Below are 82587 nucleotides of genomic sequence, written 5' to 3' on the forward strand. Positions count from 1 at the left end.
CTGAAGATGAATTTTATGATCAAGCCGTTGACCTGGTTAGACGTCAGCAAACTGCCAGTGTTTCTCTTTTACAAAGAAGATTCCGTATTGGCTATAACCGTGCTGCCAGAATAGTCGATGCTATGGAAGAAAAGGGCGTAGTAGGTCCATCTGAAGGCTCTAAACCACGTCAAGTATTGTTACCACCTAAAAAAGAAGGCGAACAGGACTAATTTTTAAGAAAGTTTATTGACTCGTTTTAATAGTTCAAATTTACAAAAAAATAATGGTAAAATAAAATCGAATATGAATGCATAACTGATTTTGTTCTATAATGACAGACATTTACTGCTGTGCGGTCATCTTCAAAATCTGAATTCATAAAAATAAGTTTAAAAGGAATGTTGTAATTGCAACGAGCGATAGTATTTGGTGCAACTGGTGGGATTGGTCAGGCAATATGCACAGACTTGGCCAGTGCTGGTTGGTCACTTTATGTCCATTGCAGTCAAAATTGGCAAAAAGCCTGCACAATAGCTCAAAAATTAAGTCATAAATATCCCCAGCAGGATTTTATTCCTGTCAAACTTAATTTTCTGGCTAAAAATGACGAATTAAAAGAATTTGTTAACGGGCTTTTACCAGTTAATGCCGCTGTTTTTGCTCAGGGTATTACAGATTATAGCTTTGTCAGCAGTCAATCTTTGACGAGAGTTGATGAAATTTTACAAGTCAATTTGACTGTGCCGGTTAAATTAATTGGGCTGCTTGAGCCAGCTTTGATTAAAAATGATTATAGTCGAATTGTATTTCTGGGCTCTGTTTATGGTGGCTCAGGGAGTGCTATGGAGGCAGTTTATAGCACTTCTAAGGCTGGGCTTGCTCGTTTTGCACAAGCTTATGCCCGTGAAGTCGCTTCAGCTAATTTAACTGTTAATGTCGTTGCCCCGGGAGCTGTGAATACTGCAATGAATTCAATGCTCGCTCCTGAAGCAATGGAAGAAGTTAAAGGCGAAATACCAGCTGGCAGGTTAGCTGAAGGCAAAGATATTTCTTATTGGGTTAAAACGCTACTTGATGCCCAATCCAGCTATTTAACTGGGCAGACAATTTACGTCAGCGGCGGCTGGCTTATTTAAATATAAAAATAATATTGAGTATATGTTATACTCAAAGAGTAAATTATAGATTTAAAGAGGTAACTATGGCAGATATCGGAGATAAATTACGCAGTGCCAGAGAGGCAAAGGGACTTTCAATTGAAGATATTGAAAAAGCAACCAAGATTCAAGGCAGATATCTGACGGCAATTGAGCAAAATGATTTTGATAAACTTCCTGGTGATTTTTACGTAAGAGCTTTTATCAGGCAATATGCTCAAATAGTTGGATTAGACGGCAAAAAGCTTTTAAGTGAATATCATGATGATATTCCTAAATCTGAGCCAGATGAGTTTGTTGAAGATTCAATTGATAATAAAAGCGAAGAAGTTAGCAAGACAACCAATAGTAAGAAAAAGATCTGGCAAGATTACCTTCCGCGGATTATCGTTGGGTTAGGAATTGTTGTCGTTATTCTAGTCTGCTATGTTGTCTATGCCCATTTTTCATCCAGTCGCAATGACAATAATAATGCTGCTAACGATGTAACAGTTTCTTCTGATAATGGCAAACGTCATCATAAGACTAAAAAAGTTAAAAAGAAGACTGTTAAAATTAAAGAATTAGCTACAAATCAATATCAGATTACTGGTTTAAAAAATAACCGTAACTTAGTTGTGCGTGCTGGTAATCAGGCAACTACTGTTTCAATAGCAATGAACGGAGTTAACCAAAGTAGTCAAACTTTGACTGCGGGTCAAAAGCACACGTTGAGAATTCCTGAAACAGCACAAACAGTGGTTGTGACTTTTAGTAACGCGCTAAGTACATCTATTACAATTGGTGGCAGAAAAGTACCATATAACGCTCAAAGTTCAAATCTTGCTTTAACTTTCTATATTGGTAAGAGAACTAATAGTCAAACTAACCAAACTCAGCAGAATCAAAATAATTCTGGTACCACAAATCATAATTCTGAACATAATAGTTCAACTAACCAAAGTCAAGAACATAATCAGTCTACTACCAACCATAATAACGGCAGCAGCACTAATAATTCTGGTTCAACAAGTGGTCAACAAAACAATCAAACTAACCAAAATAACCAGAATAATAATCAATCAAATCACGAAAATAATCAGACGAATAACAACCAAAATACCAATACTCATAGCGGTCATTCTGGAAATAATTCATCTGATGGAAATGATCGTAATGAATAGTTATTATAGTGGGAGGAAAAGTTAAGAATGAATTTGCCTAATAAGTTGACGGTTTTTAGAATTTTGCTAATACCAGTCTTTATGTTAATTGTTATTTTCGGTGGTAATGCCAGTTTTCAATTTGCTGGGAAAACTATCTACTGGAAATTAATTATTGCTGCTATTGTTTTTGCAGTTGCTTCAGCAACTGATTGGTTTGATGGTCACATTGCCAGATCACGCAATTTGGTTACTAATTTCGGTAAATTTGCTGATCCGCTGGCAGACAAAATGCTTACCATGACAGCTTTTATCATGTTAATTTCCTTGAAATTAGCTCCAGCATGGGTAATAGCTATTATTGTTTGTCGCGAATTGGCTGTTACTGGCTTACGACTGATATTGGCAGAAAACAAAGGGCAAGTTATGGCAGCTGCTATGCCCGGTAAAATAAAAACTACTTGCCAAATGTTATCCATCATCTTTCTATTAATTGGTGATATCTATAATATTGGTACAATCTTGCTTTACATAGCTTTGATCTTTACTATTTACTCTGGTTGGGATTATTTCCACAGCTCATGGGATGTTTTTGAAGGCTCCATGTAAATTAAGTAAAAATTAAATATTAAAAAAACACTAACCATGTTAGTGTTTTTTTGCATGAATTCAGGATCATACTCTGCTGTTAAGATGAAAGGTGATTGCTTAAGCGTAAATTAATTGTTAGGATTAAATTAAAAGAATATTGAAGAAGGGGGAAATTTTATGGTAGAAAAAATACCAGTGGTTGAATTTAAGGATGTGTCCAAAATATATCCTAAGATGAAGAATCCAGCTGTTAATCATATTAGTTTTGAAATTGATCAGGGTGATTTTTGCTGCCTGATTGGCACCTCTGGTTCAGGAAAGACTACTTTGATGCGAATGATTAATCGCATGAACAGTGTAACTAAAGGTGAAGTACTTGTTAACGGAAAAAATGTCAAAAGTTTTAATCCCGTCAATTTAAGACGTCACATTGGTTATGTGATTCAAAATAATGGCCTAATGCCACACATGACGATCAAAGAAAACATCGTTCTAGTTCCTAAATTGTTGAAGTGGCCTAAAGAAAATTTGAATGCCGAGGCTAAAAAATTAATTAAAATGGCTGAATTACCAGAATCATATTTGGATCGTTATCCAACTGAACTTTCTGGCGGGCAGCAACAAAGAATTGGTGTAGTTCGTGCACTAGCAGCTAATCAAAATTTAATCTTAATGGATGAGCCTTTTGGAGCTTTGGATCCTATAACGCGGGAAAGTTTGCAAAATTTGGTGCAAAGCCTGCAAATGCAATTAGGCAAAACAATTGTTTTTGTAACTCATGATATGGATGAGGCTTTAAAGTTAGCTACTAAGGTAGTTGTATTACATGATGGAGAGCTGGTACAAGTAGGAACACCGGATCAAATATTGCATCATCCGGCAAATGAATATGTCAAAAGCTTAATTGGTAAAGAACGTTTATCAGAAGCAAAATACGAAACTGTTAAAGTCAAAAACGTGATGTTAACTAATCCGACAAAAATTGATTTGGGTGCTTCACTATCTGATGCTTTGACGATGATGAAAGAAAATCGTGTGGACACTCTTTTGGTAGTAGATCATGATGATCATTTAAAGGGCTATATTTCAATTGATGATCTTCAACGTAACTATTCCCCAACAAATAGTGTTAGTGATATTTTAATAACCAAACTAGGTACAGTAGGACCTGAAGAATATTTGCGTGATAATTTCAGTCGCATCATGAGCCGGAATAAGAGTTATATACCTGTCATTAATTCAGATAAAAAATTAGTTGGTATTCTGACCCGCTCAAGTTTAGTTAACGTAGTTTATGAAAAGATATGGGGAGATAAAAGCCCATTAAAACAGCAATCAGAAAAAGAGGCGAAATAATATGTCTGCCTTTTTTGTACAACATGGTTCGGAACTATTAGTCAAAACGTGGCAGCAAATATACATTTCTGCCATTTCTTTAGCTTTGGGAATAATTGTTGCTATTCCCTTAAGTATTATTTTAATGAAATTTCCGCGAGTAGCTAAAATAGTAATTGCTATTGCTAGTATGTTACAAACCATTCCTGCTCTAGCACTTCTGGCAATGATGATTCCTTTCTTTGGTGTAGGGCGCTTGCCAGCAATAATAGCACTTTTTTTGTATAGTCTAATGCCTATTTTACGTAATACTTATGTTGGTCTCACCGGGGTAAATCAAGATACGATAGATTCTGCCCGGGGTTTAGGTATGACTAATATGCAATTAATTTTAAAAGTTGATATTCCTTTAGCAATGCCTGTCATTATGGCGGGAATCAGACTCTCTGCTATTTATGTTATTGCATGGGCTACTCTTGCTTCATATATTGGAGCAGGTGGTTTGGGCGACTTTATTTTTAACGGACTTAGTCTATATCAAACTGACCTGATTTTTGGGGGTACTATTCCTGTAATTATTTTAGCCCTGTTAACAGATTATCTATTAGGTAAACTTGAACGTAAACTAACGCCAAAGGGAATATAGGGAGGTGCTAATCATGAAAAGATATTTGCAAAAAATATTAGTGATGATTACTGCCTTTTTAATATTGATAACCACGAGTGCATGTGGATTACCCGGTCTTTCTGATAGTGAAGGCAGTCAAGAAAATATCAGAATAACGGCACTTACTACTACTGAATCTCAAGTTATGGCCAATATCATTGCGCAACTTATTGAACACGAAACATCATATAAAACCTCAATAGTTAATAATTTGGGCTCTGCACCAATGCAGCATCAAGCTTTATATCGTCATGATGCTGATATACAAGCTGCCGCTTACGATGGTGGCGAACTAACTGCCAATCTATTGTTACCGGCAATTAAAGATTCTCAAAAAGCAAATAACACTGTCAGACGGGAAGTAAAGAAAAGATGGGATCAAACTTATTTACACACCTATGGCTTTGCAAATAATTATGCTTTTATGGTGAGAGCCAAAGACCAAAAGAAATATCACCTTTACAAAATTTCTGATTTAAAAAAGGTCAAAGATAAGTTTTCTGTTGGTATAGCTTCTGAGTGGATCAATGCTCCCGGTGTGGGTTATCCTGCATTTCAAACGGCCTATGGCATTACTTTTACTAAAGCTCATCCTATGAATATTGGCTTGGTATATTCTGCTTTAAAGAGCGGCAAAATGGATGTCATCTTGGGTTATTCTACGGATGGCCGCATCGACAGTTATCACCTGCACTTGTTAAAAGATGATAAACATTTCTTTCCCCCATATAATTGTGGCATGTTAATTAATAATTATATATTAAGGCAGCACCCTGAATTAAAACCAATACTGAAACGCTTGGTTGGAAATGTAAGTGTGCATGATATTCGTAAAATGAATTACCAAGTAGATGATAAACTGCTTGAACCAGCTACTGTAGCTCACCAGTTCTTGGTAAAACATAATTACTTTAGGGGGGAGAAATAATGTCTCATTTATCTTTATGGCAACAATTTATTTATTATTACGCCCATAATGGCAGTTACGTATTAACACAATTTAATCGCACTTTTTTAATTTCAATTTACGGTGTTCTATTTGCTGCGGTGATCGGTATTCCTGTGGGAATTTTTATCTCTCGTAATGGTCATTTAGGTGATTTTGTGGTTGGAATTGCCAACTTTATCCAAACCATTCCTTCCCTTGCTCTCTTATCTATTGTCATGATTGGTTTAGGGTTAGGCGTTATGACCGTGATTGTCACAGTGACGCTTTATTCACTTTTGCCCATAATTAAAAACACTTATACTGGCATGAGTAACGTCAACAAAAACGTCATTGATTCAGGAAAAGGAATGGGCATGACTAAGTTTCAGTTACTTTATATGGTGCGCTTGCCTTTATCGATGTCAGTGATAATAGCCGGTTTAAAAAATGCGCTGGTAATTGCTATTGGTATTACATCAATTGGTTCATTTGTCGGTGCTGGCGGATTAGGTGATATTATTATTCGTGGTACTAATGCCACTAATGGTAGTGCAATTATATTAGCTGGTGCTCTCCCTACAGCCTTGATGGCGATTTTAGCTGACATTATTTTGAATTTTCTCCAAAAACTGTTACAACCAAAAGGGTTAAAGAAAATAAATTAAAAAAAGGCCGAAAATTTTGCGTAATTATTATTGTGAATAAAAATATTAAACATTTGTTCGCTTTTTCCTTGCAAATATACACTAAAGCAAAGTATAATTATTAGGTACTAAAATAATGAAACTAATTAGAGGAGGACAAAGTCTTGGCCAAAGATGAAAAACAGGCCGCATTGGAAAATGCGCTTAAGAAAATTGAGAAAAATTTTGGTAAAGGCGCCGTTATGCGAATGGGCGATAAGGCCGATACTAAGATTTCGACTATTCCCTCAGGCTCGCTTGCTCTTGATGCAGCCTTGGGTGTTGGCGGCTATCCCCGGGGTAGAATTGTAGAAATATATGGACCAGAGTCTTCTGGTAAAACTACTGTTGCGCTACATGCGGTAGCTGAAGTGCAAAAAAGAGGCGGAACTGCTGCTTATATTGATGCTGAAAATGCCATGGATCCGGCATATGCCGAAGCTTTAGGCGTTGATGTTGACTCACTAATCTTATCTCAACCCAATACTGGTGAAGAAGGATTGCAAATTGCTGATACTTTAATTACAAGTGGCGCAATTGATATTTTAGTTGTTGATTCGGTTGCAGCACTTGTACCTCAAGCCGAAATTGACGGAGAAATGGGCGATAGCCATGTTGGTCTGCAAGCTCGATTGATGAGCCAAGCCCTCCGTAAACTTTCTGGTAATATCAATAAGACTAAAACTATTGCGATTTTTATTAACCAAATTCGTGAAAAAGTCGGTATTATGTTTGGTAATCCTGAAACTACCCCTGGTGGTCGTGCGCTTAAGTTCTACGCAACTATTCGATTGGAGATTAGGAGAGCTGAAAAGATTAAGCAAACTGGTGGTGAAATCACCGGTAACCGTGTGAAAATTAAAGTTGTCAAAAATAAGGTTGCCCCACCGTTTAAAGTTGCTGAAGTTGATATGATGTACGGCAAAGGTATCTCTCAAAGTGGTGAACTTCTTGATATGGCAGCCGACAAAGACATTATCGCAAAGGCTGGTTCATGGTATTCATATAACGATGAACGAATTGGACAAGGGCGCGAAAACGCTAAAAAGTATCTGGAAGATAATCCGGAAATTTATGATGAAGTGCAGAAGCAGGTTCGTCAGGCCTACGGTATTGATGAGGAATCAGTTGCTGAGCGCGAAGACCCAGAAAAAATAAAAGAGAAAAAAGCTAAAAACGCTGCAAATACAGAAAAGGAAGCTTCTGCTAAAAAAGAAGCCGACAGCAAAAGCAATTAGTTTTGAAGAAATAGACCTTGACTTGTGAAAACAAGTTAAGGTTTTTTCTTGTCGTTTGACATAATCCCCGTGGTTCTTTATCATTAATATTGTGTGAATAATCTAAAAAAATAAAAAAAGGCGATAGAAATCATGACAAGTAAATTTTTGATTCCCGTCGCGATTGCTATTATTTCAATTATATTAGGCATAGTTATTGGTTATGTTATCCGTAAAAGTGCTTGGGAGAAAAAAGCCCGGAACGCCCAAAACGATGCCGATCATATTTTAAGCGAAGCTAAAGCACGAGTTGATGCTGCAAAAGCTGAAGTCAATGCACAGAAGCAAGCAGCTGATGCTATAAAACAAAGTGCACAAAACACAAAGAAAGAAAAGATTCTTGAAGCGCAAGAGCAAATTCAGGATTACCGACAAAAAGTTGAAGATGAATTAAACGATAAGCGTGATACGATTGCGCGTGATCAAAATCGTTTAACACAAAGAGAGGATACTCTCGATCATAAGAACTCTTTGCTAAAAGAAAAAGAGGACGATTTAGCTAAAAAAGACGAACAGTTAGAAAAAAAGCAAACTGAATTAACCACTAAATTACAAAAAGCTGATGAATTAGTTGAACAGACTTCACAAAAGCTTTATGAAGTAGCTCATTTAGACAAGGAACAGGCCAAAAAGCTGGTTCTAAATCAATTAGCAGATGAGCTAGTTAAAGAGCGGGCTGAAATGATTAGCAACAGCAATGAAGAAGTAAAAGCGAAGGCTGATCATTATGCTCGTAAAATAATTATTGATGCTATTCAAAGCAGCTCAGCTGATACAGTGGCTGAAACCACAGTATCAGTGGTAGATTTACCTAATGAAGAAATGAAGGGTCGAATTATTGGTCGTGAAGGACGCAATATTAGATCATTTGAAGCACTCACAGGAGTAGATTTAATAATTGATGATACTCCTAAAGTTGTAACACTAAGCGGTTTTGATGCGATTAGGCGTGAAATTGCTAAAAGGGCAATGGAACGCCTGATTAAAGACGGACGAATTCATCCGGCTAGAATTGAAGAGACAGTTGATAAGGCTCGTAAAGAAGTTAATGATGACATTTACGAAGCGGGCGAAAGCGCTCTAATGGAGTTAGGTATTCATAAAATGAATCCTGAGTTGGTTAAAATATTGGGTAGGCTCAAATACCGGACATCTTATGGTCAAAATGTATTGGGACACTCAATTGAAGTTGCAAAGTTAGCTGGAACAATGGCTGCGGAGCTTGGATTAAATGAAAAATTAGCGGTTCGCGCGGGATTATTACACGATATTGGAAAAGCAGTCGACCATGATATTGAAGGTTCACACGTAGAAATAGGCGTGGAATTGACAAGAAAATATCATGAGCCGGATGTGGTTGTTAATGCAATTGCGGCGCATCACGGGGATGTGCCTAAGTTATCATTTATTGCTGAATTGGTAGTGGCAGCAGATACGATTTCTTCTGCAAGACCCGGTGCCAGAAGTGAAAGTTTGGAGAATTACATTAGAAGACTGACTGACCTTGAGCAAATAGCAAATAGGTATGATGGAGTTAAACAGGCATACGCTATTCAAGCTGGGCGAGAAGTGCGGGTGATGGTTGAACCCGATAAGATTTCAGACGATCGCATTACAGTTTTAGCACGTGATATTCGTAATCAGATTGAAAAAGAACTTGATTACCCAGGTAATATTAAAATAACAGTTATTCGTGAAAAACGTGCTGTATCAATTGCAAAATAAAGAAAGAGGATTGAACCTAAAGAATTCAATCCTTTTTAGTTGTAATTTGTGCATTTTTATTCCACCCTGTATAATTAAGACAACTATAAATGAAAGTAGCCGACCATGTTTAAAATTATTGTTGAATTATTCTTTTTGGTGATTATCCAAGCAGCGATTACGCCTTTTATTAGAAGATTAGCTTTTGTATTAGGTGCAGTTGACATTCCCAACAAAAGAAGGGTAAACAAAAAACCAATGCCGACTTTAGGCGGATTGGGTATTTTTGTGACTTTTAATATTGGTGCTTTTATTCTTTTACGTGATCAATTTCCTACACACGAGGCGTTCAGTATCCTTCTAGGTTCTAGCGTAATCGTTCTAACTGGTATAATCGACGATATTATGGAATTGAAGCCAAGACAAAAAATGCTGGGCATCTTTATTGGCGCCTTAGTCATTTATTTTCTTGCCGGCATCAAAATGAATGTTCTCAATCTGCCATTTTTAAATAAACAAATAAATTTAGGTTGGTGGAGTTTACCAATTACTATTTTTTGGATATTGGCCTTAACTAATGCAGTTGACCTCATTGACGGTCTTGATGGCTTGGCAGACGGCGTTTCAATGATTTCACTGATAACAATGGGAATTGTCGGCTACTTCTTTTTGCATACGGGGCAGCTCTATATTCCAATCGGTTGTTTCATGCTGGCAGCCTGTTTACTTGGGTTTTTACCATATAACTTTCATCCGGCAAAAATATTTTTAGGTGACACTGGTGCACTATATATTGGGTTTATGATTGCGGTTTTTTCGCTTAAAGGTTTAAAAAATGTCACCTTTATCTCGTTATTAGTACCTGTCACTATTTTAGGCGTGCCGATCACAGATACTATTTACGCCATGATACGCCGCAAATTAAATAATCGGCCCGTCTCTCAAGCAGATAAGCACCATTTACACCACCAATTAATGAAAATGGGTTTGACACACAGGCAAACTGTTTTAACCATTTACGCGTTGTCACTTATTTTTTCATTTATTTCCCTCTTATTCTTGCTGTCACCAATGTGGGGGATGTGGGTCCTAATTGCTGGTCTGGCTGTTGCTCTAGAATTTTTCGTGGAGTCAATTGGACTGCTGGGGGAAAAATATAAACCGCTGATGAATTTGACGCAAAAATTAATCAATTCCCGGAGTAAGAAAGACCCCACTGTGGAAGTTTGGCACCTTGGGCAAGATAAGCCTGAACAGTTAAAAAAGAAAAAGAAAGATTAAGTTGGAACGGATTCACAAATACTTGTGGGTCGTTTTTTATTGGTCGTGATAATTGAAATTAGCAATGTCAATTTCGTTATACCTTTTGGGCACCAGTTCAAAATTTACTTTGCCAGCTAGCAGATTGTTTAAGTCATTTTTAAGCTGCTCTAATTTATTTTCATCAATAAAGAGCGTAATGGCTACCTTGACGCCGTATTCTATTTGATCAATAAAAATTTGATTTTGCTTTAGATAGTATTGGATCTCATCGAAATTTTTATAATCCACCTGAAATTTAAGGCCTTGTTGCTGAACACGTTTAACCACGCCTATTGCTTCCGCAGCTTTTGTCACACTGTTGGAATAAGCGCGAATTAACCCTCCGGCTCCCAATTTAATTCCGCCAAAATACCGGGTAACAACAACAGTAACATTTTTAAGTTTCATTAATTGCAATGCTTTTAATTCCGGTACGCCCGCTGTTCCTGAAGGTTCACCGTTGTCACTGGCTTTGACCTGGTCATCATTTAGCCCGATTGTATAAGCAAAGGTATTATGAGTGGCGTCATGGTATTTTTGCGAAATAGTAGCAATTGCCTGATCTGCTTCTTCAACCGTTTGCGTTCGAACTAGAGTGGCAATAAAGCGACTTTTCTTGATGATTATTTCATGTGTGCCGTTTTGTTTGATAGTTAAGTAATTTTGCTGATCTTTCAAAAGATTTTTCTCCTTTTTTGCGTATTTAATAATTGGAGGACAGAAATGGAAAATATCTCTCAACTTGCTGGTCGCCAGTGGCTTAGCAGTCAAATGGATTGTAGCATAAAGGAAGGCTTAACTAAAACTAGGGCAATCAAGCACGGTCACTGCTTACGTTGCGGGGCAAGGGTTTATGCCAAATTACCCAATGGCAAAAAGTATTGCAGGGCTTGTATTGGTTTAGGAAGAATAGTCGCAGATGATTTCTTAATACGCAATGAACAGGCAATTAAATTTCCTGCAAAAGAAAATGGGGGGTTGACTTGGAAAGGTAAGCTGACTAATTCACAGGCAAGGATAGCACGCAATTTAATTCGTAATTATATTGCTAAAAAAGATTCACTTGTTCATGCTGTAACTGGTGCCGGTAAGACAGAAATGTTATTTCCACTGGTAGCTTATAGTTTAAAAAACGGTGAAAGGTGCTGTATTGCCACTCCCCGCATTGACGTTGTTAATGAACTCTATCCTCGTTTTAAAGCTGCTTTTGATGAGATAAAAATTAGTAAATATCACGGGCGCGAATATCAAGAACCTGAAGCAGACCAATTAACGCTTTGTACAACACACCAATTATTAAAATACTTTCATGCCTTTGATTTATTAATAATTGATGAGTCAGATTCTTTTCCTTATGTTAACAACTCTATGCTTCATTTTGCCGCCCAAAATGCCATTAAGCTTACTGGTAAAAGGGTATTTCTCACTGCTACGCCTACCGGTGATTTATTATCCTCTGTCAAAGCAGGAAAGATCCACCTTTTAAAATTAAAAAGACGCTTTCATGGTCATCCCTTACCCGTACCAAGGGAAAAATTGTTTCTACGTCCTTTTTTGCGCAACCAAAAAATTCACTCCCGCCTGACAGCTGAGATTATTAAAGTCATTCAAGCAGGACACCCATTACTCCTTTTTGTTCCGAGAATTAATCAGATTGGGCCTTATATCGCCGCACTCAAAAAAATACCGGAGCTTGCTGAAATTAAAATTGCCGGTGTACATGCAAATGACGCTGAAAGAATTGCCAAAGTCGACCAATTTAGAAGTGGGCAAATACAATTATTAGTTACTACTACAATTTTAGAACGCGGGGTAACTTTCAATCATGTGTGGGTCATTGTTGTGCAGGCAGATGATAAAATTTATACTTCTTCAAGTTTAGTACAAATTGCCGGTAGAGTAGGACGCGCTAAAAATGATCCCGAGGGTCTAGTGCTGTTTTGTTATCAAAAATACACTTCTTGTATTCGCTCTGCCGTGAAGCAAATTCGTGGGATGAATCAATGACCAAGTGTTTATTATGCGGGCGATATTATACTGCAAAATTATCATTTACCAGCCTGTTTTCTATTAGCAAATGTCAGGAGGGCGGCATTTGTCCGAACTGTCTGTCAAAGTTCGATCCAGTGCCTGCTCAGCATTGCCCTATTTGTTATGGCAAAGCAGAAAATAATGAATTGTGTCTAGATTGCAGAAACTGGCGCCAGCTTTATGGGAATGATTTGTTAAGCAATCAGTCTGTATATTTATATAACGCGGCTTTTCATGACCTAATGGTGAATTATAAACGTTATGGTGACTATTATTTGTCTTATGTTTTGCAAACTCTCTGCTCAAATCAACTGAATAAAATAAAAGCTGACCTTTACATCCCTGTCCCCACTTCTTCTGAACATATTGCTAAAAGACAATTTGATACCATCAGTGCTATTTACGATAATCTGGTTCCGCTGACGCACATGTTGAGTAAGATCTCCGGATTTGGAGCTCAAGGAGAAAAAAATCGTCTTGAAAGATTAGCAAGTAAACAAACCTTTTTTGTTAAGGAAAACTTTAAAGTTGATAGGAAAAGCTACCGGGTTCTTTTATTAGATGATATCTATACTACAGGCAGAACACTTTACCACGCGCGTGACGCTTTGAAAAAAGTTCTGCCCAATGCAAAAATTAGTAGTTTTACCTTATGCAGATAGAATAAAATTGTTCAGCGCTTTCATGTTTTGTTATAATTTTGCTATAATAAAGGTAACATAAGACTGCATAAGCAGTTGAAAGGAGAATCTCAAATGTTAAAGTATAATGTTCGTGGTGAAAATATTGAGGTAACTGATGCTTTAAGAAGTTATGTCGAAAAGCGCCTTAAGAAATTGGAAAAATATTTCGATTTAAATCAGGATATGATTGCCCATGTAAATTTGAAGGTTTATCGTGATCATAAGGCTAAAGTTGAGGTCACCATACCACTACCATACTTAGTATTGAGAGCTGAAGAAACAACTGACGATATGTACCGGAGCATTGACTTTGTTTCTGAAAAATTAGAAAGACAAATCAGAAAGTACAAGACCCGTGTAAATCGTAAGAGTCGTGAAAAAGGTTTTAATGATTTCTTCGTTGAGAGCGCTGAAGAAAGTTCAAAAGATAAAGAGAATAACGAATTTACAATTGTACGTAATAAGCAAATAGGTTTAAAACCTATGAGCCCAGAAGAAGCTATTTTACAAATGAACATGCTTGAGCATGATTTCTTTGTTTTCCAAGATGGTGAAACTAACGGCACCAGTGTGGTTTATCGCAGAAATGATGGTCGTTACGGTTTGATTGAAACAAAATAAAAATAATATAATTCAAGCAAGGGCCCCGCATTTAGTGTGAGGTCTTTGTTTTGTTTATTTTTAATTTAGCGCTAATCATGGTAAAATTATCTTGTGTTTTTATACTTTAACTACATATAAGGATCGATTAAATGGTAAACATTTTAAAGAAACTATACAATAACGATAAAAGAGAACTGAAAAAATTTGAAAAAATTGCTAGTAAAGTGGAAAGTCATGCTGAAGAGTATGGCAAACTTTCAGATGAGGAATTACAGGCAAAAACACCTGAATTTCGTGACCGTTTGCAAAACGGTGAGAGCTTAGATTCACTTTTGCCAGAGGCTTTTGCAGTTGCTCGAGAAGGTGCTAAACGAGTATTAGGGTTATATCCGTTTCACGTTCAAGTGCTAGGTGGTATTGCCTTACACTATGGTAACATTGCCGAAATGATGACCGGTGAAGGTAAGACATTAACTGCGACTATGCCTGTGTATTTAAATGCCTTAACTGGCAAGGGCGTTCACGTTGTTACCGTCAACGAATACTTGTCAAGTCGTGATGCTGAGGAAATGGGTCAACTATATAAGTGGCTCGGTTTAACTGTTGGTCTTAACTTGAATGCCATGTCACCTGATGAAAAAAGAGAAGCCTACAGCTGCGATGTAACTTATTCCACCAACTCTGAACTCGGCTTTGATTATTTGCGTGACAATATGGTTGTTTACAAAGAACAAATGGTTCAACGTGAACTTAACTATGCTATCATCGATGAGGTTGACTCAATTTTGATTGATGAAGCCAGAACGCCATTAATTATTTCAGGTGAAGCTGAACAGGCAAACGGTGATTACATCCGTGCTGATCGTTTTGTTAAAACTCTTCAAGAAGATAAGAGTGACGATGATGCAGATGATGATAAAGATTATGGTGACTATAAAATTGACTGGCCGACTAAAACCATTTCTTTAACTAGGACAGGTATTCAAAAAGCCTGTGACCATTTCGGCCTTAAAAATCTTTACGATGTTGAAAATCAAAAATTGGTTCACCATATCGATCAAGCTTTGCGCGCAAATTATATTATGCTCAAAGATATTGATTATGTGGTCCAAGATGGCGAAGTCTTAATCGTTGATTCTTTCACTGGGCGTGTTATGCAGGGTCGGCGTTATTCTGACGGATTGCACCAGGCTATTGAAGCTAAAGAAGGCGTAAAAATTCAGGAAGAATCTAAGACGCAAGCCACAATTACTTACCAGAACTTCTTTAGAATGTACAAAAAGCTGGCGGGAATGACCGGTACTGCTAAAACTGAAGAAGAAGAATTCCGTGAAATTTACAATATGCAGGTAATTACTATCCCAACTAACCGTCCACTAATTAGAAAGGATAATCCTGATATTCTTTACCCGACTTTGTCATCGAAATTTGCGGCAGTCGTTAATGAAATTAAGGAACGTCATAGTAATGGTCAACCAGTTCTAGTTGGTACCGTTGCGGTTGAAAGCTCTGAAAGACTAAGTAAATTGCTGGACAAAGAAGGAATTCCACACGCTGTTTTAAATGCTAAAAATCACGCTAAAGAAGCTCAGATTATTATGAATGCGGGACAACGTGGTGCGGTTACTATTGCTACCAACATGGCTGGTCGTGGTACTGACATCAAATTGGGGCCTGGTGTCAAAGAATTAGGCGGACTTTCAGTTATTGGTACTGAGCGTCATGAATCACGTAGAATTGATAATCAATTGCGTGGTCGGTCTGGTCGTCAGGGTGATCCCGGCGTTACACGTTTTTACCTTTCACTTGAAGATGATCTGATGAAACGTTTCGGTGGCGACAGAGTTAAAGACTTCCTTGACCGTTTGTCTGATAATGATGATGATAAGGTAATCGAGAGCCGCTTAATTACAAGGCAAGTTGAATCAGCGCAAAAACGGGTTGAAGGAAATAACTATGATACTCGTAAACAAACACTGCAATACGATGATGTTATGCGTATTCAACGTGAAATTATTTACGGTGAACGGATGCAGGTTATTGGAGAAGATAAGTCTCTTAAAGATGTTTTAATTCCGATGATCCGCCGCACTATCAATAGCCAAGTGGATATGTTTACACAGGGCGATCGCAGTAAATGGCGACTTGATTCCTTACGGGACTTCATCTCATCCAGTTTGACCAATGAAGAAGAAACTGATGCAATTGACTTCAAGACAATAACGGTTCCTGATTTGAAGCAGAAACTGTATGATATCGTTGAAGCAAATTATGAAGAAAAAGAAGAAATTTTAGCTGATCCTTCAGACATGCTTGAGTTTGAAAAAGTAGTTATTTTACGAGTCGTAGACGACCGCTGGACTGATCATATAGATGCTATGGATCAATTGCGCCAATCAATTAGTTTACGGGGATATGGTCAGTTGAATCCACTGGTTGAATATCAGGATTCAGGCTACAACATGTTTGAAGAAATGATTTCAAATATTGAGTTTGACGTAACTCGCTTATTTATGAAAGCTGAAATTAGACAAAATCTTAGTCGTTAATAATTAAGATGGAAGAGAAAGCAGCTGCTTTCTCTTTTTTACTGAAAATTTATGGGATAAAGGAGTTCATGCAACTAATGGAATTAAGCGAAATTCAAAATGATTTAGATAATTTAAAAAAGCGATTAGATCGCTTTAGGGGGTCTCTTTGACTTAGATTCTATTAATGAAAATATCATTGTAAATGAAAATAAAATGCAGGAACCATCGTTTTGGGATGATCAAGAAAAAGCGCAAAGTTTAATTAGCGCAACCAATTTATTAAAGGAAAAACGCGATTCTTTTATTAAATTGCAGACTGACTATCAAAATGAAATAACAGCAATTGAATTACTGCGAGAAGAACCAGATAAAGATTTGCAAGATGAAGTAGAAACTGATTTGCAAAAATTACAATCTGAATTTCACAATTACGAATTAGATTTGCTCTTGTCGGGCAAGTATGATAGTCACAATGCTTTGATCGAAATACACCCAGGTGCTGGTGGCACTGAAGCGATGGACTGGGGACAAATGCTGTTAAGAATGTATCAGCGCTATGCGGATATTTGCGGTTTTAAGTTTGAAATAAATAATTATGAACCTGGCGAAGAAGCAGGCCTTAAAAGCGTCAGCGCTAAAGTTAGTGGTAAGAATGCGTATGGCTTAATGAAGTCTGAAAACGGTGTTCACCGCTTAGTAAGAATTTCACCATTTGATTCCGCTAAAAGAAGGCATACATCCTTTGCATCGGTAGAAGTTATTCCAGAAATTGATGATAGTATTAAAGTTGATATCAATCCCAAGGATTTACGGATTGATGTTTACCGCTCTAGTGGTGCTGGTGGCCAGCACATTAACAAGACTTCAAGTGCTGTCAGAATTACCCACTTGCCCACAGGCTTTGTGACCACATCACAAGCTCAGCGCTCACAACTGCAGAACCGTGAAACCGCCATGAATGAGCTGAGAGCAAAGCTGTTTCACTTGGAAGAAGAAAAAAAGCGTCAGCATAAGCAGGCGCTTAAAGGTGATCAAAAAGAAATTGGTTGGGGCTCCCAAATTCGTTCTTATGTTTTTCATCCTTACAATTTGGTTAAAGATTTACGTACAGGCTATGAAACCTCAGATACAAGTGGTGTAATGGATGGCAAGCTGCAACCATTTGTTTATTCATATTTGCAATGGCTTCTGAGCCAGGAGAATCCAGAGTAGGTGATTAAATGAGTTTTTGGGGAATTGTTGGTTTAGTTTTTCTAGCTGTGGTGATTTTAAGTTTCATTTTCGCACTATTTCACATGTTCTTTATGATATTGCCGGCAGCTTTAGTAATTATCGGTATCATTTGGTTGATCAATCATTTTACTAAAAAAGATGATGACAATATGAGTGCTAATTCTAATTTTGATCAATGGCATAATTGGGGTGAAAATAAAGAACCCCGACCAAAACGTAAAAAAGTACGGGATGCTAAAACTAAAGATGTCGACAAGTAAAAAAAGGGGCATTTTAAGATGACAAACGCAGTTAAACTAAAAAATCTAATTCGTGATAATAAAATTGTCCACGTTGTGCAAGGAAAACAATATATTCAAGATAAAGAAATTGTAGTATCTGATATTTATAGACCCGGATTAGAGTTGACAGGCTACTTTGATTTTTATCCGCGCCAGCGTATTCAGTTACTTGGAAGAACTGAAATTTCTTATGCCGCCAGATTAGATCATGATAGTTTGGTCCAAGTGTTTAATAAACTTTGCACACCTGAGACACCGTGTTTCTTTGTTTCCCGTTCATTGCGAGTACCACCAGAATTGGCGCAAGCTGCTGAGGAAGCTAAAATTCCTATCTTGTCTTCACCTGAGTCAACTACTTATGTTTCCAGTATTTTGACTGAATATTTAAGAGAAAGACTGGCTGTGCGAGATACAATTCACGGGGTTTTAATTGAAGTTAAAGGTATGGGCGTCCTGTTAACAGGTGATTCCGGTGTGGGTAAGTCTGAAACGGCATTGGGCTTGATACATCGTGGCCACCGTTTAATTGCCGATGACCGCGTTGATGTCTACCAAAAAGACGTTGAAACAGTCATGGGTGAAGCGCCGGCAATATTAAAGCATTTAATGGAAATTCGCGGTATTGGGATCATTGATGTTATGGATTTGTTCGGAGTTGGTGCGGTTAAAAACCGTGAAAGTATCCAGCTGGTGATCAAACTAGTTAATTGGGACAATCAAGCAAATTATGACCGTTTAGGTTTTGAGGAAAGTAAACGTGATATTTGCAACGTTGAAGTACCTCAAATTACAATCCCTGTAAAAGTCGGCCGTAACATGGAAGATATTATTGAAATTGCCACAATGAATTTTCGGGCAAAAAGAAGTGGTTACAACGCGACTAGGACATTTGACAACAATTTAACCAAATTAATTAAGCAAAATTCTAAAAACGATTCAAAAAAGGAAAGTAATAAATGACATTGACAATCAATCCCGTAGCCTTTAACTTAGGAAATTTAAGTGTCAAATGGTATGGCGTCATTATGGCGCTGGCTATTATTTTAGCCGTGTCAATGGCAATTATTGAAGGACGAAAAAGGCAGATCGAAAGTGACGATTTTGTCGATTTGCTCTTGTGGGCTGTCCCCTTGGGCTATGTTGGTGCAAGAATTTATTATGTTATTTTTGAATGGCAATATTATGCGCAGCATCCAGACCAAATAATTGCTATTTGGAATGGGGGAATTGCGATCTATGGCGGTTTACTTGCCGGCTTAGTGGTTCTATTAATTTTTTGCTACAAAAAGATGCTGCCGCCATTTTTGATGCTTGATATCATTACTCCAGGAGTAATGGCCGCCCAAATTTTGGGTCGTTGGGGTAATTTTATCAATCAGGAAGCACACGGTGGTCCCACAACTTTGGGTTTTCTCCAAAGTTTACATTTACCGAATTTTATTATTAGTCAAATGAAAATTAATGGGGTCTATTACCAGCCAACCTTTTTATATGAATCATTTTTTAACTTAATTGGTTTAATATTAATTTTGGTTCTGAGGCATAAAAAGCATTTGTTTAAACAAGGTGAAATTTTTATGCTTTATCTAGCTTGGTATTCCGTTGTTCGTTTCTTTGTAGAAGGTATGAGAACGGATAGTTTGTATCTTTGGGGATCAATCAGAGTTTCACAGCTCCTTAGCTTGATACTGCTGGTGATTGTCATCGGATTGTTTATTTATCGCAGAAAAGTTGTTAAACCCAAATGGTATCTTGATGGCAGTGGCCTAAAATATCCCTATAATCGAGATTAAATATTAGTATTAGTTGAAAGAGAGTTAACGAATGACAAAAATTGCAGTTTTAGGAGCAGGTTCTTGGGGCACAGTGTTGGGCTCTATGCTGGCTGATAAAGGCTATGACATTGTACTGTATGGTAACAATGAAAAAGTTAATCAGGAAATTAATGAAAGTCATACGAATGAACATTACATGAAAAATTGGCATGTAAATGAGACCGCCACAGCAACGGGTGATTTGAATGAAGCTTTAAGTGGAGCAGAAATTATTTTATTTGTTCTTCCTACTCAAGCAATTCGTAGCGTTGCCCAAAATGTAAGTAAAATCCTAGCACAAAGGAAAGATAAACCACTTATAGTAACTGCTACCAAAGGAATTGAACCGGGTTCTAAAAAGTTAATTTCTGAAATTTTGACTGAGGAAATTTATCCCAATGATGAAGACAAGATTGTAGCGATTTCCGGACCAAGCCATGCCGAGAGTGTGGCACAAAAAGATTTAACCGCAATCTCTTGTGCTTCAACGAGTATGGAAAACGCTCAAAAAGTTCAGCAATTATTTTCAAATGACTATTTCCGTTTATATACTAATAATGATCTGATAGGCGTTGAAGTTGCGGGAGCTGTTAAGAACGTAATTGCGATTGCAGCCGGTATTCTGGTAGGTAAGCACTATGGAGATGATGCTAAAGCTGCGCTCATGACGAGAGGTTTAGCTGAAATTACCCGTTTGGGTGTGAATTATTTCGGAGCTGATCCTATGACGTTTAGTGGACTTTCAGGTATAGGTGATTTGATTGTTACTTGTACTTCGGTTAATTCACGTAATTGGCGCTGTGGTAAGCAACTGGGTGAGGGCAAGAGTTTAGACTATGTTTTACAAAATATGGGTCAAGTAGTTGAAGGCGCAACTACTGTCAAAGCAGTGCACGAGCTATGCCAAGAAAAACAGATTGATATGCCAATTAGTGAAGCAATATACCGCGTTTTATACCAAAATGCTGATGTTGATTCTGAAATAGCTCAGATGATGGGTAGAAGTCCTAAACAGGAAATTAGACTTTGAGAGCGATATCGTTGTAATATTACTTACGAAAAATAAGAAAGTGCTGAAGGTGAAATTATGACTAAAAAATACGATGTAATCATTATTGGAGCAGGCCCCGGTGGACTTACAGCCGCTTTATATGCTTCTCGGGCTAATTTATCCGTTTTGATATTGGATCGAGGTTTGTATGGCGGGCAAATGAATAATACGGATGCAATAGATAATTATCCGGGCTTCAGTGAGATCAAGGGTCCTGAACTGGGCGAAAAAATGTATAATTCAATCATGAAATTTGGCGCAAAGTTTGAATATGGTGATGTTCAAACAGTTACGCTAGATGGGGACCAAAAAATAGTCAAAACTGATACTGCCGAATACAGCACACCCGCTCTTATTATCGCTACTGGAGCAGATCATCGTCACTTAAATGTGCCAGGTGAAGATGAATATTCAGGTAAAGGCGTTTCTTACTGTGCTGTTTGTGATGCTGCATTCTTCAGAGACGAAGATATTGCGGTTATTGGCGGTGGCGATTCAGCTATTGAAGAAGGTATTTATTTGGCTCAGAGTGCTAAATCTGTCACGGTTATTCATCGGCGGGACCAATTACGTGCGCAGCCCACATTACAAAAACGGGCTTTTGCCAACTCTAAGATGAATTTTATTTGGAACGGGTTAACGCAATCCATTGACGGCGATGGCGACAAAGTTACCGGCGTAACTTATAAAGACAAGGAAACCGGTGCTGAGAAGCATATTAAAGTTCGAGGCGTCTTTATTTATGTTGGTGTCATTCCGCAGACAGCGCCATTTAAGGACTTAGGTATAACAGATGAAAATGGCTGGATTCCTACTGATGAGCACATGAGAACTAAAGTTGACGGTATCTTTGCTTTAGGTGATGTTCGTGCGAAGGATTTACGGCAAATTGCCAATGCTGTGGGTGACGGCAGTATTGCTGGTCAACAAGCATATAATTATTTACAGGATCTGAATGATCGTAAAATTTAAAGATTAAAAAAAGAATTTAGTTAAAACTGAATTCTTTTTTTATTTTTACAGATAGCAATAATGATAAATGCTAGAATAGAGTTTATGTAAACGAATTTATTGCTAGAAAAAGGGGTACATTGCTGAAATGAAGGCAGAGGAAACTTTTCAAGAATGGCAGCAGGCGCACAATCTGCCAGATTATTTACAAGATCAATTGCAAGAACTTGGTAAAAATCCCAAATGGATTAATGATGCATTTGGTCAAGACATTAATTTTGGTACAGCTGGAATGCGCGGCAGGCTCGAGCCGGGAATTAATCGTATTAATATCTATACCATTGGGCGAGTAACAGAAGGCTTGGCACGTTTAATTAATGAAAAAGGCGCAAAAGCGCAAAAAGATGGTGTAGTCATTGCTTATGACTCTCGCTATCATTCACGCGATTTTGCGGAACATGCCGCACGAATATTAGGTGCGCATAATATTCATGTTTACCTATTTGATGATTTACGACCGACGCCTGAATTATCTTTTGCTGTGAGATACCTTCATGCTTCTGCCGGAATTAATATTACTGCTTCTCACAATGCCAAAGAATACAATGGCTACAAAGTCTATGGCCCTGATGGTGCCCAGATGGGACCTGAAGATGCCAGTCGCGTTTTTGTTTATGCTCAAAAAGTAACCGATATTTTTACCGTTAAAACTGCTCCGATTGCACGATTGCGCTCGCAAGGAGTTTTGCAATTGATTGGTGAAGATATTGATGAGGTTTATTTAGCTCAACTAAAAACTGTAAATGTTAATAGTGAACTAATACAAAAAAATGCTCATAAGTTAACGATTATTTACTCACCCCTACATGGGACAGGTAAAATGTTATATGATCGGGCTTTTAGACAAAATGGTTTTACAAATGTGATTCCAGTTCCCAGCCAAGCAATTATTGATCCGGAATTTCCCACGACCATCAAACCCAATCCAGAATACCGTGATGTGTTTGATCCTGGCATCAAACTGGCAAATGAAAAAAATGCTGATCTAATCATTGCTACTGATCCTGATGCAGATCGTATGGGTGCCTGTGTGCGCACAAAAAATGGCGACTTTCAAGTTTTAACAGGGAACCAGATTGCTACGCTCATGATCTATTATCTGCTGGTTAATTTAAAAGATAAGGGGCAATTATCTGCCGATTATGAGCTGATTACTTCGATTGTTTCCAGTAGTATGCCACTTAAAATTGCAAAAGATTTTGGTATCAGAACAAAGTCGGTGTTAACTGGTTTTAAATTTATTGGTGAAGAAATTGACCGTATGAGTAAGATGCACGACGGTAAGTTTTTAATGGGCTTTGAAGAAAGCTATGGTTATCTTTTCAAACCTTTTGCACGTGATAAAGATGCAATGCAAGGCGCTTTAATGTTTGCGGAAGTGGCATCTTATTATGCTGCTAGAAACATGACTGTATTAGACGGCCTTAATGAAATCTGGCAAAAATACGGCACTTCTTATGAAATTACCAAGGCGATTGAAATGCCGGGAATTGGCGGGCAAAAGAAAATGACACAATTGATGACTAAATTGCGCTCAGAGAATTTGCAAGAGCTAAATGGGGTCAAAGTCAATAAAATTCAAGACTTTTTAAAACAGCAGGAAATTGTTGGTGATACGGTTAAGCCACTCACAGGTTTACCAAAATCTAATGTATTGAAATACTTTTTGGCTGATGAAACTTGGTTAGCCTTAAGACCATCGGGCACAGAACCAGTAATTAAAGCTTATGTTGGTGTCAATAAACCTAATATTGAGCTTGCACATCAAGCAGCTGAGAATTATCAAAATGCTTTGGCAGAACTGTTAAAATAAAACAAAAAGAGTGCGAAAATATGTTCGAGAGTGTAAAATAGAATACGTCAAATAAGAGTTGGACTTTGTTTGTCCAACTTTTTCTACGAGGAGTCTTTCGATGATTAAACGACAAGAAGAACGTAAATTTGAACTAGTTTCTAAATTCAGTCCAGCGGGTGATCAGCAACAGGCTATTGATAAATTGGCTGCTGGCTTTAAAAAAGGCTATAAGGAGCAAATTCTGGAAGGTGCAACCGGTACGGGCAAAACTTTCACAATGGCGAACATTATTGCTAAATTGAATAAACCTACTTTAGTTATTTCTCACAATAAAACTTTGGTTGGTCAGCTTTATGGTGAGTTTAAAGAATTCTTTCCGCATAATGCTGTCGATTATTTTGTTTCCTACTATGATTATTATCAGCCGGAAGCGTATGTGCCCCAATCGGATACATATATTGAAAAGGACTCATCTATCAACGATGAAATTGATCAATTACGTCACCAAGCTACCAGCGATTTGATGGAACGTAACGATGTGATTGTTGTGGCATCTGTTTCGTGTATCTATGGTTTAGGTGATCCTAAGGAATATGCTGCCAGTGTAATCACGGTTCACGAGGGTGAGGAATATAACAGAAATACGTTGCTGCGCGATTTAGTCAATATTCAATATGATCGCAATGATATTGACTTTCAACGTGGTCGTTTTCGTGTTCGCGGAGATGTCGTAGAAGTTTTTCCTGCTGGTAATTCTAATCATGCTTATCGTATTGAATTTTTCGGGGATGAAATTGATAGAATTGTTGAAGTGGACTCTCTAACAGGAGAAGTAATTGGTGAAAGAGAAAGTATATCATTATTTCCTGCTACCCACTTTATGACCAATGAAGAACAGATGAGGCGAGCTCTTAAAGCTATTTCACAGGAAATGAAAATTCAAGTGAAAAATTTTGAAGGTCAAGGTAAATTGCTTGAGGCAGAACGTATTAAACAACGTACTACTTTTGACATGGAAATGATGGGTGAAGTTGGTTACACCAATGGCATCGAGAACTATTCGCGTCATATGGAAGGAAGAAAAGAAGGAGAGCCGCCTTATACCTTATTAGACTTCTTTCCTGATGACTTTTTGATTTTAATTGATGAGTCTCATGCCACCATGCCTGAAATTAGGGCAATGTATAACGGCGACCGCAATCGGAAAAAAACTTTAATTGACTATGGTTTCCGTTTACCTTCTGCGCTTGATAACAGACCATTGAAACTGGCTGAATTTGAAAAGCACGTTAACCAGATTCTATATGTTTCAGCAACCCCTGGAGATTATGAATTAGCACGGACAAATCATAAAGTTGAGCAAATCATCAGACCGACGGGTCTACTTGACCCTAAAATTGAGGTCAAACCTGTTGAGGGGCAAATTGATGATTTAGTGGCTGAAATCAACAAGCGCATTGAAAGAAATGAACGTGTCTTTGTCACCACTTTAACCAAAAAAATGGCTGAAGACCTAACAGATTATTTGAAAGATCTGGGCATTAAAGTGCAATATTTGCACTCTGACGTGAAGACGCTGGAACGGATGCAAATATTGCGTGATTTGCGTACGGGCAAGTACGATGTGCTAATTGGTATTAACCTATTACGTGAAGGTATTGATGTGCCAGAAGTTTCTTTGGTCGCAATTCTTGATGCTGATAAGGAAGGTTTTTTGCGTGCTTACAGACCATTAGTGCAAACTATGGGTCGCGCTTCCAGAAACGCTGATGGTGCTGTGATCATGTATGCTGACACGATTACTGATTCGATGCGGCAAGCGATTGAAGCAACACAGAGAAGACGTCAATTACAGATCAAGTTTAATAAAGAACATGGTATGAAACCTAAGACCATCGTTAAGCCAATCAGAGATGTCATTTCTGCTACTAAAGTGGCAGATGAAGATGTTCAAAGCGATAGCTTCGCTGATTTGAACTTTGATGAATTAACTGTCAAACAAAAGAGAACCATGATTAAAGACTTACGTAAGCAAATGCAAGAAGCTGCCAAGAAACTGGACTTTGAGGGCGCTGCAACTTTGCGGGATGCAATCATGGAATTGGAGAGTTCAACTAGAAGCCCAATTAAGAAAAAAGGAAAAGCATTAAATGGTAAATGATAAGATTGTTATTCGGGGTGCACGTGAACATAATTTAAAAGATATTAATCTTTCTATCCCTAAGGATAAATTGGTCGTGATTACGGGTTTATCTGGTTCTGGTAAAAGTTCGTTAGCCTTTGACACATTATATGCTGAAGGGCGCAGAAGATACGTTCAGTCCTTATCAAGTTATGCCCGCCAATTTTTAGGACAAATGGATAAACCAGATGTTGATTCGATTGATGGCCTTAATCCTGCAATTTCAATTGATCAAAAAACCACTTCCCATAACCCGCGTTCAACTGTTGGTACTGTTACTGAAATAAACGATTATCTCAGACTTTTGTGGGCGAGAGTAGGTCATCCTGTGTGTCCTAATGATGGTACTCTAATTGAACGTCAATCTGTAGAGCAAATGGTTAACCGCATTTTGGCATTGCCTGAAAGAAGCCGTATTCAAATTTTAGCACCGGTAATCAGGTCTAAACGTGGTGCGCACAAAGAAGTATTTAAACGCGTACAACGTGCTGGCTACGTGCGCGTCATCGTTGATGGTGAAATGCACGAGATTGGTGAAAAATTTGATTTAGAAAAAAATAAGCGCCATTCAATCGACATTGTGGTTGATCGTTTGATCGTCAAAGATGGTATCCGCTCGCGACTTTTTGATTCAGTAGAAGCTGCTCTGCGTCTATCAGATGGCTACATGAATGTTGATGTTATTGGCGGCGATTTAATCAGCTTTTCAGAGTATTATGCTTGTCCTAAATGTGGTTTTACCGTGGGAGAGATGGAGCCCAGGCTATTTTCCTTTAATGCACCATTTGGTGCTTGCCCTGACTGTGATGGTTTAGGTGTTAAATTAGCTGTTGATGAAGATTTAGTAGTGCCCGATAAAAGCAAAACTTTAGCTGAAGGAGCAATTGCACCCTGGAAGAATTCCAAGTATTACGGGGAAATGCTAGAGCAGGCATGTAGTGCTTTAAAAATACCACTTGATAAGCCATTTAGTAAACTGACTAAAAAGCAAAGAGAAACAATTTTGCATGGTTCTGCTAAGAAAATCAAGTTTCACGTTACTGGTGATTTCGGAGTTAATGATACTACTGCGCCATTTGAAGGTGCCATGGAGAATGTTGAGAGACGTTATTATCATCCCATGTCAAAATTTATGCGGGATGTAATGGGCAAGTACATGACCGAACTCACTTGTTCAACATGTCATGGCAAAAGGTTAAATCGTAAAGCGTTAGCAGTTAAAGTAAACGGTAAGGATATCGCTGAAGCGTCAGAATTGGCAATTAGTCATGCTCTGGAATTTTTCACCGATATTAAGTTGGATGAGCAAGAGACTATAATTGCTAAGCCGATATTAAAAGAAGTACGTGATAGATTAACTTTCTTGAATAGTGTGGGGTTAGACTACCTGACATTATCACGTTCAGCTAATACCTTATCTGGTGGTGAAGCACAAAGAATCAGGCTTGCGACCCAAATTGGTTCTAATCTTTCAGGAGTAATGTACGTTTTAGATGAACCTTCAATTGGTTTGCATCAACGCGATAATGACAGGTTGATTGCTGCTTTAAAACGAATGCGTGATTTAGGCAACTCATTAATTGTCGTTGAACACGATGATGAAACAATGAGGCAAGCTGATTATTTAATTGACATGGGACCAGGCGCTGGAACTTATGGCGGCGAGATTATGGCTGCCGGTACACCAGCAGAAGTTGAACATAATGAAAAGTCACTGACTGGACAATACATGGCCGGTAAAAAGTTTGTCCCCGTACCTTTAACAAGACGCAAGGGTAATGGTAAAAAGATCATTGTTACAGGTGCAGCCGAAAATAATCTTAAAAATCTTAAGGTTGAATTTCCTTTAGGGAAGTTAATTGTGGTTACAGGAGTTTCCGGTTCTGGTAAATCAACTTTGGTTAACATGATTTTAAAACGGGCTCTAGCCCAAAAAATAAACCGCAACCAAACTAAACCGGGTAAATATAAGACGATCAGCGGTTATCAAAACATCGAAAAGATTATTGATATTGACCAAAGCCCGATTGGGCGTACGCCACGTAGTAACCCTGCTACTTATACCAGCGTTTTCGATGACATCAGAGCTTTATTTGCTCAAACTAACGAAGCTAAACTCCGTGGCTACACTAAGGCGCGTTTTTCATTTAACGTTAAGGGTGGACGTTGTGAGGCTTGTCATGGAGATGGCATTATCAAAATTGAAATGAACTTCTTACCGGACGTATATGTTCCTTGTGAAGTTTGTCATGGCAGCCGCTACAACTCTGAAACTTTAGAAGTTTCCTATCGTAAGAAAAATATTGCGCAAGTGCTGGATATGACTATCAGTGAGGCCTGCTCATTTTTTAAGAATATTCCTAAAATTGCGCGCAAGTTGCAAACAATTGTTGATGTGGGGCTTGGCTATGTCAAGCTCGGACAGTCAGCTACTACCTTGTCTGGTGGTGAAGCGCAAAGAATGAAACTGGCCGCTGAACTGCAAAAATTGTCAACTGGCAAGAATTTCTATATTCTGGATGAACCAACGACCGGACTACATACTGATGACATCAAGCGACTGCTAGAAGTTTTACAAAGATTAGTTGATCAAGGTAATACGGTTTTAATAATTGAACACAATCTTGACGTGATTAAAAATGCTGATTGGTTAATTGATTTGGGTCCTGAAGGCGGCGAAGGCGGCGGTCAAATTGTTGCTACAGGCACACCTGAACAGGTAGCACAAGTTAAGGAAAGCTATACTGGGCAATACTTGAAGCCAGTGCTTAAGCGGGACACAGCTTTAACAAAAAAGGCCAGCCAAAAAACAGGCAAATAGTATTAATTAATTCTGATAAAGTGTAAAATAAAGCCCAAGGAGGAATAAAAATGGATAATTTTTCTAGTTACAGAGGAAATCGCGGATTTAACTGGGCTGCATTTATCTCTGGTGTTTTAATGATAATTGCAGGGCTCTTTTTATTGCGGCATCCCGGTAAGGCATTACATGCTTTTGTATTGCTTTTTGCCATAGTGTCAATAGTTCAGGGCTTTGTCTGGTTAGTTTTCTACAGTCGTTTTCGGTATTTTATCCCTTCAAGCTGGTTGTCGATTGTGTCAGGAGTTTTAGACATTATTGTGGGTATTTTGTTCCTATATTCCTATGATGCTGGTGGCTTAACCATTGCTTACTTATTTGCATTTTGGTTCTTATTCGACTCAATCTCTGGCATCGTTTTTTCTTGGCACATGCGGGCTGTTTCAACCTTTTTCTTCTGGGTTAATATAATCCTGAATATCCTAGGCTTGTTTATCGCCATTAGTTTGATGTTTAACCCAGCTTTATCAGCATTAACTTTAATTTGGTTAGTTTCTTTCTGGTTACTAATTTTTGGTATTAATGAAATTATTGCTGCATTTGTTAACAGGTAAAAAATAAAAAGTTCTGTTGAACTTTTTTTTTGCCCAAAAAGTAATGGCACACCTGGTATGTTATAATTTTAGTAATAGGAGGTCAGCAAAAATGGCTAAGCATAAAAAGCAATTACTGATTGTGACAGGCATGAGCGGTGCGGGAAAAACGGTCGCTTCTCATGCTTTAGAAGACATGGGCTATTTTGTAGTTGACAATTTGCCTCCATCTCTTTTATCCAGTTTTTGGGATTTAATCGTTAACTCAGATGATTTCACTAAAGTTGCAGTAGTAATTGATCTGCGGGTGAGACGGTTTTATAAAGATTTAGATAACGAAATTAATTCTTTAGAAGATAATGGTACGGTGCAGACCCGGATCGTCTTTTTAGACGCTGCGGATGACACTTTAGTTGCTCGTTATAAAGAGACTAGGCGTGTTCCGCCTTTAGCCCAAAATGAGCGTTTACTAGACGGAATTTTAGCAGAAAGACGTATTTTAACCGGAATAAAAAACCGTGCCAATGATATTATTGATACTTCTAATTTAAGTCCAAAAGAATTAAAACAAGAACTGGCTAATAAGTTTAGTGCTAAACACCGGCAGCCGTTTTCAATTGAGGTTCTATCTTTTGGGTTTAAATACGGAATGCCCATTGATGCGGATATTGTAATGGATGTGCGCTTTTTGCCCAATCCCTTTTATATTCCTGAATTGCGACCTTTTACCGGTTTGGATAAAAGGGTATTTAACTATGTAATGGATAAGAAAGAAACGAGTATTTTTTATCAGAAATTTTTAGATTTGATAAAAAGTGCATTGCCCGGTTACATCAAAGAGGGCAAGACTAAATTAACTATTGCAATTGGGTGTACCGGTGGGCAACATAGAAGCGTCGCCATTGCACAGCAGCTGGCTAAAGATTTAGCTGAAGACTATACAGTTGATATAACCCATCGTGAAATTAGTCGCTACACTAGAAATAGGTGATAATTAGATGACATATAATGATAAAGTGATTCATGTTACCAGAAGCAGACGACCACAGGTTGTCGTTATTGGTGGAGGTACTGGATTGCCTGTAGTTTTAAACGCGTTAAAAGAGCAAAATGCTGAAATATCAGCTATTGTGACTGTTTCTGATGATGGCGGCTCTTCCGGCTCAATTCGCAATTTTATCAACGTAGTTCCCCCTGGTGATATTCGCAATGTTTTGGTTTCTTTAAGTGAAATTTCTCAGGAAGAAAAGGATGTTTTCCAATACCGCTTTGATTCTTCCGACTCATTTTTTTCAGGTCATGCTATCGGCAATTTGATAATTGCTGCTTTAAACGAAATGCACGGTAATATTTTTGACGCTGTTCAAGCACTTTCAAAAATGATGCGGGTTGACGGTCATGTTTACCCTGCCTCTAATGAACCATTGACACTGAATGCGGAATTTGTGGATGGCTCTATTCAAGCTGGTGAAAAGGAAATTACTGACAAGGATAAAAGAATTAAACGAGTTTGGGTCACCAACACTAAGTCAAAGAGTGAACCTGAAGCGGTGCCACCAGTTTTAGCCGCTATAAATAATGCTGATGCGGTAGTTTTAGGACCTGGTAGTCTATTTACGTCCATCTTGCCTAATCTCATGATCCCCAATTTAGGCGAAGCAGTAAGAAAAACAAGCGCAGAAGTCATTTATATTTGTAACATTATGACGCAAAAAGGTGAAACCGATCATTTTTCAGACTGTGAACATGTTAAGGTAATTAATGAGCATTTGGGCGGACATTATATTAATACCACTTTAGTCAATGGCGCTAAAATTGATATGTCTAAGTTTAACCCTAACGATTATGATGCTTATCTTGAACCTGTTAAGAACGATTATCAGGGCTTGCGGGAACAGGGAAGCAGAGTCATTACCGCTGATTTTATTGATCAGCGAAGTGGGCTAGTCTTTCACGATGGTAAAAAAGTAGCCAAAGAAATTATTAATCTGGCATTTGCTGCGATGGCTCGCAGGAAGGACTAAATAATGGCAAGCTACGCAAGTAACGTGAAGAAAGAATTAACTTCTTTAAAAATTCATCCCGAACATGCGAAAGCTGAATTGGCAGCTTTTTTGCGTATGAACGGCGTTTTGAATTTTCACGAGCACCAGTTTAGCCTTGACATTACTACTGAAAATCCTGCAATCGCTAGACGAATTTTTTCTTTAATAAAAATCGCTTACAAGGTAGAACCACAATTAATAGTTTCGCGTAAAATGAAGTTGAAGAAAAATAATCAATATTTGGTGCGATTGCAAAATCATGTCAAAGAAATATTGCAAAATTTGGAAATTCTTACTCCTTCCCTTCACTTAATTACTAGAATACCAAAAAGGATCATAGAGTCACGTGAGGGTGCAATGTCCTATTTACGTGGCGCTTTCTTAGCAAGTGGCAGTGTTAATAATCCTACTACCAGCCGTTATCATTTAGAGATATATTCAGTTTATCAGGATCATAATAATGACTTGTTAACTATTATGAATGAACGATTTCATCTTAATGCCAAGAGCACTCAAAGACGGCGGGGCTATATTGTCTATTTGAAAGAAGCTGAAAAAATCGGTGACTTTTTGCATATTGTTGGCGCTCTAAATGCGATGTTGGCATTTGAGGACTTGCGCATTATGAGAGATATGCGTAATTCGGTCAATCGGTTAGTAAATTGCGACACGGCTAATTTGAAAAAAACAGCCAATGCGGCAGCCAAACAAGTTGAAGATATTGAACTAATAGCGCAAAAAATCGGTTTAGAGAATATCCCAGAGAAATTGCAGGGTATTGCCAGATTGCGCTTAGATGAACCTGAACTCTCGCTGAAAGAAATAGCTCAGCAAACTCCAGATGGCCCTATTTCGAAGTCTGGAGCCAATCATCGTTTTAAGAAAATACACGAAATGGCACAAAATTTGAGAAAATAATAAAGCAACCCATCACTTGGTGGGTTGCTTTTTAAAACACAAATTTTTAAATAATTATTTCTTTTGGTTAACCATTATTTCATCGATTAAACCATAGTCTTTAGCTTGTTCAGCTGTCATGTAGTTGTCCCTTTCAGTATCCTTTTGGATTTTTTCCAAGGGCTGACCAGTAGTTTCATGTAAGATACGGTTAATCTTTTCACGACTCTTTAAGATTTCATTAGCTGCGATTTGAATATCAGTTTGTTGGCCTTGAGCACCACCCAAAGGTTGGTGAATTAAAACCGTGGAGTTAGGTAAAGCAAAACGTTTACCTTTTGCACCACTGGTTAACAAAATGGAAGCCATTGAGGCTGCCATACCAATGGCAATGGTTGAAACATCTGATTTAATAAAGTTCATGGTGTCCATGATTGCCAAACCAGAAGTAATTACTCCACCAGGTGAGTTTATATAAAGTGAAATATCCTTGGTATTATCTTGAGCATCAAGAAATAATAATTGTGCAATAATCGAGTTAGCCATATCATCGTTAATTTCACCACTAAGCATGATGATACGGTCTTTTAACAAACGTGAATAAATGTCGTATGCGCGTTCGCCACGTGCAGTTTGTTCAATAACTGTAGGTACAAGCATCTTTCTACCTCCTAAATATAATTAGCACTCTATCAAGTACAGTGCTAATTAAATCACTTACATTACTTGCTGTCAATGAAAGTGTATTAATTTTGTATTCTTTTTAGTGAAGGTTTTATTATATAATTTAAGTATAAATTTAATTTTTGGAGGATTTATTTTGAAGCTTTATAAGAAGATAGCAACAATTTCACTGACATTAGTTGCCGGTTTATTAGTTTACACCGGTCTATCAACTACATCAGTTGCGGCAGATTCAGATAGCCCTCAGCCGCCAGTTCAAGATGATAATAAGTCATCAAATAACTCAACTGATGCAAATACAGACACGAATACCGATAATGGTAGTACTGATAATCCCAACAACTCTGACCAGACGGGTGACGATAATCAGAATACTAAAAAGCCTAAACCAAAGCAAGTGGTTACTGGTTATTCAATGATGACCAAGGTCGCTGGTAACAAAAACTATAAGGTTTGGAAGGAAGTTACTAATGGTAAAGTTAAAACCAAGGTAGCTGACGGCATTAACTTTCGTTACAGCCATATTCAATCAGACCAACTGATTGAAACGAAAAAGTACCGTTATTGGCGCATTTATGTTAACGGGCGTGAAGTAGGTTATGTTAACGAAAATTACTTTGCTAGAAATCAAATAGCAGTGCCTAAGACTATTTCTTTGGTGCGTAATGATTTTTACAGCTTTTCGACTAGAGACGCTATTTCTTATGTAACCAATTATATGGGAACGGTAATTGATAATAGCATGGTCACTGTTTCACGCGAGAGCATTGATTGCTGGACTCCTAAGACATATAAAGTGAAATACACTTATGGCGATGCAACTGCAACTGTTAAGATTACAGTCAGAAAGAGCACTAAGGAAGGTATGGTTGACGCTGATGCAGTAAATGCAGTAACTGCTCAACCCGGCACAAATGATTATCAAGCGTGGAAGACACACTATGGTTCATCAATAAATTACATTAGCCCTACAGAATATACACCGGAAACCAGCAAACACACTTTGACTAGCGGGGATATGACTTTAAAAACTAAATTCTATCAACCAGTTTTACTGAGTGTTGCTGACCCAACAGACGATAATATAAACCGGGTTGGTCATATACCAGAAGGCGTGACAGTTTCTAATGGCTGGGCTTATACTAGTCTTTTAAGTCATACAAACTTAATGTCTGGTCATATTGTTGGCTACGACTTGAACAAGTTGACTAATCCTTACAATGCGCAACATTTGCTAGATATGTCGCAAAAGAAATTCAACAATTATGTTAAACATATCAAAGTAAGTCCGTATATCCCAATTGGTCACGGTCAGGCAATGGGTGCAAGTGATAAATATATTTATGTTTTGAATAATGATAATACTTTGAAAAACACCACTGATTCAGAGGAGTTGTTACAAATCCGTAAAAGTGATTTACAAATTAACAAGATTTGGACAATTAAAGCTTGGGTTGGGGATGAAAAGAATCCCCGCTACTTCCATAATGGTGTGATTGTTTCAGATTATGACATGTACACTGTCTATCACGATACTGAAAACAATTGTTTTGAATATTGGGAATTTACCCGTAAGGGAGATAATTGGTATCCACAATTAGTAGGCAAGACAGATGGCAATTTTGTGAACAATAACGCTCCGATTCAAGGTTTCACATACGATACTAAGAATAAAAACTTTTACCTGGCATTTAACGACTTGATCTTTAAGATTGGTCGTAATGGTAAGTTGAAAGATACTTATTCATTTGATACAGGTCGCGAAATAGAAGGAATGTCAGTTAGCGCTAATAAACTATACGTCAATTTGGCTCAAAGAGCTGAGTTGTTAGTAAGCGCGAAAGTCAACTAGATTGATAATTTAACAAGAGCCGTATGGCTCTTATTTTTTTACTTTAAAATTTCTAAAAAGCTGTCGTGTAAACAAAAGTAAAAAAGTATATCCATATCCAATTTCATATCATATTATAATAATCGCAAAAGAGTATTATTTTATAGATAAATTAAAAAAGTAAAGTGAATTAAATAGCCTTGCTAGCAATAAAAGCACTTAATTTTGTTGATACCAAATTTGTATATTAATAAAATAATTATAGACTACTAATTAAATTTGTCTTTTTAATTCTATTTATATAATATTCAAAAACTGTTAATTCAGTCTTATGATTACTTGTAGCGCTTTTACATCTAATTATATTTAACAAATAAGTCATGACTTATATTTTGTTAAGTTAATAGGGATATAAACTGAATTAGCTACAAATATATTCAATCAATAGGTCATGAAGACAGTTAATAATCATTTGACTAAAATCGTTTTGGTAGTAAAACATTATGACAAATATTGAATTATTAAATAGACAAGAATTAATTATTTTTTTAGAGCAATCGTTAAAAGTTGTTTTTTTCAATAGCATAAAAGTAAAGACTATGTAAGATTATTAGGAAAATTTCATGTTGAACATACCAAATTTTTACGAGTAACAGTGACGAATTGGAACAGATTTATCCGAAAATTGCCGCGAATATTAATCAGGATCATCAGATTTTTGAATATCAAGCGCAATTAAAAGATTTGATTTTAACAAAGCCATCGGAAACTAATATTATACTGGCTTTAGCTATTTCTACCTTGATACTATTTGCTATCGGAATAATGCTGAAGATGTTAGACCGGCTAAATATTCCTTTAATTAAAGGCGTCTGTGCAACTCTAAGTATTTTAATCTTGATTTCTGCTACTGTTGCCTTAATCTTCTTAGTATATAAAATTGTCGTGTTGCTATGGAATTACTTTGAGCGGGCACAAGAAAAACCTAATAATTTAAGAAACAGTATTGAAAAGCCTAGGCAAGCTGCCCTAAAAAGAAAAAATTGCTTAATAAACTAGATCAAAGAATCAAAAAAGATATCTTTCAATTTGATAACCAAACTCCTGAAGCTAAATCATATCTTTTAGAATGGAGTAAGGAAATGAATGAATTGAGTTTTTTGAGTTTAGCTTGCTATAGTAACTTGTGCAGTATGAATCAGACCTATCACAAAGCACAAGTAATTGACAGGACGCTTGATAATTGCTTACATAATAAAAATTTCAGTCTGAATTCTACAAGTCAAATTAGCAGCAAAAATGATTCAAAAGATAATAACTTGTCTAAAATTACCTCTCCTGCTTGTCATGATATCTGTCATATGAACCAGAAACTGGCTGAATTAGGCAAAAACGCTAGTAGAAAAATTGATTTGGCAGCTGAATTAGAGCAGAAAAAAAGCAAAAGATAGTTTTCCAACCACATAAAAAAGAGCTTGTCAGCTCTTTTTTTCTTTATCTTGGCATTCTGGACACAGCCCATATATCTCAACATGACTGGAAGATGTGGTGTAACCTGTTTGCTTTTCTGCTTCAATTCTCATATGATTTTCAATCGTGTCAAAGTCAGGGTAGTAAACGTCAGCAATTTTGCCGCAATTTTTACAAATAATGTGAAAGTGCGGTTTGACAAAATAGTCATAATGCAGAGAATCATCGCCATTTTTAATTTCGATTACAATTCCAGTCTCAACCAGCTTATTGAGTGTGTTATAAACCGTTGCCCTGTATGTTGGTTCAGCACCACTAATAGCATTATAAATGGTTGCAGCAGTTGGATGATTGTGATGCGCCATTAGGTATTCCAAAATCTTTAATCGCGGCTTAGTAGCTTTTAAATGGTGACTTCTAAGCAGTTTTTCAGCATCATCTACAAAATTAGGCAAAATTCTCATCTCCTTCTTGATAAATACAGTTTAACATTTTTGCTAAATAAAAAACCGCCAATTGCTAGGCGGTTTTACGAATATTTAACTGTTACAGCTTATTTAGCTTTGGCTTCTTCACGACGTCTAATTGTTGGCATGATCAAGCCGAGCAGTAATAAAACTACTGGAGTGGCAATATTCAAGCAAAGTGTAAACGGATCGTTAGAATACATCCCCATTAAACAACAAGCAATAGTCACTGCCAAACCCCACACACCAGCTGTGTAGGCCAGCCATTGGTGCTTAGTCATCTGATAGTTTTCAAGTCCGGTGTGGAATTTTTCGTGTTGCTTACGTAAAGCTAAGTAAGCAATGAAAACCCAAAGGTAACGCATTGGCATAACAATTGAATTAAGCTTAACTAATTGAGCCATTACAGCTTGAGCGTCAGGCATAATTGCTTGCAGCGCGATAATACCACCAGAAAGAATAACGATCATCCAGATACCATTAATGTAGGCACCATGCTTGTTGACCTTTAATAATTTCTTAGGGATAAAGTCTTTAGCTTCTTTACCACCTAATAACATTCTTAAAGGTGCATCAATACTGATTACCAGAGCAGAAAATTGCCCTATTACGTTACACCAAGCATAGATGTAAAGGAACAATCCGCCTACACCGTAATATTCTCCCAATTTTTGGAAGGCAATGTACGGACCGTTTGAAATGTATTCGTTTAAATTACCATTCACAGTTTTAGGATCGAACATTAATGCTAAAGCAATTGTTCCTAGAATTGCGGAAATCATAACCATTCCGGCTAAGCCCAACATAGCTTTAGGAAAGTTCTTAGAAGGCTTTTTTAACTTATTAACATACGGCGAAATTTTTTCAGCGCCACCGACAGCAAATACCAGAATTGAAAGAGAAGTGAAATACTTCGCATTGAAATCTGGCATAAAGTTTTGCCAATTCCAGTTAATAGTATAAAAATTAGCGTGTGGGTTGATCATTGGAGCCGCAAACATCATGATAATAAACAAAATTGACATGATGAACATAGAAGTTCCAGCAATAGTTGATAAAGTTTTAATAACTGGAATTCCGCGACTAGCTACCCAGCAAAAGAAAAGAAATACCACTAGCGTAGCTAATTGTGTCCAGGCAGTTGGTAAACTATCGTACCAATTAGTATTGCCAAAAATCCCCCAGGCCATTCCTCTTAAACCGCCTGTGCCTTTACTAGAAATGTAAACCACATGAACTGCCCAGAATGTCCAGCCGGCGTAATAAGCCCATTTGGGCCCAATAGTGGCATTAACCCATGAGGCCACGCCACCTTCAGAATCCTTAAAAACAGATCCTAACTCACCGACCATCAGAGCATAAGGAATAAAGAAAAGCAGGAAAATAATAATCCAACTGAAAATTACCTTGGTGCCGTCAAAATATATGAATCCGTTAACAACATTACCAAAGCTCCATACAATGGAAAAAGCCATGGTAGCAAGAGTTGTCCACATCATCTTTTTAGAATTATTTGGTGTTTCACCCATGAAACTACTCCCTTATTTAAAGATAACAAGTCTATATTTTATCTTAAATGATTTTAAAAATCTAATGATAAGGTATCTTTTATTTTATAACACAAGTAACTATTGATTTATGCCATAAAAAGTGCAAAACTATTATTATATTATATTTATAGGAAGGTTGAGAAAGTTTAATGGAAAAAAGTTTTAAAAATAAGTTGCTGGTTGCTGGCACGATAGCTGCAGTCGGCTTATTTGTTGGGAGTAATAATTCTTATATTTCTGCTAAAACCTACCACAAGGCTGTCACTAAAATAGCTGGTAATGGTACTTATGCAGTCTATCATAATGCTTCGAAAAAGGGCCCGTCAGGCAAGTTTACTTCAACTAAGTATTTCAAACATGCTCAAATTCAGTCCAAGCAATCAATTGCCACTAAAAAAGGCAAGTTTTGGAAGATAATTGTTGACGGCAAGACTGTCGGCTGGGTTAGTCAAAACTTCTTTGCCAGAAACCAGATTTCTGTCGCAAAGAACGTCAGTCTGGTTCAAAATGATAAATATTCGTTCAACACTAAAGATGCCATTAATTATGTGACTGATAGTGCAGGTACAGCAGTTGATGCAAGCAAGGTCACAGTTTCCAAGTCAAAGATTAGTTCAAATACTCCTGGTAAGACTACAGTTGATTATAGTTACGGCAAGGCTAAAGCCAGTGTTGATGTTACCGTCCGTTCGGATAAAAAAGAGGGTATAGCAAGAGCTGACAAGACACCTAAAAATGGTCCCAAGGAAGTTTCTACTTGGAAGGGCAGTTCAAAATCTTCTTCAAGAAACTGGAACGCAGCACATCACTATACTCCGGAAACCAGATCCAATACTTTTAAAGCAAACGGCTTAACTCTAAAGACTAAACTGTTCCAACCGCGTTTTGTAAGTCTTGATTATCACAAGGCGGGAGACAAGATGGGTCAAGTAGGTGTAATACCTGAAGGAATTACAGTCTATGGTTCTAACTTTACTGTGGCACTCTTTAACTCCAGTAAAGCGCAAAATGGTCACCTAGTTTCTTATGACTTAAAGCATATCAACAAATATAAAGCCCAAAACCTGTCCACTTTAAACTGGTCAACCTTCAAGAAATATGCTTCACATATTAAAGTTAGTCCTTATATTAAATTAGGTCACGGTCAGGCTATCGGCTCATCAGCTAATTACATTTATGTAATTGCCAATAACAACACTTCGAGCAACTCTGATGCTTCAGAAGAAATTTTGCAAATCCGTAAATCAGACATGAAGATCAATCAAATTTGGACTTTCAGAATTTCCAACTATGGTAATCCAAGATATATTCATAATGCTACCTTTGCTGGTGACAACACGATGTATTGCCTCTTCCATAACGGTGGTAACGGCTACTATGAATACTGGAAAGTAACCAGAAATGGTGATACTTGGACTCCTGTAGAAGTAGGAGCTACAAAGGGCAACTTTGTAAGCAACCATTCCCCAGTTCAAGGCTTTACGTACGACCAAAAGCACGACCAATTCTACATCGGCTTTAATGATTATATCTTTAAAGTTGATAAAGATGGTACTTACAAGAAGACTCATCGTTTGCATGTTAAACGTGAAATTGAGGGTCTGTCAGCATACGGTAATAAACTTTATGTTGAATTTGCTCAACGCGGAGAGTTGACCGCTGGTAAAACTAACTAATAAAAATTTAAGCAGTTTGAATAGTCAAACTGCTTTTTTGCTGCCTTTTAATATGCCTAAAAATATTGCTGATATTTTTTGCTTATTATATAATCATCATAATTATTTTTTAGCAGTTGAACTGCACTAATAAAACAGAAGCCGTAATAGCTTTTAAATATGATGTTTGAGTATACTTTAAGAAAATACAGCAGTATAAAAGGAGAAAACATGACAGATTTACTAGTAACAAATAAACTTACAAAGAAGTTTAAAGACCAAATTGTACTTGATCAATTAAACATGCGTGTCCCAGAAAATCAGGTTTACTGCTTGCTTGGGCCTAATGGGGCTGGCAAAACTACGTTGATGAAAATTTTAACGGGAATTATTTCTGCTACTAGCGGTACTGTCACGTTTGCAGGTCACGAATGGTCCAGAAATGATTTAACTGCTATTGGTTCCTTAATTGAAACTGCACCACTTTATGGCAATTTGACTGCTTATGAAAACTTGCAGGTGGTTTGTCGCTTAAGAGGAGTAGCAGAAACTGAAATCCAATCAATTTTAACTACTGTTGGCATAGAAAAAACAGGAAAAAAGTTAACTAAAAACTTTTCTCTGGGTATGAAAGAAAGGTTGGGTATTGGCTTAGCCCTTGTGGGTAAACCCAAACTGTTAATTTTAGATGAACCTACAAATGGACTTGACCCACTGGGAATTCAGCAATTGCGCAATTTAATTGCCAGTTTAAAAGAAAGTGGTATTACTATCATTATTTCTAGCCACATGCTTTCGGAAGTAGAACGATTAGCTGATAATATCGGCATCATTGGCAATGGTCACTTATTACTGGAAAAGCCGTTAGATCACTCAGAAAATCTGGAACAACTATTTAATGATACTTTGACAAAGGCTGGTGCTATTAATGCTTAATACTTTGGTAATTGAAAAAATCAAAACTAAAAGGACATTTATCAGGCAGCTATTGTGGCTTTATCCGTTTTTCATAACAGTGATAGTTTTAGTGATTTTTGCTCCTACTGGTTACGTTATTCAAAGCGTCATTAATCAATGGAGCATTATTTGGTTGCCATTATTTCTTGCTTTAATTGCTGGGTTGCTTGACCGGCGTGAGAAAAATAGCACAGATTATAAGTTGATTTTAAGTTCACCTTGCAATTTGTTTGATTATGAATTAGGCAGAATACTGCATGTCGCTGTTTTAACTTTCATTTCCTCTTTGTTTCTGATTATTTTCATCGCTTTAATGTTTTTGCTATCTGATAGTCAGATCAGCCCAATTTCATGTGTACTTGCTATTTTAGGCATTTGGCTAGTTAATCTGTGGGAAATACCACTTTATATTTGGTTTAGCCGCATTACTAACATGTACGTCACAATTATATTAGCTTTTGCCGGAATCTTTAGCGGTTTAGCCGTCAATAACTATGTCCTTGGTAAAATTTGGCCATTTACCTGGACTGAACTTTTTCCGGTATCGTTAATCAAAATAAACATTAATGGGCTGCCTCTTAAGGCAGGCACCACTGCCCCTAATAATTATTGGATGTTAATAGTGGCTATTTTGTTGTTTGTGTTAGTTAGTTATTTAGCCGCTAATTCATTTAGAAGGCAGGTAGTAAAAAATGCTTAAAAATGTTTTCCGGTCAGAAAGCATTAAGCTCAAGCGCAGCTTTTTGCTCTATTTTCATTTAGTGGCTTTAATTATTTTTCCGGTATTACTGGGGCTTTATTACGGCAATAGAAAAAGCGCGGTCACCACGACCACTATGGTAACCATTTTTTATGAATTGTTGGCAATTAGTTCTCCGATAGTTATCAGTATAGTCATTAGCTTAGTTTTCGACCGTGAGGAAAAAGCTGGTCATTGTAAAAATTGGTTAACAATTCCTAGCGCAAGGGGCCTAATTATTCAATTGCAGTTATTTTACTATTGGGTGCTCTATTTTATTGAAATTATTGGTATGAGCCTGCTTTATTTTTTGATTTTGCGTTTTGCTTTTCGGGTAAATGACCTATCATTTATCAAAATTTTCCTCACTAGTTTTATTTTTGCAGTTTTTGGTTTTCTTCAATATGAGATAACACAATGGCTGGTTTTAAAATTTAACGTTGGCGGAGCCATGATTTTAGGGTTCTTTGGTTTAGTTTTTGCGTGTCTCAGCATTACTAATCTTTTTGACTTTATTTGGCCTGTAGTTCTTTGGGCTTGGCAAATGAGACTAATGAGCTTTTGGCTGGCTGGAATTACTAGCCAAGTACAAAGCTGGACGGCCATGGCAATGGCTGTGCCCGTTATTTTAACTTTAGGGTTACCTTTTTTAATTACAAAAAGTTTCAATAATTGGCAAAATTAGATTGGTTTTATAAGAATAAGTAAAATAAGCTACTGCAAATGTTTCTGCAGTGGCTTTTTAGGTGCCAAAAAGTTAATATATACTTAAATAGTAAAGCTTTTCTTTAGTTAGCAGTTATTAATTTCATATTACTAGTGATTTCTGTATTATGATATGCGGCAAAAGAAAGAATTTTTATAAAGGAGAACTTTGTGGTAAAAAAAGATTTTATTGATACTTGTACCTTTTCAAAAAATGAAATGCAATACCTGGCTGATTTAGGTCTAAAAATTAAGGAGGCTATCAACCATGGCTATTACCCTCAGCTTTTAAAAGGCAAAAGCTTAGGTATGATCTTTGATCAAACTTCGACTAGGACTCGTTGTTCTGCTGAAACAGCAATGACGGAACTTGGGGGTCATGCGCTCTATCTGGCTCCCGGACAAATTCAGTTAGGAAAAAATGGTCATGAGGGTTTGGCTGATACTAGTCACGCTTTAGGTGACTTAGTTGATATCATTGGAGTTCGAACGGCTAGTCAAGAAGATATTGTAGAGATTGCCCAAAATTCGCATGCACCTGTAGTTAACTTTATGAGTGATGATGACCATCCTACTCAGGCTTTAGGTGATTTGATTACAATTAAAGAATTTTTACCGGAAGGTAAGAGATTATCTGACATTAAACTGGTTTTTGTGGGGGATGCAACGCAGATTACTATTTCAGCATTATTTTTGTGTGCCAAAATGGGCATGCACTTTGTTCAATATGGTCCAAAATCCAAGTGGATCCCACGAGATATTTATAATAAAGCTAATAAGATTGCTGAAAAAAACGGTGGCTCAATTACACTAAGTGAAGATGAAAGTTCACTTCAAAACGCTGATTTTATTTATACCGATGTTTGGTATGGTTTATATGATCATGAACTTGAAAAAGATGAATACATGAAGATCTTTTATCCTAAATATCAAGTCAATGATGAATTATTGGCAAAAACGGGCAATCCTAATGTTAAATTTATGCATTGCTTGCCGGCGAATAGGGGAGAAGAAGTTTCCGCTGCGGTTCTTGATGGCGAACAATCAATAGCTTGGCAGCAAGCAGCCAATAAAAAGACTGCTATGCGAGCAGTTTTTGTTTATTTGCTTAATTCAAAATTCACTGATATGAGTGATTCAAGACAAAAGGCCATCAAGTATAAATATAATGAAGAATTAGCTTATTTGCTTGCACAAAGACCATAAAGAAAAGACTAAAAGCTTTTGGCTTTTAGTCTTTTTGTATGCAAAATATTAATTTTTTTCCATTAATCTGATTAACCTAACATAATTTATAACTTGGGTCTTCTCTTTTTTGGTTAACGGTTTTTTATCAATATAAAGATTTTGAATTTCTTCAAAGTTAACCTTTTTTATATTACCGCCGGCAAGCCACATTGGGTCGACTTCTAAAGCTGCTGCGAGAAGCTCAATGCGATTTTGCTTAGGTTTATATTTGCCTTCTAAGTAGTCGTGAATGTTGGACCGCGGTATCCTTGTTCTTCTTGAAAGTTCAGCCTGTGTAATTCCAGATTTTGCAAAAGAGGATTTGAAATTTTCTAAAAATGTTGCCATAAGCGTAAATCACTCAATTCTATACAAAAAATTTTTCTTTCTCTAACTTATTACAAATCAGCCTTCATTTTGTAAAAACGCTTACTTCTAAGTGCGGTAATGAAATCAGAACGATATGCAAAATAAGTCTTTTGTATGCATTATTGCTGTAATGATTTAATAATTATTTTACCAAAATAAGCATTTTTGTTCAAAATTATTTGTAATGAAAACATAACGAGAACCAAAACAGTAAAAAAGGAATTTTGTCAATGTTATTAAAACATTATAATTAAAAATAAATTGTATAAAAATTAAAAATGCTTATTACTAAATAAACTTTTATTGACAAGTAAAAAAATGGTTCTTATTTCACCTTTACTTTCAGCGCCTTATTGACAGCGTTTGCATAAATATGGAATTATTGGTTTGCAAGTAATTAATTATTTGTTAGATTCTTAAATCCTGTTTTTGAAAATATCTTGGAGGTAGCAATTTGAGAGAAAAAAATAAAATTATTTTACTAACTCACGGTGGTTGGGGAACCGCACTTATTAAAAGTATGGGTTTACTGGTTGGAAAAACAGAAAATATTATGGATATTGGTTTAACAGCAAATATGACGTTAGATCAATACATGTTAAAAATTGAAAATAGTGTAATGCCAGTCAATAAAAATACTATTGTTTTAACTGATATACCTGGGGGTACGACTAGCAATGTGGCTTTGAGATTAACACAAAAATATCCGTGGACAATTTTGTCTGGCGTTAATGCGCTCATGCTGGTGGAAACAATAATGCACCAAAATGAAGATATTACCGCAGAAATAGTTAAAAAAATTCTTGAAGCCGGGCAACAAAGTCAGAAAAATTTGAATTTATTATTTAGAAGTGAAGGATAAAAATATGAATGTTGTTTTGTGTAGAGTAGATAGTCGGCTTATTCATGGACAAGTGGTAACGAAATGGGTCGGTCAGTATAACGTTAATAGAATTATCGTAGTCAGTGATCAACTTGAAAAAGATCAATTTATGAGGAGCATATATTTAATGGCTGCTCCGCCAGACGTCAAAGTAGAATGTTTGGGAATTGCTTCATTAAAAAAGGCTCAAGAGGAGGACAAATTAGCAACTGGCAGAATTTTGCTTATTCTTCCCGACATTGCAACCCTTAAAACAATTGTAGATGAAAAAATATATCAAGGAAAAGTACAAATCGGGGGTTTAGGTGGTGGTCCCGATCGTAAAGTTGTTTTTCAAAATATTACTTTAAATGATAGTGACGCCCAAATATTGGAGGAACTGAAAAACCAAGATTGTGAGATTTATTTTCAAACTATCCCGGAGGATGCGCCACAGAGTTTAGAAAAAATCATAGAAAAATATAGGAAGGCGTGATTAAAATGAACAATACGGCTTTGGCTGTTGTAATGGGACTTTATTTTTGGTTTGCCAATTTGAGATTTGGGTACACTTTTTCCGGCATGCTCAAGCAACCTGTTTGTGTTGCTTTAGTTGTTGGACTGATAACAGGACAAATGGCGCAGGCAATGACAATTGGAGCTGGAATACAATTGATGTTTTTAGGGGTTACATCAACGCCTGGTGGTAATGTGCCAAACGATCCTGCTCTAGCAGCTACTATTGCTATTCCAATTGCAGTTACACTTAATATGAATGCACCAGCAGCAGTGGCACTGGCAGTACCTTTTGGTATTTTAGGTGTCTTTCTAGATCAATTGAGAAGAACTATCAATGCTATTTGGATACATATGGCAGATAAAGATGCAGAAAAATTAAATTATAAAGGTATTTATGCAGCAGCCTTCATCTACCCAGCACTTGTTGGTTTTCTCATTAGGTTTCCTGTAGTTTTTGCCGCTAATTACTTTGGTCGCGGAGCTGTTCAGGCTTTAATAACTGCTATTCCCCAATGGCTAATGCATGGTTTTGAAGTGATGGGCTCACTGTTACCAGCATTAGGATTTGCTTTAACTATCAGTGTAATTGGTAAGAAAAAACTTTTGCCATATTTCTTTATAGGGTTTGTAGCTGTTGTATATTTCAAAGCTGAAATAATGGCGGTCGCTATCATCGGTATTTGTATTGCTTATCTTGTAAGAAAGAATGCCAATAAGGAGGAAGCATCATAATGACTCAAACAAAAAAATTATCAAAAAGAGAAGTTAATAAAGCTTTTTGGATTTACCAGCTGGGATGTGAAGAATCAAATTCCTATGAAAGACTCCAAAGCTTAATCTTTTGCGCTTCGATGATACCAGCAATTAAAAAACTATATGCTGACGATAAAGAAGAACAAAAAAAGGCATTAAAACGTCATCTTACCTTTTTTAATACTGAAGGGTCGATAGGTTCTTCGATTCAAGGAATTACTCTGGCGATGGAAGAAGAAAAAGCTAATGGTGCTGATATCTCAGGTTCAGCTATTACTTCTATCAAAACTGGTCTAATGGGACCATTAGCTGGCATTGGAGATTCGGTAATTTGGTCTGCTTTAATGCCAATTATTATTTCGATTTTTATTCCAATGGCAAAATCCGGCAATCCGCTTGGCGGACTGTTACCGCTAATTATTTATACAGCGATCACAATGTATATTAGTTATTTTCTTATTCATAGGTGTTACACTGTTGGTCGTTCTTCGATCATTGATCTGCTTCAAAATGGTTTGATTAAAGAAGTGATCTATGGTGCAAATGTTTTGGGAATGATGATGATGGGTGCTCTTTCTGCTTCTTATGTGACTGTGACCACACCTTTGAAAATTCACGTTCCCGGCGGATCTACTATTGTTCTTCAAACTATTTTGGATAGTATGCTTAAAGGCTTGCTACCGTTAGCAGCTGTTTTATTAATTTATTGGTATATGCAAAAGAAGGGACCACGCTATGGCGTAATTATCGGTACTATCATTGTTATTAGTTTGCTTGGTTCATTTTGCGGAATTCTGTAATCTAAATGGAGGTAGAAATGGATTTTTATCAGAAATTAAATCTTAAAAAAGTAATTAATGCTAGCGGTAAAATGACAATTTTGGGTGTTTCCAAGGTCGCAAATGAAAGTATTGCAGCGCAACAATTTGGCGATCAGCATTTTTTTGAAATGACTGATTTAATTGAAAAAAGCGGGAAATATATTGCCGAAATGATTGGAGCAGAAGATGCTCTCATTGTTAATTCAGCTTCGGCGGGAATTGCCCAAGCGGTAGCAGGCATAATTGGCCAAGGGAGTGAATATCACCTTTATCATCCGTATACCAAACGGATTATAAAAAGAAATATTATTTTACCAAAGGGACAAAATATTGATTATGGGGCACCTGAAGAAGAAATGATTGCACTTGGTGGCGGCCATCCTGTCGAAGCAGGCTATGCTAATACCTGTTCTGATCATAATTTGGAGATCATGATTGATGAGAATACAGCTGCCATATTATATGTTAAGAGCCATCATTGTGTGCAAAAGAGTATGTTAACTATCAAAGAAGCACTTAAGGTTGCCCATGAACATAATCTCCCATTAATTTTGGATGCAGCTGCCGAAGAAGACATTAAAACATACGTTGATTTAGGCGTTGATGTAATTATTTTTAGTGGTGCAAAGGCAATTGCTGGACCGGCATCTGGTTTAATTTTGGGTAAAAAGAAGTATATTAACTGGACGCGCATGCAAGCTAAAGGTATAGGCCGCGCAATGAAAATAGGAAAAGAGAACATTTTAGGTTTAACCGCTGCTTTTGAAAACTATGTCAAATGCGGCCCGGAAAACGGCGAAAATATGAAAAAAAGACTAAGCCCTTTTATTTCTGCTTTGTCTAAATTGCCCCATGTTTCTGTTACGCAACAAAAAGATCAGGCCGGAAGGGATATTTATCGAGCTGATATGAAAATAGATCCAAGTTTTTCTAAAAATGCGATAACGGTTATTAAGGAATTAAAAGAGCAAGCACCAGTTATCTATACAAGAGAATACCGAGCAAATGAAAATATCATTGAATTTGATATTCGAGCTATAGATAATGCAGAAATGAAAACTATTGTTAAACGCTTGCAGGAGATTTTGAAATGATGAAATTAGAACCAAATTATTATGAAGGAAGAGTGGCATTAAACTGTTTAGCAGGTTCAATACAAAATGCCAAGGAGATATATGAAGCGGCTCAAGGACACCTAGTTTGTGGTCTTTTAACCAAAAATTACGCCAATACCGAAAGTTGTATTACTACCATGAAAAAATATCAAAATGCGGTTAATAATGCAATTTCAATTGGATTAGGAGAAGGAGATCCTAATCAAAGCAAAATGGTATGCGAGGTATCTGAGACTGTTCAACCACAGCATGTAAACCAAGTTTTTACTGGTGTTGGTTTTACTAGAGCCTTAATTGGTCAAGATGAAACGGTAATTAATGGGCTTGTCTCACCAACTGGTAAAGTAGGTTATGTCAACGTAGCTACGGGACCATTAAGTTCAAAGGAGAAAGTAGCGACTATTCCAGTAGTAACAGCTATTGCTATGTTAAAAGATATGGGTGGCAGTTCTCTAAAATTTTTCCCTATGCAGGGGTTAAAGCATTTAGAAGAATATGAGTATGTTGTCCGAGCTTGTGCCGATAATAATTTTAGTATTGAACCTACAGGTGGGATCAATTTAGATAACTTTGAGAATATCTTGCAAATAGCGCTTAAAGCGGGTGTAAAAAAGGTTTTGCCTCATGTTTATTCATCGATCATAGATAAGGATTCTGGCTTAACAAGACCAGAAGATGTTAAAAAACTATTTGAAATTGTGAAAAGTAACTTAGACTAAGGAAACTAGCAAATAAAAAAAGAGAAATTTTTGAAATTTCTCTTTTTTATATTGCATTCTCTATATCTGCTTTTGTTTTTAAGCCTTCTTGACCCCATAATTCTTTCTTAGAATTATTAATTCTGAAATGGGGGGCGCTAATACTAAAAGCGCCTAATATTTTGTCGTTTTTTAATATTGCAAATCCTAAGCAATATATTCCGTCCTGATTTTCTCCATCATCAATCGCATAGCCTCTTGTTCGCGTTCTTTTTATTTCTGCTAACAGCTCTTTGCGATTGGTAATCGTATTGACAGTTAAACTTTTTAACGCGGTTTCGTCAAGATATTTTTCAATCTCACTATTTGACATACAAGCCAAAATTGCTTTCCCCATACCTGATGAGTACATGTTCATATGGCCGCCTAATTGCAAATTTAAACGAATGGTGTTTGTACTTTGAGCCCGATCCAATAACGTAATCACATTTTTGTCTTTAATACCTAAGTTAACGGCTTCAGTTGTTCTATCTCTGAGTTCATTAATATAAGGCATTGCTATTTTGTCTAAGCTGAAACTATTCCTGGCCTTTTGTGCGTACTTTAAAAACGTTAACCCTAAATAGTATCTTTTTGGATTACCAAAACAACGCACAAATTCACAATATTCCAATGTATTTAATATTTTGAGAATAGTCGGTTTAGTGATAGTTATATTATCACTTATTTCTTTTAAAGTTGGTGCCGTTTCGCATTTAGAAATATAATCTAATATTTTCTTTGCTTTAAGCAGAACCGTACCATATAGATGATTTTCGGTCATTAGCTCTCCTTGTTTTTCAAAAAAATGTTTGAAAGCCCTTGCATTATTTTTAAAACATCCTACAATATTATTGTAAATAAGAAATGCAGTTTCTAAATAAGAAATTTGCTGATTTAATATAGGAGGAGTTATAAAATGGTTGAAATTCATGAATCAGAAGAGGAAATTCGTCAACATGAAGAGGAGTTGAAGAATAACTTCGATATGAATAAGTTTAGCCTTAAAAATAAAGTTGCAATTATTACTGGAGGCAACACAGGATTAGGACAAGGCTATGCAATAGCTATGGCTAAAGCTGGGGCTAATATTTTTATCCCGACCTTTAATGAGTTGGAATGGGATAATACACGTTCAATTATTGAAAGTGTGGGACAAAAAGTTGAATTCATGAAGTGTGACCTTACAGTTAAGGGTGAACCTCATAAAGTTATTGAAGAAGCTTTAAACAAAATGGGTCACATTGATATTTTAGTAAATAATGCTGGAATGATCAAACGTAATCCTTTACTAGAATCGAAGGATGAAGACTGGGACAAAGTTATTGCAATCAATTTAAGTGCAGTTTATCACATGTCTTTGGAAGCATGCAAAGTGTTTGCTAAACAGAAGTCGGGTAGGATTATCAATATTGGTTCAATGCTCTCATATCAGGGTGGTAAATTTATTCCTTCCTATACTGCTTCAAAGCATGGTGTAGCAGGTTTAACAAAGTCTTTTGCTTCTGAAATGGGTGCATACAACGTTACAGTTAACGCAATAGCGCCTGGTTATATTAAGACTGAAAATACTGCACCAATACGTGCACAAAAAGACAGAAATGATGAAATTTTAGGAAGAATACCAATGGGTCATTGGGCAGAACCATACGAATTAATGGGTCCCGCTGTCTTTCTAGCAAGTGATGCTGCGGCATATGTCAATGGAGCAATTCTACCTGTTGATGGTGGTTATTTGGTTCGTTAATTAGTACTTGCTAAAAATAGGAGACAATTATGACGTTTATAAATTACATAATGTCTCTGGGAGCAAGTGTGATGATGCCAATCATTTTTCTAATACTTGGCTTGTGTATTGGGATGGGTTTTGGCAAATCACTTGTTTCTGGACTTAAAGTCGGAGTTGGTTTTGTCGGTTTAAGTGTGGTTACACAACTTCTTTCTGATAATATTGGTCCTGCTGTAAATGCAATGGTAAAAACTTATCATTTACATCTTTATACGTTGGATATCGGCTGGCCTGCAGCTTCGCAAGTTGCTTTTGCAACTTCTGTCGGCGCGATTATTATTCCTTTAGGCTTGTTAGTGAATATAATTTGTTTACTAATAGGTGCTACTAAAACTTTAAACATTGACCTGTGGAACTACTGGCACTTTGCCTTTATTGGTTCAATAGTCTATTTTGCAACCAACAACTTTTGGTGGGGAATGTTTGCAGCTTGTGTAACTATTATTGTCACGTTAATAGGTGCTGACAGATCGCAAAAAAAGGCAGAAGATTTTTATGGGAAAGATTTAATTGGTATATCCATACCGCAAGCTTTCTGCGTAAGTTTTATTCCTTATGCAGTCATTGTAAATTGGATAATTGATCGTATTCCCGGTCTCAATAAAATAGACATTGATGCTAATAAAATGAAAGAAAAATTTGGCGTTTTGGGAGATCCAATCGTTTTAGGCATCATTGTGGGTATTTTAATTGGCATTTTAGCAAGATATTCTCTTGCTAAAATTTTACAACTAGGAGTTATCTTGGCTGCTGTAATGGTTTTGATACCAAGAATAACAAGTCTTTTTATCGAAGGTTTGTCACCAATTGCAAAACGGACCCAAAGCCTAGTTAAAAGTCACTTCAAAGGGAAGGACTTTAATATTGGAATGACACCTGCTTTAGTCATTGGTCATCCAGTAACACTGGTAACGAGTTTACTTTTAATTCCAATAATTCTATTTTTGTCAGTGATTATTCCTGGTAATCAATTTTTACCGCTTGCCAGTTTATCAGGCTTAATTTACATTTTCCCTTTAGTTCTACCGTATACAAAAGGAAATGTCTTTAAGACTTTGTTAGTTGGTATAGTCAGCTTAGTATTAGGAGTTCTTTCAGCTACAACCTTAGCGGGCATTTTTACTAAAGCAGTTAAAATTGTCCAAGCAAGCTTAATACCAGCAGGAACATCTTCAGTTGCAAGCATTGATTTTGCTTCGAGTCCTCTTGCTTGGTTAGTATACGAAGGGACAGTCAATCTTCCAGTCATTGGCGCAATAGCTATTGCAGCTATTGTCATTGGTTTAATGATATGGAACAGAAATCAAATTAAAAAGGGTTTATAATCACTTAAAAGAAACTAATTGTAGATTTTTAATAGTAAAAGCTACTGATTTTTAGGGCAAATTTGAGCAGTTTGTTAATAATCAACAAAAGGAGATTAGTCTAAGATTAGACTATCTCCTTTTTGGTTTTATTATTTAAATATGGGTCCCCTGAGAGTCGAACTCAGATTTTAAGAACCGGAATCTTACGTGCGATCCATTACACTAAGGACCCAAATTGACACAACAACAAGTATAACAGAAAAGAAGTAAAAATTGAATTCTTTTTTCTTACATTAGGAAAACAGGTTAGTTTTTGCATCATCAAGCAAAATTGTTAAGACTTTTTAATGGACACAATTTTTCTTGAATTATTTTATAGGGGTTGCTATACTATAGGTGTCGATTGAGAAATGGGTAACTTATTTAGCATGAGTTCATGTTTCTCTTATATTTTTAGACAATCTGGGACAGTTAATGACAACAATTGGGTCAAAAAAGTCCCAGAAGAAGGAGAGATATTAATGTACTCGGAATTTCCCGTGCTTGAAGCTCTCGTTCCAGACATCTTAAAAGTTTTTCGGCAAAGATATCTTGTCCTTGAGCAAATTTCTTTTAATGCACCAGTAGGTCGTAGAAGTGTTGCTCAGTGTTTAGGACTTTCTGAAAGAAATGTGCGTACGGAAACAGAATATTTGCGAGATCACGGTTTGATCGAAATCAAAAGTTTCGGCATGTTTATGACAGAGAAGGGCAAAAAAATTTTGCAGGAAGCTGCTCCTCTAATTGATCGCTTGTTTAATGCAGGAAAGACTGAGATTGAGTTGGCCCGCAAGCTTGGTATTGAGCGCACGATTATAGTACCAGGAGATAGTGATTTACAAGAATTAGTTTATGAGAGAATGGGCGAAGAGCTTAATGCGGCTCTTGATTTGCTTTTACCATTAGGACATTCAATCATTACAGTTTTAGGCGGCGAAGCCCTTGCAAAGTCAACTAGGAACTTGTCTAAAAGTTTAAGCAAAAATCGACAATTGCAATTTGTGCCTGGTCGTGGTGCTTTAGGTGAAAATGTTGCTATTCAAAGTAACACCATTGTGCAAGAAATGGCAGCTGAAACTGGTGGTAGTTATAAAACGTTGTATTTACCAGAGCAGATTTCTTCGGCAGCTTATAAATCTTTAATTCGTGAATCGGCATTTACAGATGTACTTGAAGATATTTCACAGACAGATGTGGTAATTCATGGAATAGGGTTAGCTCACGATATGGCAAGACGCAGAGGATACGATTCGATTCGCTTATCCGAATTGCGTGAAAAAAAAGTAGTCACCGAATGTTTTGGGTGTTTTTTCGATGGTGAAGGGAAGATTGTTGACCGCGTGCCTCAGGTTGGCTTGCAGTTTGAGAATCTTAATAAAATACCCCACATATTTGCCTTTGCTTGTGGCGGCCGCAAGGCTAAAGCAATCAAAGCTTATATGCCTAATGCTCCGCATCAAACCTGGTTAATTACTGATGAGGGAGCCTCAGAGAAGATTTTAAAGGAGAAGTAATTCTCATTTAAAATAAATTGATGTAAACATATCTTACATAGTTCTTAAGGAGGACTTTAGAATATGACAGTTAAAATTGGTATTAACGGCTTTGGCCGTATTGGTCGTTTGGCATTCCGTCGGATCATGGACTTAGGCGAAAAGTCAAAGGATATTGAAGTTGTTGCTATTAACGACTTGACTACTCCAGCACTTTTGGCACACTTGCTAAAATATGACTCAACTCATGGTACTTTTGACCACGAAGTTTCAGCTACAGAAGATTCAATTGTTGTTGATGGTAAGAAATACCGTGTATACGCAGAACCTCAAGCTCAAAACATTCCTTGGGTTAAGAATGACGGTGTTGACTTTGTTCTTGAATGTACTGGTTTCTACACCAGCAAGGCTAAGTCACAAGCTCACCTTGACGCAGGTGCCAAGAGAGTCTTGATTTCAGCTCCTGCCGGCAATGACTTAAAGACTATTGTTTACTCAGTAAACGATGATACTTTAGATGCAGACGACAAGATCGTTTCAGCTGGTTCATGTACTACTAACTCATTAGCACCAATGGTTGATGCTTTGCAAAAAGAATTTGGTATTAAAGTAGCTACTATGACTACTATCCACGCTTACACTTCAACCCAAATGCTTTTGGACGGTCCTGTTCGTGGTGGTAACAAGCGTGCCGCTCGTGCTGCTGCTGTTAACATTATTCCTCACTCAACTGGTGCTGCTAAGGCTATTGGTCTTGTTGTTCCAGAATTGAACGGTAAAGTTAATGGTCACGCACAACGTGTTCCAGTTACTGATGGTTCATTAACTGAATTAGTTTCAATCCTTGACAAGAAAGTTACTGCTGACGAAGTTAACTCAGCATTGAAGAAGTACGAAAGCCCATCATTTGCTTACAACGATGACGAAATCGTTTCAAGTGATGTAGTTGGTATGACTGCTGGTTCAATCTTTGACCCAACTCAAACCATGGTAACTACTGCCGGTGACAATCAATTAGTTAAGACTGTTGCTTGGTACGACAATGAATACTCATTCACTTGCCAAATGGTTCGTACTTTGTTGAAATTTGCTACTCTTTAATCTGTAATATTTGATTACTGTTACGTGGCAAAAGAGAAGGCGGAGGGAAATTCTTCCTTCCGCCTTTTTTTCAAAATTAAAATAATTAAGTTATCGGAGGATATAGATGGCTAAATTAATTGTTTCTGACCTTGATGTAAAAGACAAAAAGGTTTTAGTCCGTGTTGATTTTAACGTGCCAATTAAAGATGGTGTGATTGGCGACGACAACAGAATTGTTGCTGCTCTTCCTACTATTAAATACATCATTGAAAATGGCGGTAAAGCAATTTTGCTTAGTCACTTGGGACGTGTTAAGTCAGATGACGATAAGAAAGAATTGTCTTTAAAACCAGTTGCTGAACGCTTAAGCGAACTCTTAAAGAAACCAGTAACTTTTGTTCCTGCTAATGAAGGCAAAGAAGTTGAAGACGCTGTTGCCAACATGCAAGACGGAGATGTTGCTGTTTTAGAAAATACTCGTTTCCAAGATATTGACAATGATTTTGGCAAACGTGAAAGCAAGAATGATCCTAAGTTAGGCGAATACTGGGCTTCATTAGGTGACATGTATGTTAACGATGCCTTTGGTACTGCTCACAGAAGTCACGCTTCTAACGTTGGTATTGCTGAAGCCATGAAGAAAGATGGTAAGCCTGTTGCTGCTGGTTTCTTAATGGAAAAGGAAATCAAGTTCTTAGGTGATGCTGTTGCTAACCCTGTACACCCATTTGTTACCATCTTAGGTGGTGCTAAGGTTTCAGACAAGATCGATGTTATTACTAACCTCATTCCAAAATCTGACCACATTTTAATTGGTGGTGGTATGGCTTATACTTTCTTAGCTGCTCAAGGCCATGAAATTGGTAAATCTTTATTTGAACCAGATAAAGTTGATCTTGCTAAAAAATTGTTAAAAGACGCTGATGGCAAGATTGTATTACCTGTTGACAACGTTGCAGCAACTGAATTTTCAAACGATGCTGCCCGTAAAGTTGTCGGTGATGATATTCCAGAAAACATGATGGGTCTTGATATCGGTCCTAAGACTGTTGCCAAGTTCAAAGATGTTTTAAAAGATGCCAAGACTGTTGTTTGGAATGGACCAATGGGTGCCTTTGAAATGTCAAACTTTGCTGAAGGTACTCTAGAAGTTGGTAAGGCTCTTGCTGATTTAACTGATGCTACTACTATTATCGGTGGTGGTGACTCAACTGCAGCCGCTAAACAACTTGGTATCGCTCCAAAGATCACCCACATTTCTACTGGTGGTGGTGCTTCTTTGCAATATCTTGAAGGTAAAGAATTACCAGGAATTGCCTGCATTTCAGACAAGTAAACTTTAAGAAAGGACATTATTTACATGCGTACACCAATTATTGCTGGTAACTGGAAATTACATATGAATCCAGAGCAAACAAAGGAATTTGTTGCTGCTGTAAAGGACAAGTTGCCAGAAGCAAGTAAAGTTGAAGCTCTGATTTGTGCCCCAGCCGTTGACCTTGAAAGTTTAGCTCAAGCTGCCGCTGGTTCAAACTTGCGTGTTGGTGCAGAAAATGCTTATTTCGAAGATGAAGGTGCCTTTACTGGCGAAACTTCACCTAAAGTTTTAAAAGAAATGGGCATGAATTACTGCATTATTGGTCACTCTGAACGTCGTGGTTACTTCCACGAAACAGACGAAGACATTAATAAGAAAGCTAAAGCTTTATTTGCTAATGACGTTACTCCAATTATTTGCTGTGGTGAATCACTTGAAACTCGTGAAGCCAACAAACAAGAAGATTGGGTTGTTAGTCAAATCAAGGCTGCACTTGCTGGCTTATCAGCCGATCAAGTTGCTAGTTTAGTTATTGCCTATGAACCAATCTGGGCTATTGGAACCGGTAAGACTGCCAGTTCTGATCAAGCTGAAGAAATGTGCAAGACTATTCGTGATACTGTCAAGGATTTGTATAATGAAGAAACTGCAGAGAATGTTAGAATTCAATACGGTGGTTCTGTAAATCCAGGCAATGTTAAAGAATTAATGGCTAAACCTGATATTGATGGTGGTTTAGTCGGCGGTGCTTCACTTAAACCTGATTCATTCTTAGAATTAGTAAATTACCAAGATTAATTTTTAACTGTATATAACCAAAAAGTCTCTGATTTTTCAGAGGCTTTTTTGTTTATATATGTTTAATACCGATAACATTACTAAAAATAAACAAGTTACAAGTTGTTAATTATATAGTCATGTATTAAAATTTAATATATTAATTAAACTATTTCATTTAATTAATGATAATCTCGAAAAGAATAATGAAAAAATAAGTCAAATTTAAGTTTATTTTGGCTACTAACCTAAAAGGGAAAAAGCGCATGAGAGTATTGACATATGCACTACCGGTCTCAGATTACATAGGTAAAAAGTACTATACTGTAAAATATGAGAAGATTTGCTAAAAAATCAGCTTTTATTAACTCAGAAGGGGGAAAAGAAAATTGAATAAACAGGTAAAAAATAGCAAAATAAAGATGCTTATTGCTATAACTATGTCTTTAGCACTTGGATTGTTGGCAGGAAAAGCCAGTGATAGTAGCTTGTTAAATACAAATATGGTTGTTCAGGCAGCTCATGTAAAAGGCAATTTAGGGATACTGACCACACCGAAAAAGATGCGTGGCACCTGGTATGGCAAAGCTTTTGATTTAAACTATAAATCTAAAGTACTTAATAAATTAAGGGTAAAAGCTCATAAAATTGATTCTAATGAATTACATAGACAAGACACTAATGCCAAGGGGATCAAAAATACTAAGCAAACTAGAAATTGGGTAAAGGCTTTTTACCCTGTAACTTTTAAAAAAGACAAAAATATAAAGTATATCTTAATGTTTCCTTGGTTTAGTCCTGCTGCATCAGGTTGGAGCTTGGGTATATATCATTACAAAGGACACCGCGTTTTAATTGAAAGAACCACTTCTTCTTATAGAATAACTAATGTTTATTGGCGCTCAGTTAAGCTAGCTAGAATGTATGGTGGTAAAAAACCAAAGGAGTTAAAAACATACGCTCAATGATAAAAACATTTTAACGAATTTTGTTATAGTCGATGCAAATGTCTCTGATTTTTCAGAGGCTTTTTTGTTTAATATTTTTACTATCACTTGCTTTTATCATAGTGCGTGTCCATAATAGAATGAAATAATTCCAATAGGGGAGGCAAATACTATGAAATTACATAAAACACTTACTTGGTCAGTTGTTGTAGCTGCTTTAGCTGCAGCAAGCGGAATTAGTGTGAATCAAACAAATTTGGTTCAAGCGGCTACTTCAAAAAAAGCCCAAAATACTGTCAACAAAACCAAATATGGCTTTAAGAGAGACTTTATTTTTCCTAAATCTTGGCAAGTCAAATGGTATAGTAATACTCATGATAAGTTAAGTAAAATGACCATTAAAAAGAATGGTTTCATAACACCTTGGACCGGCGAGTATGTTGAATTGGTTTCAGCAGGTAAAGTAAAGGGCACAAATAAGTACTTGTGGCAAATGCCTCAAAGTTGGTTTACCAAGCATGATAAAATCTTCAAACATTTGGGTCGAGTAACAACTAATAAGATTAACAACAAAAAATGGACTGTCTATAGTCCAATAGATGAAAACAATATTGAAATTGGTTTCGCTTTTAGATTAAAGAACGAAAAAAATGCTGGTAAAACCCAAAAAGTATTATTTGAGGCTAATCCCAAAACTGGTGAAGTTATTGACCAGTTCTTCCCTTCACCAAAATTAGCTAAGAAATATCAACATTATAATTTTAAGGGTGAAACATACGCACCTTCATTTAATCAATATCAAGAAAAGTAAATACATCTGATTTAGAACTAATTCTCAGCTTGAGAATTAGTTTTTTCATACTAAATTGAATTACTTTGAAGGACCAACAAGTTTATAATTATTGCTATAATGAATAAAATATTTTTTTACAGGAGAGAAAAAATGGTCAAAAAATTTATTACCATGTTTGCACTAGCAAGTTTGGCAATGTCTATGACAGTGCCAGTTGGAAGTGTTCAACCAAAAACTGTGCAAGCTGCGCAAATAACCAAAAGCAAATATGGGTTTGATAAACAATTTAAATTTCCTAAAACTTGGCGTGGAAAATGGTATAGCAACAACAATTTCACTCCCAATCCCATGAATATTCATACATCTGCAATCAATCTACCGTTAACCAATGAATATATTAAAGTAATTAAAGTCGGCATGGTCAAGGGTACAAAGAAATATCCTTGGGAAATGTCTTCGGCCTGGCAAGAGAAAAATCAGAACGTTTTAGCAAAATATTTACGAGCATCGAGTAAAAAATTGCGTGGGAGTAAATGGATTGTATTAAGTCCAGTACAGGAAAAAACAACTAAAAATGGGAATGCTTTCACAGTTAAGACTGAAAAAATAGCCGGTAAAAAGTATAAAGTGTTATTTCAAAGTAATCCAGAAGACGGGTTAGTAACCAACCAATTTTTTAAAACAAAATCTTTAACTGATAAATATAGTGCTTATGAATTTAAAAATGTGAAATATAGTAAAGTTAATCCGCGATAGTAGCAAGCTGCAATCTTAAATATTATGATTGCAGCTTTTAATTTTTAAAAAGGAGGAAAAGTGAAACTATTAGTAACAGGAGATAGCATTATTGCGCGTAACGAAGGTTTATCAAAGCCACGCATCAATGTTGAACTGCAGCAAAAAGTACTGGAATTAAAATTAATTAATACTGCTGTGTCTGGTATCAATTCTGGAGCCTTTTATTCATTACTACCCCAGTTAGTACTTAAGATTGACTGTTGTGACAAGTTGCTTTTACTTCTAGGTACTAACGATATTGCACAGCATAAACAAGTTCCCCGAAGCCAATTTAAAATTAATATGGGTTTGATCATTTCTAGTGTGATTTATTCATATTATCCGCAAAATATAATTTTGGTTTCACCACCGGCTATAGGTAAAAATAAGCAAAAAAAAGAGAACTAACCAAAAAATCACATCTTATACTTCTGATTTTAAAAAATTGGCAACTACATATAAATTGCAATTTATCAATCTTTTTCAGGCCATGATTGCTTAAGGCAATTTAACAACGCTTTGTAAACGTCAATTAGATGACGGCTCACATTTTGGTGCAGAGGGATACCAACTGTTAGCCAACCTGATTGTAGCAAAGTTGGCGATTGACAGACGGTAAAACTAGAGCAGCTGTTGACATATTTTCTCTTTTTGCTATGATAAAAATTAAAATTTAATTAAATGTATATTGTTGTTAAGGAGGGCCAAAATGTCTCAATATCTGAAAAAACATGCACTTGCAGTTATAGCAGCTTGTCTACTATTATTAGTAAATTCAGTATTGCAAGTTTTGGCTGCTACCAAGATGGCTGTCTTGGCAAATTACTTAATTGCCGGAAAAATTAGTCCCTTTGTTGACATGCTTATATTTATTTTCTTACTTTGGTTTCTGACCTTTATCATTTCTTTTCTCGAAAAATATATTCAAGAAACTGTGACACAAGACATTCTCAGTGATATTCGCAATGATATAGTCACTAGTCTAATTGAACTTCCGCAAAATAAATTTAAACAAAATCCGGTTGACTATTATGAATCATACCTGCAAAATGATGTCAATTTAATCCATAAAGAAGGGCTGGATACTTTTTTTCTCATTGTCCGTTTTAGCGGTAATGCTATTTTTGCTTTAGTAGCACTATATCTTTATAGTTATATTTTATTTATTGTAGCAATCATGCTCGTGACTTTAATCGTCTTAGTGCCACGTTTATGTAAAAAATTTTTGACTACTGGTGTAACCGCGATTTCGCAGGCTAATGAGCAGTTCTTAAAATACACGAGTAGTGGTTTACACGGCTACGATACCCTTTATGCTTTTAATGTTTTACCTGAAATTAAAAAGCTGGTGGCAGCGGGGTCACAAGCATTAAAGAAAGCAAATGTTCATAACACTGTCAGAAGATCTACTGTTGATATCGTCACCGGAGTAATTAATATTGGCAGTCAACTACTGATTTTAGGCGTTACTGGTTGGCTGCATTTTAAAGGCGTACTCACAGCAGGCGCAATTTTAGCAACCGCCGAATTAGGGACTAAAGTTTTTGATTCCGCTGGCATAATTAACCGCTACTTTGCCCAATTACTCTCTACTTCAAGCATTTTTACCAAGTTTAATAATTTAAAGCAAGCGCTAAAAACTGCTAGTCCTAAATTTCTTGCAGCCACTTTTCCGTTAGAGTTTAAAACGCTTGAATTTAAAAATGTTTCTTTTTCTTATCCGAATGCCAAAGAACAAGTACTGCATGACTTTTCTTTTGTTTTTGAAAAGGGCGCTTTTTACAAATTAAACGGGATTTCTGGACGGGGAAAATCCACATTACTGAAATTGGCTACAGGGCAACTCATTCCTACCAAGGGGGAAATTCTTTTAAATGGTGTTAATATTGCCACTATCCCTCGTAACGTAATAAATTCAATAATTATCTATATGCCGCAAACAGTTACAATGTTTCCGCGCTCCATTGATTATAATATTTTGCTGGGGCGTAATTATGATAAGGCAAGTCTGAATAAGGTAAAACAAGATTTTGAAATTGATGAAAATTGGCAATATGATTCTTTATCAGGTGGGCAAACTCAACGTGTTGCTTTAGCTAGGCTGATAGATACAAAAGGCAAATTAATTTTACTTGATGAAAGTTTTTCCAGTATTGATCTGAAAACGGCACAAGGTTTATTGCAAAAACTACTTAAGCGAATAGAAACTGTAATAGTAGTTTCTCATCGTGATGAAGAAGTAGCCAATTTTCCTTTTAAAGATTTGTCATTGAATTAAAAAACGTTAGGAGCTAGATGAAATTTCATCTGGCTGCTAACGTTTTTAGTTGAAATTAACATTATACTTTCTGCCGATTGGAGGAAAAGTAGGTAATCTTAAAGGTGTCGTATGCCATTGAGTGAAAAGTGTGGCACACAATAGAATAAAGGGCACATCTTCTGGACGCTCAATATCACAAATTAGCACAACGCCTTGATTGCGCACGACGGTTTCAACGGTAGCAACTTTTTTGATGCCAAACAAAAACTTATAGCTTCCTTTTTTGATACTACCCGAAACAATGTAGTTTAATCTGGTGATATAGAAAAGGTTGGCTATTTTATTATTAAGTCTTTTGACTTTAACTAATGAATGGTTTACAACATCAATTGTATATGACGAAATAATGCCACCGCCATCTGTATATAGACGACCTATTTCTTCATTGTTAATTTTTTTCAAATAAAGGGTATGATTAGGATTATCTAAATTGCCTTGAATGATATATTGAATTTTTCCATTGTCATTTGCGACAGGAATTTGACCATATTCCTGCTTTTGAGTTAATTCCAATAAGTAGCGCATTTAAGCACCTCTATTCTTCAGCGTTATTTTTGATAAATTTCTTTAAAATATAAGCAACTCCATTATCATCATTAGATTTTGTTTTGACTTGGGCTAATTTTTTGATAGCGGGTACCGCATTTGCCATTGCAACACCAACTCCGGCATCTCTAATCATACTAGCATCATTGAGGTTATCGCCAATTGCGGCTACTTCTTCTTTTTTAAAACCTTTTTTCCTGGCATAATCTAAAAGTGCAGGTCCTTTTTGCGCTTTAATATCATTGATCTCAATGTTGGCCGCCGCGCTCGAAGTTACCGCAACTCCCCCTAAAGACATAATTTCCTTTTTGGCACTGGAAAAAGCGGCAGGCCCGTGAGCATCAAACGAGATAATTTTCATAATCTCCGTTTTGGGATCGGCTAATAACTGGTCAAAATCTTCCACCAAAGTCATACTTAACATGGCGTTGCTACCAGCTGCTGTTGCTACCGCCTTTTTGAAAGTCACTCCCGGATTAAGCGACATCAAAGAACGCGCTAAATTAACTACACGTTTACTAATATCATTTGAATATATTTTATCAGCTGTAACCAATTCAAAATACAGCTGATTTTTAAGTAAAATGTGTGCAATTAATTTCGCTTTTTCATTTGGCAATTGATGCTTAACTTGTAATTGCTCATTTGCATCATAGACCAAAGCACCATTAATATTAATGAAACCAGTTTTGAGACCATATTCGCGCATATTTTTGCGTGACTGCTGCGGTGAGCGGCCTGTTGCCACTAAGAATTCGATCCCATTTTTTTGGGCTAATTTAATTGCAGCAGCATTTTCTTCTGAAATAGTCATGTTGCTGTTAAAAAGGGTACCGTCTAAATCGCAAGCTACTAACTTAATCACAGCTTACTTACTCCTCCTATATAGGTCATTTGATTATCTACCATATTATCATATATGAAGAAGTTATTACTTTTATATTTTGAGATAATAAAAAGAATTAAAAAGTAGCAAATTCTCCCACATTGATAATTAATTTCATGATACCATAAAAGTTAGTGAAAGAGAGGATGTTGTGGTAATGAAAAAGTTTATTGGTAATGACTGGGATGAAATTCTGGCTCCTGTTTTTGCGAGTGATCGATACCAGCAGCTGCATGAGTTTTTAAAAAAAGAATATGCGACTAAAAGAATTTTTCCTGACATGTACCATATTTTTACTGCTTTTAAGTTAACTTCATTTGCAGATACAAAAGTTGTTATATTAGGACAGGATCCTTACCATAACCCTGGACAAGCTACAGGTATGAGTTTTTCAGTTATGCCGGGTGTCAAGTTGCCGCCATCTCTGCAAAATATTTATAAAGAATTGTATGATGATGTCGGCTGCAGACCAGTTAATCACGGTTATTTGAAAAAATGGGCTGATCAAGGTGTCTTACTTTTAAATGCGGTTCTCACAGTTCCTTACGGACATGCTAATGGTCACCAAGGGAAAGGTTGGGAAGAAGTAACGGATGCCGCAATTAAGGCTTTAAGTGATCGCGGTAAAGTGGTTTTCATACTTTGGGGACGTTACGCCCAAAATAAAATCGTTTTAATTGACCAAGACAAAAATTTTGTGATTAAATCAGCTCATCCAAGTCCTTATTCAGCTGATAGAGGATTTTTTGGTTCAAGACCTTTTTCCCGTTGTAATGCGGCTTTGAAAGAATTTGGTGAAGTTCCGATTGATTGGCAGTTACCAGCCAAAGTTACGCAGACAGATTTAGCATAGAAAAGAACTAGATTATATGAGTGTTTTTGATTTATTAAAAAATAAAGTCCAAAATTCTAATAAAACTTATCAAATTGTTTTTCCTGAAGGAAATGATTTGCGTGTTTTAAAGGCAGCCAGTAAATTGTCGCTGGCTGATATCGTTAAACCAATTTTATTAGGTGAACCTGAAGAAATTAAGGCTTTAATCACAAAAGAAAATCTTGAATTTTCGCAGTTAGAAATTATTGATCCACTTCACTACGAAAAGCAAAAAAATATGGTGCAGAAATTCATTGACGCACGCAGAAAAGACATTGCAAAAAGTGAGGCAGAAAAGGCACTGGAAGACCCTAATTATTTTGGGACGATGCTGGTCAAAATAGGTCAAGCTGACGGCATGGTTTCTGGTGCTACTCATTCAACTGCTGCCACTGTCCGCCCAGCCTTGCAGTTGATTCATACTGCAGCTGGTATGAACAGGGTATCTGGCAGTTTTATCATGGAACGTGCACAAGAAAAATATATTTTTGCCGATTGTGCAATTAATATTGATCCTGATAGTGAAACATTAGCGGAAATTGCATACCAGTCTGTTCAAACAGCACGAATGATTAATATTGACCCTAAAGTAGCATTTTTAAGTTTTTCAACTAACGGTTCTGCTAAAGGCGAAATGGTCACCAAAGTCAAAGAAGCTGCAACAATCTTCCATCAGCAACATCCAGAAATTGTTTCTGATGGTGAACTGCAATTCGATGCCGCGTTTGTCCCCGATGTAGCAGCCAGCAAAGCACCTGCTTCTGCTTTAAAGGGTCAAGCTAATATTTTTATATTTCCTGAATTGCAATCTGGCAATATTTCTTATAAGATTACCCAACGCTTGGGAAACTTTACTGCCATTGGCCCCATCTTGCAGGGGCTGCAAAAACCAGTGAATGATCTTTCTCGCGGAGCAAATACTCAAGATATATATCATATTGCAATTTTGACTGCTGCACAGGCATTACTTAGGGATGAACAAAATGAAGGTTAATGTTAATTCCGCACGTGAAATGCAGAATATTGGTGCTGCAATTGCTGATACAGCACAGGCGCATGACTTGTTGCTGCTAAACGGTGATCTGGGAGCGGGGAAAACCACTCTAACTCAAGGTATTGGTTCCGCTTTAGGAATTAAGCGGCCTGTTAAAAGTCCCACTTTTACGATAGTCAGAGAATATCCTGAGGCCAGATTGCCTTTATTTCATATGGATTTTTATAGACTTGAAAATGATGATTTATCTTCAATTGATTTAAATGGCTATTTAACAGAGCCGGGTTTAGTGGTAATCGAATGGCCAGAAGTAGTTCAGGCACAATTACCCCAGGAGTTTTTACAAATTACTATTAAACGTGTTGACGATAGCTGGGATTCCACTAAACGGATAATTGAATTTGAGCCGCAAGGACAGAGAAATAAAGCTTGGGCTGAACAAATTTTAAGTTTAATTGCAAAGAAAAAGTAGAGCTTTATGCTCTACTTTTTTTAGATTAAATTTGGTAAACCAGGTTTTTAAGTGTTTCATCGCCAAATTGTTTATTTTGTGCTATTAAAATACCCGCACAGGCCTCACTATCACTTAAAGCATTGTGGTGGTGCCATAATTCAACGTTTAATGCTTTTGCAACGGTATCGAGTTTATGATTAGGTAGATTTGGTTCAAGTAACTTACTCGATTGTAAAGTATCAAGTACAAAGTAATGTGGTTCTGCAATATCATAACGGGCTAAACTTTGATGCATGACGTTGGTGTCAAAGCGGGCGTTATGAGCTGTCACTAACATTCCGGGTTGAAACAAAGCTTTAATTCTGGGCCAAACTTCTGACATTGTCGGTGCATCTTGCACGTCTTCGGCTGTAATATCATGAATCTGAATATTCCTTGAGTCAAAAGGCATCTGCGGATTGATTACAGTGTAGAAACGGTCAACAATGACATTATTTCGTACCATTACTAACGCCAAAGAACAAGCGCTTTCCGGATGACGATTGGCAGTTTCAAAATCCATCGCTATAAAATTCATTTTTTCTCCTTTAAAACTTAATTTTAGTATAACATATGATGAAGCTGGTTTCGTAATGCGGTAAAATAGTAAAAGATTATATAAAGGGGATTTTTGTTTTGAAATTAACAGATTTAGCAAAAGAAGGTATTGAAATAAGAAGGCAAGTTCCACTAAGTAAGTACACCTTCACCAAAACAGGTGGACCAGCGGAATTTTTGGCTTTTCCCCAAAATGAAACTGAACTTAAAAAGTTGGTTGTGACCACCTATAATAATAAAATTCCCTTAACGATAATAGGTAATGCTTCTAACTTAATAATCCGGGATGGTGGCATTTCTGGCTTGGTAATAATTTTAACAAACATGAATCAAATTAAGGTTCAAAAAACCAAAGTTATTGCTCAAGCGGGTGCCACAATTGTTGATACTGCATTTACTGCAGCTGGAAGCTGTCTTAGTGGTTTGGAATTTGCGGCAGGTATACCAGGAAGCATTGGCGGAGCTGTATTTATGAATGCCGGCGCTTATGGGGGTGAAACATGTAATGTAGTTGAAAATGTCAAAGTATTAACGCGTTCAGGAAAAATTAAAAACTATGCTAGAGAAGACATGAAATTCTCTTATCGTCATTCGTTAGTGCAGGAAACTGGCGATATTGTTCTTGAAGCTACTTTTGCCTTAAAAAGCGATGTTAAAAGTCGCATTTTAGCAGACATGAATTACTTCAATGCCTTGCGTAAGTACAAACAGCCTTTGGAATATCCTTCATGCGGTAGCGTTTTTAAACGACCAGCAGGTCACTATGTGGGGCCAATGATTATTCAAGCTGGCTTGCAAGGCAAACAAATTGGGGGTGCCCAGGATTCAACTAAACACGCCGGCTTTATTGTTAATAAAGGCAATGCAACTGCGACTGATTATCTTGACTTAATTCATTTAATTCAAAAAAGAATCAAGTCACAATTTGGTCTTGATTTGCACACAGAGGTTAGAATTATTGGTAACCCAAAAAATTGAACTGATACTAAAATTGTGCTTATTTAAATGGGAAAGGAGTATTTATGCAAACTAGCGGTATACATATTTTTACTTGGGCAAACTTATCAACAATTCTTGATGTGCTGATAATCTGGTTTGTAGTCTATCACTTGGTTATCTTAATTAGAGGAACCAAAGCAGTTCAACTAGCCAAGGGCATTGTTCTAATTTTTATTGTCAGAATTATTGCTGGAGTACTGCAATTGCATACAACCACTTGGCTGATTGACCAAATTGTTTCTTGGTCTGTGGTTGGCATTATAGTGATTTTTCAGCCAGAAATTAGACGTGGGCTTGAACATTTAGGCCGTCTGCCTATTTTTGGTGGTCGTGAAGAGAGTGCTCGTGATGAATCAATCAAATTTATTAATGAACTGGACAAAGCTATTCAGTACATGTCAAAGAGACGGATTGGTGCGCTAATCACTGTGCAACAGGAAACGGGTTTGGAAGATTACATTGAAACTGGAATTAAGCTCAATGCTGATGTCACAGGAGAATTGCTTATCAACATTTTTATTCCTAATACTCCATTGCATGACGGTGCTGTAATTATTAACAAGGATCACAAAATTGCGGTAGCTGCAGCTTACTTGCCTTTGTCTGATAACAGCATGATTCCTAAACGGTTAGGAACACGTCATAGAGCTGCAGTTGGTATTTCAGAAGTAACTGATGCGATTACGATTGTAGTTTCAGAAGAAACGGGTGGTGTGACAATAACTCGTAATGGGCGCTTTTTAGTGGACATGACACGTGATGAATATCTGAAATATCTCAAAGCAGAATTGGTACCTAAGAAAAATAGCAATGATAAATGGTATCAAAAAATCCTGCGGAAACTGTGGAAATGGGGTGCTGACCGATGAAAGAATTTTGGAAAAAATCTTGGTTTATCAGACTCGTTTCACTCTTAATAGCCGTTTTACTGGTTATTTATGTTAATTCCACTCAAGAAGGCTTTTTATCTCAAGGGCAAACTGAAAAAACTAAGCAAACTGCTAATAAAACTCAAACCATTAAAGTACCTTTGCAGGTTTCTGTTGATACGGATAAATATTATGTAGTTGGTTATCCGGAAAAGGTAAGTGTGACTTTAGAAGGATCCGCTGCTCTGGTAACTTCGACTATAAATACGCAAAATTTTCGTGCTTATATTGATTTAACCAAAAAAAGTATTGGTATGCACAATGTCAAAATTCACGTTAATGGCATTAATAAACAAATTTCTTATTCTATTAACCCGCGGAGTGTAGAAGTTGATATTCAGCGCAGAAAGTCTACGACAATGCCTGTACAGGTAGAGTATAATAAAGGTGCTGTTGCTCAAGGTTATCAACTAGGTCATGCGAGTGTTTACCCACAACAGGTTGAGGTAACAGGAGCGCGGTCTGAAGTCGATCAAATTGATCAAATAATAGCCAAAGTAGTTTTGCCAAATAATATTGATCATACCTTTGAAAGACAAGTTAACCTGGTTGCTGAAGACCATAAAGGTAGGCAGTTAAATGTCATTATTGATCCAGCAACAGCTAAAGTTTCAATACCGATTACAATATCTAAAAAGTCAGTTAAAATGAAACTTGAACCTGAACATGAAAAATTGGATAGAATCTATTCTCTTTCATTAAAACATAATTACGTTACGTTATATGGTAACAAGAATGCTCTGGCTAAGATCAAACACCTCAGGGTTCCAATTGATTTAGCTTCTATTACAAGTTCGACTACCAAAACTGTAACTCTTAATCTGCCAGATGGAGTAGTTAAAGCTAATCCTAACCAGGTTGAAGTTGAAATAAAAGTGGAGAAAGCAAACAATTCTAGAAATAAAAATAATTAATTAGAAAGGTTGTTTAGTAATGTTGAAATATTTTGGCACAGATGGTGTACGCGGGGTGGCTAATCAAGAACTATCACCTGAAATGGCTTTTAAGTTAGGTCGTGATGGTGGTTATGTCCTAACCAAAAACAAGACTAAAGAAGAACAGGCAAAAGTATTGGTCTCACGTGATACCAGAATATCTGGTCAAATGTTGGAGTATGCCTTAATATCTGGACTGTTGTCAGTCGGAATTGAGGTTTTAGAGGTGGGAGTGATTACTACACCTGGTTTATCATATTTAGTTCGCGCTCAAGGTGCCGACGCAGGTGTACAAATTTCAGCTTCACATAATCCAGTTGAAGATAATGGTATCAAGTTCTTTGGTAGTGACGGTTTGAAATTATCCGATGAGATGGAAGAAGAAATTGAAAAACTAATAGATGCACCGGAGGATAAATTACCTCGACCATCTGCTAAAGGGCTTGGGTCCGTTACAGATTTTCATGAAGGCAGTGCTAAATATTTACAGTTTATCGAAAATACTATTCCAGAAGAACTTGATGGTATTAAAGTGGTAATTGATGGTGCAAACGGTGCAGCTAGCAGCCTTATTTCCCGTTTATTTGCTGATTGCGGGGTAGATTTTACCACTATTGCTACTCATCCAAACGGCTTGAATATCAATGACCATGTTGGCGCAACCCATACTAAAAAATTACAGGAAGAAGTAGTTAAACAAAAGGCTCAACTTGGTTTGGCTTTTGATGGTGATGCCGATCGCTGTATTGCGGTGGATGAGAATGGCAATGAAGTCGATGGCGATCATATCATGTATATTTTGGGCAGCTACATGGAAGATGGTGGCCGCTTGAAAAAAGATACAATTGTTACCACAGTAATGAGTAATCTTGGCTTTACTAAAGCTTTAGCAAGACGCGGCATCAAAAATGTACGTACTCAGGTAGGAGACCGTTATGTATCAGAAGAAATGCGAGCAAACGGCTTTAATCTGGGCGGTGAACAATCTGGTCACGTAATTATGAGCGATTATCATAATACTGGTGATGGGATGCTGACCGGACTGCATTTAATGTTGGTAATGAAGAGAACTGGTAAAACTTTGTCGGAATTGCTAACCGATTTTAAGGAGTATCCGCAATGCTTGGTTAACGTACCAGTTAAGGATAAAAAGAACTGGAAAGAACACCAACCAATTTTAGACGTGATAAAAGAAGTTGAAAAAGAGATGGGTGATGATGGGCGCATTTTAGTTCGTCCATCCGGTACCCAGTCCTTATTGCGAGTTATGGCTGAAGGACCGACTCAAGAAGAAACCGATGCCTATGTCAAGAGAATTACTGATGTAGTGGAAAAAGAAATGGGCGCTTAAAGGTTAAAAATTCAAATTTAAAAAGCAGGCAAATTAATTTTGCCTGCTTTTTGTGTTAATGATAGTTGTTTCACAATACAGTATAGACCAATTATGGAAAACATTACTTGACCAATTACAATATAAAGGCTAATATTCCATACGTGACGTAAATATATAAATTAGCCCAAAAATATAAGATTTAACTAGACCAAAGGAGAAACACATGTGTGGAATTGTCGGAATAATTGGAAAATCAGCTAGAGAAATAGTTTTAAATGGCTTGTCTAAATTGGAGTATCGGGGATATGATTCAGCAGGAATATACCTTAATGATTTGGCAGGAAAAGAATTTTTAACTAAAACCACTGGTCGTATTCAGGATTTAAAAAATAAAATGAAACCTGATGAACAGGGCCAAGTCGGTATCGGACATACACGCTGGGCTACTCATGGCAAACCAACTGAGGCAAACGCCCATCCCCAGTTTGATGAAACTAAGCGTTTTTATTTGGTTCACAATGGTGTTATTGAGAATTACCAAGATTTAAGTAAAAAATATCTTAATAATGCGTCATTCAAGTCTGATACGGATACGGAAGTGATCGTTCAATTAATTAGTAAAATTGCACGAGAAAAAAACGTCGATGCTTTGACTGCTCTCAAAGAAGTTTTGACTATGATCAAGGGGTCCTATGCTCTTTTGTTAGTTGATAACCAGCATCCAGATCATATTTATATTGCCAAAAACAAGTCACCACTACTATTGGGTTTGGGCGCAGACTTTAACGTTATTGCTTCTGATGCTCTTTCCGTATTAGACCAAACAAAAACTTTTGTTGACTTGCATGACGGCGAAGTGGGTGACATTACCAAAAATGGTTACCAAATTGAAACTATTAGTGGCGCGCAAGTTACAAGGGAACCTTATCAATTAAATGTTGCTGAAGACGCTGCTTCTAAGGGTACTTATGATTTTTACATGTTGAAAGAGATATGTGAACAGCCAGGTGTTTTAAGGCATTTAGATCAATTTTATCTTGATCAAAATGGCAAGCCTAAAGTTAGTGCGGCAATAATTGATGCTTTGGCAAAGGCTGATAAATTATATATTTTTGCTGCCGGCACGAGCTATCATGCCGGTTTAGTGGGAAAACTACTTTTTGAAAAATTAACCAAAATTCCCACTGAAGTTGGATTTGCATCAGAGGCTGGCTATCATTTTCCAATGATGTCACAACATCCCTTCTTTATCTTTTTGTCGCAATCTGGTGAAACCGCCGATTCGAGAGTGGTGCTTCAAGAGGCAATTAAGCGCAATATTCCGAGTTTGACTTTAACTAACGTCCCAGAATCTACTTTAGCGCGTGAAGCTAATTATTCAATGGCGCTTGAAGCCGGTCCAGAAATCGCTGTTGCTTCAACTAAAGCATATACCGCGCAAGTAGCTGTTCAAGCGGTAATTGCCAAAGCTTTAGGTGAAAAAATGGTCGATGATGATGCTGCGGCATTCAATCTCAAACAGAATTTAGCCTTGGCTGCAGAGGGAATTGAACAGGTAATTTCCAATCAGGAAAAGATAGAGCAGCTGGCACAAAAAGATTTAATACCATCCCGCAATGCATTTTATATTGGTCGTGGAATTGATTATCCGGTAGCGTTAGAAGCAGCACTTAAGCTCAAAGAAGTTTCATACATTCAAACTGAAGGCTTTGCAGCAGCTGAATTGAAGCATGGCACCATTTCATTAATTGAAAAGGGGACTCCTGTTATTGCCTTGATTAATAACCCACTAACAGCTGATCTGATGCGGGGTAATATTCAGGAAGTAGTTGCACGAGGAGCAAACGTTATTACTATTGTCAATAAATCATTAGCGCAAACAGGTGACGATATTATTTTGCCTGAAGTAGACTACTACTTATCGCCATTAGTTACGGTTGTAGTGACACAGCTTTTGGCTTATTTTGCGGCTAAAGACAAGGGTCTGGATGTTGATAAGCCACGTAATTTGGCAAAAAGTGTGACTGTTGAGTAAAACAAACCGCCAATTTCATTTATGATCTAGATAAAATCCTATTTAAACAGAATATTTCTTGAAAAAGTCGTAAGTAATTACGACTTTTTGTATAATAAAGAAGATAATGAAGAAATGTGGGAGGAAATTATTTTGTCAATTAAGTTAATTGCGGTTGACCTAGATGGTACTTTACTGACGAGTACCAAACAAATCTTACCTGAAACAGAAAAACTTCTTAAACAAGCTGATAGTCAGGGAATAAAAGTAGTTTTAGCAAGCGGCAGACCATTATCCGGAGTTATACCTTTTAACCAACAATTAGGCTTGATAGGTAAAAAGCAATACGACATCGTTTTTAATGGTGCAGTTATACAGGATCTTGCAGGTAACGTCTTGATGAATGAAGAAATGAATTACCGGGATTTCACTAATATGCGCCGACTGCAGCGATTGGCCCATGTGAATCTTCATTTTGAAACGCCTGAATGTTATTGGACTTGTGATCGTGATATAGGTGTTAATTTAGCCGATAGCGCCACCAATACTAATAATTTAATCAAAGTCCGCAAAGCTGAGGAAATTCCTCAAGATTTTGCTTTTAATAAAGTAGGCCTTAGTGTTCTAAGTGATGTTAAAGAAGTAGATAAATTGTGGGAAAATATTCCCCAATGGGCATTTGCCAAATATGATGTGGTCCGCAGCTTTTCAACGATAGTTGAAATTAATATTAAAGATGCTTCAAAAGGCAATGCTTTAATGGAACTGGCGGACAGGTTAAAGATCAGGCCGGATCAAGTAATGGTTTTTGGCGATCAGGGCAATGATATCTCAATGTTTAGTAATCCAGATTTTAAAAAGATTGCTATGGGCAATGCGATTGAAATGATTAAAGAAAATGCCGATTTTGTGACCGACGATAATGATCATGACGGAATTGCCAAAGCACTAAAAAAATTTGTTCTGTAGTAAAATAAAGTTGAGTTGATTATTATGGTAGAAAAAAATAGAGAACATAATATTTCCGAAGCTGAATGGGAAGTTATGAGAATAGTGTGGACGTTGGGCGAGATTCATACTGGTGAGATCATTAAACAGCTCCAAGCCAAAAAGAATTGGTCTGAATCGACTATTAAGACTCTAATGGGTCGCTTAGTCAAAAAAGGACTGCTAAAAACGCGTAAAGATGGCCGTCGTTTTGTTTATTCGGCCACAGTTACTCAGATTGAAATGATGATCGCAGTAACTAAAGAGATGATGAACCACATGTGTGATATGCACAAAGGTCAAGTCTTGATCGCTATTCTCAATGATATGCCTCTTTCTGAAGGTGATATTAACAAGATCGAAGGAGAACTTGCTCATAAAAAGGAGCATGCTCCCAAGATGATTAAGTGTAACTGCTTAGCTTCGGGACAACACGACTGTTAGATTGATGTTAATTTGACTGTGGAGGCTAGGTTAATGAAAAAAATTGCTAATATATTGCTACGTCTGATTTTTACTGCGGCAGTTTGTATTTCAGGCTTTTTAGTTATGGAAGCACCGATAACTCTGAATGTCAAAAATGTACGGACAATGGCGCAAACGGTGATTAAGAAAAGTGTTAATAACACGGGTGACTCCAGACTGATTGGCACATTGAAGTTGGCAAAAGACTTTGGTGTAGAAGACAAGATTTTAGAACAGCTACCTAAAAAATATCATTATGACTTGTCTTATGTCAGTTTGTATGACTTAAGCGCAAGTTACCAAGCAAATGGCGAAGTAACAGCGAAAAATCTTTCCTTCCCAGAAAATAATGACGTTCAAAAAACTGTCAGTAAATTAATGTTGAATAGAATTAATGATGGACTTGATAATAATAGCAACAAGGTAAATCGCGCAATTAATATTTTTCATTATTTCTTCTTTGCAGCAATACTATTATTCATTTTAGCAGCACTCCTGATACTTTTCGGTAAATATTGGGCTGCCATCATTTTACTGATTTCTACTGTAGGTTCTTTTGGTGCATTACAGTTTTTTGCTAATCAAGTGATTCAATGGCTTGAAAGTAATACTGCCCGTGGTTTTACCATAATTACGTCACCGATTTTATGGACTGGCTTAGCTATTGGAATAATAACTGCTATAATTTGGCCGTTAGTTTTGAGACTTACCAAAAAAGATTAGTGATTATATAAAGTACAAATAAAGCATTGATTCAAGGTCAGTTTGAATCAATGCTTTTTATGGTGGTATTTATGCTTTTAAAAACCATTTTAAATAATAAAATATATGCTAAAATTGGTAAGGATAGTTAAAATGTGAGAATAAAAGGTAAAATAATGTATTATTTTTTAGATAGTAAATTAGATGCAAATAGTTCAGGAATAGAACACGCAGAAGTTAAAAGGCTAAAGTTGTTTAAACGTAATCATGTCAAAGCGAAAATAACGACGAGTGAATTTAACCGTTTTGGTCATCGTAATTTGGCTCTTTATGGGTTGGACGATGATGATTACGTTAATATGTTTGACTTTTTTGCCGGAACCGTTAATTATGCCAGTCGCATTGTCACACTAAAAGACTTGCCCATTCCAGGTTTTAACCAGGTGAAGAAAATTACTAATGGTTATGAAGTATATGAAGACAATCGTAAAACCATGACCATTAATATGTTCCCTAATGGCAGTGTAGATACGATTATATATTATAATGGCGATGTTCACCGTATCAAAGAGGATTTTTATGATACACGTGGTTTTAAGAGCCTGACCCAGATTTTTGATACAGCTGATGACCATTTGGTCTACGAATTATTTTTCCGTCCGAACAATACCATTTATTATGAGATTTCTTACGAAAAAAGACCAACTTATTACCCAGCAACTAACATTCAGTTAACAGATGTTCATGGAGTTGTCCATTCGCTAATGAATAGCGGTCAAGCATTCACCATTATGCTTGACCAATTGAATGAGCAAGATGGGGCTGAAAAATCCACGTTTATTTCTGACCGCAGCAATATTACTAACGTACCCATGATTAACATGAAAACACCGGCTAGAAAAATTGAGCATTTTCATAATATTCATTTTAGGGATTACTGGGATCCAAGTTCTCCACTGACTTACAATTCTATTTCCAACAATGAATTATTAAGCAAGACTGATTTAGTTATTACGCCAGGAAAACATCAGGCAGATGACATGCGTAAAAGGTTGAGAACGCAGGTGCCGATAGTTTCAATACCAGTTGGAATAGTTCCTGATGAGCAGCTACAGGCAGAACATATTCCAATGAGTGAACGGACTAAAGGAAAAATAATAATCATAGCCAGATTATTTTATGAAAAGCGTATCGACGATGCGATCAAAGCCTTTAATCAGGCTTATCAAAAAAATGATTCTTTAACATTGGATATTTATGGTTATGGCGACGGTAACGATAATTTTAAAGAAGAAAAAATGCTAAAGAAATTGGTGCAGGATCTTGGATTAGAAGATGTTATTCATTTTATGGGTTATACGCAAGATATGGATTCTGTGTATGACAATGCGCAGCTTTCAGTTCTTTCTTCACGGTATGAAGGAGCACCACTTTCAATAGTTGAAGCCCAATCACATGGTGTGCCCGTAATCGCTTATGATATTAACTATGGTCCTGCAGATCTGATTGCAGATGGGCAAAGCGGCTTTATTGTTCCTAGTGGTCATATTGATGAATTAGCAGCCAAAATTACTGAATTTTTTGCTAGTCCTAAATTACGCAGAAAATTGAATGAGGGAGCTTATGAAAATGCCAAACGTTCATCCAGTGAGAATGTTTGGCGCTACTGGCAAAAATATGTGATTGATACAGATAGATAAGCATTTTAAAAATAATTCACCTTGAAAATCAAGGTGAATTTTTCTTTCTTTTAAATTGATTGCATTTCAAAAAAATGTGAGTTACTATGGTTATTTAGTTAGCTTGCTAACTAAATTTTAGGAGGAATTTGAATGCAAAGAAAATTAGATGCAAAACTAATTTGTTCAATTTTTGCAGCTGGATTAATGTCTTTTTCAGGTGTGTTAATTGAAACTGCAGGAAACGTTACATTTCCTGTTTTAATGAATGATTTTCACGTCAATATGGCAACAGTACAATGGATGACAACAGGCTACTTACTGGTTGCTTCCATCATTATGCCGCTATCTGCGTACTTGAAAAGGAATTTTAGTTCACGTAAGCTTTTTGTAACCGCGGCAGTCTTATTCATTTGTGGTTTATTAATTGATGCTGTTGCAAATCAATTTATCTTTTTGGTTCTTGGTCGCGTTATTCAGGGAGCAGGAGCCGGTATTGCAATTCCATTAATGTTCAATATTATTTTGGAAAGAACACCGTTAGATAAGATAGGTTTACTCATGGGAATAGGAACAATGATCACAGCTGTGGCGCCCGCTTTAGGACCCACATTTGGTGGCTTAGTCGTTAACACTTTAGGTTGGCGCTATATCTTTATTTTCATTATTCCCGTCATGATCATTTCTTTAATCATGGGTCTAACATCTATTACTGGTGAAACTGGACAAGTTAAACACACGAAACTCGACGTAGTTGGCTTTATTAGTATCGCTTTAACTTTTATCGGATTAATTTTTGCTTTTAGTAACTTGTCAACTATTTTACAGAAACCATTAATGTTTATTATCCCCTTAGTTATCGGTGTTATCAGCCTTGTGGTTTTTATTAAGCACTCACTTAATACAACCAACCCTTTAATTAATATTCGTGTCTTTAAGAAGACTAAATTTACGCAAGGTATTACAGCTTATTTTATTTTTCAAGTAAATACTTTAGGTCTGTCCTTTATCCTGCCAAATTATGTGCAAATTGTTAACCACTCCACTGCAATGACAGCAGGTTTATTACTGCTCACTGGGGGACTTGTAGGAGCAATTATGTCACCTATTAGTGGTAGACTCCTTGATAACTATGGTGCACAAAAGCCCATTATGACTGGGGCAGTTTTTGAAATTATTGGTGGCCTACTATACTGCATTTTTGCTTCTTCACTCACTTCTGGTAAAATAATTTTGTTTTATGCTATTACAATGTTAGGGATCGGACTAGTTATGGGTGATACGATGACAGCTTCGATTGGCCAATTGGCAGAAAGTGAAAATACAGATGGTAACGGTTTGTTCAATATGGCACAGCAATTTGCAGGGGCTGTGGGAACTGCAATTATTTCCGCAATTATGCAGTTTGTTGAACAAACGACCAGCCAAACTTCTGTTACAGGAAAATATATTGCTGCTGCTCAAGTTGGCTTGATTTTTATTCTAATGATTGTTCTTATTGGTGTATACTTACTGTATGCGGCAACGAAACCAGTAAAAACAAAGGAATAAAATAATGAACAGACTCGGATTGGCCTTGCAGCGTGTACAAAATACTTTTAATCGTAATGCCGATTATTATGCTAGAAAAATTGGCTTGACGGGTACACAGATGCTGATTATTGAATATTTAGCTTCATTTGCGCAGAATAAGTCAATTTATCAAAAAGATATTGAGCATGAATTTAACATCAGGAAATCGACTGCTACTAATGTTTTACGTTTAATGGAAAATAAAGGCTTGATCTATAAGAAAGTAGATCAACGTGATACACGACTAAAGGCAATTCTACTGACTGATAAAGCGATTAAACTCGAAGAAAAAATAACTAATTATTTTATTAGCTCTGAAAATAGTTATGCTGCAATACTTGGGGCAGACACAAAAAAAGAACTAATAGAAAACTTGCAAAAATTAAATAAAGCAATTTCAGAAAATTAGTTGAAACATAAAAAAACTAGTTATTGGATTAAACCAATAACTAGTTTTTTGTTTAATTATCTTTCATAATTGGGTGCATTCTTAGTAATTTGGACGTCATGAGGATGAGACTCACGTAATCCAGCATTAGTAATTTTAACAAATTGAGCATTTTCACGCAGATCGTTTATTGTAGCAGCGCCTACATAACCCATACCTGAACGCAGTCCACCTATAATTTGGAAGACAATATCAGAAACATCGCCTTTGTATTCTACTCGAGCTTCAACACCTTCAGGCACTAATTTATTAGCCTCATTAACACCACCTTGGAAATAGCGGTCAGAAGAACCATGCGCTTGTGCCATTGCACCAACCGAGCCCATACCACGATATGTCTTATATTTACGACCATTGCTGTCAAAAATTTCTCCGGGAGCTTCGGTAGTGCCTGAAAGCATACTACCTAGCATAACTGCATTGCCGCCAGCAGCTAATGCTTTAACAATATCACCTGAATATTTCATGCCACCGTCAGCAATAATTGGCTTATCGTATTCCCGTGCAGCTGTAGCCGCGTCATAGATGGCAGTAATCTGCGGTACGCCAACACCGGCTACTACGCGGGTTGTGCAGATAGACCCGGGGCCAATACCCACTTTCACGATATCCACACCAGCATCAAAAAGTGCTCTGGTAGCATCGCCTGTGGCAACATTACCAGCAATTAACGTAATATTGGGAAAATGATCGCGAATCTCTTTAATTTTGCGCAAGACTCCAGCGGAATGACCATGGGCAGTATCGATTACGATCGCATCTGCACCTTTTTCAAGGAGCGCTTCGGCTCTTTCGAAAGTATCGCTAGTAACACCAATGGCTGCCGCTACTAGTAGTCTATTGTCGTCATCAACTGCAGCTTTAGTAATGTTAGCGGGAACAACAACGTTTTTAACATTGGCAACTTCACCAGCTTGGGCACTAATCGACATATTTTTGTGAATAACGCCCAGACCACCTTGTAGTGCAATGGCTATTGCCATTGCACCCTCGGTGACAGTATCCATGCCGGCACTTATCAGAGGGATGTTAAGCTTAAGATTTGGTGCCAATTGTGTGTGTAAATTAACTTCATTTGGCAAAACGTGACTTTCTGCCGGAATTAATAACACATCATCAAAAGTTAAACCTTCTTTAACAAATTTGGTTGTCCAATTTGACATTTAATGCACACTCCTTTTTGAAAAATAATAGATAAATTGATTACACTTTACTAGTGATTTAGTTCCGGGTCAAGTCGAAAATCGTTTTTTTCAAAAAAAGCTTCAAAAAAATTTGTAATTTAATACGAACAATTAATTATTTATTAAAAATTATGTATGTGATTAATTAGAGATAAAAATATTTAAGCTTTAAAATATAGGGCTAATATTTGTAAGTAAAAAATAAAGTTCGGCTATTATAAGTAGGTAAGAAAATACTGGGATAATCCACTTAAAGTAAAACTTATTCTTCGAAAGAAAATAGCTAATACTTACTGCGAAATAAAAATAAGTAAAAATAGCGCATAGTAATTACTTGGAAAAACATTAAATATAATTTAAAAATAACGGAAGACATGGTAAAATTTACCTAGTGTTGCTGATTTAAAATCTTTTTTAAAAGTTTAAATTAATGACATTTCCTAATTAAGTATTATGATTTATGTTCAAACAAAAGCAATTTTATTGAAAAAATTCTTGAAATTGCTTTTTTGTGCTAACTATTTATCCATAAAGAGGTAAATCATGGGTAAGAATGCAATTGAAGTACATAATCTTTCCAAAGAATATGTTATTAATAGCAGGGGAGAAAACTGGTCAGCAGTGGCCAAGAATATTTTTAAGCCACAAAAGTCTGTAGTTAAAGCCGTACAGTCGCTCAATTTTGAAATCAAGAGTGGAGAAAAAGTGGGCTTTATTGGCAAAAATGGTGCTGGGAAAACTACGACGATTAAGATGCTAACTGGTACCTTGTTTCCTTCATCTGGTTACTGTAAAGTGAATGGCTATAATCCGGTTGAAAGGACTAACGATTTTAAAAAATCAATTTCAGTGGTAATGGGCAACAGATCACAACTTTTTCCAGATCTAACCCCGCGGGATTATTTAGAGTTGCTCCAGACCATGTACGACATTCCTGAAAGTGTTTTTGCGAAAACCGTCGCCAACTTAGCGCGTATTCTCAATGTTACTGAAAAACTAGATCTGCAGACTAGGAAATTATCTTTAGGTGAACGCATGAAAATTGAATTTTTAGCAGGGGTAGCCACTAGGCCTAAAGTGCTTTTCCTAGATGAGCCAACAATCGGTTTAGATGTCATAGCCAAAAGGGATATTCGCAAGTTTTTAGTATCATTAAACAAGGAGGAAAAGCTAACGGTTTTTCTAACCTCTCATGACATGGAAGATATTGCCAGTATTTGTGATCATTTGATTATTGTTGACCGCGGGAAAATAATCTGGGACGGTCAAAAACAGGAGCTATTAGATAAATTTAGCAATAATAAATATATTAGCTTTATAAAATCTGAGTCTTTTAATGAAACTAATATCAAAGCTAAAATAATTGATCAAGATGATGTCACAATTACAATTAAAGTTCCTGCACAAAAAGTTGATCATGTGATAGCACAATTAGCTCAAAACAACCAAGGCACAGATTATCAAATAAACGATCTCAAACTGGAAGATATTATCTTGGAATTGTTTGCTGAGGAAAATTAAAATGCTAAAAACATATTTATCTATCAGCAAAATTTCTCTGAAGTCGATCTTGGCTAATAAAAGCAGTGTGGTGATTTTGCTTTTGCAAGCACTTGTGCCTAGTCTAGTCATGTTTTATTTATGGTCTCTAATTTTAGATCAGGGACAAACAATTGGCGGCTTTAGCAAAAATCAGATTGTGATCTACTATATAGGTGTCAATTTTATTAATTCATTTGTATGGTACGCAGTAGATTGGGAACTAAATGATGATATTCATTCAGGAGAACTGTCTAATATCATTCATCGACCCATAGCAATTGAAAAGTATTACTTCGCTAAAATGCTTGGTGACCGACTGGCAAATTTGCTTTTACTTTTGCCAATTCTTGTAATTGGTTTCTTGTACATTCTGTTAAATAATTTGTTGCATGTTTCGCCAATGATTTTGGTCGAATTTGCTGTTAGCATAGTATTATCTGCAATTTTGTGGTTTTTATTTTCATATATCGTTGGCAGTGTGGCTTATTGGTTTGATAACCTCTTTTTTGTTTTACTTGTGAAAGAGGTAGTGGTGAACCTGCTTGCTGGTTTTTACTTTCCGCTGGAAATTTTACCGTCCTTTTTAGTAAAAATAACTAAGTGTTTGCCATTTCAGTATTTTAGTTCTTTTCCGATTGATACTCTGGTCAAAGGATTTTCCTTAGCAAATTGGGGTAAAAATACCTTGGTAGAGCTAATTTGGGCAGCTGTATTTTATCTGATGGTGCAAATAGTTAATAAGAAAGGGCTTCAGAGATATTCTGATGTAATGGGTTAAACGATGAGAAATAAACTTAAGTTAATCAGGTCTTTGGTAAAAATTGCTCTTTTGGAAACAGTGAGTTTCAGATTAGACACACTCTTTGGTATTATTTCATCAGTCCTGTGGTTAGGTATTCCCATTGCATTTTTTAAGGTGATTTATTTAAGCGTTGACACAATTGGCGGCTGGACGTATAAAGAATGTTTATTGCTCGTTGGTGTTTACAATATGCTTGATGGCTTTTTAATGGCTTTCTTGGTTAAATCCATGCCCAAAATGGAAAATGATATTAGGGAGGGAACACTTGATTCCGTCCTGTTAAAACCAATCAATACTAAATTATATTATTTCTTTAGTGCTATTGAGTTTACGCAGCTGGTAAACTCCTTCTTAGGCTTAGTCGTAATTATTTATGCTTGTCAAAATATCAAGATCACATTAGTGCAATTACTTTGTTTTATATTGTCATGTATCTGTGGGTGCATTCTTTACTATTCATTATGGTATTTATGGACGATTTCCGCTTTTTGGTTTCCTACTAATTTTGGCAGGAACGATTTGTTTTTAAGTATGATCCAAATGAGCAGATATCCAGCCAGTATTTACCGCGGAGTAGGCAATATTATTTTTAATTTTATTCTTCCTTTTGGCCTGGTAGCTTGTCCTGCAACAATAATTTTGTTGCAGGCTCAAGATTGGCAACTTTTGTTATTACAATTATTAATGGCGGTTATCTTTATTTTTTTGGATCACTTTGTCTGGAATTTGGGCTTGAAAAAATATAATGGTGCCGGCAGATAGACCACGTAGTTATTTTTTTATTTGCTAAAAGCTTGCGTAGCGGCAGGTAATTTCTTTAAAATGGTCTATTAGTTTTAATAAAAAGGTTTGGGGATTAAATAGAAAATGAAAGATGAAGTACTCTCAATTAATTTAGCAAGTGCAACAGTAAAACAAGCACAATATAACTTGGATCGGCATGGACTTTCGGTACCCGCTTTTTTGCAATTAATGCTGTCATTAGCTGCAGAAGACAATATAAAGCTGGAACATGTATTAAATGAAGAAAAAGATTTGGCAAAATGGTTGCAGAGTCTCAATGCTGATTAGATAGTTTTTTCGGCTCTTTGTCAAATCCTGTTGATAGAGCTTAAATGAATAGAATCAAGCAGCTAATAAACTGCTTGGTTCTTTTTCTTTTACCTTGTTTTCTGCTAATCTAATCCTGGTTAGCAGATTGTGGAAGTTGGCGTAGCCAAAAG

The 82587-nt window shown here is 36.6% G+C and carries 81 protein-coding genes (1 of these 81 cut by a window edge); 71 read left to right on the forward strand and 10 right to left on the reverse strand.

The genetic code is table 11. From position 1 onward, the window contains the following. The 11 genes from H3T47_RS05310 to H3T47_RS05360 form a co-directional block, all read left to right on the forward strand. Positions 1-212 carry the 3' end of a DNA translocase FtsK gene (locus H3T47_RS05310; protein ID WP_199282767.1) on the forward strand. It extends 2248 nt beyond the left edge of the window, so 212 of the gene's 2460 nt are visible here — the last part of the coding sequence; its start codon lies off the left edge, out of view; its stop codon occupies positions 210-212. Positions 213-389: 177 nt separating this feature from the next. Further along, a complete protein-coding gene (gene ymfI, locus H3T47_RS05315) occupies positions 390-1118 on the forward strand; it encodes an elongation factor P 5-aminopentanone reductase (protein WP_038521859.1) in 729 nt (242 codons plus the stop codon). A gap of 65 nt (positions 1119-1183) precedes the next feature. Next, complete coding sequence (locus H3T47_RS05320) at positions 1184-2302, forward strand: RodZ family helix-turn-helix domain-containing protein (RefSeq protein ID WP_038521862.1); 1119 nt, start codon at positions 1184-1186, stop codon at positions 2300-2302. Positions 2303-2329: 27 nt separating this feature from the next. Beyond that, entirely contained in the window at positions 2330-2890 is a 561-nt protein-coding gene (gene pgsA, locus H3T47_RS05325) for a CDP-diacylglycerol--glycerol-3-phosphate 3-phosphatidyltransferase (protein WP_038521864.1), read from the forward strand. A gap of 159 nt (positions 2891-3049) precedes the next feature. Continuing rightward, entirely contained in the window at positions 3050-4228 is a 1179-nt protein-coding gene (locus H3T47_RS05330; RefSeq protein WP_233335853.1) for an ABC transporter ATP-binding protein, read from the forward strand. 1 nt (position 4229) lies between these two features. Further along, positions 4230-4853, forward strand: a complete 624-nt coding sequence (locus tag H3T47_RS05335) for an ABC transporter permease (protein ID WP_038521870.1) — start codon at positions 4230-4232, stop codon at positions 4851-4853. Between the two features lie 13 nt (positions 4854-4866). Then, on the forward strand, positions 4867-5802 hold the full coding sequence (locus tag H3T47_RS05340; protein WP_199282768.1) for an osmoprotectant ABC transporter substrate-binding protein: 936 nt from the start codon (positions 4867-4869) through the stop codon (positions 5800-5802). Further along, the gene (locus H3T47_RS05345) at positions 5802-6467 is read left to right on the forward strand and encodes an ABC transporter permease (protein WP_038521875.1); all 666 of its coding nucleotides are present in this window, start codon (positions 5802-5804) and stop codon (positions 6465-6467) included. The genes H3T47_RS05340 and H3T47_RS05345 overlap by 1 nt, the downstream gene beginning before the upstream one ends. A gap of 143 nt (positions 6468-6610) precedes the next feature. After that, on the forward strand, positions 6611-7723 hold the full coding sequence (gene recA, locus H3T47_RS05350) for a recombinase RecA (RefSeq protein ID WP_187159169.1): 1113 nt from the start codon (positions 6611-6613) through the stop codon (positions 7721-7723). A 132-nt stretch (positions 7724-7855) separates the two neighbouring features. Continuing rightward, positions 7856-9487, forward strand: coding sequence for a ribonuclease Y (gene rny / locus H3T47_RS05355; RefSeq protein WP_187159168.1), 1632 nt, complete (start codon positions 7856-7858; stop codon positions 9485-9487). Between the two features lie 105 nt (positions 9488-9592). Then, positions 9593-10747 (forward strand): glycosyltransferase family 4 protein, encoded by a 1155-nt coding sequence (locus H3T47_RS05360; RefSeq protein ID WP_038521883.1) that lies wholly within the window; start codon positions 9593-9595, stop codon positions 10745-10747. 36 nt (positions 10748-10783) lie between these two features. Here H3T47_RS05360 and H3T47_RS05365 read toward each other — a convergent pair whose 3' ends face one another. Then, complete coding sequence (locus H3T47_RS05365; protein ID WP_199282769.1) at positions 10784-11446, reverse strand: YigZ family protein; 663 nt, start codon at positions 11444-11446, stop codon at positions 10784-10786. A gap of 45 nt (positions 11447-11491) precedes the next feature. On the opposite strand from H3T47_RS05365, the gene H3T47_RS05370 reads away from it, so the two are divergent. The 17 genes from H3T47_RS05370 to whiA all read left to right on the forward strand — a co-directional run bounded on the left by H3T47_RS05370 (position 11492) and on the right by whiA (position 32339). After that, positions 11492-12775: a helicase-related protein gene (locus H3T47_RS05370; protein ID WP_199282770.1), complete on the forward strand. Its 1284-nt coding sequence runs from the start codon at positions 11492-11494 to the stop codon at positions 12773-12775. Continuing rightward, positions 12772-13461, forward strand: coding sequence for a ComF family protein (locus H3T47_RS05375; protein WP_199282771.1), 690 nt, complete (start codon positions 12772-12774; stop codon positions 13459-13461). Before H3T47_RS05370 ends, H3T47_RS05375 begins: the two co-directional genes overlap by 4 nt. Before the next feature lie 93 nt (positions 13462-13554). After that, positions 13555-14103, forward strand: coding sequence for a ribosome hibernation-promoting factor, HPF/YfiA family (hpf, locus tag H3T47_RS05380; RefSeq protein WP_038521893.1), 549 nt, complete (start codon positions 13555-13557; stop codon positions 14101-14103). 131 nt (positions 14104-14234) lie between these two features. After that, positions 14235-16634: a preprotein translocase subunit SecA gene (secA, locus tag H3T47_RS05385; protein ID WP_199282772.1), complete on the forward strand. Its 2400-nt coding sequence runs from the start codon at positions 14235-14237 to the stop codon at positions 16632-16634. A gap of 77 nt (positions 16635-16711) precedes the next feature. Next, positions 16712-17828, forward strand: a protein-coding gene (gene prfB / locus H3T47_RS05390) for a peptide chain release factor 2 (RefSeq protein WP_199282773.1) whose coding sequence is annotated in 2 segments (ribosomal slippage) — positions 16712-16783 and positions 16785-17828 — 1116 coding nt in all. Because the reading frame shifts where the segments join, the coding sequence is not laid out codon by codon here. Between the two features lie 8 nt (positions 17829-17836). Beyond that, positions 17837-18109 carry a hypothetical protein gene (locus tag H3T47_RS05395; RefSeq protein ID WP_038521901.1) on the forward strand — a complete coding sequence of 91 codons (273 nt, stop codon included), beginning with the start codon at positions 17837-17839 and terminating at the stop codon, positions 18107-18109. Positions 18110-18127: 18 nt separating this feature from the next. Next, entirely contained in the window at positions 18128-19090 is a 963-nt protein-coding gene (gene hprK, locus H3T47_RS05400) for an HPr(Ser) kinase/phosphatase (protein ID WP_187159161.1), read from the forward strand. After that, positions 19087-19923 (forward strand): prolipoprotein diacylglyceryl transferase, encoded by an 837-nt coding sequence (lgt, locus tag H3T47_RS05405; protein ID WP_199282774.1) that lies wholly within the window; start codon positions 19087-19089, stop codon positions 19921-19923. The genes hprK and lgt overlap by 4 nt, the downstream gene beginning before the upstream one ends. A 31-nt stretch (positions 19924-19954) precedes the next feature. Next, a complete protein-coding gene (locus tag H3T47_RS05410) occupies positions 19955-20974 on the forward strand; it encodes an NAD(P)H-dependent glycerol-3-phosphate dehydrogenase (RefSeq protein WP_199282775.1) in 1020 nt (339 codons plus the stop codon). Between the two features lie 57 nt (positions 20975-21031). Beyond that, entirely contained in the window at positions 21032-21967 is a 936-nt protein-coding gene (gene trxB, locus H3T47_RS05415; RefSeq protein ID WP_038521912.1) for a thioredoxin-disulfide reductase, read from the forward strand. Positions 21968-22094: 127 nt separating this feature from the next. After that, complete coding sequence (locus H3T47_RS05420; RefSeq protein WP_199282776.1) at positions 22095-23819, forward strand: phospho-sugar mutase; 1725 nt, start codon at positions 22095-22097, stop codon at positions 23817-23819. Between the two features lie 100 nt (positions 23820-23919). Continuing rightward, positions 23920-25962, forward strand: a complete 2043-nt coding sequence (uvrB, locus tag H3T47_RS05425) for an excinuclease ABC subunit UvrB (protein ID WP_199282777.1) — start codon at positions 23920-23922, stop codon at positions 25960-25962. Beyond that, the gene (uvrA, locus tag H3T47_RS05430; RefSeq protein ID WP_199282778.1) at positions 25952-28804 is read left to right on the forward strand and encodes an excinuclease ABC subunit UvrA; all 2853 of its coding nucleotides are present in this window, start codon (positions 25952-25954) and stop codon (positions 28802-28804) included. The genes uvrB and uvrA overlap by 11 nt, the downstream gene beginning before the upstream one ends. Positions 28805-28854: 50 nt before the next feature. After that, positions 28855-29397 carry an HdeD family acid-resistance protein gene (locus H3T47_RS05435; RefSeq protein ID WP_038521922.1) on the forward strand — a complete coding sequence of 181 codons (543 nt, stop codon included), beginning with the start codon at positions 28855-28857 and terminating at the stop codon, positions 29395-29397. A gap of 91 nt (positions 29398-29488) precedes the next feature. Further along, positions 29489-30367, forward strand: coding sequence for an RNase adapter RapZ (rapZ, locus tag H3T47_RS05440; protein WP_199282779.1), 879 nt, complete (start codon positions 29489-29491; stop codon positions 30365-30367). 7 nt (positions 30368-30374) lie between these two features. Further along, positions 30375-31400, forward strand: a complete 1026-nt coding sequence (gene yvcK / locus H3T47_RS05445) for a gluconeogenesis factor YvcK family protein (RefSeq protein ID WP_046326924.1) — start codon at positions 30375-30377, stop codon at positions 31398-31400. 3 nt (positions 31401-31403) lie between these two features. Further along, complete coding sequence (whiA, locus tag H3T47_RS05450; protein ID WP_038521929.1) at positions 31404-32339, forward strand: DNA-binding protein WhiA; 936 nt, start codon at positions 31404-31406, stop codon at positions 32337-32339. A 54-nt stretch (positions 32340-32393) separates the two neighbouring features. On the opposite strand, the gene clpP is transcribed toward whiA, so the two are convergent. Further along, positions 32394-32978, reverse strand: coding sequence for an ATP-dependent Clp endopeptidase proteolytic subunit ClpP (clpP, locus tag H3T47_RS05455; protein WP_038521932.1), 585 nt, complete (start codon positions 32976-32978; stop codon positions 32394-32396). A gap of 160 nt (positions 32979-33138) precedes the next feature. On the opposite strand from clpP, the gene H3T47_RS05460 reads away from it, so the two are divergent. From H3T47_RS05460 to H3T47_RS05470, 3 genes are all read left to right on the forward strand, one after another. After that, positions 33139-34854: an SH3-like domain-containing protein gene (locus H3T47_RS05460; RefSeq protein ID WP_199282780.1), complete on the forward strand. Its 1716-nt coding sequence runs from the start codon at positions 33139-33141 to the stop codon at positions 34852-34854. 642 nt (positions 34855-35496) lie between these two features. Further along, positions 35497-35892 carry a hypothetical protein gene (locus H3T47_RS05465; protein ID WP_199282781.1) on the forward strand — a complete coding sequence of 132 codons (396 nt, stop codon included), beginning with the start codon at positions 35497-35499 and terminating at the stop codon, positions 35890-35892. Beyond that, entirely contained in the window at positions 35877-36284 is a 408-nt protein-coding gene (locus tag H3T47_RS05470; protein WP_199282782.1) for a hypothetical protein, read from the forward strand. The genes H3T47_RS05465 and H3T47_RS05470 overlap by 16 nt, the downstream gene beginning before the upstream one ends. 27 nt (positions 36285-36311) lie before the next feature. Here H3T47_RS05470 and H3T47_RS05475 read toward each other — a convergent pair whose 3' ends face one another. Next, positions 36312-36758 (reverse strand): Fur family transcriptional regulator, encoded by a 447-nt coding sequence (locus H3T47_RS05475; RefSeq protein ID WP_233335854.1) that lies wholly within the window; start codon positions 36756-36758, stop codon positions 36312-36314. 98 nt (positions 36759-36856) lie between these two features. Next, positions 36857-38299 (reverse strand): APC family permease, encoded by a 1443-nt coding sequence (locus H3T47_RS05480; protein WP_187159152.1) that lies wholly within the window; start codon positions 38297-38299, stop codon positions 36857-36859. Positions 38300-38469: 170 nt separating this feature from the next. Between H3T47_RS05480 and H3T47_RS05485 the strand changes: the two genes are divergently transcribed. From H3T47_RS05485 to argF, 5 genes are all read left to right on the forward strand, one after another. Next, a complete protein-coding gene (locus tag H3T47_RS05485) occupies positions 38470-39996 on the forward strand; it encodes a GW dipeptide domain-containing protein (RefSeq protein WP_046326927.1) in 1527 nt (508 codons plus the stop codon). A 210-nt stretch (positions 39997-40206) separates the two neighbouring features. Beyond that, entirely contained in the window at positions 40207-40911 is a 705-nt protein-coding gene (locus H3T47_RS05490; protein WP_199282784.1) for a lantibiotic protection ABC transporter ATP-binding subunit, read from the forward strand. Next, on the forward strand, positions 40904-41632 hold the full coding sequence (locus H3T47_RS05495; protein ID WP_199282785.1) for a lantibiotic immunity ABC transporter MutE/EpiE family permease subunit: 729 nt from the start codon (positions 40904-40906) through the stop codon (positions 41630-41632). The genes H3T47_RS05490 and H3T47_RS05495 overlap by 8 nt, the downstream gene beginning before the upstream one ends. Continuing rightward, complete coding sequence (locus H3T47_RS05500; RefSeq protein WP_199282786.1) at positions 41625-42356, forward strand: ABC transporter permease; 732 nt, start codon at positions 41625-41627, stop codon at positions 42354-42356. The genes H3T47_RS05495 and H3T47_RS05500 overlap by 8 nt, the downstream gene beginning before the upstream one ends. 191 nt (positions 42357-42547) lie before the next feature. Then, positions 42548-43582, forward strand: coding sequence for an ornithine carbamoyltransferase (gene argF, locus H3T47_RS05505; protein WP_199282787.1), 1035 nt, complete (start codon positions 42548-42550; stop codon positions 43580-43582). Between the two features lie 48 nt (positions 43583-43630). On the opposite strand, the gene H3T47_RS05510 is transcribed toward argF, so the two are convergent. Continuing rightward, on the reverse strand, positions 43631-43951 hold the full coding sequence (locus H3T47_RS05510; protein ID WP_199282788.1) for a helix-turn-helix transcriptional regulator: 321 nt from the start codon (positions 43949-43951) through the stop codon (positions 43631-43633). 475 nt (positions 43952-44426) lie between these two features. Here H3T47_RS05510 and H3T47_RS05515 point away from each other — a divergent pair, with 475 nt between their 5' ends. Genes H3T47_RS05515 through H3T47_RS05540 form a run of 6 tightly spaced genes read left to right on the forward strand, consistent with a single transcriptional unit; the run spans position 44427 to position 48761 of the window. Next, positions 44427-44834: a PTS sugar transporter subunit IIA gene (locus H3T47_RS05515; protein ID WP_199282789.1), complete on the forward strand. Its 408-nt coding sequence runs from the start codon at positions 44427-44429 to the stop codon at positions 44832-44834. A gap of 4 nt (positions 44835-44838) precedes the next feature. Next, positions 44839-45330, forward strand: coding sequence for a PTS sugar transporter subunit IIB (locus tag H3T47_RS05520; RefSeq protein ID WP_199282808.1), 492 nt, complete (start codon positions 44839-44841; stop codon positions 45328-45330). Between the two features lie 5 nt (positions 45331-45335). Beyond that, positions 45336-46085 (forward strand): PTS sugar transporter subunit IIC, encoded by a 750-nt coding sequence (locus H3T47_RS05525; RefSeq protein ID WP_199282790.1) that lies wholly within the window; start codon positions 45336-45338, stop codon positions 46083-46085. Then, complete coding sequence (locus H3T47_RS05530; protein ID WP_046326935.1) at positions 46085-46906, forward strand: PTS system mannose/fructose/sorbose family transporter subunit IID; 822 nt, start codon at positions 46085-46087, stop codon at positions 46904-46906. Before H3T47_RS05525 ends, H3T47_RS05530 begins: the two co-directional genes overlap by 1 nt. 17 nt (positions 46907-46923) lie before the next feature. Continuing rightward, complete coding sequence (locus H3T47_RS05535) at positions 46924-48021, forward strand: DgaE family pyridoxal phosphate-dependent ammonia lyase (protein WP_199282791.1); 1098 nt, start codon at positions 46924-46926, stop codon at positions 48019-48021. Beyond that, entirely contained in the window at positions 48021-48761 is a 741-nt protein-coding gene (locus tag H3T47_RS05540; RefSeq protein WP_199282792.1) for a KDGP aldolase family protein, read from the forward strand. The genes H3T47_RS05535 and H3T47_RS05540 overlap by 1 nt, the downstream gene beginning before the upstream one ends. A gap of 46 nt (positions 48762-48807) precedes the next feature. Here the strand turns inward: H3T47_RS05540 and H3T47_RS05545 are convergent, their stop codons facing one another. Further along, a complete protein-coding gene (locus tag H3T47_RS05545) occupies positions 48808-49713 on the reverse strand; it encodes an IclR family transcriptional regulator (RefSeq protein ID WP_233335855.1) in 906 nt (301 codons plus the stop codon). On the opposite strand from H3T47_RS05545, the gene kduD reads away from it, so the two are divergent. From kduD to H3T47_RS05600, 11 genes are all read left to right on the forward strand, one after another. Further along, positions 49699-50526: a 2-dehydro-3-deoxy-D-gluconate 5-dehydrogenase KduD gene (gene kduD / locus H3T47_RS05550; RefSeq protein WP_038521956.1), complete on the forward strand. Its 828-nt coding sequence runs from the start codon at positions 49699-49701 to the stop codon at positions 50524-50526. The two genes, H3T47_RS05545 and kduD, sit on opposite strands and share 15 nt — an antisense overlap. Positions 50527-50555: 29 nt before the next feature. Continuing rightward, positions 50556-51893 carry a PTS galactitol transporter subunit IIC gene (locus tag H3T47_RS05555; RefSeq protein WP_109918207.1) on the forward strand — a complete coding sequence of 446 codons (1338 nt, stop codon included), beginning with the start codon at positions 50556-50558 and terminating at the stop codon, positions 51891-51893. A 503-nt stretch (positions 51894-52396) separates the two neighbouring features. Further along, positions 52397-53428 (forward strand): sugar-binding domain-containing protein, encoded by a 1032-nt coding sequence (locus H3T47_RS05560; protein WP_199282810.1) that lies wholly within the window; start codon positions 52397-52399, stop codon positions 53426-53428. A gap of 63 nt (positions 53429-53491) precedes the next feature. Next, a complete protein-coding gene (gap, locus tag H3T47_RS05565; protein WP_038521966.1) occupies positions 53492-54508 on the forward strand; it encodes a type I glyceraldehyde-3-phosphate dehydrogenase in 1017 nt (338 codons plus the stop codon). 106 nt (positions 54509-54614) lie between these two features. Further along, positions 54615-55826, forward strand: a complete 1212-nt coding sequence (gene pgk / locus H3T47_RS05570) for a phosphoglycerate kinase (protein WP_187159146.1) — start codon at positions 54615-54617, stop codon at positions 55824-55826. 24 nt (positions 55827-55850) lie between these two features. Beyond that, positions 55851-56606 carry a triose-phosphate isomerase gene (gene tpiA, locus H3T47_RS05575; protein ID WP_038521973.1) on the forward strand — a complete coding sequence of 252 codons (756 nt, stop codon included), beginning with the start codon at positions 55851-55853 and terminating at the stop codon, positions 56604-56606. Between the two features lie 368 nt (positions 56607-56974). Next, the gene (locus tag H3T47_RS05580) at positions 56975-57553 is read left to right on the forward strand and encodes a hypothetical protein (protein ID WP_199282793.1); all 579 of its coding nucleotides are present in this window, start codon (positions 56975-56977) and stop codon (positions 57551-57553) included. Positions 57554-57704: 151 nt separating this feature from the next. Continuing rightward, positions 57705-58343, forward strand: a complete 639-nt coding sequence (locus H3T47_RS05585; RefSeq protein ID WP_199282794.1) for a hypothetical protein — start codon at positions 57705-57707, stop codon at positions 58341-58343. A gap of 132 nt (positions 58344-58475) precedes the next feature. Beyond that, entirely contained in the window at positions 58476-59081 is a 606-nt protein-coding gene (locus H3T47_RS05590; RefSeq protein WP_038521981.1) for a hypothetical protein, read from the forward strand. 60 nt (positions 59082-59141) lie between these two features. Next, positions 59142-59510 (forward strand): hypothetical protein, encoded by a 369-nt coding sequence (locus H3T47_RS09260; protein ID WP_233335856.1) that lies wholly within the window; start codon positions 59142-59144, stop codon positions 59508-59510. A 301-nt stretch (positions 59511-59811) separates the two neighbouring features. Then, positions 59812-61380, forward strand: a complete 1569-nt coding sequence (locus H3T47_RS05600) for an ABC transporter ATP-binding protein (protein WP_038521983.1) — start codon at positions 59812-59814, stop codon at positions 61378-61380. 45 nt (positions 61381-61425) lie between these two features. On the opposite strand, the gene H3T47_RS05605 is transcribed toward H3T47_RS05600, so the two are convergent. After that, the gene (locus H3T47_RS05605) at positions 61426-61947 is read right to left on the reverse strand and encodes a hypothetical protein (RefSeq protein WP_038521986.1); all 522 of its coding nucleotides are present in this window, start codon (positions 61945-61947) and stop codon (positions 61426-61428) included. A 10-nt stretch (positions 61948-61957) separates the two neighbouring features. Next, complete coding sequence (locus tag H3T47_RS05610; protein WP_038521989.1) at positions 61958-62833, reverse strand: Cof-type HAD-IIB family hydrolase; 876 nt, start codon at positions 62831-62833, stop codon at positions 61958-61960. Between the two features lie 178 nt (positions 62834-63011). Here H3T47_RS05610 and H3T47_RS05615 point away from each other — a divergent pair, with 178 nt between their 5' ends. From H3T47_RS05615 to tsaE, 3 genes are read left to right on the forward strand one after another with little or no spacing between them, the layout of a single operon-like run. Further along, on the forward strand, positions 63012-63707 hold the full coding sequence (locus tag H3T47_RS05615) for a uracil-DNA glycosylase (protein ID WP_038521992.1): 696 nt from the start codon (positions 63012-63014) through the stop codon (positions 63705-63707). Between the two features lie 16 nt (positions 63708-63723). Continuing rightward, positions 63724-64722 (forward strand): phosphate acetyltransferase, encoded by a 999-nt coding sequence (pta, locus tag H3T47_RS05620; RefSeq protein ID WP_038521995.1) that lies wholly within the window; start codon positions 63724-63726, stop codon positions 64720-64722. Beyond that, entirely contained in the window at positions 64712-65194 is a 483-nt protein-coding gene (gene tsaE, locus H3T47_RS05625) for a tRNA (adenosine(37)-N6)-threonylcarbamoyltransferase complex ATPase subunit type 1 TsaE (RefSeq protein WP_199282795.1), read from the forward strand. Before pta ends, tsaE begins: the two co-directional genes overlap by 11 nt. A 25-nt stretch (positions 65195-65219) precedes the next feature. Here the strand turns inward: tsaE and H3T47_RS05630 are convergent, their stop codons facing one another. After that, a complete protein-coding gene (locus H3T47_RS05630) occupies positions 65220-65753 on the reverse strand; it encodes a 3'-5' exonuclease (protein ID WP_199282796.1) in 534 nt (177 codons plus the stop codon). 98 nt (positions 65754-65851) lie between these two features. Here H3T47_RS05630 and murB point away from each other — a divergent pair, with 98 nt between their 5' ends. The 11 genes from murB (at position 65852) to H3T47_RS05685 (ending at position 77797) form a co-directional block, all read left to right on the forward strand. Continuing rightward, on the forward strand, positions 65852-66751 hold the full coding sequence (gene murB, locus H3T47_RS05635; RefSeq protein WP_199282797.1) for a UDP-N-acetylmuramate dehydrogenase: 900 nt from the start codon (positions 65852-65854) through the stop codon (positions 66749-66751). Positions 66752-66795: 44 nt separating this feature from the next. Then, positions 66796-67641 carry a diadenylate cyclase CdaA gene (gene cdaA, locus H3T47_RS05640; RefSeq protein ID WP_038522004.1) on the forward strand — a complete coding sequence of 282 codons (846 nt, stop codon included), beginning with the start codon at positions 66796-66798 and terminating at the stop codon, positions 67639-67641. After that, the gene (locus H3T47_RS05645; RefSeq protein ID WP_199282798.1) at positions 67638-68615 is read left to right on the forward strand and encodes a YbbR-like domain-containing protein; all 978 of its coding nucleotides are present in this window, start codon (positions 67638-67640) and stop codon (positions 68613-68615) included. Before cdaA ends, H3T47_RS05645 begins: the two co-directional genes overlap by 4 nt. A 19-nt stretch (positions 68616-68634) precedes the next feature. Then, positions 68635-69987 carry a phosphoglucosamine mutase gene (glmM, locus tag H3T47_RS05650; RefSeq protein WP_199282799.1) on the forward strand — a complete coding sequence of 451 codons (1353 nt, stop codon included), beginning with the start codon at positions 68635-68637 and terminating at the stop codon, positions 69985-69987. A 205-nt stretch (positions 69988-70192) separates the two neighbouring features. Further along, positions 70193-72004, forward strand: a complete 1812-nt coding sequence (gene glmS, locus H3T47_RS05655) for a glutamine--fructose-6-phosphate transaminase (isomerizing) (protein ID WP_199282800.1) — start codon at positions 70193-70195, stop codon at positions 72002-72004. A 132-nt stretch (positions 72005-72136) separates the two neighbouring features. Then, on the forward strand, positions 72137-72952 hold the full coding sequence (locus tag H3T47_RS05660) for a Cof-type HAD-IIB family hydrolase (RefSeq protein WP_038524960.1): 816 nt from the start codon (positions 72137-72139) through the stop codon (positions 72950-72952). A gap of 24 nt (positions 72953-72976) precedes the next feature. After that, complete coding sequence (locus H3T47_RS05665) at positions 72977-73414, forward strand: CopY/TcrY family copper transport repressor (RefSeq protein ID WP_038522014.1); 438 nt, start codon at positions 72977-72979, stop codon at positions 73412-73414. Positions 73415-73447: 33 nt separating this feature from the next. Then, positions 73448-74158, forward strand: a complete 711-nt coding sequence (locus H3T47_RS05670) for a hypothetical protein (protein ID WP_038522017.1) — start codon at positions 73448-73450, stop codon at positions 74156-74158. Positions 74159-74313: 155 nt separating this feature from the next. Then, entirely contained in the window at positions 74314-75837 is a 1524-nt protein-coding gene (locus tag H3T47_RS05675) for a glycosyltransferase (protein ID WP_199282801.1), read from the forward strand. Positions 75838-75969: 132 nt separating this feature from the next. Beyond that, a complete protein-coding gene (locus H3T47_RS05680; protein ID WP_199282802.1) occupies positions 75970-77367 on the forward strand; it encodes a DHA2 family efflux MFS transporter permease subunit in 1398 nt (465 codons plus the stop codon). Positions 77368-77371: 4 nt separating this feature from the next. Continuing rightward, on the forward strand, positions 77372-77797 hold the full coding sequence (locus H3T47_RS05685) for a MarR family winged helix-turn-helix transcriptional regulator (protein ID WP_109918225.1): 426 nt from the start codon (positions 77372-77374) through the stop codon (positions 77795-77797). Positions 77798-77853: 56 nt separating this feature from the next. On the opposite strand, the gene H3T47_RS05690 is transcribed toward H3T47_RS05685, so the two are convergent. Next, the gene (locus H3T47_RS05690) at positions 77854-78999 is read right to left on the reverse strand and encodes an IMP dehydrogenase (protein WP_199282803.1); all 1146 of its coding nucleotides are present in this window, start codon (positions 78997-78999) and stop codon (positions 77854-77856) included. Between the two features lie 564 nt (positions 79000-79563). Here H3T47_RS05690 and H3T47_RS05695 point away from each other — a divergent pair. From H3T47_RS05695 to H3T47_RS05710, 4 genes are all read left to right on the forward strand, one after another. Continuing rightward, positions 79564-80541, forward strand: coding sequence for an ATP-binding cassette domain-containing protein (locus H3T47_RS05695; protein WP_199282804.1), 978 nt, complete (start codon positions 79564-79566; stop codon positions 80539-80541). Position 80542: 1 nt separating this feature from the next. Further along, complete coding sequence (locus tag H3T47_RS05700; RefSeq protein WP_052059646.1) at positions 80543-81340, forward strand: ABC-2 family transporter protein; 798 nt, start codon at positions 80543-80545, stop codon at positions 81338-81340. 3 nt (positions 81341-81343) lie between these two features. After that, on the forward strand, positions 81344-82126 hold the full coding sequence (locus H3T47_RS05705) for an ABC transporter permease (RefSeq protein ID WP_199282805.1): 783 nt from the start codon (positions 81344-81346) through the stop codon (positions 82124-82126). A gap of 105 nt (positions 82127-82231) precedes the next feature. Then, positions 82232-82435 (forward strand): hypothetical protein, encoded by a 204-nt coding sequence (locus H3T47_RS05710; RefSeq protein ID WP_038522038.1) that lies wholly within the window; start codon positions 82232-82234, stop codon positions 82433-82435. Positions 82436-82587 lie beyond the last annotated feature (152 nt).

This window comes from Lactobacillus sp. W8093, assembly GCF_016100925.1.
GTDB lineage: Bacteria > Bacillota > Bacilli > Lactobacillales > Lactobacillaceae > Lactobacillus > Lactobacillus helsingborgensis.

Coding starts and splice junctions, on each gene's coding strand:
- H3T47_RS05675 (WP_199282801.1), top strand. CDS start 74,314: ATGTATTATTTTTTAGATAGTAAATTAGATGCAAATAGTTCAGGAATA.
- H3T47_RS05530 (WP_046326935.1), top strand. CDS start 46,085: ATGACTCAAACAAAAAAATTATCAAAAAGAGAAGTTAATAAAGCTTTT.
- H3T47_RS05320 (WP_038521862.1), top strand. CDS start 1,184: ATGGCAGATATCGGAGATAAATTACGCAGTGCCAGAGAGGCAAAGGGA.
- H3T47_RS05615 (WP_038521992.1), top strand. CDS start 63,012: ATGAAAAAGTTTATTGGTAATGACTGGGATGAAATTCTGGCTCCTGTT.
- H3T47_RS05485 (WP_046326927.1), top strand. CDS start 38,470: ATGGAAAAAAGTTTTAAAAATAAGTTGCTGGTTGCTGGCACGATAGCT.
- H3T47_RS05525 (WP_199282790.1), top strand. CDS start 45,336: ATGAACAATACGGCTTTGGCTGTTGTAATGGGACTTTATTTTTGGTTT.
- H3T47_RS05670 (WP_038522017.1), top strand. CDS start 73,448: ATGAAAAAAATTGCTAATATATTGCTACGTCTGATTTTTACTGCGGCA.
- H3T47_RS05340 (WP_199282768.1), top strand. CDS start 4,867: ATGAAAAGATATTTGCAAAAAATATTAGTGATGATTACTGCCTTTTTA.
- trxB (WP_038521912.1), top strand. CDS start 21,032: ATGACTAAAAAATACGATGTAATCATTATTGGAGCAGGCCCCGGTGGA.
- H3T47_RS05690 (WP_199282803.1), bottom strand. CDS start 78,999: ATGTCAAATTGGACAACCAAATTTGTTAAAGAAGGTTTAACTTTTGAT.
- H3T47_RS05480 (WP_187159152.1), bottom strand. CDS start 38,299: ATGGGTGAAACACCAAATAATTCTAAAAAGATGATGTGGACAACTCTT.
- gap (WP_038521966.1), top strand. CDS start 53,492: ATGACAGTTAAAATTGGTATTAACGGCTTTGGCCGTATTGGTCGTTTG.
- H3T47_RS05680 (WP_199282802.1), top strand. CDS start 75,970: ATGCAAAGAAAATTAGATGCAAAACTAATTTGTTCAATTTTTGCAGCT.
- H3T47_RS05410 (WP_199282775.1), top strand. CDS start 19,955: ATGACAAAAATTGCAGTTTTAGGAGCAGGTTCTTGGGGCACAGTGTTG.
- pta (WP_038521995.1), top strand. CDS start 63,724: ATGAGTGTTTTTGATTTATTAAAAAATAAAGTCCAAAATTCTAATAAA.
- H3T47_RS05665 (WP_038522014.1), top strand. CDS start 72,977: ATGGTAGAAAAAAATAGAGAACATAATATTTCCGAAGCTGAATGGGAA.
- H3T47_RS05330 (WP_233335853.1), top strand. CDS start 3,050: ATGGTAGAAAAAATACCAGTGGTTGAATTTAAGGATGTGTCCAAAATA.
- H3T47_RS05420 (WP_199282776.1), top strand. CDS start 22,095: ATGAAGGCAGAGGAAACTTTTCAAGAATGGCAGCAGGCGCACAATCTG.
- H3T47_RS05600 (WP_038521983.1), top strand. CDS start 59,812: ATGTCTCAATATCTGAAAAAACATGCACTTGCAGTTATAGCAGCTTGT.
- glmS (WP_199282800.1), top strand. CDS start 70,193: ATGTGTGGAATTGTCGGAATAATTGGAAAATCAGCTAGAGAAATAGTT.
- H3T47_RS05700 (WP_052059646.1), top strand. CDS start 80,543: ATGCTAAAAACATATTTATCTATCAGCAAAATTTCTCTGAAGTCGATC.
- rapZ (WP_199282779.1), top strand. CDS start 29,489: ATGGCTAAGCATAAAAAGCAATTACTGATTGTGACAGGCATGAGCGGT.
- H3T47_RS05695 (WP_199282804.1), top strand. CDS start 79,564: ATGGGTAAGAATGCAATTGAAGTACATAATCTTTCCAAAGAATATGTT.
- pgsA (WP_038521864.1), top strand. CDS start 2,330: ATGAATTTGCCTAATAAGTTGACGGTTTTTAGAATTTTGCTAATACCA.
- H3T47_RS05535 (WP_199282791.1), top strand. CDS start 46,924: ATGGATTTTTATCAGAAATTAAATCTTAAAAAAGTAATTAATGCTAGC.
- H3T47_RS05645 (WP_199282798.1), top strand. CDS start 67,638: ATGAAAGAATTTTGGAAAAAATCTTGGTTTATCAGACTCGTTTCACTC.
- glmM (WP_199282799.1), top strand. CDS start 68,635: ATGTTGAAATATTTTGGCACAGATGGTGTACGCGGGGTGGCTAATCAA.
- H3T47_RS05495 (WP_199282785.1), top strand. CDS start 40,904: ATGCTTAATACTTTGGTAATTGAAAAAATCAAAACTAAAAGGACATTT.
- H3T47_RS05335 (WP_038521870.1), top strand. CDS start 4,230: ATGTCTGCCTTTTTTGTACAACATGGTTCGGAACTATTAGTCAAAACG.
- H3T47_RS05710 (WP_038522038.1), top strand. CDS start 82,232: ATGAAAGATGAAGTACTCTCAATTAATTTAGCAAGTGCAACAGTAAAA.
- H3T47_RS05395 (WP_038521901.1), top strand. CDS start 17,837: ATGAGTTTTTGGGGAATTGTTGGTTTAGTTTTTCTAGCTGTGGTGATT.
- tpiA (WP_038521973.1), top strand. CDS start 55,851: ATGCGTACACCAATTATTGCTGGTAACTGGAAATTACATATGAATCCA.
- H3T47_RS05560 (WP_199282810.1), top strand. CDS start 52,397: ATGTACTCGGAATTTCCCGTGCTTGAAGCTCTCGTTCCAGACATCTTA.
- hpf (WP_038521893.1), top strand. CDS start 13,555: ATGTTAAAGTATAATGTTCGTGGTGAAAATATTGAGGTAACTGATGCT.
- H3T47_RS05705 (WP_199282805.1), top strand. CDS start 81,344: ATGAGAAATAAACTTAAGTTAATCAGGTCTTTGGTAAAAATTGCTCTT.
- H3T47_RS05345 (WP_038521875.1), top strand. CDS start 5,802: ATGTCTCATTTATCTTTATGGCAACAATTTATTTATTATTACGCCCAT.
- H3T47_RS05500 (WP_199282786.1), top strand. CDS start 41,625: ATGCTTAAAAATGTTTTCCGGTCAGAAAGCATTAAGCTCAAGCGCAGC.
- hprK (WP_187159161.1), top strand. CDS start 18,128: ATGACAAACGCAGTTAAACTAAAAAATCTAATTCGTGATAATAAAATT.
- whiA (WP_038521929.1), top strand. CDS start 31,404: ATGGCAAGCTACGCAAGTAACGTGAAGAAAGAATTAACTTCTTTAAAA.
- H3T47_RS05685 (WP_109918225.1), top strand. CDS start 77,372: ATGAACAGACTCGGATTGGCCTTGCAGCGTGTACAAAATACTTTTAAT.
- yvcK (WP_046326924.1), top strand. CDS start 30,375: ATGACATATAATGATAAAGTGATTCATGTTACCAGAAGCAGACGACCA.
- pgk (WP_187159146.1), top strand. CDS start 54,615: ATGGCTAAATTAATTGTTTCTGACCTTGATGTAAAAGACAAAAAGGTT.
- H3T47_RS05510 (WP_199282788.1), bottom strand. CDS start 43,951: ATGGCAACATTTTTAGAAAATTTCAAATCCTCTTTTGCAAAATCTGGA.
- uvrB (WP_199282777.1), top strand. CDS start 23,920: ATGATTAAACGACAAGAAGAACGTAAATTTGAACTAGTTTCTAAATTC.
- clpP (WP_038521932.1), bottom strand. CDS start 32,978: ATGCTTGTACCTACAGTTATTGAACAAACTGCACGTGGCGAACGCGCA.
- H3T47_RS05630 (WP_199282796.1), bottom strand. CDS start 65,753: ATGAATTTTATAGCGATGGATTTTGAAACTGCCAATCGTCATCCGGAA.
- H3T47_RS05490 (WP_199282784.1), top strand. CDS start 40,207: ATGACAGATTTACTAGTAACAAATAAACTTACAAAGAAGTTTAAAGAC.
- H3T47_RS05375 (WP_199282771.1), top strand. CDS start 12,772: ATGACCAAGTGTTTATTATGCGGGCGATATTATACTGCAAAATTATCA.
- H3T47_RS05520 (WP_199282808.1), top strand. CDS start 44,839: ATGAATGTTGTTTTGTGTAGAGTAGATAGTCGGCTTATTCATGGACAA.
- secA (WP_199282772.1), top strand. CDS start 14,235: ATGGTAAACATTTTAAAGAAACTATACAATAACGATAAAAGAGAACTG.
- cdaA (WP_038522004.1), top strand. CDS start 66,796: ATGCAAACTAGCGGTATACATATTTTTACTTGGGCAAACTTATCAACA.
- H3T47_RS05435 (WP_038521922.1), top strand. CDS start 28,855: ATGGATAATTTTTCTAGTTACAGAGGAAATCGCGGATTTAACTGGGCT.
- rny (WP_187159168.1), top strand. CDS start 7,856: ATGACAAGTAAATTTTTGATTCCCGTCGCGATTGCTATTATTTCAATT.
- H3T47_RS05605 (WP_038521986.1), bottom strand. CDS start 61,947: ATGCGCTACTTATTGGAATTAACTCAAAAGCAGGAATATGGTCAAATT.
- kduD (WP_038521956.1), top strand. CDS start 49,699: ATGGTTGAAATTCATGAATCAGAAGAGGAAATTCGTCAACATGAAGAG.
- H3T47_RS05540 (WP_199282792.1), top strand. CDS start 48,021: ATGAAATTAGAACCAAATTATTATGAAGGAAGAGTGGCATTAAACTGT.
- H3T47_RS05370 (WP_199282770.1), top strand. CDS start 11,492: ATGGAAAATATCTCTCAACTTGCTGGTCGCCAGTGGCTTAGCAGTCAA.
- H3T47_RS05585 (WP_199282794.1), top strand. CDS start 57,705: ATGAAATTACATAAAACACTTACTTGGTCAGTTGTTGTAGCTGCTTTA.
- tsaE (WP_199282795.1), top strand. CDS start 64,712: ATGAAGGTTAATGTTAATTCCGCACGTGAAATGCAGAATATTGGTGCT.
- lgt (WP_199282774.1), top strand. CDS start 19,087: ATGACATTGACAATCAATCCCGTAGCCTTTAACTTAGGAAATTTAAGT.
- H3T47_RS05555 (WP_109918207.1), top strand. CDS start 50,556: ATGACGTTTATAAATTACATAATGTCTCTGGGAGCAAGTGTGATGATG.
- H3T47_RS05545 (WP_233335855.1), bottom strand. CDS start 49,713: ATGAATTTCAACCATTTTATAACTCCTCCTATATTAAATCAGCAAATT.
- uvrA (WP_199282778.1), top strand. CDS start 25,952: ATGGTAAATGATAAGATTGTTATTCGGGGTGCACGTGAACATAATTTA.
- H3T47_RS05590 (WP_038521981.1), top strand. CDS start 58,476: ATGGTCAAAAAATTTATTACCATGTTTGCACTAGCAAGTTTGGCAATG.
- H3T47_RS05360 (WP_038521883.1), top strand. CDS start 9,593: ATGTTTAAAATTATTGTTGAATTATTCTTTTTGGTGATTATCCAAGCA.